Genomic DNA, 86,527 nt, shown 5'->3' with positions numbered 1-86,527 from the left:
ATCACCTTGGCAAATCTTTTGCTATACCCTCTAATACTGACAAAAACATCAGATATTAGCCAAATAAAAAGCACAAAACGAAATGACCTACGACAATTTCACCATAAAAGCGCAGGAATCCATCCTGAAAGCCCAGCAAATTGCAGCGGGAATGGACCAGCAGCAGGTGGATACTGTACACCTCATCAAGGGTATCCTTGAAACCGACGAAAGTGTAGCCGGATTTTTACTCGGTAAAGCCGATGTAAACCTTGACATGCTGCGCCGCAAGTTGGACGAGGCGGTGCTCAAGTATCCCAAGGTAGAAGGTTCGGACAAACAGTTTTTGACCAACGACGCCAACAAATCCCTCAGTAGAGCCAAAGCCCTGCTCAAAGAATTTGGAGACCAATACATCTCCGTAGAGCTGGTGTTGCTCGGTATCCTGCAAGGAGACGACTCTGGTGCCAAACTGCTCAAAGAACTCGGTGCCAACGAACAACTGCTGCGCGGCGCCATCACCGAACTGCGCAAAGGCAAGAAAGTGACCGACCAAAGTTCGGATGACAGCTACAACGCCCTGGCCAAATACGCCATCAACCTCAACGAACGCGCCGAAACCGGCAAACTCGACCCCATCGTGGGCCGCGATGAAGAAATTCGCCGCGTGTTGCACATCCTTTCCCGCCGCAAAAAGAACAACCCTATCCTCATCGGGGAAGCGGGGGTAGGTAAAACCGCCATTGTGGAAGGTCTGGCCTGGCGCATCGTGAAAGGGGATGTACCCGAGAGTTTGCAGAGCAAAAAAATCTTCGTCTTGGACATTGCCGCACTGATTGCTGGAGCCAAATACAAAGGGGAATTTGAAGAGCGCCTCAAGGGGGTGATTCAGGAAGTGACCGACTCCAACGACACCATCATCCTGTTTGTGGATGAAATCCATACCCTCATTGGTGCAGGTGGAGGCAACGGTGCCATGGACGCCGCCAACATCCTCAAACCAGCCCTGGCTCGTGGCGAACTGCGTACCATCGGTGCCACTACCCTGGACGAATACCAGAAATATTTCGAAAAAGACAAGGCCCTGGTGCGCCGCTTCCAGGAAGTGCTCATCGATGAACCTAGTGTAGAAGATACCATCTCGATCCTGCGTGGTTTGCAAGAGCGCTACGAGGTGTACCACAAGATCGAGATCATGGACGAGGCGTTGGTTGCCGCCGCGGAGTTGAGCCAACGCTACATCTCCGACCGCCAGTTGCCCGATAAGGCCATCGACCTCATCGACGAGGCAGCAGCCCGTTTGCGTTTGGAACTGGACTCCCTGCCCGAAGAAATCGACGAGTGGGACCGCAAGGTGCGCCAACTCGAAATCGAGCGTGAGGCCATCAAACGGGAAAAGAACAAAAAACAACAGGACGCCATCGAAGAAAGCATCGCGAATGCCAAGCAAAAGCGCGATTCCTTGATGGCCCGTTGGAAAAATGAAAAGGAGATCGTCGACACCATCCAGGGCATCAAAAAAAGGATGGAAGAACTGGAAATCCAGGCTGAACGCGCCGAACGCGCCAGCGATTACGAAAAGGTAGCTAAAATCCGCTACGGCGAACTGGAAGACCAGAAACAAATGCTGAAAGTCGCCGAGGAAAAACTGGCTGCTTTGCCCGAAGACGATCGTTTTACCAACGACAAAGTAACGGCCAGCGACATCGCTTACATTGTGAGCCGTTGGACGGGGATTCCGGTGGATAAAATGACCCAGAGTGAGAAGGATAAACTGCTCAGTCTGGAAGACGAAATTGGCCAGCGCCTGATCGGCCAGGACGAAGCGGTGAAAGCTGTTTCTGATGCCATTCGCCGCAGCCGCGCGGGTTTGCAGGACGCCGAGCGTCCGATTGGTTCCTTCATTTTCCTGGGCCCAACCGGGGTGGGTAAAACTGAATTGGCCAAAACCATCGCCGAAGTACTCTTTGACGATGAAAAGGCCATGACCCGCATCGACATGAGTGAATACCAGGAAAAACACACGGTGTCGCGCCTGGTGGGTGCACCTCCGGGATACGTGGGCTACGACGAAGGTGGGCAATTGACGGAAGCGGTACGCCGCCGCCCGTACAGCATCATCCTGCTGGACGAGATCGAAAAAGCGCACCCCGATACCTTCAATATCCTGCTGCAAGTGCTGGACGATGGCCGCCTAACCGACAACAAAGGCCGGGTCGCCAACTTCAAAAACACCATCATCATCATGACTTCCAACATGGGAGCCGACCTGATCATGGAGAACTTTGAAGACCTGGAAGAAATGGGTGAAAAACACCGCACGGAAATCATCGCGACCACCAAGGAAGAAGTGTTCAATCTGCTGAAGGAAAACCTGCGCCCGGAATTCCTCAACCGTATCGACGAACAAATCCTCTTCCTGCCGCTAAACAAGGACGAGATCAAGCAAATTTTGGAACTCTTGTTGAAAAAGACCCAAAAAATGCTGGCCAGACAAGGCATCATCCTCAAAGTAAGCGAGGAGGCGAAAACCATGCTGGCCGACATGGGTTACGACCCGCAGTTTGGTGCCCGCCCAATGAAGCGCGTGCTGCAAAAGGACGTGATCAACGAATTGTCGAAACTGGTGCTGAGCGGCGAAGCTAGCCTTGGCGATACCATCTACATCCACACGGATAAGAAGGGGCTGACCTTTGGCAAAACGCCTTATGAAGGAGCAATTACTTTGCCGCCAGAGCCGGTGGATGATGATGAGGATGATGAAAAAGAGGAAGAAAAGCCGGTGGAAGAGAAGGCGTAATTGATATAAAATAAAGGAAAGTGGCTGCTCGACGTGGAAGTTGGGTGGCCACTTTTTTATGTTGCAACCATTGCAAAAGCTGCTAGCTTTAAACAAAAAAGGGATAGAAATTCTACCCTGGGGGACTCCTACTTCCTTCGCCGTTAGGCATAACCGTCCACATGGGAGTTTCAGAATCCACTGCAAAATTAAGGTATTTTTATGCCATCTTCAAGGATTTCAAAAAGATAAGTACTTAGTTAAACTGCTCTCATCCTAAACTAAACGGATCAATTTATCGTCAAATAATTCAATGCATGGCTAAAATAAAGTTGATCTCGATGAAAAAATTTCAAATAATACTGGCTGTTCTATTCTTGTCTCTTCAATTAAGCTGTACAAAGGATGATTTGCAAGAATCCATTGTTTTTGGTTTTACAGGTACTTATAATGACCAGCCTTTCAGTTTTTCAAATAACCAGATTATTTTAGAAAAAGGAAAAATCTTTGCTACTGATCAAACGACTTATGGACAAAGAAGCGTTTTTGGAAATCCTGTTTCGCAATCTAAGGGAATTCTATTTGGTTTTTCTTTTGGAGAAAGTAGGCCAACTTATGATTGGGTAAAAACCTTTGATGGTCAGCAATTACTTGATGCAGAAACGGAAGAGCCTTCTTTAAGAATTACCATTTTTAATGAAGGGGAAATAGTCCGTTCCAATTACGGATTGAATTCGGATGATGTTTGTCGTATTGATGTGGTGAAATTGATCAAAAGGCAAGAGGTGCTTTCATCTGATTTGAAAACAGACAAGGTAATTGTCGTTAAAGGGTACATCAAAATTCTTGATGGCTCCACAAAACTGGAAGGGAACTTTACCCTAAAACTGCTAGATATAAAGTATTAGGTTTTAATTTTCAGCCACCTGAACTGAAGGATATTTTGGTTAAATTTGCGCAGGGCTTAGTGCCCTTTGCGGAACAGTCCCTTCAATTCGAAAACTTTGCCATGCATCGCCAAAGCCCTTCCTTCATTGCTTGCTTACTCCTTGTGGTAAGCATAAGCGCCTGCAATAGTCTTAAAAAAGCAGACTCTAGCAAGACTTCTATTTTTCTTCGCGACCCCCAACTCACTTACCAATCCTACCGCCCCAAACCCACCGATCGCGTCCTCTCCCGCGCCAGCTACCACCAAAAACTCTACGGTTTCTGGCTCGGCCAATGCATCGCCAACTGGACGGGGCTGGTCACCGAAATGGACAAAATTGGCAACATCGGGGAAATCAAAACTGGGCCTTTTTACACCCGCGCCGATTGGGGCAAAGCCGATCAACCCAACATTTGGGACAAAACCACCGTCAGCAAGTGGTCGCCAACCCTGGATTTTGTGCTGGAAAAAGAAGGCGGCCTGTGGGGCGCCGATGACGATACCGACATTGAATACATTTATCAAGCACTACTGTACGGCAACAAAACCTCCATATTGAGTGGTGCCCAAATCCGCGAAGGTTGGCTCAAACACATCAAGGCTGAAGAAGAAAACTTCCTCTGGGTATCCAATCAAAAAGCTTTTGACCTGATGAGAACCGGCATGGTACCGCCCGCTACCAGCGACCCCGCCAACAACCCCGAGTACGACATGATCGACGCCCAACTCACCACTGAAATTTTTGGATTTTTCGCGCCCACTCGCCCCGATGTGGCCCTCAAAATGGCGCAACTGCCCATTCAAACCACCGCCCGCGAAAACGCCCAGTGGATTTCCGAGTTTTACGTCATCATGTACTCCTTGGCATCCTCCGCCGATCCCAAAAAATCCAGCAAAGAAAACTTGCAATGGATGGCCGACGAGGCGCGCAAGCACCTGCCGCAGAACTCCTACTCCGCCAAAATGTACGACTTCGTCAAAAGCCGCTATCAAGCTGGCGTCCCTTGGGAACAGACCCGTGACGAGGTCTATCAACGTTATCAGGTAGAACAAGCCGACGGCTACACCATGACCTCCCAAAACCGCTACTGCAACGCTTGTTTTGCCGCAGGCATCAACTTTGCCTCCAGCATCATCAGCCTGTTGTACGGCGAAGGGGACCTGAAAGAAACCATCAAAATTGGTGCCCTGGCGGGCTGGGATTCCGATAATCCCACGGCCACTTGGGGTGGCCTATTGGGTTTTATGCTGGGCAAAGAAGGGGTGGAAAAAGCTTTTGGACGCAAGTTCGCCAACCAGTTCAACATCCACCGTACCCGCGTCGGTTTCCCGAACAATGGGATTGATACTTTTGACAACATGGCCAAAATTGGGGTCTTTATTGTCGATCGGGCCGTCCAGGAAGAAATGGGTGGGGGAGTGGATCTGAAAAAGAATCGCTGGTACATTCCTGCCAAAAAATAAATGGGCACCTGCCAAAATTGGGAGTCAACGCACAATACCAGACCTTAGAGACGCACGGCCGTGCGTCTTCTCCTGCTCCAATTCAAACTAAACCAAAAGCGACACAATAGCAACGCGGAGAACGCTGATTGGGCGGATTTACGCGGATTTTCTTTTGCCTGCGGCAAAAGTTTTTCTAGCCACGAATTGCACAAATTTTCACAAATTGAACACTCACTGCGTTCGTGTCGGTGCTCATTTGCGCAAACGAAGTTTGTGCCTGAATTTGTGAAAATTTGTGCAATTTGTGGCTAGCCTATCACGCCGCAGGCGGGATCAAAATCCGCGTAAATCCGCCCAATCAGCGTTCTCCGCGCTGCTATTCATGTCGCTTTAGAAATTATTTGATCCGCTGGCAACCCCCTAAGCATATCTACTCACACCCATCCACATCACAAGCCTCGCCACTCTCGGCTACAGCAACCTGCGTTTTCTCCCAAACCGCCTCCAGTGTCTGCACAAATGCCTCTACCGGCTGCGCGCCCCGCAAGGCATATTTTTGATCAAACACAAAGAACGGCACGCCCTGTACTCCAATTTCATAAGCAAACTCCTCATCCGCCCGCACCGCTTCGGCAAAGGCATTGGAGTTGAGTGTTTCCTTTACCACTTGAGCATCCAAACCCAGTTGGGTGCCAATTTGAACCAAAATCGCCAAATCTGACAAGTCCTTTCCTTCTGTAAAATACGCCTTGAGTAAGGCTTCTTTGGCCTGATCTTGCAGTCCATGTTCAGCGGCCAGGTGGATCAAACGATGCGCGTTCAGGGTATTAACGGGCACCGCCTGGGCAAAATCAAAGTCGATGCCTACTCCACGGCCCATGTTTTCGACTCCACGGGTCATTTCCTGAGCTTGTTGGCGGGGCATGCGGTATTTGTGGGAGAGCATATCGTAGAGGTCGCCCGAAGATTTTGCCGGAGCTTGTGGATCAAGTTCAAAACTGCGCCACTTGATCTCCACTTCCTCCATGTGTGGGAACCGAGCCAGAGCAGCTTCCAGGTGGCGTTTGCCAATATAGCAGTACGGACAAGCAACGTCCGACCAGATGTCAATGGTCATTTGCAGATTATTTTGGTAGATGGTAATACAATTTGGGCATGCATTTGGTTTACCCAAAATATTCCGCGAACACCCCTTTGATTTCCGCCATCACCTGCGGCGACCCCGCCAACATTTCCTCCCCCGTCCAGCATTTTTCTTTTCCACCCTGAAAATCACTCACCTGCCCCCCTGCTTCCAAAATCAACAATCCGCCTGCCGCAACATCCCAGGGTTGGAGGTGGTATTCAAAAAACAGGTCATAACGCCCACAAGCCACATAAGCCAAATCCACCGCCGCCGCGCCCCAGCGCCGAATCCCACGCGTATTGCGCATGAGGTATTCGCTGACTTTTTGGTAGGCTTCAATCCGGTTAAAATCGTGGTAGGGAAATCCGGTAGAAATCAAGGCTTCCTTCAATCCATTCCGTTGGCTCACCTGGATGCGTTTGCCGTTGAGGTAAGCCCCGCCGTTTTTCCAGCCATAAAAAGATTCGCTGCGGCTGATCTCATGTACCACGCCCAACACCATTTCTCCATGGTGTTCTAAACCAACACTGATGGCAAAACAAGGCAATTGGTGCAAAAAATTGGTGGTGCCATCCAGCGGATCGATGATCCAGCGCCATTCACCTTGGGCCTGTTCGGTGGTTTGCTCTTCGGCCAAAAAGACAGAACCGGGCAAAATTTCGCTCAAACCAGCAATCAGTTTTTGCTCGGAGGTTTTATCCACATAGCTGACCAGGTTGTTGAACTGCTCGGCTTTGACTTCGATTGTTTCTACTTTGCCTAGTTCGTTGGAAATGAATACGGCTACTTCTTGCACGAGGGCAAGGGTTTGGGTGCAAAGGTCAGACAGGTTCATAAATTGGCTTGGAATTTGAGCGTGAGATCAGCGGCTAAAGGTAAGGAACGGAAATAAAATAAAGTAAACATCTGACTGGCTCTTTTCTGATTTTGCTGCGTTACTCGTCAGTTGCGTAGGCCTACTATGCGCCTTCCTCCTGTCTTGCCAAATCAAAAAATAGCTTAGTCAACTTGTTTACTTTATTTCATTTCCGTTCCAAAGAAATCTTCCAATTTTGCCTATCTTCCCCACTCGATCAAATCGCCTAACCAATGAAATACCACATCCACTTCTTTTTTCTCTGCCTGGCTTTGGCCATTACTGCTGGCTCGTTCGCCCAAGGCACCCGCCTGCTCCGCCAACCCAGTGTCAGCAACAAACACATCGTTTTTGTACACGCTGACGACCTTTGGCTGGTCGACCGCGAAGGAGGTGACGCCCAGCGCCTGACCACCCACGAAGGCACCGAAAGTTTCCCCCATTTTTCACCCGACGGAAAAATGATCGCCTTCACCGGGCAATACGACGGCAACACCGATGTATTTGTGATGCCGACCGAAGGCGGCGCGCCCCGACGTTTGACCTGGCATCCCGGCGACGATGTAGTACAAGGCTGGATGCCCGATGGGAAATCGGTACTCTTTCGCTCGGGCCGTGCAGGTGTTCCGACCTGCATCAACCAGTTTTACAGCGTACCCGTTGAAGGTGGAGTGGAAAAAATGCTGCCCATCCCACAGGCATCTTTTGGCGAAGTATCTGAAAATGGCCAGTTCGTGGCCTACCAACCCATTACTTTTTGGGATCCCGAATGGCGCAATTACCGGGGCGGGCAAGCCCAGCCGATTTGGATTCTCAATTTGAAGGACAATTCCTTGATTCAAACACCTCAAACCGACCGCGAACGCCACACTGACCCGGTCTGGTACAAAGGACAAGTCTATTTTCTCTCTGAACGCGACTACGCCAACAACGTTTGGCGCTTCGACCCACGCAACAAGGAGCTGAAACAGATTTCCTTCCACAAGGATTTTGATGTGAAAAGCATCGACGCTTGTGACGATCGCCTGGTCTACGAGCAAGGGGGCTACCTCCATTTGCTCGATCCCCAATCGGGCAAAGCCAAACAACTGAACATCCAGGTCAATGCCGACCTCAATTATGCGCGGCCACGTTGGGAAGATGTACCCGCGGGTGGCTTGCTCAATGCTTCCTTGTCGCCCAGCGGGCAACGCGCCTTGTTTGAGCACCGGGGCGAAATTTTCACCGTGCCCAAAGAAAACGGTAGTTGGCGCAACATTACCCAATCCAGCGGAGCAGCCGATCGTTACCCAGCCTGGTCGCCCGATGGGCAAAAAATCGCCTGGTTTTCTGACGCCAGCGGGGAGTATCAACTGATGATTGGTGATCAGGCGGGTATGGAAAAACCACGGGCGATTGCCATCGAAAAACCGACCTTCTTTTTCCGTCCAGCCTGGTCGCCAGATGGCAAATACATTGCTTACACCGATACTCATTTGCGGCTTTGGTACATTGAAGTAGCAACGGGGAAAAGCAAAAAAGTAGATACCGAGCCATACACGCATGTCGTGCGCACGATGAACCCTGTTTGGTCGCCCGACAGTAAGTGGATCGCTTATTCCCGTTTGTTGAACAACCTGTACAAGGCCATTTTCCTTTACAATGTGGAAACGGGTCAAAGCCAGCAAATTACCGATGGACTGGCTGATGCCATCACGCCAGTGTGGGATGCGGGCGGTAAATACCTCTACTTCTTGGCGAGTACCGATTACGGCTTGAGCAGTTCCTGGCTTGACATGAGTGCCTACAGCAACCAGGTCAATCGGGGCTTGTACGTGGTGGTTTTGTCCAAAAAAGACGCTTCGCCATTTTTGCCAAAAAGTGATGAAGAGGATGCAAAATCAGAAACCAAGCCTGACGCTTCAGCCAACAAAGACGCCGGAGTGACAGTGACGGTCGACCTGGATGGCATTCAACAACGCATCCTGCCCGTCAATGTGCCGCTGCGCAATTACACCAGTCTGGTGGCAGGTCCGAAGGACTACGTTTTTTACCTGGAAGCAGTCCAAAATCAACAGGGGCAGACCCTGCACCGCTACAATTTTAAGGACCGCAAAACTGAAGTCTACCTGAGCGGGGTCAACTCAGCGACGACCTCTTTTGACCGCAAACAGCTGTTGTACAATGGCGCAGGTGCCTGGGGCATTGTCAAAACCGATGCGCTGCCTAAACCCGGCGACGGCAAATTGACACTGAACCTGCAACTCAAATTAGACCCAACTCAGGAATGGACGCAGATCTTCCGCGAAGGCTGGCGTTTTCAGCGCGACTTTTTGTACGTCGACAATACCCACGGCGCGCCCTGGGACGATGTTTACAAATGGTACCGCCCCTGGGTGGATCACGTCAAACACCGCACCGACCTGAACTATGTGGTGGATATCCTGGGTGGCGAGATTGCGGTAGGGCATTCCTACACCAGTGGGGGCGATTTCCCGGATGTAAAAAATGTTCCAGTAGGCTTGCTGGGTGCGGATATAGAGGAGGTCAACGGATTTTACCGGATCAAAAAAATCTACACTGGGGAAAGTTGGAATCCTGACTTGAGGGCGCCGCTGGCTACCCCGGGTATCGATGCCAAAGTGGGCGATTATATCCTGGAGGTAAACGGCAAAACCATCAAAGCACCGCAAAATTTCTACAGCTTTTTTGAAGGAAGCGCCGACAAACAAATTAAATTGCGGCTCAACCAAAACCCAAACTTGGAAGGTAGCCGTTTGGTAACCGTGGTGCCGCTGGCCAACGAAAGTCCACTGCGCTCACGCGATTGGGTGGAAGGCAATCGTCGCAAGGTCGACTCCTTGTCCAAAGGCCAACTGGCTTATGTGTACGTGCCGAATACGGGTAACCCCGGCTTTACCTATTTCAACCGCTACTATTTTGCGCAGCAAGACAAAAAAGGTGCGGTAATTGATGAGCGGAACAACGGCGGTGGCTCGGCAGCGGATTATATGGTCGACATCATGGCTCGACAATTGCATGGGTATTTCAATAGCCGGGTGGATGGGAATCGCCCCTTTACCCAGCCTCAAACCGGCATCTGGGGCCCCAAGGTGATGATCATCAATGAGCGGGCGGGCTCTGGCGGCGATCTATTGCCCTACTTGTTCAAACGGATGAACATAGGCCCACTCGTCGGTACCCGTACCTGGGGTGGCTTGGTTCATACTGCGGATACGCCCGGATTCATCGATGGTGGCCGAATGGTAGCCCCACGCGGTGGGTTTTATGACGTGGATGGCAAATGGGCCATTGAGGGGGAAGGGATTGCGCCGGATATCGAGGTGGAACAAACGCCTTCAGCAGTGCTCAAAGGCAGCGATCCTCAGCTGGAACGCGCCGTACAGGAGGCCATGAACTTGATGAAAACGAAAGGGGTGGTATTGAAGCCACAGCCTGCGGCGCCGATTAGGTACAAGCGGCCCAAGCCTTGATGGAATACATATTTTATGTAACTTCTAAGGTGCCTCTTTAGTGCCTTAGGATTCTTAGGTGGTAAAAAAAGTTATTTCACCACCTAAGAATCCTGAGGCACTAAAGAGGCACCTCAGGAAGGAAGTGCTTTTAGCTTTTTAAACTGAATTTGAACATGGACATTCTTCGCCCACACGCCGAAAACATCTACGCTGCTGAACTAACTGCCCTCGCTGCAGCCGACCAACACACCCGCCCCCGCAACTGGAAACTATCCCCCTGGGCCGTAGTGACCTACCTGATGGGCGGCAAACTAGACAGCGGCGAAGAAATTACGCCAAAATACTTCGGCCAGCGCCGCCTGATTGAAGTTGCCGTGGCCACCCTTGCTACCGACCGCGCGCTCCTGCTCATGGGTGTACCCGGCACCGCCAAAACCTGGGTATCCGAGCACCTGGCTGCCGCCATCAGTGGCGACTCTACCTTGCTGGTACAAGGCACTGCGGGCATGAGTGAAGACGCCCTGCGCTACGGCTGGAACTACGCCCGCCTACTCGCCGAAGGGCCTTCCGAAAAAGCCCTGGTTGCCAGCCCGGTGATGCACGGCATGCAACACGGAGCCATTGTGCGCATTGAAGAGTTAACCCGGGTGCCTTCGGATGTGCAAGATGCGCTGATCACGATTTTATCCGAAAAGACCTTACCCATCCCCGAATTGAATACCGAAGTACAGGCTATGCGGGGCTTCAACATCATCGCCACCGCCAATGACCGGGATAGGGGCGTGAACGAATTATCCAGCGCCTTGCAGCGCCGTTTCAATACTGTAGTTCTGCCTTTGCCTAGCAGCATGGAAGAAGAAGTGGAAATTGTCCAAACCCGGGTGAGCCAGTTGGGCAAAGCCCTGGATTTGGCGGAGGCCAAGGTGCCTAGCGAAGAAATCCGCCGCTTGGTGACCATCTTCCGAGAATTACGCTCCGGGCGTACGGAGGACGGCAAATTGAAACTCAAGTCGCCTACCGCAACGCTCAGCACTGCCGAGGTGATCTCGGTAGTCAATAGTGGGCAGGCGCTGTGCCTGCATTTTGGTGACGGGCAATTGCGGGCGCGGGATCTGGCTTCAAGCTTGACCGGGGCCATCGTCAAGGATACGGCCCTGGATACGGAGGTTTGGCAGGAATATTTGGAGACGGTGGTGAAGGGTAGAGAGGGTTGGCAGGATTTGTATCGGGCTTGTAAGGAGGGGTAAGCAAAATTATTGGCAGGCTGCGATTAATTTTTCAATCCAGGCGCGGAAGCGCGGGCATTTTTCGAGGATGGTGTGGATGCCGATTTCCAGGGCGATCAAATTACCCTCGAATATTTTGTTGTAATTCATGCCGTGCTCTGCCAAAATTTTTTGGATTCTTTTGGATGGGGCAGTGTTGGGATGGTTGTTGATTTCTTCGGGGTTGTTGTATTGGTCTATGATGGCTTGGGTTGCATGGGCAATACTTGGTTCGTTGTACATTCTAGAAAATCCTTGATTATTTGAAAACAGCAAGGCTTCAAATTCAAATTTTTGGATGTAGGGGATAAAATTGGGATGATTGATGTCCTTGGTTAAGCCGTTTTCCAGAATTTCTATTTTTTGATCTGCTTTGATGGCTTGGGTCGTAAGCTCATACTCGGGCATAGAGGTCGGAATCCGAAAAAAATCAACAAAAGTCGAAACGACTACGTTCGATTCTTTCAAAATTCTGTTCACGTCATTTTTAAGGTGCTGGTAATTGACAAAACCACCTTTGTGTCCCTGGCTGGTTTGGATTCTAAGCCCAGCTACATCAAAGATTTGTTTTTCGAATAAATATGGGCGAAGGATTTCATTGACAAAAGTTTCTTCCGTACCTCCTTCGGTAACGATTCGAAGTCGCTTCATGGTTTACCACCAATTAAACCCTTAAACCAAATCTCGCCAAGTCCATATTCTTCAAGCCAATCTTGCAATTGGATATGTGGTATCTCATCCGCCCGAGTGAATATGGATTGGCGATTTTCACGGTCTCGATCTACTACAATGATATCTTCAGGCTCAAAATTATTGACAAGTTGAATCGATTGAGTAGCCAAAATAATTTGACTTTTTGCGGAAACCTTTCGTACCAATCCTGCCAGTGTTTCGATGGCAGAAGGGTGAAGACCCAATTCAGGTTCATCGATTATGATCACTTTTGGAGGGTTAGGCTGTAACATTACAGTTACCAAGGCAATAAATCTTAAAGTCCCTTCTGAAAAATTATAAGCGTTTTGATACTGATCAAAACTTTCCTCCTGCCATTCTAATTTAATATAAAGACTATTGCCTCTATCGGGCGCTAATCTAAATCTTTTGAATTGCGGAAAAACTGATTTGATTACTTTTTCAATTGTATTAAACGTTTGAGGGTGTGTTTGATAGATCAAATAAAGAAAAGCAGACAAGTTAATTCCATCTTCTTTCAAAGAGGAATTATTATCAATCATAGAAGTTGCTCGTAAGCCTAATGCTGAAGTATCATGAAAATGATATATTGCTAAACTATCAAAACAATCAGTCAAATCTTGACTAAAATTTGGATCGCCTTCAGAAAAAAATGTACTGCCTGCAGTTAGATTATCTTCAATTATTTTTTTGTAACCGTTCTGGTCTTTTGTACTTACGTGTAGATTCTCTGTATCAATATAAGCCCTATTGTTACGATCAGGGGCAAGTTTAAATTGGTATTTTAACTTTTTACCATCACCTAGTGAAAATGTAATTGCTCCTCTTAAATAAATACCATCCTTTTTGCCAAAATATATAAGATTACTCATGTATCCTGAGTCAAGAACGTATCGATTTAGATTGAAATCCTTAATGCTTACTAGTAATTTTAAAAAGGAAATAAAGTTGCTTTTTCCAGCACCATTTGCGCCGACAAGTAAATTGATATTCTTGAGCAATACGTTTGCCTCTTTTATCGATTTAAAGTTTTGTATTTCAATGTTTTCAATCATATTTTCATATTTTAAAATCATCAATACCTAAAACCACCACATTCCCATCAATCCCTCTGAAATCATCCCAATCATCAGTAATAAGACTAGCATTCAGAAATTGTGCAGTCGCCAGGACGATGGCATCAGGAAGTTTGATTTTTTTTGTTTTGTTCTTTCGATAAATAATCGATTGGTCAGCAATTGATCGGTTGATCTCCATTACAATCAGTAAGTCAAAGAGTTGATCGATTAGAATTCTTTCTCTTGCATCCCCAAAATCATATGAGTATACCTCCATGTAGGTAATTACAGAAACGTAAAGCTCATCATAATTTGAAAGAATGCTGGTAATGTCTATCTTCTGCTTAGAAGCAAAGATGATCACATTACTATCCAAAACGGCTCTACTCCCACTCATCCCGCATTTGTTTTTGCCAAGCCGTTGGATCATCAATTTTACTGAACATCGGCAACTGCTTCATTTGATCAAACAACGCCAATAGCTTTTCCTTTTGAGATAACTTTTCTACAGTTTTCTCAACCAAGACAATGATCCTTACTTGAGCATTGTCATATTCCGAGTACTCCCTTGGCAAATGAATTACCCCTTGCTCAATTGTGCCTGAAAATTCTAGTGCAACCATATCTGCTTAGTTCTATAACTTGCAAAAATGCAAAAACAAATATCCACATTTTTTCCCAATCAAGCAATCCCAACTCCCTCACGCCGTCTTCCGATAATTCCAAACCGCCCAACTATTAAAAAACAGCGCAAACCCCGTCATCACCAGAAAATGGTACTTGATATCCTGGAACCCACTGCCTTTCAACACCACCATGCGCACCACCTCGATGAAGTGCGTCACCGGATTCAGTCTAGCAATTACGATGGCCCAATTGGGCATGCTGTCGACGGGGGTGAACAGGCCGCTCATCAGCATGAAGATCATCATGAAGAAAAAGGCGATGGACATGGCTTGTTGCTGCGTTTCGGAATAGGTAGAGATCAGCAGTCCGATGCCGAGTACAGCGATCAGAAAGAGGAACAAAAAGGAGTACAGCAGCGGGATACTGCCAAGCGGCCGGATGCCGTACACCAAACCCGCGATGATGAACAAGCCCACCGAAAAAAGGAACACCCCAATGACCCAAAAGGGGATTAGCTTACCCAGGATGAAGTGGATTTTTTTGATGGGCGTCACGTTGATTTGCTCAATGGTACCGACCTCTTTTTCCTTCACTATGTTCAGTGCACACATGTACACGCCGATCATGGTCACAAGGGTACACAAAATGCCGGGCACCATAAAGAAGGGATAATTCAGGTAGGGATTGAAGCGATTGATGGAGGGCACTTCGATGTTTGGGACGGGGTTCATGCGCGGATTGGCCGTCATTTCCAGCCGAATATCTGCGTTGTAACTCGCAATAATTCTGCCCAGGTACGAACTGCCCACCGAGGCCTTGGTGCCATTGATGGCGTTTACGGCGATGAAGAGTTTTTGCTCGTTTTCTTTGACCAGATTGCGCTCAAAGCCGAGTGGGATTTCCAGAATCAAGTCGGACTTATCCTTTTCAAACTGCTGAAAAGCCGAATTGAAGGAAGAGCCATAATCGCTGATCACAAAGTAGCCCGAAGAACTGATTTTGGACACCAACTGCCGGGAATACGCGGAGTGATCGTGGTCTACAATGGATATATTGATGTTTTTGATCTCGTAATCGGCGGCCAGGGGCATGATCAGCAACTGAATCATCGGCGCGATGAAGATCACTGGCAGCAAGGCCCGGTTTCTGAAGATCTGGCGAAACTCTTTTTGCAACAAAAATCTTAAAGTTCTCATCCGAGGCGAATTTTGAATTTATTGATGCTCACGCTGAGCAAAAACACGGTCATGCCCAGCAAAATCAGGGTCTCCTTCCAAATGGCACTAAGGCCCAAACCCTTGATCATGATCGATTTTACAATGATGTAGTACCATTTTGAAGGCACCACGTTGGCGATGATTTGCAAGGGCAGGGGCATATTTTCCAAGGGAAACATAAAGCCCGTAAACAACAGCACCGGAATCAGCATGCCCATCAGTGAAATGAGCATGGCCTGTTGCTGCGATTGTGCAGAGTTGGAAATGAGCAAGCCCAGGGAAAGCGCAGTGAGAATGAGCAGTGAACTTTCAAAAAACAGCAATCCGATGCTACCATTGATGGGCATATCCAATAGAAATACACTCAGGAGCAAAATCACCGAAAGGTTGACGATCGACAAAAACAGGTAGGGCACGGCCTTGGAAATGACCACCATCAGCGGGTGCATCGGCGAAACCAGTAGCACCTCCATGGTCCCCTTTTCTTTTTCCTTCACAATCGAGACCGAGGTCATCAGCACACAAACCAGGAGCAGCACCAGGGCCATTACCCCCGGTACAAAATTGGTGGTACCTTTGAGCTCCGGATTGTAAATCATCCTGATTTCGGTATTGATTTGTTGGGGCAAATCATTGAAGGGTGTGATCTCTTTTTGGTAATCCATGACGATGTTGGTGATGTAATTCGTCAGGGTATTGGCGGTATTGGGGTCGGATGCATCAGCAATGACTTGAATTTGCGCCTTGTGGAGGTGCAACAAGTCGTCGTTGAAGTGGTTGGGAATCACGACCACCAGTTTGACGTTGCCCTCCTTGAAGGCTTGTTCAATTTGGTGTGGGTCGTACAAGAATTTTTTGATTTCAAAATTCTTGCTGGCCTCAATCTTGTCGATGATGCGCTGCGAAGCAGGGTCCTTCGCAAAATCACCAATAACGATCTTCGAGTTTTTGATCTCATTGGTGAGGGCGAACCCGAATAATAAGATCAGGGCGATCGGCATCCCAAACAGCATCAGCATGGACTTGGGGTCGCGGAAAACGTGGTAGAATTCCTTGATAACAAAGGCAAAAAATTGTCTCATGGTTAATCGGCTTTTCGTTTTGCACCCCGTGCCAGTTCAAAAAATACTTCATCCATGGTTTCGGCAGAAAACTGTTGTTTGAGCTTCGTCGGGGTATCCAGTGCTTTGATGTAGCCGTCAACCATCATCGAGATGCGGTTGCAGTACTCGGCTTCGTCCATGTAGTGCGTGGTGACAAAAATGGTAATGCCCCGGTCGGAAGCGTCGTAAATCAGGTCCCAAAACTGCCGCCGCGTAACCGGGTCAACGCCGCCCGTGGGTTCATCCAGAAACACAATTTTAGGCTCGTGAAAAATGGCGACCGAAAAAGCCAGTTTTTGCTTCCAGCCCAGCGGCAGGGAACCAACCAGTTTGCCCCGCTCTTTTTCCAGCCCCAACTGTTGGATCAATTCATCGCTTTTGGACTTGATTTTTTGATCAGAAAGGCCATAAATGCCGCCAAAAAACCGGATGTTTTCCTGCACCGTCAAGTCCTCGTAAAGGGAGAATTTTTGACTCATGTAGCCAATGTTTGCTTTGATCTTTTCGGTTTCCTTGTACACATCAAAGCTGGCGATGCTCGCTTTGCCAGATGAGGGGATGGACAGACCGCAGAGCATCCGCATGGCCGTAGTTTTGCCGGCGCCATTGGCACCCAGGAACCCAAAAATTTCACCTTCGTACACGTCAAAAGTGATTTCGTTGGTAGCCACAAAATCGCCAAAGCGCTTGGTGAGTTTATCGGTAGAAATGACGATGTTCCTATTCATGCTGATTGAGTAATTTGATGAAACAATCTTCGATGGTCGCAGGCGTTGCCTTGAATTCGATGTACTCGTGGTTTTGGTGGTTCAAATCCGCGATCAGTTTTTTCTGTATCTCGTAATCATCATCGTCCCGAAAAGTGATGTGGTGGTATTCGCCAAAGGAATTGCAACTGTCGATGTAGTCCAGGTGCCGAATGTCGCGCAACAACTGGCTCATGCGCTCGGATTTGATGGCGTAGAGGTTTTTGGGAAACTGCGCCACCACCTGAGCGGGGGTATCAATCGACAAAATTTTTCCATCCTGGATCAAGGCAATCCGCTCGCACAAAGTAGCCTCGTCCATGTAGGGCGTAGAGACCAAAATGGTGATGCCCTGCTCCTTAAGACGCTTGAGCATTTCCCAAAATTCTTTGCGCGAAACCGTATCAACCCCCGTGGTAGGCTCATCCAAAAACAAGACCTGCGGGCGGTGAATCAGGGCACAACACAAGGCCAGTTTTTGCTTCATCCCGCCCGATAGTTTCCCGGCGCGGCGGGTTTTGAAAGGTTCGATTTGCACGTAAATGTCCTTGATTAGGTCGTAATTTTCGGCAACGCTGGTGTTGAAAACGGTGGCAAAAAAATTGAGGTTTTCTTCCACCGTCAAGTCCTGGTACAAGGAAAACTTGCCCGGCATGTACCCCACCCGCTGGCGAATGGCCTTCCAATCCTTCACCACATCCAGGCCATTGACCGAGGCTGAACCTGCATCGGGCAACAACAGCGTGGTGAGTACGCGGAAGATGCTGGTTTTGCCCGCCCCATCGGGGCCGATCAGGCCAAAAAGTTCCCCTTTTTCAACGGCAAACGAGACATCCGTTACCGCTTTGACCTCGCCTTTGTTATAGGTTTTGCTGATGTGGTTCAATACGACGTCGGCCATGGCTATTGAAATTTGATTTCGCCATACATTCCGATTTTGTAGGTGCCGTCGTTTTTCACTTTCACTTTGATGGCGTACACCATATTGGCGCGTTCATCTTTGGTCTGGATGGTTTTGGGGGTAAATTCTGCCTTGTCGTTGATCCAGGTGATGGTACCTTGCGTTTCGTGCATGCCACCTTTGCCATCGTCGGTAAGTACACGTACCCCTTGCTTGAGTTTGATTTGGGGCAATTGGTCACCGGTTACATAAGCTCTTAAAGTGAGTGTAGAAAGGTCCGCAATTTTGTAAAGGGCTTTACCCGGATTGGCATATTCACCCGCCATGGCGTATTTGTTGAGGACTGTACCTGCAAACAAGTTTTTGATCTGGCCACGCTCGATTTGTTCGTTCAGGATATCGACCCTTTTTTCCATTGGGTTCACTTCACTGAGGATGCCCCGGTTTTGAATGCTGACGTTGGCTCTGGCCGCAGCGATTTGTTGATTCAACACCTCGATTTGATCCCGAGCAGCAATGATTTGTTTGGCCAATACGGATTTTTGCCCTTGTACATCGTCCAATTGTTTGGGCGTAGCTGCGTCGGCTTTCACCAGGTTCTGTACTCGTTGAACTTCTTTATCCAACACTTCCATTTGTTGGTTCAACACCTGGATCTGGGCTTGTTGGGTTTTGATCTGGCTTTGCAGAATGTTGATTTGTGGGGTTGGGTCGTTGGTTTTTTGCCCTATGGCATTCACTGAGGCAATGGTTTGATCCTTTTGTACTTGCAAACCAGCCACGTCAATCTGACCTACTATTTGGTTGCTATCCAGATCTTGCCCTTCTTCTACATCCAGGCGCAGAATTTTGCCCATTTGTTCGGCAGGTACGATGATTTCTTCGGCCTCAAAAGTACCGGATGCATCATAATCTTTTTTGTCACGATTGCAGGCCAACAAAGCCATGCTTAAAAAAGTAACAAGTCCTATTTTGCTTAACAGATTCATTTTGTGTTGATTAAAAAAGTGAAAAAATTAATTTCCAGCCGTGGTTTTGGCATTGTACTGAGCCAGTAAAAGTTGAACTTGGTGCAACAACAAACCTTGTTGAGCCTGATCGGCAGCATTCAGGTACGTGAGGTAATCGTTGCTGGTAATGGTGCCGTACTCCAGTTGGTTTTTGGCAGTGGTGCTGATGTTTTGGCGCAACTGGATGATTTCCTGATCACTGGTAATCAGTTCTTGCAACTTGGCGATTTCGGCATTTTGTTGCTTCAGGGTCAAGTTGGTGTTGAACAGGAAGGTTTCTTGCTGCAAGGCAATGATGTCTTGATTGATGCCCAGATTGAGGCGTTCGTTTTTGCTGGTGTAAAAATTGGAAAGGTTCCATGTAAAACGAATGCCCCCAATGTAGTAGGAATCAAAGTCGTTGCTCAGGAAATTCAAAGCCGGACGACCAAAACCACTCTGGAAAAACAAACTCGCTCGGGGCAAATTGCGCGCACTGATCAGCTTGTTTTGTGCATCAAAAATGCTGCGCTGCGCGGCAAACAGGCGCAGTTCCGGCCGATTGATCCCATTGTTAACCAGGGTGACAACCGGCCGCTCCAGCGCAATCCCCGTATCCAGGGGCTGCTGAATAAACAAGGCCAGCATATCCAGATAAGCCCGACGGGTAGCCTTCAACTCTGTACTGCGTTGATTCACCTTGAGTTGTTCTGCCTGTAACACCATACCGTTGCTTTTGAGGGCTGTGCCGTTGGCAATCGCAGCATTGGTTTTGTCGAGGCCAAGCTGGATGTCTTTTTTCAGGCTTTCAGTCTGTTGAATTTGGGCGTCAATCAGCAGAATGCCAAAAAAAAGTTGATTGATCCGCTCTTTGAGCTTGTACAGTTCCACCTCAATTTTTTGGGTTTCTGCCCTGACGTTGCTCTGCACCAGTTCCTTTTGGTATTTGAGGGTAAACAGGTCGGTGATGGGCTGCACCACTTCGCCATACAACTTGTATTGGTCCTTGCTCAAGGTCTGAATTTCCACTCCAGGAATGCTAATCGGCAATCCGGTTACTTCAGATTGATAGGTACCTTGCCCAGACAAGCTGAGTTGGGGCAATACACCTTTTGCAGCATTACTCAGCGAATAGGCCTGGGATTTTTCCAGTAAGGCGTACTGCTTCACCAAGGGGTAATTCCGCTGCGCCATGGCGTAGCAGGAATCGATACCAAGTGGCATTTTACCTATTTGGGTAAATGCAGGGTAAAAAATAAGGGCACTCAAGCCCAGTAAAATATACCTGTACATAGATCAGGGTTTTTCGAATGACGAATTTTTCGAATAACGAGTGACGAATGGCTACCGCAGGGACTTAGACAATGTCCTTGTCAATAACGCTGCGGTAGCTATTCGTCATTCGTCATTCGAGCTATTCGTCATTCCATTACGGTTTTATAGCGTGTTTCACAAAATCCAAAATTTCAGCTTTCCGCTGGCGCATCATGTCCATGAAAGTTTCATCGTTGACATTGATCAGGCGTTGAAATATCGGCCTGGCTATGAAAGGAAAAACCGTCATCGACAACACATTCAACACCAGGTGTACCGGATTGATGGGCCGGATTTTACCCTGGGCCACCTCTTCCATGATCTGCATGATCAAAGGAAGTGGATTGGGCCGAGTGGGTTTCTGCATGATTTCTTCCACAAAGGCATGGGTATTGGTATGCAACTCATTGACGATAAATCCGGGTAAATTCGGATTCTCCAGCAATAATTCGAAATAGGCATCCAACACCAATTCTATTTTGTGTTCTAAACTATCTTCACTTTCGAAGATAACATTTATCCGAGCGGTCATTTTCAGGAAAGCTTCTTCAAAAATGGCTTTGAAGAGGTTTTCCTTGCTGTTGCCTTTGAAGTAATACTGCAAAAGGCCTTTATTGACCCCTGCCCGGTCAGCAATTTCCTGGGTGCGGGCGGCAGCGTAGCCTTTTTCGGTAAATACTTCTTTGGCGGCTTGGATGATCTTTTCCTCGGTACTCAGTTCTTTCATGGGTTGAATTTACCCAATTGGGTAATTTTAGGCAAAAGTAAACGCACTTGATGTAAAAGTCAAGAGGGTAGGCAAAAAAAATATTCAGGGTTCAAAAACCTTTTTGCAATAGGAACGAAAAAATAAACACAAAGAAAAAAAAGGACACAAATGCACGACCTTGAAAAGCGTTGCTTGTTTTTCGACCAAAAGCCTCGCTAACACCCAGCTTCTGTGTCCTTTGCGTGCGCTATTTTTTCTTTGTGTTTAAAAATTGCGCCACTCTTTGTTTTTATGAAACACTCGAGGTGATCCATGTTTGAAACTCACTCACTCATCGAATATGGCACATCCCCTGCACCCACGCCCCTTAGCGTATTCGGCTTCGCCCCCATCATCAACTGCAAAGTCCCACCCTGCATGATTTGTTGATGGGTCAAAAAGTTTTTCGTCCAAAGCACTTGGTTCAGCTTTGCGCTTTGGATGTAGACGTTTTGCTCCGAATTCCCCACCGCGTCGATGCTGAAGGTTTTTCCATTTTCCAATTTCAAGGTGATTTTTTGGAAAAGTGGGCTGCCCATGGCGTATTCCCCCGCAGCGGGACATACCGGATAAAAACCCAGCGCGGAAAACACATACCAGGCTGAAGTTTGGCCATTGTCCTCATCGCCACACAAGCCATCCGGGGTGGGTTGGTACATTTTTTTCATGATGTCGCGGGCCCGCATTTGGGCTTTCCAGGGCTGGCCTACCCAATCGTAGAGGTAAACGGCGTGCTGGATCGGTTGGTTGCCATGTGCGTATTGTCCCATGCCCATGATCAACATTTCGGTGATTTCGTGGATGGGAAAACCGTAGTAGGAGTAGTCAAAAGTAGGCGCGGAACTAAAGATGGAGTCCAGTTTAGCCGCCATTTGTGTTTTGCCACCCATTGCTCCAGCCAAGCCGGAAGGGTCGTGAAAAACCGACCAAGTGTAGTGCCAGGAAGAACCTTCGGTGAAAGCGTCGCCCCATTTGTCGGGGCGGAAGGGCGTTTGCCAGGAACCATCTTCGTTGCGGCCCCGCATGAAGTTGCTGGACTTGTCAAACACATTGCGCCAGTTTTGGGCCCGTTTGGCAAAGGTAGCCGCTTCGGGTTTACCCAGTTTTTGCCCCAATTGCCAAATGCAATAATCGGCGTAGGCATATTCCAGGGTGCGGGCTGCATTTTCGTTGATGCCCACATTGTAAGGCACGTAACCCAGGCGATTGTAGTACTCGGCGCCCATTCGCCCCACGGAAGAATAAGGCCCTACGCCCTGGCTGTTTTTGACCATGGCCTCGTACAAGAGGTTGATGTCGTAGCCCCGAATGCCTTTGAGCCAGGCTTCGGCGATCAAGGAAGATGAATTGGAGCCAATCATACAATCGCGGTGCCCGGGGCTGGCCCATTCCGGCAACCAGCCACTTTCTTTATAGGCATTGACCAAACCCTCCATGATCTGGCGGTCTAGTTCGGGAAAAAGCACCGAAAAGAGTGGGAAAACCGCACGGAAAGTGTCCCAAAAACCATTGTCGGTAAACATGTAGCCCGGCAAAACCTGCCCATTGTAGGGGCTGTAATGCACCATTTGCCCCTTGGCGTCGTATTCAAAAAACTTGCGGGGGAACAACATGACCCGGTACAGGGCGGTGTAAAAATTCATTTTGTCCGTTTCCAATCCGCCTTGTACCTGAATCCGGGCGAAGGTTCTTTCCCATGTTTGTCGAGCTTTTTCGCGGGTAGCATCAAAGGCGTCGCTGCCGATTTCACGCTGGAGGTTCAATTCGGCTTGCTCGTGGCTGATGAATGAAGAGGCCAGTTTAACCCCAACCTGGCGAATGCCGGGTTTGAAGTGCACCACTGCCCCAACGTGTTTGCCTTCCACACTGGCATCTTTCAGCACAATGGTATCGCTAAAGGTGCTAAAACCTTCAAAATCCTGGTCAAAAACCGCTACGAAATAATTGCGGAAATTATCCGGCACTTTACCGTGGTGATTTTGGGCATAGCCAATGATTTTGCGCTCCGCCGGAATGATTTTGACCATACTGCCTTTGTCAAAGGCATCGAGCAACACACATTTTGGTCCTTCCTGCCCCCAGCGGAAACGCATTTGGGCCGCCCGTTCGGTGGGGGTGATTTCGGCCCAGCAATCGTAATCTGCCAAATAGACCTGATAGTAGTGGGCCATGGCGGTTTCGGTTTTGTGGGAGAACCAGGAACCCCGTTTTTTGTCGCGAACTTCCGGGTTTTTACCCGTCATGGGCAGCAGGGAGAATGCGCCGTAATCGTTGATCCAGGGCGAGGGCTGGTGGGTTTGTTTGAAGCCCCTGATTTTATTGGCATCGTAGGCGTATTGCCAACCGTCGCCGTTGGGAGCCGTTTGGGGTGTCCAGAAGTTCATGCCCCAGGGCAGCGCAATCGCAGGGTAGGTGTTGCCCGTGGACAAGCTGAAATCCGAGTCAGTTCCAACGAGTGGATTGACGTAGCGCAGCGAATTTTGCGCATCGTTTTTTTGCAAAAAAAACAAGACAGCAGTCAGCAGGAAAAGGATTTTTTTCATGTATGTAGATTGGTAAGTTGAGAAAAGAAACGGTTATTTTTTTGCCACAAAGACACGAAGCGTGATCTTTTAAGTACTTAGTGTCTTAGTGCCTTAGTGGCGAAAAAGAACTAGAAAAATCGCCCGGCATTTAAAAAGCCAATCGGCAATGCAGTTGCTCCATTACTGGACAAATCTGCCAGGATTTCCCCCACTACCGAAGCAAATTTAAAGCCATGCCCACTAAATCCTGCCGCAATGACCACATCCTGATCAAAGCCCGGCAAAAAGTCGATCACAAAATTTTCATCCGGCGTATACGTGTACAAGCAGGTTTTTAGCACATGGGTGGATTGGTAACTCTCCGGGAAAAAACGCAGCAAAGCATCAATGATTTTTTCCTCCTCCTCCTTGCTTACCTCCCGGTCAATTCGATCTGGATCACTCACTTGACCGGGCACGTGATAACCCGCCTTGAACCCAATGGGCCCATTGAATTGCCCTACGGGCATAATGGGGAAACCGTATAAAATCCCCGGATTGACTTCGTCCACAATCATCCAGCAAGGCAATTGGCCCAATTCAAATGGCTGTGGTTTTTTAGGAATCACCCAGGCCAATACCTGGCGGGTGACTTGCAATTTGGGTTGGAGCTGAGGGATAAAATGGCCAGCCCAAGGCCCAGCCGTAATGACCAGTTTGGCCGCGTGATAGGTTCCTTTATCGCTGATCACGTTCACTCCACCGCCGGGATTTTTTTTCCAGCTCAAGACCTTTTCCTGGGTTTTGATCACTGCTCCGTGTTTAATGGCCTGATCGGTGTACAACAAGATGACTCGCTCGGGAGGGAGGAATCCTGCACCGGGTTCCAGTAACCCTTCGTAATGGTCGGGTACCGTTATTTGGGGAAATTTGTTTTGGTTTGGGCCCTGACTCAGCACCTCAAGGGGCACATCGTAAGTTTTGGCCGATAATTTCACCCCTTGCATCATGTCGTCTTCGGGAGGGCCATAATAAAGCAGGCCTGTTTCATGGTAAAGCGTTGTATCCGTCAATACCTCCAACTCCTGCCAATTTTGATAAGCGCGCTCCAAAAGGGGCACATAATCTGGGTGCTCAAAATAGGCTTTGCGGATGATCCGGCTTTGCCCGGCGTGTGAACCCTGGTCGTGAGTTATACTGAATTGCTCCAGCCCCAAAACTTTTAAACCACGCCTGGCCAAATGAAAACAAGTGGCAGAGCCCATGGAGCCTACGCCGAGTACAATGACATCGAAGGAGCTATGCTTTGAGTTCAATGCTTCAATTTGTACATCCATAACGATACAATCTGAATTTTTTTCACACTACTGGGCATTTTGCTCGGAGGACATTAATAGCCCCAAGCTGAAGAAGTTTTTTGAAAAAAAAGATCTTTTGTAGCTGCCAGCTTTTCTCAATTTCTGGCTCATTTAGGGACGCTATATTTTAAGAACTTCATCAGCTTGAAAGATAATCGAAAACCTCCAGGCTTTAGCCTGAATAATGATTGAATAGCCCCTGGCTTTAGCCTGGGGTTAGAGGAATGCCATCAAATTCGGGCTTTAGCCCAAGATTTATAAAGCCAAAATATTGGGCTAAAGCCCGCAAAAGAGTGATTGCCATAGTCCCCAGGCTGAAGCCAGGGGCTATTCATGTCCTCCGCTTCCAATTAACAAAAATGCTCATTAGTGTGATTTTTTGCTTAAATTTTGACCGGGAGTAAATGTAGAAGGAAAAAATCACCTATTTAGGTGAGGTCTGCCCCTTTTTTCTCCTGCAACTTTGTGGGGTATTCAATCGAATGCTTAGACGGCTGCTCAAGATTGGATCAAATTTATTGAATCTCAAAATCCTATTGAAATGAAAAAAGTATTGTTTTTGCTTGGCTTGTTCACCTTGTGTGCAACGGTAACTTTTGCTCAGGATCGCCCAAAAACCAACGCCAGAGTTGCAAAAAAAACTGCTGGTTGGAGAGACGACTCTCTGTTATGGGTCAAAAAACCAACTACCGCCACGGTTAAAAGCCCTTCATCGAACAAGAGAAATCAAAGCCAGGATAAGCTAGGCAATTTTGAAATCCAGGATGCCAAAGCACCAAAACCAACCGAAGACAAAATGGGTAATTTTGAAATTCAGGATGTAAAAGCACCTGAAAAAAATGCCCGGGAAGCTGGAAGTGGTCAGGCAACAGGAAAAAGAATACACAAACCAATACGCCGGAAGCCTAATTAATTGGTCTTCATTGGCCTAAAATTCATGCTAAAAGTTGCACAAAAGAGGACATTTCGTGCAACTTTTAGCTTTTTTAGGTAGTTGGGCGATACACAGATACGGTTGTTACAAGATTCCTTATTTTGGGACAAAGCGCAAAACCGTACCTATGCAACGTCTATTTACCTGCACCTTTCTTTTCTTTGGGACCCTGATTTCCCTTTTTGGTCAGAGCAAATTATCCAGTGAACTTTTGTCCAAACTGCCTTACCGCAACATCGGCCCTTTTCGCCCCGGTTGTTGGATTGTGGACATTGCCGTACCCGAACAACCCCAAAACGAGCACCTCTACACCATTTACCTCGCTACGCGCAATGCTGGCCTGTACAAATCCAGCAACAACGGCACCACCTGGACTTCGGTGTTCAACCACCCCGACGTGCACTCCCTCGGGGCAGTGGCCGTTGCACCCTCCAATGCCAATGTCGTTTATCTGGGTACTGGCGATTCTTACTACGCCCGTAGCTCCTACAGCGGCAATGGTGTACACAAAAGTACCGATGGCGGCAAAACCTGGACCCATTGTGGTTTGCCCGAAAGCCAGCACATCGGCAAAATTTTGGTGCATCCCAAGGATCCCAATACCGTTTATGTAGCTGCCATGGGACACCTCTTTGGCCCCAACCCCGAACGTGGTGTTTTTAAAAGCAGCGATGGCGGCAAAACCTGGCAAAAAGCCCTCTTCATCAGCGACAATACCGGGGTGGTGGACATGGCCATGGACGTCAACAACCCCAACGTCATCTACGCTGCTGCCTACGAAAAATACCGCTATCCCTGGACCCTGATCACAGGAGGTAAGGAAAGTGGGATTTACAAAAGTGTGGATGCCGGGAAAAGTTGGAAAAAACTCAGTCAGGGCCTGCCTACGGGCGACCTGGGCCGAATTGGCCTGGACGTATGCCGGACCAAACCCAATGTAGTATACGCCGTGATTGAAAATGTAAACCTCCGCGACCCTTTTCCTGCCGAAAGTAAGGCCGATACGGACGCTGGACGCGAACCTCAAAAACGGGAAATGGGTGGTGAAGTGTACCTCAGTGACGACGCCGGGGCGACCTGGCGCAAAACCAACCGCTCCGAAGACAACGTGGGAGGCAAGGCTGCCTATTCCTTCAATACACTCCGCGTTGACCCGGTGGACCCGCAAAAAGTTTATGTCACAGGGCTGAACCTGCAACACAGTTACGATGGCGGTAAGACCTGGAAGGGCATCGAATGGACCGATACTACCAAAATTTTCCGCGAAGCTTTTGGGGACGTACGTACCCTGTACATCGATCCCTTCAATCCTCAACGGATGCTGTTGGGCAGCGATGGCGGCCTGCAACTCAGCTACGACGGCGGCATCACCTGTGATTATTACGACAACATTCCCGGTGGGGAAATTTATGCCATTGGTGTGGACATGGAAGAACCCTACAACATCTACGCTGGCCTGCAAGACCACGACTCCTGGAAAGGCCCCAGCAATGCCTGGTCGGGCGAAATTACCCTCGAAAACTGGGTGCCCGTAGGTGGAGGCGACGGCATGTACAACCAAATCGACCCCAGCAACAACCGCTGGGTGTACAACGAAGAGCAGTTTGGGAACCACATTCGGGTAGATCAATGGACGGGTGCCCGCAAAAACATTGCCCCACGCCGCCCGGCCAGCCAAAAACCTTACCGTTGGAACTGGACACCGCCCATTCGATTATCGCCACACAATCCATCAATTATTTACACCGGAGCTGAAGTGCTGTTGCGTTCCCTGGATCGGGGCGACAGTTGGCAGGAAATCAGCCCCGATTTGACAACCAACCACCCGCACCGCATCAATGGCAAAGGCAATATCCAGTTTTGTACCATCACGACCGTTTCTGAATCGCCGCTGCAAGCTGGCGTCATTTGGGTAGGCACCGACGATGGGCGGGTTTGGGTGACCAAAGACCACGGCAAAATCTGGATAGAAAGTACGGCAGCTTTGATTGATGTAGGTGGCCCCAAAGAATTGTGGGTGAGCCGGGTATTTGCTTCCGCGCATCGCCCGGGTACTGCTTACGTGACCAAAACCGGCTTTCGGGTGGATGATTTTAAACCTTATGTATTCAAAACGAACGATTTTGGACTGACCTGGAAGAGGATCACCCAAGGCCTGCCCGATAAACCTGTCAACGTCATTTACGAAGACCCTAAAAATCCATCCTTGCTTTACGTAGGCAATGACAAGGGCGTATATGTTTCCATGAATGGCGGCGAAAACTGGCAGCACTTTCAAAGCAATATGCCGCCAAGTGTGCCCGTACACGACCTCCTGATTCATCCTCGTGAAAATGACCTGGTGGTGGGCACCTACGGGCGAGGGGTTTTTGTAGCCGACGTCAGCGCCCTGCAAGAATGGAAGCCGGATATGGACAACGCCAATTTCCATTTGTTTGACCTCGAGCCCAAAGCCCTGCGTTTGGAAGGCACCCAGTTGGCGAATTACCACTTGTACGGCAATCGCCACATCCGCACACCAAATGAACCCAACGGGCTCTGCATCCGATATTACACCCGCAATGCCAGCGATTCAGCGCAGGTGAGCATCAAAGACATCAATGGTAACCTGGTGCGGAGCTGGAAGGTGTCGCCCAAAGCTGGCCTCAACGAGATCATTTGGAATTTCAGAGCTTCAGCCGCAGGTGGAAGACGCCGTGCCGCAGACAATCCGGTAGCCCCGGGAGACTATGTCATCACCGTGGATCAAGCTGGGCAAAAGCAGCAGAAGATTGGGAAGTTTACCAAGGTGTTAGGATGGAAAATTGGGGCAACGACGATGGAAAAAGAGTGAGCGGGAAATTTTCAGGCTATGTAAAATCACTTGTTTAGGTGAGGTGCAGTTTTTTTTTTGCCTATAGTTTTGTAAAAAAACACAAACCTTATGAAAAAGATCTTGCTCTTATTGAGCTTGTTCACCTTGATCGCCACCGTTACCTTTGGCCAGGAGAAGCTGCGCACTAAAAACTACACCGAGCGCCCCGATACTGAACCGCCCTACGTTAAGGCTCGTCCGGTTGGTGTCAAAATCAAACAGCCCGGTACTTCAACAGCGAGGACAAGTGCTCCTGGGAAAACCGGAGTTCGCAATGATTCAACTCCTCCGGGGCCCAGAATTCCAATTAAGGCAAAACCAGTTAACCCCGGGGCAAGCAGCAGGCGGAAAAGTCCAGCTCGCCGTCCAGGTGGTGGGAACTAGGTAAAACCTGGAGTATTTTGATTGGTTCACAAACATGAATCATCTTGAATTTACAAGTATCACAATGAAAAAATGAGCACAAAGGACACCAAGGCAGCACAAAGGACACAAAGACGCAATTTTGACAATGCAATACATCTCGACTTTTTCTTATTTTGGATGAAAAACCTCGTCAACGTCTAACTTTGTGTCCTTTGTGCCGCCTTGGTGCACTTTGTGAAAATATGTCGCTTTTGCATTTATCCAATAACAACTTTGCGTCCCTTCTACTCGCTTTTCAACGACTTCACCGGGTTCGCCAAAGCCGCCCGGATCGTATGGAAACTCACCGTCACCATCGTCAAAGCCAATAAAATCAACAGTGATGCTATAAAGGTCAGCGGTTGCAAGCCCGTATGGTACGGGAATTCCTTGAGCCAACCCTGCAAAAACCAGGCCGCTAATGGAATGGCAATCACCCCTGCAACCAGCACCAAAATGATAAAATGCCGCGCCAATAAGGTCACTACCTGTCCTTGTCCGGCCCCTAACACCTTGCGGATGCCAATTTCCCGGCGTCTTTGTTCCGTGGTGTAAGCCACCAACCCCAACAAGCCCAAACAAGCAATAAAAATGCTCAAGCCTGAGAACACCGAAAACAAGGTTCCCCGCTTTTGATCGGCCTTGAATTGTTGGTTAAATTCATCATCCAGGAAAGTATATTTAAATTCCTGAGCAGGGAAAGCAGCGTTCCAACTGGCTTCTACACTTTTGAGGGTCTGTGGTAAATTGTCAGGATTGATGCGGGAATGCACCACAAAAGCTGCTTGCCGGTATACAAAAATCAAAGGCTCAATTGGATTGTACATGGATTTTTGGTGATAATCTTTGACCACCCCAATTACTTGTGCGAAGGGTACATCATTTCTACCAGACACCCTAACTTTTTTGCCAATGGGGTCGGCCCAGCCCATCTTTTTGACCAGGGCCTCATTAACCATAACCGCATTGAGGGTATCTCCCAATTGGCCACTGAAATTTTTGCCTTTTACCACCTCAATTCCCAGGGTTGGAACAAAGTATTCATCTGCACCAGCTACATCAATGCCAACCTCTTTCATGCCTTCATTGCCTTCAAGGGTCACCAAAATTTTATCGATTAAATCAATACCAGGGCTAACTGAAGAGGTACCTACTGCACTTAAAGCAGCGTTTTGCTTCAAAAGATCTCTGAAAGCGACTATTTCAGATCTGCGGGTACTACCAGGGTCTGGGCGCAAAACCAAGACTTGATCCTTTTTAAAACCCAAGTCCTTATTTTTCAAAAACTGCAATTGATCATAAATGACTCCAGTTGCAATGAGCATCATCAAAGAAGCTGCAAATTGGGTGACCACCAAGGCCCGCCGCAACCAGCCGCCACTACTCCGTATTTGATCTCCTTTCAACACGGCCACCGCCTGGAATCCGGAGAGCACCAGTGCAGGGTAACTCCCCGCAATCAAACCCGCCAGCACCAAAATGGAAGCGAGACCAATCATAATGGTAGGTTGGAACAGGGCACTGATCGTGAGCAATTTTCCGGCCATGGTATTAAAGATGGGCAACAATGCAGTTGCCAGAGCCAGGCCAAGTCCACCGGAAATCAAGGCCAGCAGCGCCGCCTCGGTTAAAAACTGGGCAGCCAAACTGCCCCGGGTAGAGCCCAATGCCTTACGTACACCTACCTCGCGGGCGCGGCGAGTGGCGCGAGCGGTAGTGAGGTTGATGTAGTTGATGCAAGCCAGTAAAACCAGGAAGACAGCAGTAATCCCCAGGATGCGCACATAGGCCAGGCTGCCCAGGGCTTCAGGTTCCTGAGTCATATTCGAGTGCAAACGGATGGACGTAATGGGCTGAACGACATAGTTGATGTTGATCTTGAGGGGTTTAAAAATCGAAGCCATGTATTTGTCGTACATGCCCCGGATTTTGGTCTCAAATGCTTGCGGATCAACTTTAGGATGCAGCAACACGTAATTGTAGGCCGAAAATTGCCCCCAATTCCCGCCATTAGCCGCCGCGATCTGGCAGATTTCGTGGTCGGCCATCAAAGCATCGAATCGAATGTGGGAGTTTTGGGGAATGTCCTTCATTACACCAGTCACTTTCCAGGTTTCGCCACGATTGTTGTCGAGGGTTTTGCCAAGGTAGGAACTGCTTTTGCCAAAATACTTTTCAGCAGTAGTTTGGGACAAAACGATCGAGTTGGGTTCTTTTAAAGCCGTTCTGGTGTCACCTTCTACCAGTGGGAAAGTGAAAAAATTAAAGACATTTTCACTAGACAAGTAAAATTTCTCTTCCAAAAAACGGGTCTGACCTGTGCGGTACTCCAGGCGGTCGTTGGGCAGCAGGCGCAAAGAGGCCTGCACCTCTGCTGGATATTCGCGTTTCAGGGTTTCACCCGTCAACATTTGAGCCACGGCCCAGTTGAACTCATTTTCTGTTTCCTTAACGTGGGAGCTGATGCGGAAAATGCGCTCCGCTTGGTTGTGAAAACGGTCGTAACTCAACTCATCGTTGACGTATACCATCAACAAGAGACTAAAGGTAATGCTGACCGTCAGGCCCAACACATTGAGCAGGGTATAACTGCGGTCTTTCAGTAAGTTGCGCACTCCAATGGCGAAATAGTTGTACAACATGTTTCCAAATTATTGAACTATGAGGGCAAAGGTTTAGGGGCTAATAGTGAAAACAGGGCTATTTTTATGCCAAAAACACAGGTGATTGGTTTTTAAATTTTTACAGTTGTGGTTTTATTGAAATTGTCCGGTTTTGATACAAAAACTGTCCGTTTTCGGGGCAAAATCATGGGGCAGTTCGTACACAACGAAACCCATAAGCAATACTCCTTGGTCCACCCGCCCAGGCTGCAAAATTGCGCCAGGAAATGGGGCTGTGGGGGTTAAAGTCCGTTTCGGGTTTGCCATGTTCGTAATACCCACCCCCGCGATAGCCAAAACCTCCATTGCGCTCATCGTCGCCACGGGGCCAATCATCATTGGTCGCATAGCCATAGCCGCTCAGGCGTCCGTCACCATGGCTGCCCTTGAACGCGCGACCAGTCGGATGCCCAATGCTCACAACACGCTCCCAGAGACTACCCGCCAAATCCATGACCCACCAATAGGAGGCTGCAAACACCGCCCGGTTTTGATCCGATAATTGAGCTTCGTCGATTCCTGTTTTGAGCTTAAGTTCATCATCCCGATCCACGTAGCGGGCCAGGTCTTTTTTGTTGCCTGTGCCCCAAGGGAATTGGTGAGCAATGGGCACCTCTGGCCCGCGACAAGCTTTTTCAAACTCCAGTTCGGTCATGGGGCGCAAACCAGCCCAGTCTGCAAAAGCACAACCATCATCCCAACTGACAAAATTGAGGGGGCGTTGAGGACTTTTGGCGCTATATTGGCCATTGTCCAGGCCGATACTGCCTCTGGATTGGGCGTAGTTTTTTCCTCCAAAATTGTTGCGGAAATAAGAAGATTGAGCTCCCAAACTGTTCAAAAAACTGGCATAAGTCCCTTGATTGATTTCGTATTTCTGGATGTAAAAAGCCTGGACTCCTTTGGGGAAACTGGCTGGAACGGGGCCTTGGCGGTCACCCTGGTAAATGGCTTGATCGGATCGATAATTCAACTGCTCAGGCTGACTGCCAATGTTGATGACCTGATTTTCCTGCTTGACTTGATACATTGAATTGGGCGTATTGCCAAAAAAAGCGGCAGCGCTTCGGGAGGTAGTATCCGGGTCGCCAAGGTAGTAGGCTCCGGCTGGGACGAATACCATTTCCAGGGCCTGTACCGACCATTCGCCAGGCAACTGCTCCATGATGCCTGAGCCACGAGGATTAAGCGAAAGTTGCAATTCCCATTGTACATGGCCTCGATAGGGCTGGGAGGAGTGTACAAATACCCCAACATGGTCAGGGCTCACTTTCAGGGCCGGATTGGGCAAGTTAGCTGGCAATTTACTCAACATTTGATGCCCTTGCGCATTCAGTAGGCAATGCCGGGCTCCTGCGTTGGGGTCATTGGATTTGTATTTGATAAAAACCCAGGCTGCATCGTGGTTTTTGCTGTTCTGCCAGGCATTGTCCCAACTCACCGTGAAACGGAGGAAGGTACCACTGTCCGTTATTTCCATTTTAGGAGTACTTACCCGGATATTGCGGGCCAGAAGTGGATACCACCCCAGCGCGCTCAAAAGTGTACAAAGCAACATTTTTTGCATGGTCAGGGTTATTTAAGTCGGTGATTGAAAGAAGTGGCGATACATGAACATACCATTTTTTAGATGAGAACGTTTGCATAAGTGGTGGGTTTTCAAGCAGGAAAACCGAAAAACCCCCCAAAATGCGGTACAAAACTGAGCCATGATTAGAACGCTTCAATTGGGATTATCCCTGTTTTTTGTTTCACTTTTTTCCAACTGTACGGGTCAAGTGGATAGTAATCAAACTTTTGATGGCGATCGGGTAGCCTTGGCCCGACAACTGGTAGGAGAGTCCCTTACCCATGACCTGGCTGCTCAGGGCTTGCAATGGGGTGCACCTGTTTTTTTGCGGGCATTTAAATCGGAGCAGCAACTGGAAGTTTGGATTCAGGATTCGCTGGAATTCCGCCATTTTCGCACCTATCCCATTTGTAGAGTACCCGGCCTGCTTGGCCCCAAGCGTAAGGAGGGCGACTTGCAGGTACCCGAGGGCTTGTACTGGATCGAGGTGTTCAACCCCAAAAGCAGTTACCACCTTTCGATGGGCATCAATTATCCGAATGCTTCCGACCGAATTTTGTCTGATCCTAAAAAGCCAGGTGGAGAAATCTACATCCACGGCAATTGTGTTTCGGTCGGCTGTTTGCCGATCACCGATGAAAAAATCAGGGAAGTATATTTGCTGACTTTGGAGGCCAAAAATGCGGGGCAGCAACAAATCCCCGTCCACATTTTCCCTTGTCGGATGACGCCGGAAAACCGGAAGAACCTGCTGGCACTGAATCGACCGGACTTGTTGCCCTTTTGGGATAATTTGGGAGAGGCATATGGTTTTTTTGAGCAGAGAAAAATTTTACCGACTTATACCATTGAGCCAGTTACTGGTCGATACATGTTGGAGGAATAAAAATAAATTTCAACTTTTTGTTAATCTATGGGTTGCATTTTATTAAAGAATGCATTATTTTGCCACAAAAAAAACGAGCATGATGGAAACGCAAGAATTTCTGGAATACGAAATCGATAGACCCATGTCGAGTAAAAATCATGCTCGGGTAGAAACCCGAATTGCGACTTTATTATCTATTGGATACGAAGAGCAATACGATATCCTTTCACAAGTCAGCTTGCAGCTTAAGGAAAAATACACTCCTGACATTTCCATTTTTCCATTGATGGAATACGATTGGTCGGAGGATGAGATTCGTTTGAGCACGCCCCCAATCACCACTATTGAAATTATTTCGCCTAAGCAGGCACTGACAGATGTGACTGATAAAATTTACAAGGACTATTTTCCATCCGGGGTACAATCGGCCTGGGTGGTCATTCCCACCTTGCGTAGCATCCACATCCTACTTCCTGATCAAAGCATTTTAACTTTTACCAGCGGCAAACTACACGATCCGGTTACCAATATTGAAATCGAAGTGGGTGCCATTTTTAAATAAAATAATTCAAAATACCTCCAAAATCTCCCGGAAAAACCGCACATCATCAAAATTTCCTGCGCTAGGCGTGCAGCCCAAACGCACCACCACCAAATTTTTAGAAGGCACAATCAACACCCGCTGCCCTTCAAATCCATCAGCATAGTACAAATCTTGTGGCATACCTTCCTTGCGGTAGCCAATCCAAAACTGTGCAGCGTAAAGCCCATCCGAATGCGGAGTCTCTTTTCCAGAATAAGCTGCCCAGCCTTTGGGTAAAATCTGTTCACCCTTCCATTGCCCATCCTGCAAGTACAATTGGCCAAACTTGGCCCAATCCCTTGCTGATGCAAACATGTACGAAGAGCCAACGTAAAGTCCCGAAGGATCTGGTTCCATAATGGCTGTACTCATGCCCAGTTTTTGAAACAGACGTTGGTGTGGAAAAGCCAGGTAAGCGGGCAAGTTCTTGAATTGCCGCCGGATCAATTCCTGCAATATATTGGTGGTGCCGCTGGAGTAATACCATTCTGTACCCGGCTTTATTTTGAGGGGCGACTGGATGGCGTATTGCCCTGCGTTTGGCACGCGGAAGAGCATGTTTGTGGCATCGCTGACTTTGCCGTAGTCTTCTTCAAAATCCAGGCCGCTGCTCATGCGCAAGAGGTTGTCCAGGGTGATCGCGGCGCGTTCATCCTTTTTCCATTCTTTGATAGAGGCGGGAGCACTCACTTTGAGTTTCCCATCTTTAACCAGCAGGCCAATCATGGCATTGGTGACACTTTTGGTCATTGACCAACCGATCAGTGGTGTATTCCGGGTGATGCCATCAGCGTAGCGCTCGGCTACTACTTTGCCATCGTGCAGGACGACTACAGCACGAGTGTGTACAGGGCGGGTGCTGTCTGGCTCAGAAAAAGCCCAGTCCAGGGTTTTTTCCAAGTTTATTTTGATAAAATCGGGAAGGGAAGAATCAGGCAATTCCTGTGTAGCTATGCGAGGGATTTTTACACGGGCTTGTTTGCGCAGATTCCCAGGAGTGGTTTCATTCAAAAGGGTACAACCCAAGCCCGGGCGGTAAAATGCCGTTTTGGACACCAAACCAAAGATGCTGGAAGTCACCGTATGCGCCCTACGGTCGATGGTTTGGGTGGTAAAAGGGATGGCGTACAAATCCTCTTTTTCAATCGAACTCAAACTACGCCCGGAAACAAACACGCAGGAGCAGGTCATTTTGGCGTTGTAGGCGGCACCTACCTGGGCGTATTTGTAGTAGTAAGGTCCGTTCCAGGCGAGGGTGACAACGACAATGAGCAAAATGCCAAGAAGGATTTTGTGCGCAGTTTCATTGGGCTTGTGGTTTTGTGTGGTCAACAAAGATAAGCCCTATTTTGCCAAAATGGTGGAATACCTTTTAAAACCCCAGGTTGGGACAAACACTCCTGTTTGCCCCAACCTATAATATGGGCCAAATTGCAACGAGATTGATTCGAAAAAACAGTCAGCGATAGCTTACAATGAGGAGCTTGGATGCTGCATTATTGTGAAGATGCCAGGGTGTAAAAAATAGTTGGACTGGATGGACAAAAAAATGAAGCAGCAAGTTGCAAATTCAGTTCATAGCTCCACACATTTGCAACTTTAGTCGAAGCATGCACCGTTTTTTGCACTTTACTCGTATTTTGCAGCCGGGTCATGTGATACCAACCTATGCAAGTGGACCGTTTACACCTACAACAACAATTACTGCATCGCCTGCGCACAGACGACAAAGGCGCGCTTCAGGAAATCTTTCAGGACAACTACCAGAAGGTATGTGGCGCTATTTTTCGCCTGATCAAGGATTCGGTGATTGTGGAAGACCTTGCCCAGGAAGTCTTTTTTCGCTTTTGGCAAAAACGCCACCAAATTGAAATCACTTCCTCTCTGGATGCCTATTTGCGGCGGATGGCGGTCAATGAAGGACTGGCCTATTTGCGCAGCCGCAAGTACTTTACCGAAGAAATTGAGCCACATTCGGCCCAAATCAGCGACTCTGGTACAGCGGAAGACAGCTACTTGCATTCCGAGTTGGAGCAAAACATCCGCAGCGCCATCGATGGCTTGCCGCCCAAGTGCCGCATGGTGTTTCAATTGAGCCGCTATGAAGAAATGAGTTATCAGGAAATAGCGGATCAAATGGGCATTTCCATCAAAACAGTGGAGAATCAAATGGGCAAAGCCTTAAAAATATTACGGCAAGAATTGCATGGGTACTTGCATATTTTGCTGTTAATCTGGCTGTTTGGAAGCTAAGTCGAAAAAAATCATAAATTTTTCATAAAATTGCAGAACAGAATAGGGGTGCTGCTGCGTTTTTTACATCCCTACCATTGACCATAATTCTGTTTACAATGGAGCATACTTTACAAGAGGATCTGATTGGCAAATACCTCTCGGGCGGATTGAACGCCGGGGAAGAAGGCGAGCTTATGGCCTGGGTTGAAGCCAGTGCTCAAAACCGCGAGGTTTTTGAGGAGATGGTCCAATTGTGGAGCCTTAGCGAAACCAGCCCTGAGACCGAATTTCTGGTCAATTTGCCCAAAGCCTGGGCTGCCCTGGATAGCCGCATTGACTTGGGGGAGACTACCCTGGTGGCTGAGCCAGCGGTGAGTACCGCAAAACCAGCATTGCAAGTCCATCCCCAGGCGAAAGTGCGCAGCTTAAACTGGGCTTGGTCAGCAGCTGCCGCAGTTGCCTTATTGGCCGTGGCAGCATGGTGGGTGTTTATGCGGGATACTACACCGGAGACTTTGGCCTTCAGCACTCCTGACAATCAGAGCCGCAGCATTACCCTACCTGATCAAAGCCAAATCAAACTCAACGAAAATTCTACACTTTCCTATACTTACGATGGCGAGACCCGCAAGGTGGTACTGAGTGGCGAAGCCTTTTTTGATGTCGAAAAAGACCCCAAGCACCCCTTCGTGATTGAAACTGGCGAAGTACAAACCCGTGTAGTGGGCACTAGCTTCAACATCCGCGCTTATCCTGATGAAGCGAAAGTGAAAGTGAGTGTCAAAACTGGAAGGGTAGAAGTACAAAAGCGCAAAGAGGCACTGCAAAAAGAAGCCCTTCCTCTGGTATTATCCCCGGGTAATTCTGCGATTTATGAAAGTGACAGCGAAACCTTGGAGAAAGCGCAAGATGTAGCCACCGAAGATGTTGACTCCTGGCAGCAGGGAACCATTGTTTTCCCTTTTGGAACCGCATTAGCGGAGGTGATTCCCGCAGTAGAAAAGTTTTACAATGTTCAAATTAATGCTGACGAGGCCATTCTGGATAAGACGATGGCTGGTGCCCGTTTTTCCCGCAGTATGAAAATACAGGATGCATTGAACATCATAACCGAGTCTGTTTCTGGTAAATTGACTGTAGAAGGTGATGTCTTTGTGATCTCTAGAGGCGATCAATAAGGAAGCCCTATTTCGCCCATTACATCAAGCTTACACATGAAACTGTTTTCCACTATCTTGATTCTCTGTTGTTGTGTGGCATCATTGTATGGGCAAAACCTGGCGCGCAAAGTCAGTTTCTCCTACAATCGTTTGGCTTTAAAACTGGTTCTCGACGATATTTCTGCCGATCACGATGTGTATTTTGTGTACAGCCCGGATTATATTCCCACTTCCCAGCCCATCACCATTAGTGTCAACAATATTGCACTTTCAGAGGCATTGGATAAATTGTTTGATCCTCTGCCCGTTGCCTATAAATCCATAGGAGGACAAATCGTACTGCGTCCGGTTGAAAAAAATCCGCCGCCCCGGATTACCAATAAAACCATCCCGAAAGAAGTAGACCAACAAAGCCCACTTTATGCTGATCCACGGATGGAAGAAATTATTGCAGAGCGCAAAAAACGTTGGGCCCAAAGTTCGCCCACCATTTCCGGGCGCCCTGCCCCTCAAAAACTTCCCTCCAATACAGAAAGTAAAAGTTTAGAAAACCTGACCGCGACCCGCTTCGATCCCCTGGTAATCGATTCGACCTTGTTAATGGAAGAAGAAGTTGCCGCGGCACCTGTTCCCAATTCTGATTCGACTACAGATAGTACCAGTGTGGTGATCAATCCAAAGAAAAACCTCCCACGGTTGGCACAAATTTCCTTGCTGCCCTTCCTGGGATCCAATTTTGTACAAAGTGCCCGCACGACCAACCGGGTCTCTGTAAATTTACTGTGGGGCCACAACGGTGGGGTAGAAGGCCTGGAAATTGGCGGCCTGATGAATTCGATCCGCAATGATGTACAAGGCATCCAAATCGCTGGATTGGGCAATACGGTTGGTGATGACGTACTGGGCACCCAGGCGGCCGGCTTGTTCAACATTGCCACGGACACAATGGTAGGGGTACAAGGGGCCGGTTTGTTCAACATCCTGGGAAGGGGCTCAGCCCTACAAGGAGCAGGTTTGTTCAATATCGCCAGACATGATTTTGCAGGGGTACAGGCAGCAGGTTTGTTCAATATTGCGGGAAAAAATTCCCGCGCAGTACAAGTAGGCGGTTTGTTCAACGTCAGTGGCGGCAGAACCCGATTGCAAGTGAGCCCCTTGTTCAACATCGCTAAAGATGTGAACAATGGCCAATTGAGCACCATCATCAACGTAGCCCGTCAGGTAAAAGGGGTACAAATCGGATTGATCAACGTGGCTGATACTGTCAGTGGGGTTACAATTGGCCTGCTCAATCTCGTACGGAAAGGTTACAATCGGGTTGAATTATCCACCAGTGAATCTTTTTTAGGAAATTTAGCTTTTAAAATAGGGGTAAAGCCATTTTACAACATCTTCTATCTGGGAGCGCGGATCAGCGAAGCGCAAAACCCAGGTAACAACACCGAAGAAAGCATTAAAGAGTTGACCTGGGGTTTGGGCTACGGCTTCGGTACCGCCTTCAGTCTGGGTAAACGAACCCTGAGCAATTTGGAACTGATCAGCATCAAAGTAAACGAGCGTGAAGGCTGGACCCGACCACTACACCAATTGCACCAAGTTCGCCTGCTTTTCGACTGGCGGCTGGGCAAACGGATGAGTATTTATGCGGGGCCAACGGCCAACTTGCTGGTGTCCAGTCGCAAGGATCCAGAACTGGGCATCGGAGGTAGCGAGCTCGTTGCCAAAACTACTTTGTACGACAAAACGGATGCCAACAAACGCAGCCAGGGCTGGATCGGTTTTAACGCAGGTATTCGCCTGTAAACGGAGGAATTGATTTCCTGAAATTTTCCTTGAATTTTATCACCAAATTGAATTGCCGCCTAGCGTTGTCTGTGCGGCAAAAGGGGAATTTTTTGCCCCCGCAGTTCATAGTTTGGTGTCTTACATTAACTGACTTAAAAGCTCAAACATTATGAAAAGCTTCATCATCACCGCGTTTATGCTCCTCTGTTGTGGAGCCATTTTTGCCCAGGAACAAACCCTCTTTGGCCGTAGCCATGTAACGGGTGGTTTTGGGAGTTTGATCCTTGAATATGGTTTTGACGAAAACAAAATCGGTACCTCCGTAGGTGGGGGTGGAGGGATTGTGTTTAAAAACTTCTTCCTGGGTGGTTATGGTGTAGGGAGTGTGGATTTCGACTACCTGCTCGACAACAATACCCTCGAGAAAATCGACATTGGCCACGGTGGTTTGTGGTTGGGTATTACCGTACCTACCAATAAAGTGATCCACTTGTACGCCAGTGGCCGTTTTGGCTGGGGCGCTGTGGACATCCCCGTAGACAATCCCAATTTTCAATTCCGCGATGCGGATCAAGTTTTTGTAATGACTCCCGAAGCAGGTTTGGAGTTAAACGTTACCCGTTGGTTTCGGGTAGCAGGTACCGTAGGTTATCGCTTCCTGCGCGGCGCCAATGAAAACCGTGGCTACACCAACGACGATTTTAGTGGCTCACACTGGGGATTGACCCTGCGTTTTGGAGGATTTTAATTTTTAGCTGTATTTTTTTTCGACTGACTCTTGTAAGAAATCAACCCATTTTTTTCTGTAATAAACACCTGACTGTTATGAAAAGGATCTTGTTTTTGACTTTCGGCTTAGTGCTGGCTTTAACGCAATTTTCCTGCGATTTTGATTTTGATGACGGCTTTGGCCCATGCGTTCGGGGCAATGGCAATACCGTATCTCGAACGCTCAATTTGCCCGACTTCACGGGTGTCGACCTCGATATTTCGGCAGAAGTCATTATTACTCAGGGTGAAAGTTTCAAAGTTACCGTAGAAGGAGAATCGAACATCATTGCTGAATTGGAAACGGACGTACGGAATGGCATTTGGGAAATTGATTTTGATCGCTGTGTAAACGATCGGGACGATTTGACGATCTTCATCACCATGCCCCGGATTCGCTCTTTGAGCATCAGTGGCTCGGGTAGCATTACCAGTACCAATATCATGAATGTTGACGACATCAATTTGAGCATTTCAGGCTCCGGTAAAATCGACGTAGGCCTCAATGCCGATGATGTCTTCAGCCGGATCAGTGGCTCGGGTAGGATTGTATTGGAAGGCGAGGCCAATAGTATCGAACATACCGTAAGTGGCTCCGGCGATTTATTCGCTTTTCAGCTAAAAACCCGTGATGCAGATATCCGTGTAAGTGGTAGCGGCAACTCCGAAGTAAACGTAAGTGATAACCTGAATGTTAGAATTTCCGGTTCTGGCGACGTATTCTACCGCGGCAAACCCCAGGTAGAGGTGAGCGTGTCGGGATCTGGGAAATTGGTGAATGCGAATTGATGTAGTGATGAGTAATAAATGATGAGTGATGAATTGTCTGAAGCGTTGCATTGACAATTCATCACTCATCATTTATTACTCATCATTCAAATTATATCGCGTTCGCAATCGCCTCATCAATCACATCCTGTGGAATGCTGGTAGGGCAGGCGAAATCGGTTTTGGCAATGTTCGCTTCGGCTTCGATGGCTTTCCAGCCACCTTTGATATCGACGAGGTGTTCAAAACCACGCGCACGTAGGATGGAGGCAAAAACCATGGAGCGGTAACCGCCTCCGCAGTGCAGGTAATAAGTGTGCTGCGGATTCAGTTTGTGCATGTTGTTGTTGATGTAGTCCAGCGGAATGTTTTCGGCAACCAAAGCGTGCTGGGAAATGAACTCGGTGGGTTTGCGTACATCCAGCAAATGATCAACCTGATCTGCTTCCATCCTTTTGGCCAATTCAGCTGCATCAATGGATTCAATCATATCCAGTTCTTTACCCGCAGCCTTCCAGGCTTCGATGCCGCCTTTGAGGTAACCCAGGGTATTGTCGTAACCTACCCGAGCCAGGCGGGTAACCACTTCTTCTTCCCGGCCTTCGGGAGTAACCAACACGATCGCCTGCTTCAAATCGGGGATCAGGGCACCCACCCAAGGCGCAAAGCTGCCGTCAATACCGATAAAAATAGAGTTGGGAATAAAGCCGTCTTTGAATACCTGCTCATTACGCACATCCAATACCAGTGCTCCTTCGGCTTCAACCACCATTTCCAGTTCATCTGGGCTGAGTGGGGTTGCGCCACGTTGCAACACCTCATCGATGCTGTCGTAGCCTGACTTGTTCATTTTGGCATTTTTGGCAAAATATTGGGGTGGTGGTGCCAAACCTGCGGTAACTTCACGGATGAATTCGGCTTTGCTCATGTCGGCCCGCAAGGCGTAGTTGTTTTGCTTTTGGCGACCCAAAGTATCCCAGGTTTCCTTGCTCATGTTTTTACCACAAGCTGAACCAGCACCGTGACCAGGGTAAACGATGACCTCATCAGAAAGGGGCATGATTTTTTCCCGCAAACTGTCGTACAACCAACCTGCCAGGTCTTCCTGAGTGACCTCGCCAGATTTCTGAGCCAAATCAGGGCGGCCTACGTCGCCGATGAACAGCGTGTCACCCGTGAAAATGGCAAAATCTTCGCCGTCTTCGTCTTTCAACAAATAAGTGGTGCTCTCGGGAGTATGGCCAGGAGTATGCAATACCTTAAAGCTTACATTCCCCAATTGCAATAACTCTCCATCCTTTGCCTGGTGAATGTCAAACGTCGTAGCGGCGGTAGGGCCATATACAATGGTTGCCCCCGTCTTTTCGGCGAGGTCAATGTGCCCCGAAACGAAGTCCGCATGGAAATGTGTCTCAAAAATGTATTTGAGCTTGCTGCCGTTTTCAGCTAGTTTTTCCAGGTAAGGTTTAGTTTCCCGCAGCGGATCAATGATGACTGCTTCGCCTTCACTTTCGATATAATACGCTGCCTCGGCCAGGCAACCGGTATAGATTTGCTCTACTTTCATAGTGTGGTGACTTTAGAGAATGATACGAAAATATGAAAGTTCGTTCATGTATCCCAGAAACAACTCAAACTTTATTTAGGTTGTATGAACCGAACGGGTACAAAAGTAGAGTGGATAAAAAGGGGAAACAGTGATCTAGTTCACATTGGGCAGGTTTTCTGATTTCCTTTTATTGTGTTCACTAAACTACACTTTGCTCATCAAGGCAGCATCTTCAAACCAAATCCTCTCTATCTTACGTTAGAAATTCCGAAATCGATTATTGCTGCATGGGGGAGTGGAGAATTATGCTGAGCCTGTTGGTATTTGTTGTGCTGAGTGGATTGTCCGCTCATGCTCAACAATCGTCCCAAAGCAATTGGCGCAGGATTCCGCTTGTGCATTGCAAAAACAATCGCCCACTGGACACCCTGCTCATTTTGCCTCACACGGTTCAAATTCGCGAAAAAAACACCCAGCGCTTACTGGACACCTCCTGGTATCGGGTACAATTCAACTTATTGATCTGGCGGGTGGATACGGCGCAATTGAGCCCACCCTTTGAAATGACTTATCGGGTTTTGCCCGCTTCTCTTTCCCAAAGTTTCCGTTTGTTGGATACCAGCAAGCTGCGGCAACCCAGTATCCTCGGCGGCACCCGCATCGCCATTCGCAACGAAGGCCCGCTGGTCGATTTTCGTCAATTGAACTACAGCGGCAATTTTTCCCGTGGCGTCTCCCTTGGCAACCGCCAGGATTTGGTGCTCAACTCTAATTTTAACCTACAACTGGCCGGCGACCTGGGTGATGGCGTCCAAATCCTCGCCGCCATTTCCGATGAAAGTATCCCCATCCAACCCGAAGGCAATACCGTACAACTCCAGGAGCTCGACCGCGTATTTGTACAATTGCGCAAAAAAGACACCCAACTCACCGCCGGTGATTACGAAATCAATCGCCCGGACAGCTATTTTATGAACTATTACAAAAAACTGCAAGGGGCAACTTTTGGGCAAAAACAAAAACTGGGTGAAAAAAGCAGTCTGCAAAACAATGCCAGCATCGCCGTTTCCCGTGGTAAATTTGCCCGCAACATAATCACTTCCAGCGAAGGCAACCAAGGCCCCTACAAACTACGGGGCCCCAACAATGAACGCTTCATCATCGTGCTGTCAGGCACCGAAAAAATCTGGCTCAACGGTCAACGCCTGCAACGTGGGCAAGACCAGGATTACATTGTGGACTACAACCGAGGTGAGATCACCTTTACTTCCCGCCACCTGATTAGCCGCGAAAGCCGCATCATTGCCGAGTTTGAATACGCAGATCAGAACTACCTGCGCACCCTAGTGGCCGCAGGGGTGCAATACCAGGCCCCAACCTTGCGGGCTTATGTGAATTTGTATCAGGAGCAAGACAGTCGCAGTTCCACAGGCGGGCTTTCCATCGGCGAGTCGGAGCGTATGGCCCTGCAACTGGCTGGGGATGACCCTGCTAAAGCCGTAGCTTCAGGTTTGCGCGAACAGGAGGAATTTGTAGCCAGTCGGGTCTTTTACGAGTTGCGGGATACTCTTTTGGCTTGTGGACAGCGCGATTCCGTACTCGTTTTTAGCAACAATCCACAAAAAGCCAGGTATACCGCCAGCTTCTCCTTCCTGGGGCCGAATCAGGGAAACTACCAATTGGCACCCGCCCAAACGGCCAACGAACGGGTGTACATCTGGGTGCCACCCGATCCCATCACCTGTGCGCCCATGGGCGAGTACGCCCCCGTGATTGCCCTGAGTACGCCTCAAAAGCAAAGGATGGTGACCGTAGGCCAAAACTGGACACCGAACCAAAACACCAGTTTACAAACCGAAGTGGCGCTCTCGCATTACGACCGCAACCGCTTTTCTACCCTCGATCAGCAAGACGACGCGGGCTGGGCAGCTTTTACGCAGTTTAGACAACGGCTATTGTTGGGTAAAAAAACGGCCGCCCCGGAGATGAACCTGCGCCTGAGTTACGAGGCGGTGCAACGCAATTTCCGCAGTTTGAACCCTTATCGAAACCCGGAATTTTTGCGGGATTGGAGTCTGGCTGACTTCCAAGGGCAGGGCACCGTGACTGCGGCCAATGAACAAGTTGCCCGGGCGGAATGGAGCCTGAGTAAAACCGGAGTTGGGGCGCTAAACTATGGCTTCAGTACTTTTTTGCGGGAAAAACAATACCAGGGCACCCGCCACGAACTGAGCGGCGAAAGTACCTGGAAAGGCTGGCAACTCAAGGGATTCGCCAGTAGCCTGCAAGCCGATGCCAATGGGGAAGAACGCCGCTTTTTTCGCCCCCAACTGAGTGTGGACAAAACCTTCAAAAAATTAAAAAATTGGTCACTAGGCTGGGCTGCCGAGGGGGAACAAAACGATCGTTTTGCTCCGGCTCAGGACTCTTTGACGGGCAGCAGTTTTCGCTTTTTTAGCCAACGTTTTTACCTCAAAAGCCCCGAAAGCCGCAAGTGGGAGGGGGGGCTGGAATACGTAAACCGACAAGATACCCGCCCCGTCGAAGGCATTTACCAACCGCTCAGCAATGCCAGTGAATGGCGCTGGAACAGCAAACTGCAACTCAAACAAGCCTTTGGACTTAATGGCAACCTGACTTATCGGCAACTGGAAATTTTCCAAAGCCAGTCAAATGCCAATACTGGCAATACCCTGCTGGGCCGGATTGATGTGAATGCAGCACTGTGGAAAGGGCTGGCGCGGGCCAATACCACTTACGAATTGGGTTCAGGTCAGGAACCCCGCCTCGAATTCACCTACATTCGGGTGGCACCCGGCGAAGGTTTGTACATTTGGCAAGACTCCTTGTACAACCGCGATGGCGTGATTCAGCCTAACGAAATGGAAATTTCACCCTTCCCCGATCAAGCCAACTACATCCGGGTGGCCACCATCACCGACCAATACATCCGCAACAACTACGTGAATTGGAACCAAAGCATCAACATCGACCCGCGGGCGCGCTGGTTCAATGCCAAAACGGGGATTAAAAGTTACCTCAAAACCCTGGCCTTACAATCGTCCTGGCGCATCAGTCGCAAGGTGCAAGACCGGGAGCAAGGTTTCAACTGGAACCCCCTGGCCCTCAATCTAAGTGACACCAACCTGGTCGCTGCTAGTGCCAATGGCCGCCACATCCTGTTCATCAACCGCGCCAGCCCCAAATGGGAAATCCAGATCGGCAATACCGATACGCGCAGCAAACTGGTGCAAACTACCGGTTTTGAAAGCCGCGCCCTACAAGAGCATTTCATCCAGGGCCGCTGGAACCTCAACAAAGTGCTCAGCCTTAAGCTCAATGTGGCCCGCGGCCTGCGCAGCGCCGATTCGGAGTCTTTCAACAACAAAGACTACCGCCTGCAATTCCAAAAATACGAGCCCCAATTGACCTGGCAACCCGCCGCCGATTTTCGCAGCATTTTCCAGTATCGTTATCAAAGGAATCAAAACACTCTGGAGCAAACGCCTATAGGCGCGCAGCAGCACGACCTGAGTGCAGATTTTACTTACTCCAAGGCGAGCAAATCGGCCCTACGGGGCAAGGTTTCCTGGGTGAACATCGATTTTCAAGGCATGGCCAATTCACCAACGGGTTTTGCGATTTTGAATGGTTTACAGCCGGGTACGAATTGGTTGTGGAATGTGAGTTTGGATCGGCAGATCGCAAAGAATTTGCAGTTGAGGTTTAGTTATGAGGGCCGGAAAACGGGAGAGAGTAGGGTCGTGAATGTGGGGCGGGTGCAGGTTGGGGCGGTGTTTTGAGGGGGCTACTCTTTTGCATAATTTTCGGGATTACCACCGATTTGGATCAGAACTCCATCAAACAAATTGGTTTCTTCGGAAAGATAAACAACCTCCCAGTTTAACTCGGGTGTCTTATAGTACAATTGTTTCAAAATAAGAGCATGGCATTGGTTGAAGTCCTTTTGTAAGTTTATCTTTATTCCCATAAAATCAGAAGGGCTTAAAGAATACATTACTCCTACATTTTTTAGTGAAGCCTTTTTTATTATTTCCAATAAATCTGTAGCCAGTTTTTGAGCTTCGCTATCTTGGTTTAAAAGTTGTATGTCAAGATTTGTACCTTTACATTTCTCAAGTTCTATGCTTATTTCTTCAATGGTTTTTCTTGGTATTTCTCTCTGGCTAAGTTTTTTTCTAACATAAGTTTTTCTATTGTCAAAAACACTATTATCCCCTTGGGTTAAATTTATGTTATCACCATTTATTTCGGAGTCGATAATCTTCTGTTGAATTTGAGGTTTTGATTTAATTGGTGTAAAAGTTTTAGGTGAGTTTATAGAGTTGGTAGATGTATGATTCCTTAAGAATGAAGCAAAATTGTTGATTTCATTAATGTATATATGTGTTTTGATAGAATCTTTGATGCTCGTGTCTCTACAAAAAGCTATATATTTTGCACAAAAAATTTCTCTTTCTAACATATATTTTTCGAGGAACTCAATACTGTAATTGGCTCCAGCATTGGTTAAAGTGTGCCCAAGATTGGTAGTATCATTTTTATTAGAATATTTTAATTTTATTAAGGCATCTATTTCAATAATTTTATTTATTACTCCTTTGATTTGAGGGTCGAATTCTCCGTTGAATTCTTTGCTAGAAGACGAGGTCATTTGTTTAAATGATGTACTTTTTTGAGTTAAGTCATCTAAAATGCATGGGCAATCATCAATATTTGCCGAAGGCTTTTGGGGTTTATCTGCCCTATTAGTACAAAACATTAGCAGATGAAAGGATAAGAAAATGAGGATGTTTGATTTATTCATTATTTGATTTTTCAGTTGATTTTAAGCCACCGCAAACCCAGTACTCCCCCGTACATGCTCAGGATGAAATCCAATCACAATATCCCCTGCAGGTACACCTTTTTTCACCAGCTCCTCAGCTATGAGCACATCGGTATTGTTAGCCAGTAGCCATATTTTGCCATTGGGTTTGATGTGAAAATGAAATAGCACGCTGTGAATGAATTGTTTCTCGTACCAGCCAGTTTCGATCAACTGGTAATGGTGATGAAGCGTGTCGGTGATAACCTGAAACTCGATTCCAGGAATCATTTTGCTACTGGCCTCCTCTTGCAAAAAGGATTCCAGTAAGTGCTGGTATTTTTTTATCTTTTTATCCATGTTACAATTTCCTCTTGAATAGAATTGTAAACCAAAAGCTTGACTTTAAAGTGGTCGCAAATAGCCTCAATGTCAGGGGTTAAGAAAAAGGTTTGGAAAGCTTCTTCTGGGATGGCAAGAAAAAGTTGCCGACTTGAATCTCGTTCATCCATGAAAAAACGATAAACCCCATACTGTCCGAAAGCTGCATGAAAATCATATGTCATTGATGATCCAAGAAAGCTTTTGATTTCTACCGCAATTGTTTCTGATTCGCGTTCAGCTGCGATAAACTTTTCTGCACCTAGATCAACTTCATATGGCTTGCGATTCATCCTGCGAATCAAGTATGGATCATGGGTGATTGTCCACCCATCCTTTTCAAGGGCTCTTCGAACAATGATGTGATGCAGGTCTTTTGCCATGAAACAAAATTATTATTTTTTAAGTGAAAAAACAAGGTGCTTTATCAAACCGACACTCCCCACTCCTTCACCATATCCCAATTCCCGCCCTCATATTCAAATCCCCCCAAAACCCGAAACCCCATTTTTTCATAAAAGCGCAACGCAGCTGCATTGCTGGCTTGTACACCGCCCCACAAAATCACCCGTCGGATTCCACGCGCTTGTAGTTCAGCCTGGATAAAATTGAAAAGCTGGCCGCCGAGACCCTGGCCTTGCCAGTTATCCGCTACGGAGGGGGCAAAGGTGCAGTCCGTGTGTTTACTGAGATTCAACCCATAGGCTTCCAAACGCGGGCGATCGTGTTCCAGGTACCCACGTTTGACCGGGGCATAGGCTACAATTGCTCCAGTTTGAGCTGATTTGGCCAGAAAGCCCCAGACTTCGAAAGGGTCAGCGTAAAAACGCAGGATGGTCGCTTCATCAAAAGGATGGGGGCCAAATCTTTTGCGGGTAGCCGGACTCAGCTGCTGCAAATAATCCAGCAAAAGTGGCAAATCCGAGGACTGAAAATAAGCAAATGTGACTTGTGCTTCCATGCCAACAAGATACCATGAGTCCTGTTTTAGCTCAACAATGCCAGCCCATTTTCGATCAATTTTTCCAATTCGGCCACTTCCTGAGCACTTGGCATCACGAGGGGAGCCCTAACCTGACCAGCACTACGCCCTACAATTTGAGCACCCGCTTTGATCAAACTCACCGCGTAACCGTTTTTTTTGTTGCGCAGTTGTACAAAGGGAATGAAAAAAACTTGCAGAATTTTTTCCACCATAGCCTTGTCACCCGCCCGCAGACTTTTGTAAAAATGATTGGCCAGTTCGGGTACAAAATTGAACACCGCCGACGAATAAGTATTCACCCCAACGGATAGATAAGCCTCCGAAATGATCTCCGCCGTGGGTGCGCCGCCGATGTAGGACAGGCGATCGCCAACCGTCCGAATGATCATGTTCAGGTCTTGCATGTTGCTGGTGCCATCCTTGAGGCCGATGAGGTTGGGGCAAGCTTCGGCCAGTCGGGCAACGTGATCGGCTTGCAGGACGCCATTGCCTCGGTTGTAATAAATAACGGGCAGGCTGGTTTGTTGTAGGATGGCTTTGGCGTAATTGAACACGCCTTCAGCCGGGCATTCGGTGAGGTAGGGGGGGAAGAGCAGCAAGGCGTCGATCCCTGCTTTTTCGGCCATTTTTGCACAGGCCACTGCATCGGGAATGCTGCGTCCGGCACCGGCAATGACGGGAGTAGCGCCTTGTACTGTGCTGGCCGCTACTTCAACCAAGGCTTGGTATTCGGCAGCAGACAAGGAAAAAAACTCCCCCGTGCCACCTGCTACAAATACGCTGGACACCCCGTGTGAGATGAACCAGCTCAGTCTTTCGGCATAAGTGTCGGCTTTGAAGGCCCCTTGGTCATCCATGTCGGTGATGGGGAAGGAGAGGAGGCCGTCTTCCAGGGCCGATTTAATTTTATCCAGTGAGAGTGCCATGTGTTTTTTAACTTTTTGAGTAAAAAGGAAGAGTGTTTTTTCACCACCTAAGAAACCTAAGGCACTTAAGTTATCACCTTAGAAAGGTTTATGCTTAAGGTTGTTCAGGTCGAAAAATTATTTTAAGTCAGTGGCCCCGGATTGAACAAGACCAACTCATTGTGAATCCCCAATTTATCACAAGCCACCTGAGTGCGGCCACTCGCCACCTCCAAAACCAAGTGAAATAGTTCCCAGCCCATCTCCTCAATACTTTTTTCACCAAAAGCGATCGGCCCAGCATCAAAATCAATCAGATCGTACCAACGATTGCCCAACTTGGAATTGGAGCTCACCTTGATGACCGGCACCATCGACAAGCCATACGGCGTACCGCGCCCGGTGATGAACACATGCACGTTCATTCCAGCCGCTAGCTGCAAGGTGCCACACACAAAGTCGCTGGCTGGAGTGGCCGCAAAATTAAGCCCTTTGCGGCGGATTTTTTCGCCCGGTTTCAATACATCAACGATGGGGCTGCTGCCCGATTTGGCAATTGATCCCAAGGCTTTTTCCACCACATTGCTCAGCCCGCCCAGTTTGTTTCCCGGGGTGGGATTAGCGCTTCGATCTGCCTGCCCTTGGGCCAGGTAGTCGTCGTACCAGCGCATTTCTTCCAGCAGGGCTTTGGTTACATCGGCATCAGTGGTGCGGGCAGCCAAAAGATGGCAGGCGTCCCGTACTTCGGTCACCTCTGAAAACAGAACCGTCCCCCCGGTGCGTACAATCAGGTCGGCGGCAAACCCAGCAGCGGGATTCCCCGTCAATCCTGAAAAAGCATCGCTGCCACCGCATTGCATACCCACTACCAAGTTCGAAGCAGGGCAAGTTTCCCGTTGGCGACGGTTCAGTTTTTGCAAATGGGTTTCCGCCATTTCCATGATGCCTTCCACCATTCCTGCAAAACCCTGAAATGCTTCATCTTGCAGGTACAAAATGTGTCCTTGGCCAGAATCGACAGTTTCCGCCATCAATCGTTCCGGGCGCAACTTTTCACAACCCAGTCCAATCATCATTACCTCCCCACCAAAATTGGGATTGTGCATGATGTTTTGCAATGTCCGAATGGGCACCATTGCCGCAGGCGCATCGATGGCAATGCCGCAACCGTAGCTGTGATTGAGTGCCACCACCTCATCCACATTGGGATATTTGGGCAGCAATTCTTGCCGGATTTTTTTCTCGATGTATTGGGCCAAACCACCCACACATTGCACGCTGGTGGCAATGGCGAGTACGTTTTTGGTGCCTACACTGCCATCAAGATTTTTAAACCCTTGAAAAGTGTAGCCCTCCAGTGGTTCTGGATTGGCTTTGGGACTGATGTTGAGCGAGATGTCCTCCAGCCGGGGAGCCTGGGGGAGTAACATGCGGGTATGGTCTACCCATTCACCTGCTTGAATCGAGGTACTGGCTAATCCGATGGTTTCGCCATACCGGACGATTGCTGCACCAGTGGGAATGTTGGTCAAAGCAACCTTGTGACCCATTGGGATAGGTTCCTGCACAATCACGCCATTGGGTAGCAGCGCCCCTCTTGGCAATCCCTCCAGATTGGGCACAATCCCCACATTGTCTAGAGGGGTGGTTTGAATGACTGTATAAATGGTTTCGTTCATCTGGACGGATTAAACCATGGGAAACAAACGAGCCAGAACCATCACTGAGATCAACCCCGCAAAGCCCATCACCGTAAGCAGATAAGAAAAATGTTGAATGCTTTCTTTGTTGGTCATGCCACTCATTTTAGAGATGATCCAAAAACCGCTGTCGTTCATCCAGGGAAAAATTTTGGAGCCACAACCAATCACTATAGCCAAATAAACCGGGTGAAAAGGGTAGGCATTTTCGCCTCCAAACCCATTGACAATCCCTATGGTGGTCACCATTGCTACAGTAGCCGAGCCTTGTGCGGTGCGGATTACGGCGGTGAGGAAAAAAGCCAGGGGCAAAATGGCAGATTGAGCATTGCCCGTAAAATCAGTAAGGCGCATGCCAATATTGGTTTGTTGCAACATTTGGCCAAAAGCCCCACCAGCGCAGGTGATCAAAATGATCATCCCCGCACTCATCAGTGACTCTTGAATCTGTTGGTTGAATTGTTCCACATTTTTCAACCTGCTCCACAACAAATACATGGCAATCAGGGCGGCAATGAATAAGGCGATATTGCTATCTCCAACGATGTCCAGCAATTGAACCAGTTGCACTTGAAAGGGAGATAAACCGTCCAGTTTGTCATCCAATAACATCTCCAAAAATGACTTTCCCGTAATCAACAAAATGGGCAAAACAATTGGCAGCAAGGACAACCAAAGGGAGGGTAAATCCTCCTGTTTTTTATCGGCAATTTCTTTCAACTCTTCAATGCTGATGTCGGGTGTATCGCGCATGGGCAAATCCCATTTGTGATTGGCCCAAAGGGCGTATAGATACCCCGCGAAGCTGGTGATGATCCCAAAAATGATCCCTACCACCATCATCAAACCCAGGTCTATGCCCATTTCCTTGGCTACAAACAAGGGGCCGGGGGTGGGCGGCACCAGGGAGTGGGCCATAACGCCTCCGGCAATCACCACCATCAGGTAAAGGCTGTATTTGCGCGGGTTGCGGATACTCAAGGATTTGACCAATGGAATCATCAGGTAAAAAACGGTGTCAAAAAACACCGGAATGGCCAGGGTGAAACTCCCCGTTAAAAAAGCCAGGGAGGTGTTTTTTTTACCCACCACATTCAACAAACTACGGATGATCCGTTCTGCACCTCCGCTGCGCATCAAGGCCACCCCAATGATGGAACCCAGGGCAATTAAAATGCTGATTTTGCCAGCGGTACTGCCAAAAGCCTCCGCAATCCGTTCCCCCAGGGCCTGACTGGCCAAAGCCTCTGCTTTTTCGGGCGACAAACCCTTGTTGATGGCAAAATTATAGATGTGTTCCTTGGCGGTCAATAAACTGGTTACCACTGCAGCAAAAAGCAGGGCAACTACCGCATTGAGGCGCAGGGCGATGATGCAAAACAAAACCAGACTGATGCCGAGGAGGACAATTATGATTGGATCCATGTGTTGATTTTAGGCAGTACTTGATGCAATTTTCCGACGAAAAAACCAGGCAAATCCCCTTACTTAAAATTTTATTTTAGATAAAACAGATTTGTTTATTCAAAATTAGGAATCTCCCCCATAAGTAAATTTGTACAATGAGCGTTTATTTACGCAATCGTTATCGGGAACGTTCCCGCATGAGAAGATTGAGGCATAAAAAAAAGGCCAACATGAAAGCATGTTGACCGTTCACAATATTAAGCGTGCTAAAAGAAAAGATATAAGTTTTACAATTTATTTCTCTGCCGTTTCCGATTTGCCCATCAGGCCAACGGTTTCGATCATGCGGATCATCTCAGCGCGATAACCTTCAGTGTCTTTACCCCGGGCACCAGCGGCCAGTTTTTTGCACTGCTCATAATTGGCATCTCCTTTAAATTCGGAGTTGCGTAGCAGCATTCCAAAGGTAGCCACTGCAGCCGACCAACGGAAATTGTCACTGGTTTTGTCCAGGCTGGATTTTTTATCCATGATCACTTCTTCCATCAATTGGCTGTTGTCAGCCTCTGGAGCTTTGTAACGGAATTTTACGGTCAGCAGTTCATTCGACCGGTTCGCCGTTGGCGTCAGGTCGCGTTGTTGGTATTTGAGGTCTTTGTCGGCAGCCAGGAATTTGCTTTCGATGCCCACCGGGATGATTTCATAAAGGGCGGTGACGGTATGGCCTGCGCCCAACTCACCTGCGTCTTTTTGATCGTCGTCAAAATCGGCATTGTTCAGCACCCGGTTTTCGTAACCAATCAGGCGGTAACCTTGCACCACAGCGGGATTGAATTCCAGTTGCAACTTGACGTCTTTGGCGATGGTATACATGGTGCCACCGAATTCGCTCACCAATACCCTGCGGGCTTCGTCCAGGTTGTCGATGTAGGCATGGTTGCCATTGCCGCTGTCGGCCAGCTTTTGCATTTTATTGTCCTTGTAGTTGCCCATGCCGTAACCCAATACGGTCAGGTACACTCCACTTTTGCGCTCTTCCTCTACAATACGCACCAGCTCACCGTCGCTGCTGACGCCTACGTTGAAGTCTCCATCAGAGGCGAGGATGACCCGGTTGTTGCCACCTTTGATGAAATGCTCTTTGGCGGTTTTGTAGGCCAAACGGATGCCTTCGCCACCAGCGGTAGATCCACCGGCCTGGAGTTTGTCGATGGCTTCTTTGATTTTGGTTTTGTTGTTGCCCGTAGTGGGTTCCAAAACCAAACCAGCTGCACCAGCGTAGACCACAATGGCTACGCGGTCTTGGGGGCGCAATTGATCCGCCAGGAGTTTGAAAGAAGTTTGCACCAGAGGAAGTTTATTGGCGGCACTCATACTGCCTGATACATCGATCAGGAAAACAAGGTTGGCCGCTGGTAAATTTTCAGTTGGGGTATGTTTGCCCTGGAGGCCGATGTGTACCAGGCGGTGCTTAGGCTGCCAGGGGCAATCGCTCACTTCAGTAGTGATGGAAAAAGGATGTTTGCCCGTAGGTTCGGGGTATTCGTAGTCAAAATAATTGATCATTTCCTCGATGCGAACTGCGTCTTCTGGTGGCTTTTGGCCATTGTTGATGAAACGGCGCAGGTTGCTGTAGCTGGCTGCATCAACATCGATGGAAAAGGTCGATTGTGGCTCTTGCGTAGCGCGGTGGAAGCGGTTTTCCTGGATGCGGTCGTAATCTTCAGTGTTGAAGTTGGGCTGGGGCGCATAAGTCCTAGTTGCATAGCCTGCGATGCCAGGAGTGGTCTTACTCAGTTCTTTACTCGCTTTAAATAACACAGGTCTTTCGTGTTCCCGTACTTTACGATCTTCTGCTATTTCCACCATTTCTTCAAGCTTCGTTATACTGGCTTTCAATTGGACGTTTACAGGTTTACCAGCGCAAATTTTCGCTTCTTTAAGCTCATAGCCGAGGTAGCGGAATTCCAATGTAGCACAAGAATCGGGGCTATTCAATTTGAAAGAACCATCCACTTCGGTCGTTGCACCCACTGCGTGGCCTTTGAGTAATACCGTTACCCCAGGCAATGCTTGCCCGGTTTCATCAGTGACTTTACCATTTAGTTCATAGGTTTTGACCGAGCTCCGGAAACTTACAAATCCTAGGAGCAGGACAGATAGGGCAAGGAAAATGTTTTTTTGGAACATGGCTTTGTAATTTTCCTACAGGATGCAAGCAGCTAGGGAAATGCATAAAAACTTTGAAAAAAAATTTCTTTCCCTAATTTTATCTTTTTCAACACACACTGATTCAACACATGAAACCAAATTACATCTCCCGATTGGCCTTTCTGCTAGGGCTACTCAGCCTGGGGGGCATTGCCGTGCAGGCACAGGAAACCGGAGCCAAAAAGGACAGTAGCAAAGTGGCTGTTAAAAAAGACTCCAAAAAACCTTTGCCCCTGGAGCCCGAGCGCAAAATCAAACTCCAAGTTACGGAAGGCACCTGGATGTCGCTCGACGTCAGCCCGGATGGTCAGACCATCGCTTTTGACCTTATGGGCGACATTTACAGCATTCCCATGGCTGGGGGCAAAGCCAAACAGCTGACCAATGGCATGGCTTACGACACCCACCCACGCTGGAGTCCCGATGGCAAAAAAATCGCCTTCACCTCCGACCGCAGTGGTTCCGAAAATGCCTGGTACATCGATTTTGAAAAACAGGATACCGTGCAAGTCACCAAAGACAGCGACCAAAACTATCAATCGGTGGAATGGACGCCTGACGGGAATTACCTGATTGTGTCCAAAGGTGGGCGCAACCTGAAACTCTTCCTATTCCACAAAGACGGCGGTGGTGGCACCCAACTCATCAAAACGCCCGAAACCTTAAAATGCATCGAACAGGCTTTTGGCAAAGACAGTCGCTACATCTGGTTTTCGCGCCGCACCGGGGCTTGGAACTACAATGCCATTTTGCCCCAATACCAATTGGCGACTTATGACCGAGAAACCGGACAGGTGGAAACCCGTACCGAAAGGGTAGGTTCCGCCTTTACCCCAACACTTTCTGCCGATGGCAAGTGGCTGGTGTATGGCACCCGTTTCAACGAACAAACTGGCCTGGTAAAGCGCAACCTACTGACCGGCGAAGAAGCCTGGCTGGCCTACCCGGTTCAGCGGGATGAACAGGAATCCATTGCACCATTGGGGGTTTATCCGGCGATGTCTTTTACGCCCGACAGCAAATTTGTCATTGCTTCTTATGGTGGCAAAATTTGGAAATTGCCCATCGACGGTGGAGATGCCACGAATGTTCCCTTTGAAGTGGATACCGAAATTGGCATGGGGCCGGCGGTAAAATTCGACTTCCCGATCTCGGACGAAAAGACCATGATCGCCAATCAAATTCGCGACCCTAAAATTTCGCCCGATGGCAAAAAATTGGCCTTTACCGTACTGAATCGTTTGTATGTGATGGATTACCCAGCGGGGACGGCCAAGAGACTGACTACGGCCAACTTCACCGAAGCCATGCCCGTATGGTCGCCCGATGGGAACAGTATCGCTTACGTCACCTGGGAAAACAAGGAAGGTCACATCTATAAGGTGAATGTAGCTGGCGGTGCGCCTACCAAGCTGACCCGGGCTGGGGCGATTTATTCCGACTTGGCCTGGGATGCCAAAACCAAGCGCATTGTGTTCACCTATGGTCCTTCGCAGGTCTTTGAAGATGCCTACAGCCCCTTCTTTGCCGGAGCAGCGGCCAATTTGGGCTGGATCAGTGCCGATGGAGGAGAGGTGACCCGGATTGAAAACGCCAATGGCCGGGGCAATCCGCACTTCGTGAAGGCTGACGAGCGCATTTACCTGTTCAGCAGCACCAAAGGTTTGGTCTCCATTCGTTGGGACGGTACCGATGAAAAAGTACACCTCAAAGTGAGTGGCATCACCACTTACCCGGCTGAACTGGGGCATACCCATTGCCTGATGGTGCACAGTGAAACGGAACCAACCCCCAAACCATCCGAAGCAGAACTGATCACCATGGCCCCCGAAGGAGAACAGGCACTGGTGCAAATCAACAATGAAATTTATGTGGTAACTGTGCCTAAAACCGGGGGCGAAGTACCGAATATTTCGGTGGCCAAAGCCGAAAACGCCCAATTCCCAGCTCGTAAATTGACCACCATCGGCGGACAATTCCCCCACTGGACAGCGGATGCCAAACGGGTAAACTGGTCGATTGGCAACGCTTATTTCTCCTATGATTTAGCTCAGGCCAAATTGGTTGAAGACCAGTTGAAAGCAGAAAAGAAGGCCCAGGAAAAAGAAAAAGCCAAGGCTGAAGCGGAAGGCAAGAAGTCCGAGGAGAAAAAGGACGAAAAGAAAGAAGAAGACAAATCCTACAAAGCTGGTGAAATTCGGGTAAAAGTGACCGTACCCCGCGATGTGCCCACTGGTGTCGTTCTGCTGCGCAATGCCCGCATCATCACCATGAAAGGCACTGAAGTTTTTGAAAAAGGAGATATCCTGATCGAAAACAACCGCATCAAGTCGGTAGGCAAAGCGGGCTCCATCAAAGCTCCAGCAGGTGCCAAGGTAATGGACATGGCGGGCAAAACCATCGTACCCGGCTTCGTGGATACCCACGCACACATGTGGCCTTACTGGGGACTGCACAAAAGCCAGGCCTGGATGTACAATGCCAACCTCGCTTACGGCGTAACCACCACGCGTGACCCACAAACTGCCACCACCGACGTACTTACTTACGGTGACATGGTGGAAAGTGGCCAAATCCTGGGCCCACGGATTTATTCCACTGGCCCTGGTGTCGGCTATTGGGCTTACCGTTTGGAAAGTTTGGAGCAAACCCGCAACGTACTCAAACAATACTCCGAGTACTACAACACCAAGACGATCAAAATGTACCTGACTGGCAATCGGCAGCACCGCCAGTGGGTCATCCAGGCGGCTAAAGAGCAGGGTTTGATGCCAACTACGGAAGGTGGTTTGGATTTTAAACTCAACATGAGCCAGTTGTTGGATGGTTATTCGGGGCATGAACACGCTTTCCCGATTTACCCCATTTACAAGGATGTAATCAAATTGGTAGCTGAATCCAAGATGTCCTATACGCCGACTTTGTTGGTAGCTTACGGTGGCCCCTGGGCTGAAAACTATTACTACGCTACGGAGAATGTGGTGGGTGACAAAAAGCTCAATCACTTTACCCCCAAAGCGGAATTGGATGAAAAAGCACGGCGTCGGCCAGGATGGTTTTTACCGGAAGAGCACATTTTCCGCCGCCACGCCGAGTTTGCCAAAGCCCTGGTGGAAGCGGGAGGTATTGCCGGAATTGGCTCCCATGGTCAGTTGCAGGGATTGGGTTACCACTGGGAACTGTGGGCGGTACAGTCCGGGGGCATGAAAACCCACGATGCACTGCGGGTGGCTACCATTCTGGGGGCACAGGCGATTGGTTTGAGCAAAGACCTGGGCTCACTGGAAACTGGGAAACTGGCCGATTTGCTCATTTTGGACAAAAACCCGCTGGAGAACATCCGCAACACCAATACCATCAAGTACGTGATGAAAAATGGCCGCTTGTACGAGGGGGATTCGCTGAATGAGGTGTATCCAAAGGTACAGGCTGCTCCGGCACCGGAGTGGAATGTGGCACAGCCGATGGGGATTCCGGGGATGAAGTAGGATCGGTTTTTTAGTGCCCTGAATTAAAACCGTTCCTTACCTCCCGAAGGTGTTGAATCTTCGGGAGGTTTCAAATCATCAACTAGTTGGATTTTTAGTCTAACTCCACTCATCACTATGGAAGACAAACAAACCTCCCGTCTATCCCGCCTAACCGCCATCCTCACCATGTTGCTGTCCAAACGCTTGTTAACCGCGACCGAAGTGGCTAAAAAGTTCAACATCAGTGTACGTACTGTGTATCGGGATATCCGAGCTCTGGAGGAAGCTGGTGTCCCCATTGTGACTGAAGAAGGGAAAGGTTATCAAATCCTGGATGGGTACAAACTTCCCCCCGTGATGTTTTCCGAGCGGGAAGCTTATGCTTTAATTACCTCTGAACAAATTATTGTGTGCAACAAAGACGCATCGCTGGTAGAAGCTTTTACCAGCGCCATTCTGAAAATTAAAACCGTACTCAAACATTCTAGCAAGCAAAAAACAGAATTACTGAGTGAGCGGATGTTCATTGGTAAAACCTTGAGTTATCAGGTTACTACTCGTTGCTTACTCGACATTCAAATGGCCTTGACCAATTTTCAGGCAGTTAAAATTGCTTATACTACGGTTGATGGAACTGCTTCAGAACGAACCATCGAACCTTTTTCTATCTACCACAATGCCCAAGAGGATTGGACTTTGGTGGCTTATTGCCGCTTGCGTCAGGATTTTCGTTCTTTTCGTTTGGACAGGATGGCGCGGGTGGAGATTTTGCCCGAACAATTTCCGCCCCATCAACTGACCATGCGGCAATACGTCGAAAAATATTTGCAAACCAAAACAGACCCCTGACATACCCTTGACATAGGCCTGCCTTAGCTTTGTAAGCAAATCAAAACAACAACTTCAATGAATTTACAACACTTGATCACCAATTACGCGGAGTACAATTTATGGGCCAATGAAAGACTGATCAATTGGCTAAAAACCAAACCTCAAGACATTTTTGAGGCAGAAGTGCCTTCCAGTTTTCCCAGTATACTAAAAACCTTGAATCATATTTGGGCAGTAGAGGAATTTTGGCATTCGGTGGTTGCGGAGGAAGCGCTCAATGGTAGCCGTTATGGCAATCAAAATCCGGAAATTGAGGAGGTTTGTACGGGGATCATCATCGAGTCGCAGGTTTTGCACCACTATGTGAAAGGCCTTTCGGAAGAGGATTTAGTGCAAAAAGTACATTTGGATACGCCCTGGGTATCTGGCGAAATGCCCCGTTTTGAATTCCTCCAGCATGTGTTCAATCACAGCACCTATCACCGGGGGCAGGCAGTTACGATTGGGCGGGTACTCGGGCTGACGGACGCGCCGATGACGGATTACAATTATTTCAACATGGCAAGGGTGGCGCAGAATTGAGTTGAAATTTTTATGGAAAACCAAAGCGACATAATAGCAAAGCGGATGAACTGTGTCTAAAAACTTGCTTTTGATCACAGTTCATCCGCTTTGCTATTATGTCGCTTTGGTATGGATCGAAATCCCAATTACCACATTATCGTCGCCACTGCCCCCGCCGCCAGCGTATGTGTAAAACCCTTCGCACCAGCATTCACTCTGAAAGTCTCTTCTTTCCCACTGTCATTCACGACCAGCAGCACCGTTTTGCCATCTGGATTTTTAAAAGCCACATTCGCCAGGGACAGGGTATTGTTTGAAAAAATCCGTTTTGCCCCGGGCTTCACGAATTTGGAAGCATGCGCCATGATGTAGTAGGCCGGATTGCGGGTTACCTTATCCTGATCTAGGGTAATAGCGCCCAAACATTCAGTGCAACCCCCATCCGTATGCGGATTCTGTTGCGGATCGGCGGCCAGGTTCCATTCCAGTACCGTTTTGGCCCAGTTGCGAGGTCCACCAATCATCAAGTTTTTGATGTGCCATTTAAGATCCCCTTCCATGTTGCCGGGTGCACCAATCCACTGCTCTGTGAAGTAGAGGTTTTTGTCGGGGTGGGCTGCGTGCACTTCCGACAGCGCCTCAATGGGGCCACCGTACAAGTGAAAAGCTGACCCATCGATGAATTTTTTGGCCGCAGGGTCATTCAGAATGGCAATGGGATAATCCGGGCGATCCGCGTTGTGGTCGTAGATGATGATTTTGGTCCTGATGCCGTTTTTGACAAAAGCCGGGCCCAGGTGGTTTTTGACAAAATTCGCCTGTTCGTGAGGGTACATCAGCAAAGAGGGGTTATTGCCAGGGTGCAAGGGTTCGTTTTGAACGGTGAGTGCGTCGATAGCAATGCCCTCCGCTTGCATGGCCTTGATGTATTTGACCAGATAAAGGGCGTATGCGGCGTAGTATTCAGGTTTGAGACTGCCGCCTTTGGAGTTGCCATTGGTTTTCATCCAGGTGGGTGGCGACCAGGGTGAGCCCATAATTTTAATGGTGGGATTTACGCGCAGGATTTCTTTGAGCATCGGCAAAAAGTCTTTGCGCTCGGGCTCCAGGGTGAATTTTTGTTGGAGGGGATCTGTTTGTCCCTCCGGGAAATCATTGTAAGAAAACACATGATCGCTCAAATCCGAAGCCCCCACACTGATGCGCAAGTAGCTGATGCCAATGCTACTGGGGGCTTTGGGATCGAATAATTCTTTGAGCAAGGCCGCCCGATTTTCGGCACTCATTTTTGCCAACAATTGGGTGCTGCCCCCAGTGAGCGTGCAGCCAAAACCATCCATGGATTGGTAGATTTTGAGGCCATCTATAAAAATGGTGGGCAAGGTTTCGCTGCCCTGAGCCGGGCTGCTCGCAATGCTGGATTGTTGTAAAAATTGTTGAGTAGCTGGGTGAGTGGTCCAGCATTGGATTTGAGCTTGCAGGCTAAGCGTGAAGAGCAACGCAATGCCACACAGTGTTTGGAATCTGATGCGCATGTAGGTAGGTTTTAATTATCAGACTTTATGAACAGAAAGTTCAACAAGTGTAAGCAAAAAAGAAAAGCTAATTCTGCTTTTTCCCAAAGTTTGCATTGATAAAAAACACCCCGGTGAGCATAATCACCGCAGCGATGAGGGAGCGGGTGGTCACTTGTTCGTTGTTCAAACTCCAGCCAAGGAACATTGCCACGACAGGGTTTACGTAATTGGTAGTAGCTACTTTTTCCGGTGAAACTTTGGTTAACAAGTAATTAAAGGCCGAAAAAGCGATCAAAGAGCCCATCACAATCAGGTAGAAGAAAGAAAAAATACCCTGGGCAGTCAGATTTTCCCAGGCGAATTGTTTGTAGTCGCGAAAAATCAAACTCATGATCAGCAACCAAATGCCTCCACAGGTCATCTGCATACCTGCCGATTGCATTTTGGAACTGGGTAAATTGGCCTGGCCGATGTATATCGAAGCGTACCCCCAAGCGAATAGCGACATTGCAATAACACCTACGCCGATAAGGGTATCGCGATCTGCGGAGATTTGAGGTTGCCCAACCAACAAAAACATTCCCACTACACCCAAAGCAACGCCCAGCAAGCTATGCAGTTGGGGTCTTTTGCCCCGCATCACCCACAAAAGCAACACAACAATCAGAGGCTCGAAAGATACCAACAGAGCGGCCATACCACTATCCACCCATTGTTCGGCCCACACCACCAAACCCGTGCCTAGTGCCATAAACATCAGGCCAATCCAGGCAGCATTTTTCCATTGCGCCAGGGTTGGCAAAGAGATTTTGCGCAAGGCAGCTACACCAAACAAGAGCAGTCCCGCCGTCAAAAAGCGAGCGCCGGACATCAAAAAGGGTGGAATTTCGAGAATGGCCAGGTAATTGACCAGATAGGTAGAGCCCCATACCAGGTATACGGTGGCAAAGGCAGCAATAATGAGGTAGCGTTCGCGCATGAGTTGATGGTCAGCCCAGGAATTTATTCTTGGGTTGGGGCACAAAGATCATTAAAAACCAGGAAATTGTTAAAATCTGTTGAAATGACTTTTTGAATGACCTTTGTGCCCTTCATACTGCTTGCGTAAAGTAAGCCTTGGCGAACAATTATTTCATTGCAGAAACTTGCTCTTTTTTGGGTTTGGCGCTTGGAGCGGTAGAAGTAGCTACTTTTACCGAAGCTTTGGCTGGGGCAGGTTTGATGCCTTCACAAACGCTCTCCAGTTGTTCAACCAGGCCATTGTACTCTTTTTCCAGTACTGGTTTTTGAGCAGGGTCAAGCGCTTTGTTTTCAGCCTTAGCTTGGAAGCTGTGCCAATCTTTTTTCAAAGTTTGGTATTCTTCCGAAGCACTGGTAGCATTGGGTTTTTCTGGTTGGTTGGATTGTTGGGCCATGGCAAAATTCATAGAAATGACCATAGCCAGCAGCGTTGAAAATCCAAATTTGATTTTGCGTTTCATGTTGTCAGGGATTGCGATAAAAATTAAATTTGGGTCTAGGACTGATTTATGTGTTTAGATCCTCAAATACAACGCAAAAGTGGCCCCTTCTGATCGATAAAAACAATGGCATGAGCCAAATGGTCGACCGAAGCTCGGTTCAGCATCGACGAAATGCTCTAAAGTTTCGACCAAAGTTGATATTTATCCGACGAAGGCCTTTTTTTGATCGAAAAGAGGTTTTATTCTGTCTTCCTTATATTATTAGGCATTAGGTTAGGTTTGTAAACCAAATTAGGGAGTAAATTTTGAAAGGAGGCAAGGCGCGAAATTTAATTTTGTAGATTCTTGAATGGATTAGCGCATTGGACTACAAAATATCCGGTATATTTGCGCCTTGAAAACTAGTTACAACCCCGAAATCACCAAATACAATCGTTCATGGACCATCGAAGTCATTCGATTACTACATTGGCTGCACTAACGGGTGTACTCACTTACCTCACACCGATAGGGTGGGTATTGGCATTTGTGATACATATTATCCGTAAGGAAGAGTATCCTGCTTTCCATCTTCGGCAAGCAGGTGGTATATACCTTACCTTGGCGCTGTTGTTATTTTTGAGTGCCATCCCTTACCTTGGCTTTTTAGTTTGGTTGCTTGGCCTTATTCTGTGCTTCTTCTTGTGGGTGGTTGGATTTATGGGGGCTGTGCAAAGTTACCGAACCATTATTCCCTATTTTGGGCCTTATTTCCAAAATTGGTTCAACATCAGTCGATTGTTGGGTGGGTATTCCGATCAAGATTAAAGCAGACCGCTCAATTTTCGGATGACGTAACTCGCCATATGGATGCCAAACAGAGCCGGGAGGTAAGAAATGGTGCCATAGTAGGACTTTTTGTAGGAACTGCCCGAGGTAAGTTGCAAGGAATTGGGCATGACCAGTTCGCTTGAAAACACGACTGGGAAGCCTTTTTTGATGCCTCTCTGGCGCAAAAACTTACGTGTCTGTTGGGCAAAGGGACAATTGTAAGATCGAAAAACGTCGTCAATTTTTACTTTGGATGGGTCCACTCGTCCACCTGCACCCATCGAGCTAATCAGGTTTACCTTGGCATCCAGGCATTGAATCAGGAGATTGATTTTGGGTTGGAAACTGTCAATACAATCCAGAACATAATCGAAACCATCCCGAACCAATTCCTCCATAAAATCGGGTTGCTGAAACGCTTGTACGACCCTTAGCTCCAGATCAGGGTTGATGTCCAACATGCGTTGCGCCATCACTTCTGCTTTGGGTTGTCCAACAGTGGAATCCAGCGCGGGCAACTGGCGGTTTTTGTTGCTTATATCCACTACATCGCCATCCACAATGGTCATCTTGCCCACTCCGGCGCGGCACAGAAACTCGGCAGCAAAACTCCCTACACCACCTAATCCGACGACCAGAACCTTGGCCTTGCGCAAACTTTCAATTTTTTCGGTTCCAATCAACAATTCCGTTCTGATCAGCCAATTGTCTGTGCTCATTTTTTCGATTCCCTTAGTAGCGTAGTTAAGTTGTTTTGCAGCGCGGTTTCCAGCTCCTGGATGGAGATGCCTTTGATTTGGGCGGCGCGGACGTAAAGGTCGGCAATTGGCAGCATTTTATCATCGCTTTCCAAAAAAAGCTTTTCCAGTGGCGTTTGGGCCAAACTTTGGACAGCGGCGCTGTTGGCTTGCAGGATGGCTGCACCATAAGAAACATAAAAACCCTGATCCAACAGTGCCTTTAAGGCGGTAGCTTTTCGGACGTAGCCATGGATGATGAGCGGAACCCCGGGTTTGACTTTTTTAACGGAAGCAAAAAGCTCTTCATAAGCACGCACACAATGAATGACCACTGGCTTTTGTAATTGTTCGGCCAAAGACAAACACTGTTCAAAGACAAACTGCTGGTAGACCATATCAGGACCCTGCAATTTATCCAATCCACATTCGCCCAAAAGCAGTACCTTATCTTCTCGTGCCGCTCTGGACAGCCAATCCCACTGCTCATCCCGCACCCAATCCACCTCAGACACAAACCAAGGGTGCAAACCCACGGAACAAGCTGAAGTCCACCGCGCAAACAAATCCTGTTCCCGCTGATGAAAGGAGCGGATGCTCAAAATATCCGGAGAAGATGACAAATGATGGTTGTGAAAATCGATCAAGATAGGGTATGTGTTTAAAATAGGGTTTGTGTTTGGAGGTGAAGTGTGGGCAAGATAGGGTGTGGGTGTGGGTGTGAGTGTGAGTGTGAGTGTGAGTGTGAGTGTGAGTGTGTGTTGGCCTTTCATTCCCCGAAGTAACCCGCCAACCCACGGATTCATCCGTGGGAGGCCACCCTACTGATCCAACCCATGGCTTTAGCCGTGGGAGGATGACCGTGGGAGGGATGGCCGTAGGAGGAGACCATCTCAGTACTGCGTCTTCTCCCCATACGCCAAATCTCCCGCATCCCCTAAGCCCGGCACGATGTAAGATTTAGCGGTCAATTCCTCATCCAAAGCCCCCATCCAAATCCCCGCTTTGGGAAACATCCGGCGCACGTATTCCAAGCCAGGCACCGCTGCAATGGCTGTCACGAAATGCAATTCAGCAGGAGTACCATGCTCCATCAATTGTTTGGCTGCAATCACCATGGAAGCACCAGTAGCCATCATCGGATCTGCGATCACCAGGATTTTGCCCTCCAGGTTGGGGCAGGACAAATATTCCAACTTGATTTCAAAAGTACCGTCCTTATGGTGTTTGCGGTAAGCAGAGACAAAGGCATTTTCAGCGCTGTCAAAATAATTCAGCAGGCCCTGGTGCAAGGGTAAACCTGCGCGTAGAATAGTTGCAAGAACAATAGGTTTGGCCAGTGCTTTGCTGCTCGCTATCCCCATTGGCGTTTCCACTTCTACCGTATCATAAGGCAAATGTTTGCTCAGTTCATACGCCAGAATTTCACCGACGCGCTCCATATTGCGCCGAAAACGCATCCGATCATTTTGGATACTGGTATTGCGCATTTCGGCTACAAAATGGCTTGCAACACTTGGACTTTTGCTCAGGTCAAATAGCAATGGCGACATGGATATCAGTTTTTCTGGATTTTTGCATCATACTTGAAGCCAAGATAAAACCTTTTCCTATAATCTCCACACGAACAATAATCAGGCCCGGGTTTGATTTTACTTACTATTACCTCAAGTCCCACCACTTTTTTAACTCTTCCAACCTGCTTTCGCGCGATTGTAAATCATTCAACATATTGCGACTGCTCAACCCGGACTGTTCCAAATAAGGTTTGGCGCGCAAATAGGCCGCTTTGGCCTGCTGGATGCGCAGAAGCGCTTCAGACTTGTCTTTGGGGCCCAGGTTGGGGTTTTTGACCAGCTTCTCATGCAACTTGTAGGCCACCTGAGCCTGGTAAGCCCCAATTTGAACATTGGCTAACCCCCCTCCAGCGTTGAGGAATTGGACGACGGTCTGCCGTTCAGCGTTGTTGCCACTACTGCTGATCATTTTTAGGCCCTCAACGGCTCTGCGTTCACTTTCGCGATAACCCTCCAAAGCGGTACTAAAATTGCCATTTAAAAAGGGCAGTGGGTTGTCAAAAACGAGGCGATAGCGTTGATTGATCAAATCGTAACGGGTAAGGCTTTCATTGGCCAACAATTTGGCCATCAGCAAAGGATAATCTTTATTCATTTCGACGAATCCGTTGATCTCAACCTCGATTGATTTTCCCAGATCCAGCGCTTTTTTCATGTTTAATAAGTTGTTTTTGCCGCGCAAAATCAAAGCGAGGTTAGCATTTAAAGTTTCCTCGGAAGTATTGCCCCGATTGGCACTGGCATTGAGGTGACTGATGGCGCTGAGGTACAAACTGCGGGCCCAAAAGAAAATGATTTCGCCGCGTTTTTGGACAATGACCTCGGTAGTGTCCTGAGCGTATAAATCCAGGGCTTGCTGGTAATGGCTGCAGGCTTGTTCAGATTCCATGCTGATGCGACGAAGAAGAGATTGAAGATTGGTACTGTTGAGCTGTTGTAAGTTTTCACGGCTGTAACGGCTCAATAAGGTGTAATGGATGTGACCACGAACGAAAATAAGCTCGGCATGCATGTATTCCAAGGGCTGAACTTGTTGTTGAACCATTTGCAGGCGACTCGATTTTATTGCCCCTAAGTAGGACCAAGCTTGGGTGAAGTACTGTTCAATGGACAACAATTGGCGATGGTACCGCAATGTATCAATGGCTTGCCTGGGGGAGCTTTCCAGGGCAAACAAACTGCCATAAATATCCACCAGTGCAACTAAACCTTGTTCGTACATTTTTAACCCGAGCTGGGTCAAGGCATAGTCATCGTTGGGGTTGAATCGCAAGATGCGGGAGCAGGTGCGTAGGGTGCGCTGCAAGGTATCCAACCTGCTCATATACGCAATGGTGTCGGCATAAAAGAAAGGTAGGGTGCTGGCGTTTTTGGGAGTAGGCGAGTTTAAATCCCAATTTTCCCATTGTGCCTGGGTCATCGGAAAACGATTAAGCTGCCAAACAGGGTCGAAAGGGTAGTGGTCGCGGATCATGTCGGATGGCGGAACCAGAAAGTACAAATCATCACTGGGGGGAAAGTGAATGCCCGCATCGGGGTCGTAATACCCGGCCCCCCAGGTTGGATCGCTGAGTGACCATTCGCCACCAATTTTGATGGCGACCCAGGCATGACCGATTTCCGGAATTTGACCATCTTCCCGCCTGACCTTTCCGGTGACAATTTCAGCATTGAGGCTCATTAAATTGGCCAAGGCTTTATACAAATTGGCGTAACCTTCACAAACTCCGCTGCGCTGGGCCAGTACGTTTTCAGCCTGTTGCATCAACATGTTTTCACGGGTACCCAGGAGGTTTTGTTCGATGATGCTGTGGTTGTAGCGAATGTTGTGGGTAATCCAGGTATAGATGGCACGGGCCTTCTCCTGCTCGCTGAATTTTCCACTGCCTTTGAGGTAATAGGCCAGCGATTCGAGGCTTTTACAAGCTTCCTCGGGTGCATTTAGGGCGTAGGTGTCTATGGCTGCGTGAATTTTTGCCTGGGCATTTAGCCCAACAAAAGAAGCCAGTACGAGGTGAAATAGTAGGATTTGGCGCAACATAGACTTAGGTTTTGCCGTAAGATAACGAATTCTTTATGTGAATTATTAGCTCTTTGTGCTTGTACGAAAGTTGAGTATATTTGTTGAATCATTGAAAAAAGCAAACCATGCAGTACTTAGAACGGATTACTATTGATGCCTCAATTTGTCATGGAAAGCCCTGTATCCGTGGAATGAGATGGCCTGTTGAAGTCATCCTTGATATGTTAGGTTCAGGAATGTTAATTGATGAAATTTTAGATGATCACCCTGAGCTAGAGAAAGAGGACATCATTGCTAGTTTGAATTACGCTAAACTGTTGATGTCTGGACAAACCCTTGATATAGCTGCCTAATTGTACGATATGAAAATCCTAGCAGATGTGCATATTGCTAAGAAAATTGTCCGATTCTTCGAAGCGAAGGGAGTTGAAGCTATTCACGTAAATGATATTTTGGATGGTTCTTTTACTAAAGATTCGGCAATTAGAGCTTATGCTGATGAATACGATTTTATTCTAATTTCAAAAGATAGTGATTTTAAGGACAGTCACTTTGTATTATCCAGCCCTAAAAAATTGATTAAAATTAGTCTTGGAAATATACCTACACCTAAGCTATTAGAAATTTTGGAGCAACAATTTCCACTCATTGCAGAAAAATATGAATCAAGTAAGTTTTTTATAGAGATTTCTAACGATCGACTTTGGATCATTGAGTAATTTCCATTAATCCTAAAAACCCAAAAAATGCGCATACTTTCAATCTTTTTTTATTCAATACTAATGCTGTGTACGAAAGCAGATGTCCCATTCAACAAAGGTAAAGTAGTCGGCAAAATCGCCATCCCTGAAAATGTACCCCTACTCAAACGGGGCAGCAGCCAAAAATACTGTGAAGAAGAACCCGCCAGCGCACGGAAAAAACAAATCGAGTTGGAGAATCACCCTAATCGGCATGTTGTAGTGAGTTTTCACCCAACTGATTTTACCCCTGAATTGAGCCCAACTCCCCGAGCCATCATGAATCAAATGGAAAAAACCTTTGTCCCCAAGGTGTTGCCCATCACCAAAGGCAGTACAGTTGAGTTTTTGAATAGTGATACCGAAGTGCACAACATTTTCAGCATGACTCCTCGTGCTACCTTCAACATCGGCCGGCGGCAACCCGGAAAATCGGTAGCTCAATTGATCGAAAAGGTGGGCGTAGTGGACTTAAAGTGCGACATCCATTGTGGCATGAATGCCTCTATTTTGAGCCTTGATACACCCTATTTTACCAAAGCCAATGCCAGTGGCAATTACGAAGTAGATGGCTTGCCCGATGGCAATTATCGGGTGCAGGTTTACCATTTTAGTTTGGGAATTGTTGAGGACAACATTAGCATTAAAGGTGGTGGTGTGCTCACAAAAAACCTTGCACTGGTCAAACCCTAAACAGCAAGTATGAAACGCTTCATCGGATTGGGGCTTTTGGCTACAATTGGTTTAGCCCAAGTGTCTGCACAAGAGAAAACCCAAATAGAAATCAACGGGACTGCTGACCTGGAGCATATTGTAGGTGGGATGAGTTCTCATTATTACCTCAATGGAATACACAAGGACCTCAAAAGTGGAGCGGTACGGCCTTTGGAGTTAAACCTCCTGTCCAAAATCCGTTTCAATCCCCAATGGAGCGCCAATTTTCGCCTGCAAATGGAACGGGACGAAGGACTTAAGTTCAATCAAGTCCGCCTCGCCCAAGCTAACGTACAATGGGCACCTAAAGAAAGCCCTTGGTTGTTCACGGTGGGGCGTTTTGTTTCCCCCTTTGGTTTGTTTGCCAATCAACAATTGTCTACAGCCCGTACTTTCGTGGATGTTCCTCTTGCCTACGGGTATTTTATCAATATTTCCGAACAATTGGGGCAGGTAGATCGCCTGGGCAATGGCACCCAGATTCCTATCAATGGCCGCAACGAATGGGGCATTCCACTCCAGTACTACAATGGCTATTCCAATGGCCTTAAAGCGCGCTGGACCATCAAACCTGGGAAAAGCTCCCTGGAATTCGCATTGACCACTGCTTCGCCCAATCTGCCTCGGAATTTCAATTTTGATCCCCTCAATTACGGGGTGATGGCTCGCCTTAAACTGCAACCGACGTATTTTTGGAAACAAGGTTTTTCAGGTAGCTTTGGTAAATTTTTGCAAAACCACCCCTTGAATGAGCAACTTGTTGATCGAACTGGCTATCAGCAAGCCCTGTTCGGTACCGATTTTGTACTCGGAGCCGGGCATTTTGAATGGTCTGGGGAGTTAACCGCAGGTTTTTATCGCGTGCCGGAATACAGCCCAGGTAGCAAGCAGTACACTCCACGCAACCACCACTTTAAAGGTTTTTCAGCCTGGATGGATACCAAATACGAGTTCCCTTTTCTAGTAGGAACCTACGCCGCCTGGAGGATCGAAACCCTGCAATTTTCGGACGATTGGGACCAGGCGGTATTGCGGAATTCGCTGGTATTGGGAGCAAAAATTAAAAACTTCATCCTCCTGCGTAGTGCTTATTGCTTTCAATCCGTTCAAAATAGCAATCAAACTGGCTACAATGCCTGGCGAACTACCTTAACCTTGTATTTTTGATCAAATAATGCATTGATGCGACCAGAAGCCCGGACAAACATGCTGCTTTATGCACTGCTTCTGGCAGTTCTGCCCAATCTCTGCCCTGTATTGGCCCTCTCCACACCTGAACTCCTTAAAAAAGCACAATATTATCTGGAACAGGATCAACCCGATTCAGCCCAATTGTTTTTTGCCCGTGCCCTTCAACAAGCCCAACAGAAAAAACAGCACCAGTTGCAGCTTACTGCTGGAATGGGCTTAGCGACCTCTTATTTTTACCAAGATGATTATGATCGGTGCCGAGACCAATTGGAAGCTTGTGCCAATTGGGCTGAAGAGCAATCTGACCTTCCACGCTTATTGGAAATTTGGTTGTCGCAAGGCCACCTAAATATGATAGAAGGCAACTGGCCGGAGGCCAAGGGGATTTTGCTCAAATTGGAAAAAAAAGCTGACCCAAGCCGACATCAGACTACTCTGGCGGCAGCTTGCAATTATTTGGCCAAACTATACAGTGCCCAAAACCAACTGGATAAAGCTAATTTTTATTTAAAAAAAGGCAAGACCCTCGCCCAACAGTTGCCCGATAAAACGCTGGAAATAGACTTCCTCACCCAATTGGCTACCAATTACAAGAACCAGGATGGGGCGCTCCTTCAAGCCCAAACTTACCTGGAAGAACTGATTCAATTGCGTAAGAAGACCCAGGATAAACACAATTTGATTGCTGATTACCAGGAGTTGGCCGAACTGCTGCAACAAAAGGGCGATTACCCTGAAGCGCAGGAGCAAAGGCTAAAAGCGTTAACCCTAGCCGTTTCGATCCGGGATTCTTTACAACAAATGGAACTCTTGCACAGCTTGGGCCTGGCCTACCGTCAGCAGAATCAGCTCCAAAGTTCCAATGCCTATCTAAACCGGGCTTTGAACCTGGCTCTGGTTAAAAACAATAGCTTCAAGGCGGCAGAAATTCAGCGCTGTTTGGGAGAAAATCAAGCTAAAGTTGGCAAGCGAGCTGAGGCCCAACAATGGTACCAAAAAGCGAGGCAAGGATTCTTCAGCATTGGCAATGACCTGGAAATGGGCCGCACCCTGGTTTTGTTTCAACAAACTGACTCCTCTCGAAAAGCCTTGACCTATTTCAACAAGGAGCTGCAATCCAAAATCAACAATGGGGAAATCCTGGGCGAAGTGGAGACCCGTTTGGATATGGCCAGGATTCAAATTGACCTGAGGGATGCTACGGGGGCCTTGCGCAGTTTACAACCCTGTGTAGTACTTGCCCAAACTGCGGGCAGCCGCGAACAACTATTGGCCGTGTGGGACAACCTGGCTCGGGCCCACGCCCTACAAGGCAATTTTAAAGCTGCCTATACTTTCTCCAAGCGCCATCAACATTTGAAAGATTCCATTTTTAACCTGGAACAAACCCGCACCATCAGCGAAATGAATGCCCGATTTGACAATGCCGCCCTGCGGGATAGTTTGCAACAGGCTGAAATAGCACGCAATCGGGCGGAATTGCGCCAAAAAAACCTACTCAATTATTTGTTGGGAGGAACACTATTGGCTGGCGCTTTGATTGCTTTTTTGTTGTTTCAAAACTACCGCTCAAGTGTAGAAAAACGGGTGCAAGCCGAGCGTATGGCGGCTCTGGAAAAACAAAGAGAGGCCGATCAACTGCGTTCCATGATCAATGGGGAGGAACAGGAACGCAAGCGGATTGCTCAAGAGTTGCACGATGGATTGGGGACCTTGTTGGCCACAGTGAAGTTGCAATTCAATGCAGTGCAAAATGAAAGACCAGACATCGACACCGTCAAATCCTATCAAAAAGCGGATAACCTGTTGGATGAGGCTTGTACGGAGGTGCGCAAAATTTCGTACAACCTGTTGCCAGCCATTTTGCAGCAGTACGGCCTGGAGTACGCTTTACAGGACTTATGCGAGGGCATCAATCGCTCTGGTAGATTGGAAGTCAGCTTTATTCCATATGGCCTGGATTATACTTTTGATGACCAAACAGCAGTATCGGTGTACCGGATTGTGCAGGAATTGGTTAAAAATACTTTAAGACATGCCGAAGCCAGCGAGTTGATTGTACAACTTAGCGTTGAAGATGAAGTGTTGAACATTGTAGTGGAGGACGATGGCCAGGGTTTTGATCCTGCTGAAAAACTAAAAAAACCAGGGATTGGGTTACAAAGCATCCAGTCCCGTTTGGCGTTATTGGGCGGCAAAATGGAGGTAGAATCCTCCCCGCAGGCCGGCAGCACTTTTACCATCGACATCCCATTAGTAGTGGGGCAAAAATAAGTATTCATTTTTCTTGAGCCAAAGGATTAGATAAGGCACTTAAAATGAATCGTTTACTTATCTAATCCTTTGGCAAAATGAATACTTATTTTTTTTCGCCCTTGAAACCCAAAAATGATTAGTATGGAAAATCCAAACACCATTAAACTCCTTGTCGTAGACGATCACCAGGTACTGATTGATGGCATCATGGCCTTGCTGGAGAAAGCCGAAGGTATTAGCATCGTTCATCAGGCCCTAAATGGCAAAGATGCTCTGGATGCGCTGGAAAAACACCACGCGGAAATTGACCTCATCCTGCTGGACATCAATATGCCGGATATGAATGGTTTTGAAGTGTGTCAGGAAATCAAAAAACGCTTCCCGGATAAAAAAGTGCTCAGCCTGACCATGCACAGTGAAGCGGGTTTCATTACCAAGATGGTTAAGGCAGGTGCGGATGGTTATGTCTTGAAAAATGCGGGCAAGGACGAGTTGGTCACCGCCATTCAAAGCATTCAACAAGGAGAAAAATACTTCAGCAAAGCAGTGACCAACAGCCTCCTGGATGGGATGCAGGCCAAAAAACCTTCTCGCTCACAGTACATCCCCAAAATCACCCGCCGTGAAAAGGAGATTCTGCGCTTGATCATTGATGAGTGTAGCACGGAAGAGATTGCCACTAAGTTGTTTATTAGTGATACAACGGTCATTTCACACCGCAAAAGTTTGTTGCGCAAATTGAACGTGAAAAATACGGCTGGGCTGGTGAGGGTGGCGTATGAGTTTAATTTGTTGGCGGAGGAGTGAGCCGGTGCCCTGAGAGATTGTTATTCCTCAGTCCACGTCTCACTTGTGTCATTTCCAGGAGGGACATGGCCATGCAGGGCTTCATAAGCATCAATAAATTCTTGTTCAATTCTTTTTGCCTCGGCCTTTCCAGAGATGCCTGTCAATACAACTCGACAAAGAAAACGTGGCCAGCGAACTGCTCTGTTCAGTTCACGGGCTTGCAAGATTCCCCGTGGAGAGTTACCATCTTTAGTCAGAGGTTTCCCTGATTCGCCATATTTATAAACATCCTTGAACTCGCGATCGTAGATTTCGTAAATATGGTGCTCCTTACTGTTATCGTTGCTGTTCCCGTGGCTGGACATCTCCTAACGCTTATTCAAACGATCTTGCAGGGGGCGCATGCCTGGCCACCCTTCTATATTGCTGAAAGTTTCGTAAGATGTTTCTGGAAAATAATCGTAGTCAACGTTCGAATGTTTTGCTTCCCAAGCTTTTTCGGGCAAGTAAAGCAAAGATTCATAGGTGAACTCTTTAGGAATCAAAGAAGGCCTTGCCAATACTTCTTCAAAAAATTGACGTCCATTGGCGATCACCCCACAGCGGCTGTATAAAAAATCATCGACTGAAAAAAAATTACCTTCCGCAGGCGCAAAACGATTGCTCCCCAAGTGCTCCGCATACTTACGTGCATCTAATGCAAATAATTTCTGATTGAGCAATTCGTGAAAACCAAATATGGACTCATCCGACAATTGGCTTAAAGAATGAATAGCTGGCTCCAAAATGTCATCTTCCTGGTCTTTATTCCAATCTAGCAATGCGATAATTGACCAAAACTGCTCTTCATCCATAGGGGTAGCCGTAGATGGAAAATCTGATTCTACCCTGAAAATGGCGTTAGGATACTCGTCTTTTAGTGCTTGAACTGCGGCCCAATCCAATTGCTTGAGTGGAAGTTCGAGTATTTTGGTCATACGTGGTGATTGATTAGGTAAAAATAGCATTAAAATCCCATTATTTCAAGTGTAGTGCTTAAAAGAAAACTTGATCGGTCCCCATCCTCCTAAACTCCGACGGCGTACATCCCACCACCTTCTTAAATGCCCCATTAAACACGGACAAGGTATTGAACCCACTTTCATACGCCAGCGCTGCGATCTTTAACTGGGCAAGTTGTGGGTCGTGCAACAACTGACAAGCGTACTCCACCCGAAAACGATTGAGCCAATCCGGGAAATTGCAACCTTCATAAGTATTGATGTAGTGTGAAAGGGTGTGGGTACTGCTGCCAAGTTGTTGGGCCAGTTTATCCAAGCTTAGCTCTGAATCTCGAAAACATTGCTCCTCCTCCATCAATCTTTGCAATTGCACTTTGAGCTGAGCAATTTGTTCGGTTTTAATGGCGGAGGGTTTCCCTTTTTCCCAGGCGTAAGCTTTTTGAAGCGAAGTATAGTTTTTAATAAAATAAGCCAAAATCAAATAAACAATAATCGTGTAAAACAAGGGGCAAAAAATTACACAAAGTACCTTGGCATTGTTGAAACTGTAGCCCAAAATCAAGATGCCCATAAACAGCAACAAACCCCACAAACCCTCTTGTATTTTTTGAACATTAAACCCTTGGGCTTTTTTCTCGGCCAAGATTAATTTTGACCAGCGGAAAGCATACACCAGATACAATATCCAATGCAATAAAGTCACCTGATTGACCATAAACCAGCCATTTTTAAAAGGTTCAAAAAAAGTACCGAGTGGTAGGACAGTTCGGGCCAACAAAGCCACTACTCCTAAGCCAATCGCGGGAAACAGCTGTTTTATCCAAAACAAAACTGGAACTGGAGTCCTAAAAATGCTGTACGTATAAGCCAAAAAACAAGGCCCCAAGGCCAAATTGAGCACTAAACCCACATCAACCACATACCACTCCGGGCTGCGGTAAAAATAGGATAGGGTAGTGATGGCAAAGCGCAAACTCAGCAAAAGCATGAAGTAACCCAGGTAGCGATTCGTGGTTCGAGCTTCACCTTGCCCCCTGCGCAACAGATACAAGCCAAACAAAATCCCATTGGCAATGCCCAAACCACTCAGTGCCGCAAATAAACTGTCGAATTGATACATTTGTGCTGATGGATTTATAAATCAGGTAGATCGGCCCCCAAAAGTGCTACATTTTTGCACCCAAAACGATCAATCACCATGCAAAAGTACATGCTTTTTACCACACGCTTTGGGGCTGTCTGTACGCTCTTTTTTATTTTTCAGCTGCATTCACTTGCTCAAACAGCGACAATTTTTTCCCCGGGTATTCTCTCCGATGGGCAAGTTTTTGGCTTGACCCTCTCGCCAGACGGCCAAACTGCCGTTTTTGTAAAAGCTTATGGTGGGCGGGATAGTTTACACTTGTTCACTTCTACAGCTGAAAATGGGACTTGGACCAAACCCATAGTCGCCCCTTTTTCTACCCGAGGCATCCGCTGGAGTGACATTGACCCAGCCTTTTCACCCGATGGGAAATTGTTGCTTTTTAACTCCACCCGACCTTTAAACCCTGATCAGATTAAGGACGATTTTGACATCTGGGGGGTAAAACGTGAAGGCAATACTTGGGGCGAACCCTTCCATTTGGGGGCCACCATCAACAGCGATAGCTCAGATATTTATGCAACCATTGCCAACTCCGGTAACATTTATTTTTCCTCCAATCGAGCCGGAGGGCAAGGCAAACTCGACCTGTACATGAGTGAATACCATAATGGAGCCTATCAAACTCCTAAAAACCTGGGTTCTGTACTCAATAGTGCCAACCACGACAGCAATCCTTTTATCTCGCCCAAAGAGGATTTTATTATTTTTTGGCGACAGGAACCCAGTGGTTATGGTGCTTCGGATTTATACATCAGTTTTAAAGTAAAAGGCAAATGGTCAGAACCACTTAACCTTGGCCCCGATATCAATTCCAAGCTAGGCGATTTTTGCCCTTTCATGCAGCTCAAGGGTAAAACACTGTATTTCAGCCGGACGGAGATGAGGGATGGCAAAAGGATTGAAAACCTGTATTCCATCGATTTTTCACCAAAAGAATGGAAAGCCAAATTGGTCAAATAGACCCACAAATTAGAAATGGAGCTGATTTTGGACATTCGTCGCCCGTTTAGCGAACAGATTGAGGGGCAAAGCCTATCTTTGCCCCTCAACTTTTAGGTTATGCAATCAATTTTTCAAACCTACCTCGAACTGGGTTTTGCCCATATCGCCGATCTGGCTGGATACGACCACATCCTCTTTATCGTTGTCTTATGTGCAATCTATCGTTTGGGAGAATGGCGAAAAGTTGCCATTCTGGTGACGGCTTTTACCCTGGGGCATTCGCTCACCTTGGGATTGGCAGCGATGAACATCATTGGAGTAAATACCAAGGTGGTTGAATTTTTGATTCCTTTGACCATTTTTGTGACATCAATTTACAATGTGGTGTATCACAAATTTGACCAAAAGGAAATCCGCAGTGGTACCTTTAACCGTAACTTAAATATCAACTACGCTTTTGCCCTGATCTTCGGTTTGATCCATGGGATGGGTTTTTCAAATTTTTTCCGGTCTCTGACTATGTCAGGTGAAGAAAATGATTTATTATTACAACTCCTAGCCTTTAACGTGGGAGTTGAATTGGGTCAACTCGCTATCGTTGCTGTAATTCTGCTGTCTTCTTTCTTGGCATTCAATGTGTTCCGCATCAAGCAAAGAGAATTCAATCTGTTTGTATCCGGTGCGGCGGCGGGTTTGTCGCTTGTGATGATGCTGGAAAGGAGCCCATTCACATATTAGTTTTGCTAAATTAATGTCATTTTTCGATGAATGACTTGTTTTCTTCGGGATATGGCGTTATATTGCATTTAATTGGTAAGAAACATGGTTTTTAGCCAAAATTGGAAACGCTTAGTCAAATTTATTCTTATTCTTCCTATTAGATTCTACAAGGTTGCCATCTGGCCCTTGTTTAGGCCTCATTGTGCATACGACCCAAGTTGTTCCGCTTACATGATAGATGCTATCGAGAAGTGGGGTGTTCGGGGAGTATGGATGGGGCTCAAACGCATCGGCCGCTGTCATCCTTGGGGAGGTTTCGGATTTGATCCGGTACCCAAACATCGCGACTCCCAAAACCATTAATTGTTTTTGTTTTAATAGGACACTTATGCTAAAAAGACCTAGACGTAATCGACGAAACGCTGCCATTAGAGGAATGATCCAGGAAACACACCTTTCCACGGAACACCTCGTGCAGCCCCTGTTTCTGGTAAGCAAAGAAAACTCACGTGAACCAGTTAAATCTTTGCCTAACACCTATCGGCTCGGCCTCCGGGAAACCTTGAGAGAAGTGGAAGATTCCTTAAACCTGGGAATTACCAACTTCATTCTATTCCCAGTAGTGCCAGACCAGTACAAGGACAAGTTTGCTACCTATGGCTATGATGAGGACAACTTTTACCTCAAAATTGCTGCGGAAGTCAAACGCCGTTTTCCCGAAACCTGCCTGATTAGTGATGTTGCCATGGATCCGTACAGCACTGATGGTCACGACGGCCTGGTACGCGATGGCAAAATCATCAACGACGAAACCTTACCGATTCTCGCAAAAATGGCGGTTGCACAAGCTGCTGCTGGTTTTGACCTACTTGGCCCATCCGATATGATGGACGGAAGAGTAGGTTACATGCGCGAAGCACTTGATGCGGCTGGATATACCGATACCGGCATTATGGCTTACACAGCCAAGTATGCCAGTGCCTTTTATGGTCCATTCCGTCATGCCCTGGATTCAGCTCCACGTGGAGGGGACAAAAAAACCTACCAGATGGATCCCGCTAACCAAAGAGAAGCCCTAATTGAGGCGGCTTTGGACATCGAGGAAGGTGCAGATTTCATTATGGTGAAACCTGCGCTAAACTATCTGGATGTGATCAATTTGTTGAAAACCAATACAGAAACTCCGGTTGCTGCCTACCATGTGAGTGGCGAATGTGCCATGCTCATTGCAGCAGCTGAAAAGGGCTGGTTGGACCTGGACCAAGCGGTTCAGGAAACCCTCATGTGTTTGCGCCGGGCTGGCTCGGATGTGATCATTACTTATTTCACCAAGCACTACGCTCGCCTGATGAAACATGGTCACTTACCAGAAGAACACAAAGAACCTAAAACTCATGCGCGCAGCAAGCGTACGAGTACCAGTATGCCAGCTTTTATTAAGGACTACAAGATTTGATTGAGTAGTTGAGAAAGTTGCGTAAATAGGGGGGTGATCGCCAAAGACAGGTGGTCACCCCCTTAGTTTTTAGATGCCAATTTTGGATTTTAAATGACAAATTATCGCCCGTAAAATTAGTGCTGTATTAAATGAGACAGATTATCTTTATTACTTGATAAAATCGACAAATTATGAAAATTCTATGCCTCATATTTTTAGCTTTTGTACCGTTTTGGGGATTTACCCAGAGTATAAAAAATGGATTGCTTGCCCAATACGAGTTCAATACCATCCCGCTTAAAGATTTGTCTGGAAAAGGCCATGATGGGCAAAATGTTTCAATCACCCTGGAGAAAGACAGGTTTGGAAATGCCAACCACGCCTACTCTTTCAATGGCCTGAGCAGCAGAGTTGAAATTCCTAACCATGCTGATTTTCAATTTGGGAAAAAAGACTTTACCCTAAGTCTTTGGCTCAAATACGGCAGCCAGGAAATCGGCAACAACTTAGACTATTCAGCAATTTTCATTAAGGCCGAAAACCCAGTAAATCCATTTGAAGGGCTTACAGTTTTTGTTGATTATCCCTCCAATGGAGCCATTTCCTTCAGACAAGAGTGGAATGATATTCTGTACACTGCTCCTCAAAACCTCAACGATTTAACCTGGCGTCATTTTGTATTTCAAAGAAGTGGAGACCAGCTGTTGATTTTTATCAATGCAGAACTGGTGGTCAGTAGGACCGTTGCAATACTAGAGGTGAGTAATAACGCACCAATCAGACTAGGTGCTAATCACATCTTTAATGATGCTCAAAACTATTATGGTTTGATGGATGACATGCATGTCTACAACCGTGCCTTATCAGCTACAGAAATACGGATGTTGTTTGAGTATAAATCGCCACCATTAAGCACTGCTTATAAGCTAAAACTGTTTCCTAACCCATTACTTAGTGGGAGTTTATTGAAAATTGAAGCATCCGAAAAAGTAAAAGTTGAAACCATAAGTTTGCTAGACATTAGCGGTCGCAGGGTATGGAAACAAAAATTTACCTCAACAGATGCTTCAACGTTATTTTCCTTAACCTTGCCTAATCTCAGCAAAGGAAGTTATTTGGTTGAAATATTGGTAGATGGATCCAAGAAAACTGTAGTGGAAAAATTAATAATTCAGTAAATTGGTGATTGTATATGACGCGCCCACATCACCCTACTAGCCACCCCAAAAAAAATGAACATTTATTTTTGCCCCACTACTAAATCGAAAATTTAGGAGTCATATCTTTGAAACTTCGTATCTTATGTTCGAAAATTGCGTCATATCCAAAAGGCTTAGTTTGAAGGACCCTTCGCCCGGCTCAGCATGTCTTATTGGTGTATCGCTTAGCATACTTTTGAGAGAACAAAACTTATTTCCATGAGACTTTATTTACTCATTTTAGGTTTCTTACTGCTTTTCTCTTCAAAAAGCAGCGCACAATTATTCTTCGGCATCGGTGCACAACACCAAACCTTTTCTTTCAGCCGCGATGGCAGTCAGGGTTTGCAAGGTGTTGATCAAGTCGTAAAATTAGCGGGAGGAGATCTGAGCAAGGTTTTTCCCAAGCGAATCCGCTCCACCACGCTTGCGCCACAGGTTTTTATTGGCTGGCATTTCCCACAAGAAAACGACTATTACGTCCGGGCACAGGTTGCCACCTCGCAAAATTTTGCACAAACCTTCAAATTGCGGGGAAACGTGAACGTAGAAGGCAAAAATGTTCCACTCCCCAATGCGATCTCGCTGGGCATTGAAATGGGGCGCAAATTCGACAACAGCACCTTCTTGTTCGGCAGCATCATCTACGACGACGGCGTTCGTTTTTCAGACTACCTTTTATCACAAGGGACCAATATGGATCGCGATGCCATCGATGCGCTGAACAACATCAGCTCGCGGGTAAATTTACTAAGCGGCGCGGGTAAAGGTTTGTTTCAGGTGGCGGTTGGCGGTGGGTACTGGTTGCCTTCCCCCAATTTTGATATCCGCGCCAGGGGATCCATCGGTGCTGCGGGCAAGGCCATGGTCCTGAATTTTGGATTTTTGGTTGAATTGCACAAAAAGGACAAAAAAAGCCTGAATTTGGAAAAGCACCCAGAGTTGTGGTTTTGAGGGTAACACTGTTCGAGTGGGTGCTGGTTGGCAGTTTTGGGCTTCAAAACCCACCCGAACGCAAGGCCCAAAACTGTTGATTCAGAAAAATTGAGGGGTGCTTGCCGATGATTGGCAAGCACCCCTCAATTTTTTATTAAAGAATGAAAGGGTCAATTACCCCCATCACCACCCTATCCCATAATCATCCCCATGATTACTAGATCCACCCCAGAAACTACCGTTTGCCCAATCAAAAAAAATGGCATTGATTGGACCAGAAGTGCGGGGTTCGAAACTGAGTTTGTAGCCCATTCGCTCCAAAGCCTGGCGAATTGCCGGAGTGGTACTCTCGTTCATGAGCATGCTACCCGGTTTGGTTTCATGTTTGTCAAATGAACTCCGCATCTGGAAGCTGTTGAAATTCGGAGCTTCACAGGCTTGTTGTACGTTCATGCCAAATTCGACTATATTGAGGAAAAACTGGAGGAGGTTTTGATCCTGAGAATCGCCTCCTTGCACGGCAAAGGATAAAAATGGCTTGCCGTCCTTAAGGGCCAAGCTCGGAGTAAGGGTGACCCTTGGCCGTTTGCCGGGGGCTACAACATTGAACGGGTTTTCATTGGGATCGAGCACAAAGGCTTGCATGCGTTGGCTCATGCCCACGCCGGTTTTTCCGGCAATTACCGCAGGAACCCAGCCCCCGCTCGGAGTGATGGAAACGACCCAGCCCTCTTTGTCGGCTGCCTGGATGGAAGTGGTGCCCGCAAAAAAACCGGCTAAATAATCAGGATCACTGAAAATATTTGGGTTGTTAGGTAAAACGGCAGAAGTGGCCGGGCTTCCCCATTTTTCCAAAATAGACAAAAAAGGATTGCTCTTGCCTTCAAAAGGGTAGGGGTCCCCAGGCTTTACGAGTGAATCATTCTGGTTAAGGTTAATCCGCTTGGCTCGTTCTTTGGCATACTCCTTGGACAACAAGCCCTTGATGGGCTCTTCGGGGGCAACATAAGGATCACCATAATAAAAATCGCGATCCGCAAAGGCCATATTCATCGCCTGGTATAGGGTATGGATATAATTGGGCGTATTGTAGCCCATTTTTTTGAGGTCAAAATTTTCCAGAATGTTGAGTGACTGCAACAACGCCGGGCCCTGGGTCCATTGTTTGAGTTTGTATACCCGAATGCCTTTATAGTCGGTCATCACAGGTTCTTCGGTCAGCACCTTCCACTTGGCCAAGTCTTGCATGGTGATCAGCCCCCCTTGCTCCTGGCAACCGCGTACAAATTCCTGTGCAATGTCCCCTTGATAAAAACGGGCATAAGCTGCGTAAATGGCTTCTTTGCGCGATTTTCCCGCTTTGAGTGCAACTTGCTCAGTATCCACCAGCTTTTTGAGGGTGGCCAACAGATCAGTCTGTTTGAATAACTCACCTGCACGGGGCGTTTCTACGCCTTCACCAGGGTGAGTGATAAAAACTTGCTTGGAGTAGGGCCATTTAACCAGTTTGTTTTTGTTGTTGGCAATCCGCTCCGCAGTTTCTTTCTCCATAGGATAACCTTCGGCAAGTTGTATAGCTGGAGCCAGGATTTCTTTCAAACTCATGGTGCCGTATTCAGCGAGCATAGTCATTAGCCCGCCGGGCGTACCTGGGGTAACTGCCGATAAAGGCCCATCTCCAGGAGGGTATTTGAGGTCTTTCTTTTTGAAAAAATCGGCTGTTGCTCCGGTTGGTGCAACCCCCAAGGCATTAATGGCGATGACTTTTTGCGTTTTGGGGTGATATATTAATGCCTGAGTTTCCCCTCCCCAGCTCAATACATCCCACATGGTACAAGTAGCTGCCAACATGGCACAAGCTGCGTCAATGGCATTGCCACCTTTTTGGAAGGTCATGGCCCCAGCTGTCGCTGCCAGGGGTTTGCCCGTTATGGCCATCCAGTGTCGGCCGTGCAGCACTGGTTTCTGGGTAGGCAGTTTGGCCAGATCACTAGGTACCGTCGGGATGCGCTTCTCGGGCATTGCTGGAGCAACAGGAGTAGGTTGGGGTGTTTGCGCTAGTGAGTTCAACATGAAGCAAAGCCCAAACAATATTAAGGTGGTTCTCATGATTCTGAAGGTTGATACAAAATAGACTAGTTCATCAAAATAAAAGCTTTAAAAGACTCTAAGATAGAAAAATAACTTTATTTAGACTACGATATGATCCATTTTTCAATTCCAACAACAACTAGAATAGCAGCAGAAAAAGACCAGGCTTTTAGACTCAAAAACAAAGAATAGACCCACAATTCCTACTTACCTCGGATGCAAAAAAAACTGAACGCCTAAATCGATACCAAGTCGGGTAGTATTGCGCTCAAAATTATAGTTCAAATTGGGCGCCAATTCCAGTGCTAGATGGGATGTCAAAAAACTGTTTAGCCCACCACCAAAGCTTAGGCTACTAGTGTTGACTTCAAAGTTTTGCTCGGCTACTTTACCAGTGGATCGAGCAAATTCATAGGCGCTGCCGATGAACCATAGCTGGTGTTGTGCCTTCGCAAAATAGTACCGTACCTGTGGTGCGAGGCCAAAAGTGGTAGCGTTGAAGTAGTCATTCCCATTAATGATCAGGTTCAAACGGGTTCCTACAGCCAGTTGATCGGTAAAAAAGTAGAGTAAATTAGGCGCTACATCAAAAGCCGAGACATTCGAAGTGCCTTCTCGGGCCGATTGTAGGCCGAATGAAAAGCCGCCATTGGTTCCACCAATCATTATACTTCCACGTTGAATACCAGACAAGGCTTCGCGGCGATTGCTTCGTTGGTCTTTATTGAGGTAAATGTTGAGCTGGCTAAACAAACCCATGCGTAAATTCTGCTCGATCTCAAAATTGGATCGCTGTAAGGCCAAATAAGTGTCCCAACCCAGCCCTGGCGCCAGAAAGTGAGTCAAACCCAGTCCCAAATTGGCACCCACAGCACCTGGTGAAAGGCTCAAATCTAACTGGGCATTGGCAAAAAAATGATTGTTGCGTGCTTGTGGGTTAAAATAATACCGTGCAAATGGTGAAAATGAAAAACTACCAGCCCCCGTCTCCCCGGATAGGATGAAAGAGCCTATCGTCAGTCTACTGCCCAACAACCATCGATCAGAAACAAAAAGGCCAAATTCTGGCGCAATGGCTAGTCTTAGCAAGCCGTCACCATTACCTGTAGTTAGAGATAACTCCGCTAAGCCATTAGCAAAACCCGGGATATTGTTGATTCCATAGCTACTAGAATAGAAGGTTCCACGTGAGAGTTGTGCCTGAAGCAGCATGGGCCAAATCAACATGAAGATGAAACAAATGCGAGGGATTGTTGTGTTCATAGCAGCGTTTACTATTTAAAGCAGCCATGAGAAAAATAAGTTCGCTTTATTGTTGGGAATAAAATTTTTGTGATCTACCAATAAGTTATTGATGAAAATGGACTACTAAAACCACCAGATACCTTAAAAACACAAAGGGTCGGTTACCATTAGTTCCAATGGTAACCGACCCTCAACTTCTAAACTTCCGTTCACTGCAGAATCACCTCTTTCTCTTCCACCATCTTCCGAATGTTGATCAAGGCGTAGCGCATCCGGCCCAAGGCAGTGTTGATGCTTACCCGGGTCAGTTTGGCAATTTCCTTGAAGCTCATGTCAGCGTAATGGCGCAGGATCACCACTTCGCGTTGCTCGGGTGGGAGCATGTCAACCAGGTGACGCACCTTGTCGTGGGTCTGGCTGCGGATGATGGTCTGCTCAGAGTTGAAATCCGGCGTTTGTAGTACGTCGAAAATATCGAAAGTATCGGTTGGCGAAACTTTTGGGCGGCGCTTCGTGCGGCGGAAATAATCCACACACATGTTATACGAGATACGCATGGCCCACTGGAGGAATTTACCCTCATGGTTGTACTTGCCGCGGCGAAGGGTATCAATGATCTTGATGAAAACTTCTTGAAAGATGTCCTCTGCAAGACTTTGTTCCTTGACAAACAAATAAATAGAGGTGTAAATTTTTTGCTGGTGGCGATTGAGCAGTTCTTCGAAAGCTCTTTCGTTTCCTTCCAAGTAGCAGGCGATGAGCTGCTGGTCGTTAAGCTGTGTAACTTGCATAACTAAATAGTTTAAAGCAATGGGACTAAATCCGTTGTAACTTTTAGTGTAGAAGTTTCAGCTTATATGCGCCTACGTTTTAGTGAAGTAATAAGGTTTTGGAAGAAAAATTAGTGATGACTCAAAGATAAACGCAATAATTTAATGAAAAAACAGTTTAGCGGATTTTTTTTCAAATTAACCAAACCTTAACCGTTTTTTAGGTTTTCCCCTAACGCTGAAACTAGAGTAAATCCGAGTAAAACTTTTTGTGCATTGTTGGCATAAAAACAAAGATAGCATCAAACTTTTTGTATCTTGCGCATTCTAATCGTCGTTACGCCATGAAACAAGAGGCCACAAGTGAGACAAGTGTGAGTTCAACACATTCCGACAACTGGATTTATATCAAAGGTGCCCGTGGAAACAACCTGAAAAACATTGACTTGAACATTCCCAAAAATCAATTGGTGGTGGTTACCGGGGTTTCAGGGTCGGGTAAGTCCTCCATCACTATGGATACCTTGTATGCGGAGGGGCAGCGGCGTTATGTGGAGAGCCTGTCTTCTTATGCCCGACAGTTTCTGGGGCGTATGAAAAAACCGGAAATTGATTACATCAAAGGTATTTGCCCGGCCATCGCCATCGAGCAAAAAGTAAGCACCAGCAATGCCCGTTCCACTGTAGGTACTTTGACTGAAATTT

General features: G+C 47.6%; 72 protein-coding genes and 1 pseudogene. 33 read left to right on the top strand and 40 right to left on the bottom strand.

Annotated features, from left to right (window positions below; translation table 11 throughout):
* The first annotated feature begins 82 nt into the window (after positions 1-82).
* The 3 genes from SFV55_RS12460 (at position 83) to SFV55_RS12450 (ending at position 5,150) form a co-directional block, all read left to right on the top strand.
* Positions 83-2,779, top strand: a complete 2,697-nt coding sequence (locus tag SFV55_RS12460) for an ATP-dependent Clp protease ATP-binding subunit (protein WP_320029832.1) — start codon at positions 83-85, stop codon at positions 2,777-2,779.
* Positions 2,780-3,099: 320 nt separating this feature from the next.
* Complete coding sequence (locus SFV55_RS12455; RefSeq protein ID WP_320029831.1) at positions 3,100-3,666, top strand: hypothetical protein; 567 nt, start codon at positions 3,100-3,102, stop codon at positions 3,664-3,666.
* A gap of 101 nt (positions 3,667-3,767) precedes the next feature.
* Positions 3,768-5,150: an ADP-ribosylglycohydrolase family protein gene (locus SFV55_RS12450; RefSeq protein WP_320029830.1), complete on the top strand. Its 1,383-nt coding sequence runs from the start codon at positions 3,768-3,770 to the stop codon at positions 5,148-5,150.
* A gap of 412 nt (positions 5,151-5,562) precedes the next feature.
* Here SFV55_RS12450 and SFV55_RS12445 read toward each other — a convergent pair whose 3' ends face one another.
* Entirely contained in the window at positions 5,563-6,249 is a 687-nt protein-coding gene (locus SFV55_RS12445; protein ID WP_320029829.1) for a DsbA family oxidoreductase, read from the bottom strand.
* Between the two features lie 49 nt (positions 6,250-6,298).
* Positions 6,299-7,093 (bottom strand): inositol monophosphatase family protein, encoded by a 795-nt coding sequence (locus SFV55_RS12440; RefSeq protein WP_320029828.1) that lies wholly within the window; start codon positions 7,091-7,093, stop codon positions 6,299-6,301.
* A 254-nt stretch (positions 7,094-7,347) separates the two neighbouring features.
* Between SFV55_RS12440 and SFV55_RS12435 the strand changes: the two genes are divergently transcribed.
* Together SFV55_RS12435 and SFV55_RS12430 are read left to right on the top strand one after the other, a co-directional pair.
* A complete protein-coding gene (locus tag SFV55_RS12435; protein WP_320029827.1) occupies positions 7,348-10,587 on the top strand; it encodes a PDZ domain-containing protein in 3,240 nt (1,079 codons plus the stop codon).
* A gap of 155 nt (positions 10,588-10,742) precedes the next feature.
* On the top strand, positions 10,743-11,816 hold the full coding sequence (locus tag SFV55_RS12430; RefSeq protein ID WP_320029826.1) for an ATP-binding protein: 1,074 nt from the start codon (positions 10,743-10,745) through the stop codon (positions 11,814-11,816).
* A 6-nt stretch (positions 11,817-11,822) separates the two neighbouring features.
* On the opposite strand, the gene SFV55_RS12425 is transcribed toward SFV55_RS12430, so the two are convergent.
* From SFV55_RS12425 to solA, 13 genes are all read right to left on the bottom strand, one after another.
* Positions 11,823-12,485, bottom strand: coding sequence for a DUF4276 family protein (locus SFV55_RS12425; protein WP_320029825.1), 663 nt, complete (start codon positions 12,483-12,485; stop codon positions 11,823-11,825).
* On the bottom strand, positions 12,482-13,582 hold the full coding sequence (locus SFV55_RS12420; RefSeq protein WP_320029824.1) for an AAA family ATPase: 1,101 nt from the start codon (positions 13,580-13,582) through the stop codon (positions 12,482-12,484). Before SFV55_RS12420 ends, SFV55_RS12425 begins: the two co-directional genes overlap by 4 nt.
* 4 nt (positions 13,583-13,586) lie before the next feature.
* The gene (locus SFV55_RS12415; protein ID WP_320029823.1) at positions 13,587-13,982 is read right to left on the bottom strand and encodes a type II toxin-antitoxin system VapC family toxin; all 396 of its coding nucleotides are present in this window, start codon (positions 13,980-13,982) and stop codon (positions 13,587-13,589) included.
* The gene (locus SFV55_RS12410; protein WP_320029822.1) at positions 13,969-14,208 is read right to left on the bottom strand and encodes a hypothetical protein; all 240 of its coding nucleotides are present in this window, start codon (positions 14,206-14,208) and stop codon (positions 13,969-13,971) included. The genes SFV55_RS12415 and SFV55_RS12410 overlap by 14 nt, the downstream gene beginning before the upstream one ends.
* A 78-nt stretch (positions 14,209-14,286) precedes the next feature.
* Complete coding sequence (locus SFV55_RS12405) at positions 14,287-15,408, bottom strand: ABC transporter permease (RefSeq protein ID WP_320029821.1); 1,122 nt, start codon at positions 15,406-15,408, stop codon at positions 14,287-14,289.
* A complete protein-coding gene (locus SFV55_RS12400; protein ID WP_320029820.1) occupies positions 15,405-16,511 on the bottom strand; it encodes an ABC transporter permease in 1,107 nt (368 codons plus the stop codon). The genes SFV55_RS12405 and SFV55_RS12400 overlap by 4 nt, the downstream gene beginning before the upstream one ends.
* A gap of 2 nt (positions 16,512-16,513) precedes the next feature.
* Positions 16,514-17,260, bottom strand: a complete 747-nt coding sequence (locus SFV55_RS12395) for an ABC transporter ATP-binding protein (RefSeq protein WP_320029819.1) — start codon at positions 17,258-17,260, stop codon at positions 16,514-16,516.
* Positions 17,253-18,179: an ABC transporter ATP-binding protein gene (locus SFV55_RS12390; protein WP_320029818.1), complete on the bottom strand. Its 927-nt coding sequence runs from the start codon at positions 18,177-18,179 to the stop codon at positions 17,253-17,255. Before SFV55_RS12390 ends, SFV55_RS12395 begins: the two co-directional genes overlap by 8 nt.
* Positions 18,180-18,181: 2 nt before the next feature.
* Complete coding sequence (locus SFV55_RS12385; protein ID WP_320029817.1) at positions 18,182-19,168, bottom strand: HlyD family secretion protein; 987 nt, start codon at positions 19,166-19,168, stop codon at positions 18,182-18,184.
* Positions 19,169-19,195: 27 nt separating this feature from the next.
* Entirely contained in the window at positions 19,196-20,461 is a 1,266-nt protein-coding gene (locus SFV55_RS12380) for a TolC family protein (protein ID WP_320029816.1), read from the bottom strand.
* 136 nt (positions 20,462-20,597) lie between these two features.
* Entirely contained in the window at positions 20,598-21,209 is a 612-nt protein-coding gene (locus SFV55_RS12375) for a TetR/AcrR family transcriptional regulator (protein WP_320029815.1), read from the bottom strand.
* Positions 21,210-21,514: 305 nt separating this feature from the next.
* Positions 21,515-23,773 carry a GH92 family glycosyl hydrolase gene (locus SFV55_RS12370; protein WP_320029814.1) on the bottom strand — a complete coding sequence of 753 codons (2,259 nt, stop codon included), beginning with the start codon at positions 23,771-23,773 and terminating at the stop codon, positions 21,515-21,517.
* A gap of 110 nt (positions 23,774-23,883) precedes the next feature.
* Positions 23,884-25,071 carry an N-methyl-L-tryptophan oxidase gene (gene solA / locus SFV55_RS12365; RefSeq protein ID WP_320029813.1) on the bottom strand — a complete coding sequence of 396 codons (1,188 nt, stop codon included), beginning with the start codon at positions 25,069-25,071 and terminating at the stop codon, positions 23,884-23,886.
* A gap of 562 nt (positions 25,072-25,633) precedes the next feature.
* Here solA and SFV55_RS12360 point away from each other — a divergent pair.
* The 3 genes from SFV55_RS12360 (at position 25,634) to SFV55_RS12350 (ending at position 29,264) form a co-directional block, all read left to right on the top strand.
* Positions 25,634-26,005, top strand: a complete 372-nt coding sequence (locus SFV55_RS12360) for a hypothetical protein (RefSeq protein WP_320029812.1) — start codon at positions 25,634-25,636, stop codon at positions 26,003-26,005.
* Positions 26,006-26,153: 148 nt separating this feature from the next.
* Positions 26,154-28,859: a VPS10 domain-containing protein gene (locus tag SFV55_RS12355; RefSeq protein WP_320029811.1), complete on the top strand. Its 2,706-nt coding sequence runs from the start codon at positions 26,154-26,156 to the stop codon at positions 28,857-28,859.
* Between the two features lie 90 nt (positions 28,860-28,949).
* On the top strand, positions 28,950-29,264 hold the full coding sequence (locus SFV55_RS12350; RefSeq protein WP_320029810.1) for a hypothetical protein: 315 nt from the start codon (positions 28,950-28,952) through the stop codon (positions 29,262-29,264).
* Positions 29,265-29,530: 266 nt separating this feature from the next.
* Here the strand turns inward: SFV55_RS12350 and SFV55_RS12345 are convergent, their stop codons facing one another.
* Positions 29,531-31,927, bottom strand: coding sequence for an ABC transporter permease (locus SFV55_RS12345; RefSeq protein WP_320029809.1), 2,397 nt, complete (start codon positions 31,925-31,927; stop codon positions 29,531-29,533).
* Between the two features lie 166 nt (positions 31,928-32,093).
* A complete protein-coding gene (locus tag SFV55_RS12340; protein ID WP_320029808.1) occupies positions 32,094-33,515 on the bottom strand; it encodes a formylglycine-generating enzyme family protein in 1,422 nt (473 codons plus the stop codon).
* Between the two features lie 142 nt (positions 33,516-33,657).
* On the opposite strand from SFV55_RS12340, the gene SFV55_RS12335 reads away from it, so the two are divergent.
* Positions 33,658-34,404, top strand: a complete 747-nt coding sequence (locus SFV55_RS12335; RefSeq protein ID WP_320029807.1) for a L,D-transpeptidase family protein — start codon at positions 33,658-33,660, stop codon at positions 34,402-34,404.
* Between the two features lie 79 nt (positions 34,405-34,483).
* Positions 34,484-34,948, top strand: coding sequence for a Uma2 family endonuclease (locus SFV55_RS12330; protein ID WP_320029806.1), 465 nt, complete (start codon positions 34,484-34,486; stop codon positions 34,946-34,948).
* Between the two features lie 6 nt (positions 34,949-34,954).
* On the opposite strand, the gene SFV55_RS12325 is transcribed toward SFV55_RS12330, so the two are convergent.
* Complete coding sequence (locus SFV55_RS12325; RefSeq protein WP_320029805.1) at positions 34,955-36,304, bottom strand: serine hydrolase; 1,350 nt, start codon at positions 36,302-36,304, stop codon at positions 34,955-34,957.
* A 333-nt stretch (positions 36,305-36,637) separates the two neighbouring features.
* Between SFV55_RS12325 and SFV55_RS12320 the strand changes: the two genes are divergently transcribed.
* From SFV55_RS12320 to SFV55_RS12300, 5 genes are all read left to right on the top strand, one after another.
* The gene (locus SFV55_RS12320; RefSeq protein WP_320029804.1) at positions 36,638-37,222 is read left to right on the top strand and encodes an RNA polymerase sigma-70 factor; all 585 of its coding nucleotides are present in this window, start codon (positions 36,638-36,640) and stop codon (positions 37,220-37,222) included.
* Between the two features lie 98 nt (positions 37,223-37,320).
* A complete protein-coding gene (locus SFV55_RS12315) occupies positions 37,321-38,382 on the top strand; it encodes a FecR family protein (protein ID WP_320029803.1) in 1,062 nt (353 codons plus the stop codon).
* Between the two features lie 36 nt (positions 38,383-38,418).
* Positions 38,419-40,167: an STN domain-containing protein gene (locus SFV55_RS12310; RefSeq protein WP_320029802.1), complete on the top strand. Its 1,749-nt coding sequence runs from the start codon at positions 38,419-38,421 to the stop codon at positions 40,165-40,167.
* 151 nt (positions 40,168-40,318) lie between these two features.
* Positions 40,319-40,897: an outer membrane beta-barrel protein gene (locus tag SFV55_RS12305; protein ID WP_320029801.1), complete on the top strand. Its 579-nt coding sequence runs from the start codon at positions 40,319-40,321 to the stop codon at positions 40,895-40,897.
* A 77-nt stretch (positions 40,898-40,974) separates the two neighbouring features.
* Positions 40,975-41,706: a head GIN domain-containing protein gene (locus SFV55_RS12300; protein ID WP_320029800.1), complete on the top strand. Its 732-nt coding sequence runs from the start codon at positions 40,975-40,977 to the stop codon at positions 41,704-41,706.
* Between the two features lie 91 nt (positions 41,707-41,797).
* Here SFV55_RS12300 and SFV55_RS12295 read toward each other — a convergent pair whose 3' ends face one another.
* A complete protein-coding gene (locus SFV55_RS12295) occupies positions 41,798-43,252 on the bottom strand; it encodes an MBL fold metallo-hydrolase (protein WP_320029799.1) in 1,455 nt (484 codons plus the stop codon).
* 269 nt (positions 43,253-43,521) lie between these two features.
* On the opposite strand from SFV55_RS12295, the gene SFV55_RS12290 reads away from it, so the two are divergent.
* On the top strand, positions 43,522-47,037 hold the full coding sequence (locus SFV55_RS12290) for a hypothetical protein (RefSeq protein ID WP_320029798.1): 3,516 nt from the start codon (positions 43,522-43,524) through the stop codon (positions 47,035-47,037).
* Positions 47,038-47,042: 5 nt separating this feature from the next.
* Here the strand turns inward: SFV55_RS12290 and SFV55_RS12285 are convergent, their stop codons facing one another.
* The 8 genes from SFV55_RS12285 to SFV55_RS12250 all read right to left on the bottom strand — a co-directional run bounded on the left by SFV55_RS12285 (position 47,043) and on the right by SFV55_RS12250 (position 55,630).
* On the bottom strand, positions 47,043-48,062 hold the full coding sequence (locus SFV55_RS12285) for a hypothetical protein (protein WP_320029797.1): 1,020 nt from the start codon (positions 48,060-48,062) through the stop codon (positions 47,043-47,045).
* Positions 48,063-48,083: 21 nt separating this feature from the next.
* Positions 48,084-48,422: a XisI protein gene (locus SFV55_RS12280; protein WP_320029796.1), complete on the bottom strand. Its 339-nt coding sequence runs from the start codon at positions 48,420-48,422 to the stop codon at positions 48,084-48,086.
* Positions 48,407-48,826 carry a XisH family protein gene (locus tag SFV55_RS12275; protein ID WP_320029795.1) on the bottom strand — a complete coding sequence of 140 codons (420 nt, stop codon included), beginning with the start codon at positions 48,824-48,826 and terminating at the stop codon, positions 48,407-48,409. The genes SFV55_RS12280 and SFV55_RS12275 overlap by 16 nt, the downstream gene beginning before the upstream one ends.
* A 44-nt stretch (positions 48,827-48,870) precedes the next feature.
* A complete protein-coding gene (locus tag SFV55_RS12270; protein WP_320029794.1) occupies positions 48,871-49,404 on the bottom strand; it encodes a GNAT family N-acetyltransferase in 534 nt (177 codons plus the stop codon).
* Positions 49,405-49,430: 26 nt separating this feature from the next.
* Positions 49,431-50,354: a 5-dehydro-4-deoxyglucarate dehydratase gene (gene kdgD / locus SFV55_RS12265; protein WP_320029793.1), complete on the bottom strand. Its 924-nt coding sequence runs from the start codon at positions 50,352-50,354 to the stop codon at positions 49,431-49,433.
* Positions 50,355-50,476: 122 nt separating this feature from the next.
* A complete protein-coding gene (gene garD, locus SFV55_RS12260) occupies positions 50,477-52,012 on the bottom strand; it encodes a galactarate dehydratase (RefSeq protein WP_320029792.1) in 1,536 nt (511 codons plus the stop codon).
* A gap of 9 nt (positions 52,013-52,021) precedes the next feature.
* Positions 52,022-53,458 carry a GntP family permease gene (locus SFV55_RS12255; RefSeq protein ID WP_320029791.1) on the bottom strand — a complete coding sequence of 479 codons (1,437 nt, stop codon included), beginning with the start codon at positions 53,456-53,458 and terminating at the stop codon, positions 52,022-52,024.
* Between the two features lie 276 nt (positions 53,459-53,734).
* Positions 53,735-55,630 (bottom strand): YfbK domain-containing protein, encoded by a 1,896-nt coding sequence (locus SFV55_RS12250; protein ID WP_320029790.1) that lies wholly within the window; start codon positions 55,628-55,630, stop codon positions 53,735-53,737.
* Positions 55,631-55,740: 110 nt separating this feature from the next.
* Here SFV55_RS12250 and SFV55_RS12245 point away from each other — a divergent pair, with 110 nt between their 5' ends.
* The 3 genes from SFV55_RS12245 (at position 55,741) to SFV55_RS12235 (ending at position 60,534) form a co-directional block, all read left to right on the top strand.
* On the top strand, positions 55,741-59,139 hold the full coding sequence (locus SFV55_RS12245) for an amidohydrolase family protein (RefSeq protein WP_320029789.1): 3,399 nt from the start codon (positions 55,741-55,743) through the stop codon (positions 59,137-59,139).
* A gap of 117 nt (positions 59,140-59,256) precedes the next feature.
* Positions 59,257-59,970 carry a YafY family protein gene (locus SFV55_RS12240; protein WP_320029788.1) on the top strand — a complete coding sequence of 238 codons (714 nt, stop codon included), beginning with the start codon at positions 59,257-59,259 and terminating at the stop codon, positions 59,968-59,970.
* A gap of 57 nt (positions 59,971-60,027) precedes the next feature.
* The gene (locus tag SFV55_RS12235; RefSeq protein ID WP_320029787.1) at positions 60,028-60,534 is read left to right on the top strand and encodes a DinB family protein; all 507 of its coding nucleotides are present in this window, start codon (positions 60,028-60,030) and stop codon (positions 60,532-60,534) included.
* Between the two features lie 128 nt (positions 60,535-60,662).
* Here the strand turns inward: SFV55_RS12235 and SFV55_RS12230 are convergent, their stop codons facing one another.
* The 3 genes from SFV55_RS12230 to SFV55_RS12220 all read right to left on the bottom strand — a co-directional run bounded on the left by SFV55_RS12230 (position 60,663) and on the right by SFV55_RS12220 (position 63,514).
* Entirely contained in the window at positions 60,663-62,051 is a 1,389-nt protein-coding gene (locus SFV55_RS12230; protein WP_320029786.1) for a glycoside hydrolase family 30 protein, read from the bottom strand.
* A 67-nt stretch (positions 62,052-62,118) separates the two neighbouring features.
* Positions 62,119-63,012: an EamA family transporter gene (locus SFV55_RS12225; RefSeq protein ID WP_320029785.1), complete on the bottom strand. Its 894-nt coding sequence runs from the start codon at positions 63,010-63,012 to the stop codon at positions 62,119-62,121.
* 148 nt (positions 63,013-63,160) lie between these two features.
* Entirely contained in the window at positions 63,161-63,514 is a 354-nt protein-coding gene (locus tag SFV55_RS12220; RefSeq protein ID WP_320029784.1) for a hypothetical protein, read from the bottom strand.
* A 420-nt stretch (positions 63,515-63,934) separates the two neighbouring features.
* On the opposite strand from SFV55_RS12220, the gene SFV55_RS12215 reads away from it, so the two are divergent.
* Positions 63,935-64,303: a hypothetical protein gene (locus tag SFV55_RS12215; RefSeq protein WP_320029783.1), complete on the top strand. Its 369-nt coding sequence runs from the start codon at positions 63,935-63,937 to the stop codon at positions 64,301-64,303.
* Here the strand turns inward: SFV55_RS12215 and SFV55_RS12210 are convergent.
* The 4 genes from SFV55_RS12210 to SFV55_RS12195 all read right to left on the bottom strand — a co-directional run bounded on the left by SFV55_RS12210 (position 64,300) and on the right by SFV55_RS12195 (position 68,661).
* Positions 64,300-65,025 (bottom strand): tRNA threonylcarbamoyladenosine dehydratase, encoded by a 726-nt coding sequence (locus SFV55_RS12210; RefSeq protein ID WP_320029782.1) that lies wholly within the window; start codon positions 65,023-65,025, stop codon positions 64,300-64,302. The genes SFV55_RS12215 and SFV55_RS12210 overlap by 4 nt on opposite strands.
* On the bottom strand, positions 65,022-65,690 hold the full coding sequence (locus SFV55_RS12205) for a TatD family hydrolase (RefSeq protein WP_320029781.1): 669 nt from the start codon (positions 65,688-65,690) through the stop codon (positions 65,022-65,024). The genes SFV55_RS12210 and SFV55_RS12205 overlap by 4 nt, the downstream gene beginning before the upstream one ends.
* Positions 65,691-65,936: 246 nt before the next feature.
* Positions 65,937-66,596, bottom strand: a complete 660-nt coding sequence (gene upp, locus SFV55_RS12200) for a uracil phosphoribosyltransferase (protein WP_320029780.1) — start codon at positions 66,594-66,596, stop codon at positions 65,937-65,939.
* Positions 66,597-66,705: 109 nt separating this feature from the next.
* Positions 66,706-68,661: a transglutaminase domain-containing protein gene (locus tag SFV55_RS12195; RefSeq protein WP_320029779.1), complete on the bottom strand. Its 1,956-nt coding sequence runs from the start codon at positions 68,659-68,661 to the stop codon at positions 66,706-66,708.
* Positions 68,662-68,768: 107 nt separating this feature from the next.
* Between SFV55_RS12195 and SFV55_RS12190 the strand changes: the two genes are divergently transcribed.
* The 6 genes from SFV55_RS12190 (at position 68,769) to SFV55_RS12165 (ending at position 74,351) form a co-directional block, all read left to right on the top strand.
* A complete protein-coding gene (locus SFV55_RS12190) occupies positions 68,769-68,996 on the top strand; it encodes a DUF433 domain-containing protein (RefSeq protein ID WP_320029778.1) in 228 nt (75 codons plus the stop codon).
* A 9-nt stretch (positions 68,997-69,005) separates the two neighbouring features.
* Entirely contained in the window at positions 69,006-69,362 is a 357-nt protein-coding gene (locus SFV55_RS12185; RefSeq protein ID WP_320029777.1) for a DUF5615 family PIN-like protein, read from the top strand.
* 27 nt (positions 69,363-69,389) lie between these two features.
* Positions 69,390-70,076, top strand: coding sequence for a carboxypeptidase regulatory-like domain-containing protein (locus SFV55_RS12180; protein ID WP_320029776.1), 687 nt, complete (start codon positions 69,390-69,392; stop codon positions 70,074-70,076).
* A 9-nt stretch (positions 70,077-70,085) separates the two neighbouring features.
* Positions 70,086-71,264: a hypothetical protein gene (locus SFV55_RS12175; protein ID WP_320029775.1), complete on the top strand. Its 1,179-nt coding sequence runs from the start codon at positions 70,086-70,088 to the stop codon at positions 71,262-71,264.
* Between the two features lie 15 nt (positions 71,265-71,279).
* Positions 71,280-73,562: a sensor histidine kinase gene (locus SFV55_RS12170; RefSeq protein WP_320029774.1), complete on the top strand. Its 2,283-nt coding sequence runs from the start codon at positions 71,280-71,282 to the stop codon at positions 73,560-73,562.
* 123 nt (positions 73,563-73,685) lie between these two features.
* Positions 73,686-74,351, top strand: coding sequence for a response regulator transcription factor (locus SFV55_RS12165; protein WP_320029773.1), 666 nt, complete (start codon positions 73,686-73,688; stop codon positions 74,349-74,351).
* A 20-nt stretch (positions 74,352-74,371) separates the two neighbouring features.
* Here SFV55_RS12165 and SFV55_RS12160 read toward each other — a convergent pair whose 3' ends face one another.
* Genes SFV55_RS12160 through SFV55_RS12150 form a run of 3 tightly spaced genes read right to left on the bottom strand, consistent with a single transcriptional unit; the run spans position 74,372 to position 76,454 of the window.
* The gene (locus SFV55_RS12160) at positions 74,372-74,698 is read right to left on the bottom strand and encodes a hypothetical protein (protein WP_320029772.1); all 327 of its coding nucleotides are present in this window, start codon (positions 74,696-74,698) and stop codon (positions 74,372-74,374) included.
* 3 nt (positions 74,699-74,701) lie between these two features.
* Entirely contained in the window at positions 74,702-75,310 is a 609-nt protein-coding gene (locus SFV55_RS12155; protein WP_320029771.1) for a DUF4240 domain-containing protein, read from the bottom strand.
* Between the two features lie 58 nt (positions 75,311-75,368).
* Positions 75,369-76,454: an AraC family transcriptional regulator gene (locus SFV55_RS12150; RefSeq protein WP_320029770.1), complete on the bottom strand. Its 1,086-nt coding sequence runs from the start codon at positions 76,452-76,454 to the stop codon at positions 75,369-75,371.
* 78 nt (positions 76,455-76,532) lie between these two features.
* On the opposite strand from SFV55_RS12150, the gene SFV55_RS12145 reads away from it, so the two are divergent.
* From SFV55_RS12145 to SFV55_RS12120, 6 genes are all read left to right on the top strand, one after another.
* On the top strand, positions 76,533-77,441 hold the full coding sequence (locus SFV55_RS12145; protein WP_320029769.1) for a hypothetical protein: 909 nt from the start codon (positions 76,533-76,535) through the stop codon (positions 77,439-77,441).
* A gap of 99 nt (positions 77,442-77,540) precedes the next feature.
* Entirely contained in the window at positions 77,541-78,161 is a 621-nt protein-coding gene (locus tag SFV55_RS12140) for a HupE/UreJ family protein (RefSeq protein ID WP_320029768.1), read from the top strand.
* Between the two features lie 84 nt (positions 78,162-78,245).
* Positions 78,246-78,506 carry a membrane protein insertion efficiency factor YidD gene (gene yidD, locus SFV55_RS12135; RefSeq protein ID WP_320029767.1) on the top strand — a complete coding sequence of 87 codons (261 nt, stop codon included), beginning with the start codon at positions 78,246-78,248 and terminating at the stop codon, positions 78,504-78,506.
* Positions 78,507-78,531: 25 nt separating this feature from the next.
* The gene (gene hemB / locus SFV55_RS12130; RefSeq protein WP_320029766.1) at positions 78,532-79,599 is read left to right on the top strand and encodes a porphobilinogen synthase; all 1,068 of its coding nucleotides are present in this window, start codon (positions 78,532-78,534) and stop codon (positions 79,597-79,599) included.
* 173 nt (positions 79,600-79,772) lie between these two features.
* The gene (locus SFV55_RS12125) at positions 79,773-80,759 is read left to right on the top strand and encodes a LamG-like jellyroll fold domain-containing protein (protein ID WP_320029765.1); all 987 of its coding nucleotides are present in this window, start codon (positions 79,773-79,775) and stop codon (positions 80,757-80,759) included.
* Positions 80,760-80,999: 240 nt separating this feature from the next.
* Positions 81,000-81,734 (top strand): hypothetical protein, encoded by a 735-nt coding sequence (locus SFV55_RS12120; protein ID WP_320029764.1) that lies wholly within the window; start codon positions 81,000-81,002, stop codon positions 81,732-81,734.
* Positions 81,735-81,899: 165 nt separating this feature from the next.
* Here the strand turns inward: SFV55_RS12120 and SFV55_RS12115 are convergent, their stop codons facing one another.
* From SFV55_RS12115 to SFV55_RS12105, 3 genes are all read right to left on the bottom strand, one after another.
* Complete coding sequence (locus SFV55_RS12115; RefSeq protein ID WP_413776704.1) at positions 81,900-83,738, bottom strand: gamma-glutamyltransferase family protein; 1,839 nt, start codon at positions 83,736-83,738, stop codon at positions 81,900-81,902.
* A gap of 276 nt (positions 83,739-84,014) precedes the next feature.
* A complete protein-coding gene (locus SFV55_RS12110; protein WP_320029762.1) occupies positions 84,015-85,070 on the bottom strand; it encodes a hypothetical protein in 1,056 nt (351 codons plus the stop codon).
* A 191-nt stretch (positions 85,071-85,261) separates the two neighbouring features.
* Positions 85,262-85,843: an RNA polymerase sigma factor gene (locus tag SFV55_RS12105; RefSeq protein ID WP_320029761.1), complete on the bottom strand. Its 582-nt coding sequence runs from the start codon at positions 85,841-85,843 to the stop codon at positions 85,262-85,264.
* A gap of 323 nt (positions 85,844-86,166) precedes the next feature.
* On the opposite strand from SFV55_RS12105, the pseudogene SFV55_RS12100 reads away from it, so the two are divergent.
* A pseudogene (locus SFV55_RS12100) lies at positions 86,167-86,527 on the top strand (excinuclease ABC subunit A); the annotation flags it as partial.

Source organism: Haliscomenobacter sp. (assembly GCF_033763495.1).
Taxonomy (GTDB): Bacteria; Bacteroidota; Bacteroidia; order Chitinophagales; family Saprospiraceae; genus Haliscomenobacter.
Note: the sequence above shows the minus strand (reverse complement) of the source record. Positions and strands in the feature narration are given on the sequence as shown.

Excerpts from the sequence above, each read along its gene's own strand:
- SFV55_RS12460 (WP_320029832.1), top strand. The coding sequence starts at position 83 with ATGACCTACGACAATTTCACCATAAAAGCGCAGGAATCCATCCTGAAA.
- SFV55_RS12455 (WP_320029831.1), top strand. The coding sequence starts at position 3,100 with ATGAAAAAATTTCAAATAATACTGGCTGTTCTATTCTTGTCTCTTCAA.
- SFV55_RS12450 (WP_320029830.1), top strand. The coding sequence starts at position 3,768 with ATGCATCGCCAAAGCCCTTCCTTCATTGCTTGCTTACTCCTTGTGGTA.
- SFV55_RS12445 (WP_320029829.1), bottom strand. The coding sequence starts at position 6,249 with ATGACCATTGACATCTGGTCGGACGTTGCTTGTCCGTACTGCTATATT.
- SFV55_RS12440 (WP_320029828.1), bottom strand. The coding sequence starts at position 7,093 with ATGAACCTGTCTGACCTTTGCACCCAAACCCTTGCCCTCGTGCAAGAA.
- SFV55_RS12435 (WP_320029827.1), top strand. The coding sequence starts at position 7,348 with ATGAAATACCACATCCACTTCTTTTTTCTCTGCCTGGCTTTGGCCATT.
- SFV55_RS12430 (WP_320029826.1), top strand. The coding sequence starts at position 10,743 with ATGGACATTCTTCGCCCACACGCCGAAAACATCTACGCTGCTGAACTA.
- SFV55_RS12425 (WP_320029825.1), bottom strand. The coding sequence starts at position 12,485 with ATGAAGCGACTTCGAATCGTTACCGAAGGAGGTACGGAAGAAACTTTT.
- SFV55_RS12420 (WP_320029824.1), bottom strand. The coding sequence starts at position 13,582 with ATGATTGAAAACATTGAAATACAAAACTTTAAATCGATAAAAGAGGCA.
- SFV55_RS12415 (WP_320029823.1), bottom strand. The coding sequence starts at position 13,982 with ATGAGTGGGAGTAGAGCCGTTTTGGATAGTAATGTGATCATCTTTGCT.
- SFV55_RS12410 (WP_320029822.1), bottom strand. The coding sequence starts at position 14,208 with ATGGTTGCACTAGAATTTTCAGGCACAATTGAGCAAGGGGTAATTCAT.
- SFV55_RS12405 (WP_320029821.1), bottom strand. The coding sequence starts at position 15,408 with ATGAGAACTTTAAGATTTTTGTTGCAAAAAGAGTTTCGCCAGATCTTC.
- SFV55_RS12400 (WP_320029820.1), bottom strand. The coding sequence starts at position 16,511 with ATGAGACAATTTTTTGCCTTTGTTATCAAGGAATTCTACCACGTTTTC.
- SFV55_RS12395 (WP_320029819.1), bottom strand. The coding sequence starts at position 17,260 with ATGAATAGGAACATCGTCATTTCTACCGATAAACTCACCAAGCGCTTT.
- SFV55_RS12390 (WP_320029818.1), bottom strand. The coding sequence starts at position 18,179 with ATGGCCGACGTCGTATTGAACCACATCAGCAAAACCTATAACAAAGGC.
- SFV55_RS12385 (WP_320029817.1), bottom strand. The coding sequence starts at position 19,168 with ATGAATCTGTTAAGCAAAATAGGACTTGTTACTTTTTTAAGCATGGCT.
- SFV55_RS12380 (WP_320029816.1), bottom strand. The coding sequence starts at position 20,461 with ATGTACAGGTATATTTTACTGGGCTTGAGTGCCCTTATTTTTTACCCT.
- SFV55_RS12375 (WP_320029815.1), bottom strand. The coding sequence starts at position 21,209 with ATGAAAGAACTGAGTACCGAGGAAAAGATCATCCAAGCCGCCAAAGAA.
- SFV55_RS12370 (WP_320029814.1), bottom strand. The coding sequence starts at position 23,773 with ATGAAAAAAATCCTTTTCCTGCTGACTGCTGTCTTGTTTTTTTTGCAA.
- solA (WP_320029813.1), bottom strand. The coding sequence starts at position 25,071 with ATGGATGTACAAATTGAAGCATTGAACTCAAAGCATAGCTCCTTCGAT.
- SFV55_RS12360 (WP_320029812.1), top strand. The coding sequence starts at position 25,634 with ATGAAAAAAGTATTGTTTTTGCTTGGCTTGTTCACCTTGTGTGCAACG.
- SFV55_RS12355 (WP_320029811.1), top strand. The coding sequence starts at position 26,154 with ATGCAACGTCTATTTACCTGCACCTTTCTTTTCTTTGGGACCCTGATT.
- SFV55_RS12350 (WP_320029810.1), top strand. The coding sequence starts at position 28,950 with ATGAAAAAGATCTTGCTCTTATTGAGCTTGTTCACCTTGATCGCCACC.
- SFV55_RS12345 (WP_320029809.1), bottom strand. The coding sequence starts at position 31,927 with ATGTTGTACAACTATTTCGCCATTGGAGTGCGCAACTTACTGAAAGAC.
- SFV55_RS12340 (WP_320029808.1), bottom strand. The coding sequence starts at position 33,515 with ATGCAAAAAATGTTGCTTTGTACACTTTTGAGCGCGCTGGGGTGGTAT.
- SFV55_RS12335 (WP_320029807.1), top strand. The coding sequence starts at position 33,658 with ATGATTAGAACGCTTCAATTGGGATTATCCCTGTTTTTTGTTTCACTT.
- SFV55_RS12330 (WP_320029806.1), top strand. The coding sequence starts at position 34,484 with ATGATGGAAACGCAAGAATTTCTGGAATACGAAATCGATAGACCCATG.
- SFV55_RS12320 (WP_320029804.1), top strand. The coding sequence starts at position 36,638 with ATGCAAGTGGACCGTTTACACCTACAACAACAATTACTGCATCGCCTG.
- SFV55_RS12315 (WP_320029803.1), top strand. The coding sequence starts at position 37,321 with ATGGAGCATACTTTACAAGAGGATCTGATTGGCAAATACCTCTCGGGC.
- SFV55_RS12310 (WP_320029802.1), top strand. The coding sequence starts at position 38,419 with ATGAAACTGTTTTCCACTATCTTGATTCTCTGTTGTTGTGTGGCATCA.
- SFV55_RS12305 (WP_320029801.1), top strand. The coding sequence starts at position 40,319 with ATGAAAAGCTTCATCATCACCGCGTTTATGCTCCTCTGTTGTGGAGCC.
- SFV55_RS12300 (WP_320029800.1), top strand. The coding sequence starts at position 40,975 with ATGAAAAGGATCTTGTTTTTGACTTTCGGCTTAGTGCTGGCTTTAACG.
- SFV55_RS12295 (WP_320029799.1), bottom strand. The coding sequence starts at position 43,252 with ATGAAAGTAGAGCAAATCTATACCGGTTGCCTGGCCGAGGCAGCGTAT.
- SFV55_RS12290 (WP_320029798.1), top strand. The coding sequence starts at position 43,522 with ATGGGGGAGTGGAGAATTATGCTGAGCCTGTTGGTATTTGTTGTGCTG.
- SFV55_RS12285 (WP_320029797.1), bottom strand. The coding sequence starts at position 48,062 with ATGAATAAATCAAACATCCTCATTTTCTTATCCTTTCATCTGCTAATG.
- SFV55_RS12280 (WP_320029796.1), bottom strand. The coding sequence starts at position 48,422 with ATGGATAAAAAGATAAAAAAATACCAGCACTTACTGGAATCCTTTTTG.
- SFV55_RS12275 (WP_320029795.1), bottom strand. The coding sequence starts at position 48,826 with ATGGCAAAAGACCTGCATCACATCATTGTTCGAAGAGCCCTTGAAAAG.
- SFV55_RS12270 (WP_320029794.1), bottom strand. The coding sequence starts at position 49,404 with ATGGAAGCACAAGTCACATTTGCTTATTTTCAGTCCTCGGATTTGCCA.
- kdgD (WP_320029793.1), bottom strand. The coding sequence starts at position 50,354 with ATGGCACTCTCACTGGATAAAATTAAATCGGCCCTGGAAGACGGCCTC.
- garD (WP_320029792.1), bottom strand. The coding sequence starts at position 52,012 with ATGAACGAAACCATTTATACAGTCATTCAAACCACCCCTCTAGACAAT.
- SFV55_RS12255 (WP_320029791.1), bottom strand. The coding sequence starts at position 53,458 with ATGGATCCAATCATAATTGTCCTCCTCGGCATCAGTCTGGTTTTGTTT.
- SFV55_RS12250 (WP_320029790.1), bottom strand. The coding sequence starts at position 55,630 with ATGTTCCAAAAAAACATTTTCCTTGCCCTATCTGTCCTGCTCCTAGGA.
- SFV55_RS12245 (WP_320029789.1), top strand. The coding sequence starts at position 55,741 with ATGAAACCAAATTACATCTCCCGATTGGCCTTTCTGCTAGGGCTACTC.
- SFV55_RS12240 (WP_320029788.1), top strand. The coding sequence starts at position 59,257 with ATGGAAGACAAACAAACCTCCCGTCTATCCCGCCTAACCGCCATCCTC.
- SFV55_RS12235 (WP_320029787.1), top strand. The coding sequence starts at position 60,028 with ATGAATTTACAACACTTGATCACCAATTACGCGGAGTACAATTTATGG.
- SFV55_RS12230 (WP_320029786.1), bottom strand. The coding sequence starts at position 62,051 with ATGCGCATCAGATTCCAAACACTGTGTGGCATTGCGTTGCTCTTCACG.
- SFV55_RS12225 (WP_320029785.1), bottom strand. The coding sequence starts at position 63,012 with ATGCGCGAACGCTACCTCATTATTGCTGCCTTTGCCACCGTATACCTG.
- SFV55_RS12220 (WP_320029784.1), bottom strand. The coding sequence starts at position 63,514 with ATGAAACGCAAAATCAAATTTGGATTTTCAACGCTGCTGGCTATGGTC.
- SFV55_RS12215 (WP_320029783.1), top strand. The coding sequence starts at position 63,935 with ATGGACCATCGAAGTCATTCGATTACTACATTGGCTGCACTAACGGGT.
- SFV55_RS12210 (WP_320029782.1), bottom strand. The coding sequence starts at position 65,025 with ATGAGCACAGACAATTGGCTGATCAGAACGGAATTGTTGATTGGAACC.
- upp (WP_320029780.1), bottom strand. The coding sequence starts at position 66,596 with ATGTCGCCATTGCTATTTGACCTGAGCAAAAGTCCAAGTGTTGCAAGC.
- SFV55_RS12195 (WP_320029779.1), bottom strand. The coding sequence starts at position 68,661 with ATGTTGCGCCAAATCCTACTATTTCACCTCGTACTGGCTTCTTTTGTT.
- SFV55_RS12190 (WP_320029778.1), top strand. The coding sequence starts at position 68,769 with ATGCAGTACTTAGAACGGATTACTATTGATGCCTCAATTTGTCATGGA.
- SFV55_RS12185 (WP_320029777.1), top strand. The coding sequence starts at position 69,006 with ATGAAAATCCTAGCAGATGTGCATATTGCTAAGAAAATTGTCCGATTC.
- SFV55_RS12180 (WP_320029776.1), top strand. The coding sequence starts at position 69,390 with ATGCGCATACTTTCAATCTTTTTTTATTCAATACTAATGCTGTGTACG.
- SFV55_RS12175 (WP_320029775.1), top strand. The coding sequence starts at position 70,086 with ATGAAACGCTTCATCGGATTGGGGCTTTTGGCTACAATTGGTTTAGCC.
- SFV55_RS12170 (WP_320029774.1), top strand. The coding sequence starts at position 71,280 with ATGCGACCAGAAGCCCGGACAAACATGCTGCTTTATGCACTGCTTCTG.
- SFV55_RS12165 (WP_320029773.1), top strand. The coding sequence starts at position 73,686 with ATGGAAAATCCAAACACCATTAAACTCCTTGTCGTAGACGATCACCAG.
- SFV55_RS12160 (WP_320029772.1), bottom strand. The coding sequence starts at position 74,698 with ATGTCCAGCCACGGGAACAGCAACGATAACAGTAAGGAGCACCATATT.
- SFV55_RS12155 (WP_320029771.1), bottom strand. The coding sequence starts at position 75,310 with ATGACCAAAATACTCGAACTTCCACTCAAGCAATTGGATTGGGCCGCA.
- SFV55_RS12150 (WP_320029770.1), bottom strand. The coding sequence starts at position 76,454 with ATGTATCAATTCGACAGTTTATTTGCGGCACTGAGTGGTTTGGGCATT.
- SFV55_RS12145 (WP_320029769.1), top strand. The coding sequence starts at position 76,533 with ATGCAAAAGTACATGCTTTTTACCACACGCTTTGGGGCTGTCTGTACG.
- SFV55_RS12140 (WP_320029768.1), top strand. The coding sequence starts at position 77,541 with ATGCAATCAATTTTTCAAACCTACCTCGAACTGGGTTTTGCCCATATC.
- yidD (WP_320029767.1), top strand. The coding sequence starts at position 78,246 with ATGGTTTTTAGCCAAAATTGGAAACGCTTAGTCAAATTTATTCTTATT.
- hemB (WP_320029766.1), top strand. The coding sequence starts at position 78,532 with ATGCTAAAAAGACCTAGACGTAATCGACGAAACGCTGCCATTAGAGGA.
- SFV55_RS12125 (WP_320029765.1), top strand. The coding sequence starts at position 79,773 with ATGAAAATTCTATGCCTCATATTTTTAGCTTTTGTACCGTTTTGGGGA.
- SFV55_RS12120 (WP_320029764.1), top strand. The coding sequence starts at position 81,000 with ATGAGACTTTATTTACTCATTTTAGGTTTCTTACTGCTTTTCTCTTCA.
- SFV55_RS12115 (WP_413776704.1), bottom strand. The coding sequence starts at position 83,738 with ATGCCCGAGAAGCGCATCCCGACGGTACCTAGTGATCTGGCCAAACTG.
- SFV55_RS12110 (WP_320029762.1), bottom strand. The coding sequence starts at position 85,070 with ATGAACACAACAATCCCTCGCATTTGTTTCATCTTCATGTTGATTTGG.
- SFV55_RS12105 (WP_320029761.1), bottom strand. The coding sequence starts at position 85,843 with ATGCAAGTTACACAGCTTAACGACCAGCAGCTCATCGCCTGCTACTTG.